104 protein-coding genes and 1 other RNA gene (1 of these 105 only partly in view) are annotated in these 112,559 nt (G+C 63.0%); 56 read left to right on the top strand and 49 right to left on the bottom strand.

Annotated elements, in window-relative coordinates; translation table 11 throughout:
• A protein-coding gene (locus QM996_RS14575; RefSeq protein ID WP_500268081.1) for a glutamate synthase subunit beta crosses the window boundary here: on the top strand, positions 1-1,058 show its 3' portion. The gene continues 400 nt to the left of window position 1, outside the view; 1,058 of the gene's 1,458 nt are visible here — the last part of the coding sequence; its start codon lies beyond the left edge, outside the window; its stop codon occupies positions 1,056-1,058.
• A gap of 226 nt (positions 1,059-1,284) precedes the next feature.
• On the opposite strand, the gene QM996_RS14570 is transcribed toward QM996_RS14575, so the two are convergent.
• Together QM996_RS14570 and QM996_RS14565 are read right to left on the bottom strand one after the other, a co-directional pair.
• Complete coding sequence (locus QM996_RS14570; RefSeq protein WP_500268080.1) at positions 1,285-2,538, bottom strand: SGNH/GDSL hydrolase family protein; 1,254 nt, start codon at positions 2,536-2,538, stop codon at positions 1,285-1,287.
• 134 nt (positions 2,539-2,672) lie between these two features.
• Positions 2,673-3,893 (bottom strand): lytic murein transglycosylase, encoded by a 1,221-nt coding sequence (locus QM996_RS14565; RefSeq protein WP_500268079.1) that lies wholly within the window; start codon positions 3,891-3,893, stop codon positions 2,673-2,675.
• A gap of 397 nt (positions 3,894-4,290) precedes the next feature.
• Here QM996_RS14565 and galU point away from each other — a divergent pair, with 397 nt between their 5' ends.
• On the top strand, positions 4,291-5,178 hold the full coding sequence (galU, locus tag QM996_RS14560) for a UTP--glucose-1-phosphate uridylyltransferase (RefSeq protein ID WP_500268078.1): 888 nt from the start codon (positions 4,291-4,293) through the stop codon (positions 5,176-5,178).
• Between the two features lie 76 nt (positions 5,179-5,254).
• Here galU and QM996_RS14555 read toward each other — a convergent pair whose 3' ends face one another.
• The 7 genes from QM996_RS14555 to QM996_RS14525 form a co-directional block, all read right to left on the bottom strand.
• Positions 5,255-6,700: an outer membrane beta-barrel protein gene (locus tag QM996_RS14555; protein ID WP_500268077.1), complete on the bottom strand. Its 1,446-nt coding sequence runs from the start codon at positions 6,698-6,700 to the stop codon at positions 5,255-5,257.
• Positions 6,701-6,809: 109 nt separating this feature from the next.
• The gene (locus QM996_RS14550) at positions 6,810-7,268 is read right to left on the bottom strand and encodes an NfeD family protein (RefSeq protein WP_500268076.1); all 459 of its coding nucleotides are present in this window, start codon (positions 7,266-7,268) and stop codon (positions 6,810-6,812) included.
• 3 nt (positions 7,269-7,271) lie between these two features.
• Positions 7,272-8,270 (bottom strand): SPFH domain-containing protein, encoded by a 999-nt coding sequence (locus tag QM996_RS14545; RefSeq protein ID WP_500268075.1) that lies wholly within the window; start codon positions 8,268-8,270, stop codon positions 7,272-7,274.
• A 199-nt stretch (positions 8,271-8,469) separates the two neighbouring features.
• A complete protein-coding gene (hemH, locus tag QM996_RS14540; RefSeq protein WP_500270319.1) occupies positions 8,470-9,489 on the bottom strand; it encodes a ferrochelatase in 1,020 nt (339 codons plus the stop codon).
• Between the two features lie 146 nt (positions 9,490-9,635).
• On the bottom strand, positions 9,636-11,522 hold the full coding sequence (locus QM996_RS14535; RefSeq protein WP_500268074.1) for a 5'-nucleotidase C-terminal domain-containing protein: 1,887 nt from the start codon (positions 11,520-11,522) through the stop codon (positions 9,636-9,638).
• A gap of 229 nt (positions 11,523-11,751) precedes the next feature.
• Positions 11,752-12,120, bottom strand: coding sequence for an outer membrane lipoprotein Omp10 (gene omp10 / locus QM996_RS14530; RefSeq protein ID WP_500268073.1), 369 nt, complete (start codon positions 12,118-12,120; stop codon positions 11,752-11,754).
• Positions 12,121-12,293: 173 nt separating this feature from the next.
• Entirely contained in the window at positions 12,294-13,745 is a 1,452-nt protein-coding gene (locus QM996_RS14525) for a homospermidine synthase (protein WP_173520390.1), read from the bottom strand.
• Positions 13,746-14,261: 516 nt separating this feature from the next.
• On the opposite strand from QM996_RS14525, the gene QM996_RS14520 reads away from it, so the two are divergent.
• Positions 14,262-15,212 carry a GGDEF domain-containing protein gene (locus QM996_RS14520; RefSeq protein ID WP_500268072.1) on the top strand — a complete coding sequence of 317 codons (951 nt, stop codon included), beginning with the start codon at positions 14,262-14,264 and terminating at the stop codon, positions 15,210-15,212.
• On the opposite strand, the gene QM996_RS14515 is transcribed toward QM996_RS14520, so the two are convergent.
• From QM996_RS14515 to QM996_RS14505, 3 genes are read right to left on the bottom strand one after another with little or no spacing between them, the layout of a single operon-like run.
• On the bottom strand, positions 15,177-15,809 hold the full coding sequence (locus QM996_RS14515; protein WP_500268071.1) for an aminotransferase class IV family protein: 633 nt from the start codon (positions 15,807-15,809) through the stop codon (positions 15,177-15,179). The genes QM996_RS14520 and QM996_RS14515 overlap by 36 nt on opposite strands.
• Complete coding sequence (locus QM996_RS14510) at positions 15,806-16,984, bottom strand: aminodeoxychorismate synthase component I (protein ID WP_500268070.1); 1,179 nt, start codon at positions 16,982-16,984, stop codon at positions 15,806-15,808. Before QM996_RS14510 ends, QM996_RS14515 begins: the two co-directional genes overlap by 4 nt.
• Before the next feature lie 41 nt (positions 16,985-17,025).
• Complete coding sequence (locus tag QM996_RS14505) at positions 17,026-18,885, bottom strand: M3 family oligoendopeptidase (protein ID WP_500268069.1); 1,860 nt, start codon at positions 18,883-18,885, stop codon at positions 17,026-17,028.
• Between the two features lie 188 nt (positions 18,886-19,073).
• On the opposite strand from QM996_RS14505, the gene QM996_RS14500 reads away from it, so the two are divergent.
• The gene (locus tag QM996_RS14500) at positions 19,074-20,618 is read left to right on the top strand and encodes a sigma-54-dependent transcriptional regulator (RefSeq protein WP_500268068.1); all 1,545 of its coding nucleotides are present in this window, start codon (positions 19,074-19,076) and stop codon (positions 20,616-20,618) included.
• 180 nt (positions 20,619-20,798) lie between these two features.
• Positions 20,799-22,667 carry a peptidoglycan L,D-endopeptidase MepK gene (locus QM996_RS14495; RefSeq protein ID WP_500268067.1) on the top strand — a complete coding sequence of 623 codons (1,869 nt, stop codon included), beginning with the start codon at positions 20,799-20,801 and terminating at the stop codon, positions 22,665-22,667.
• A 172-nt stretch (positions 22,668-22,839) separates the two neighbouring features.
• On the opposite strand, the gene QM996_RS14490 is transcribed toward QM996_RS14495, so the two are convergent.
• From QM996_RS14490 to QM996_RS14480, 3 genes are all read right to left on the bottom strand, one after another.
• Positions 22,840-23,103, bottom strand: a complete 264-nt coding sequence (locus QM996_RS14490) for a DUF2312 domain-containing protein (RefSeq protein ID WP_065778663.1) — start codon at positions 23,101-23,103, stop codon at positions 22,840-22,842.
• A gap of 126 nt (positions 23,104-23,229) precedes the next feature.
• The gene (locus tag QM996_RS14485) at positions 23,230-23,535 is read right to left on the bottom strand and encodes a DUF1244 domain-containing protein (RefSeq protein WP_500268066.1); all 306 of its coding nucleotides are present in this window, start codon (positions 23,533-23,535) and stop codon (positions 23,230-23,232) included.
• A 49-nt stretch (positions 23,536-23,584) separates the two neighbouring features.
• Positions 23,585-24,373: an N-formylglutamate amidohydrolase gene (locus tag QM996_RS14480; protein WP_500268065.1), complete on the bottom strand. Its 789-nt coding sequence runs from the start codon at positions 24,371-24,373 to the stop codon at positions 23,585-23,587.
• A 193-nt stretch (positions 24,374-24,566) separates the two neighbouring features.
• On the opposite strand from QM996_RS14480, the gene QM996_RS14475 reads away from it, so the two are divergent.
• A complete protein-coding gene (locus QM996_RS14475) occupies positions 24,567-25,043 on the top strand; it encodes a DUF1036 domain-containing protein (RefSeq protein WP_173520400.1) in 477 nt (158 codons plus the stop codon).
• Positions 25,043-26,482, top strand: coding sequence for a pyruvate kinase (gene pyk / locus QM996_RS14470; protein ID WP_500268064.1), 1,440 nt, complete (start codon positions 25,043-25,045; stop codon positions 26,480-26,482). Before QM996_RS14475 ends, pyk begins: the two co-directional genes overlap by 1 nt.
• An 18-nt stretch (positions 26,483-26,500) precedes the next feature.
• On the opposite strand, the gene QM996_RS14465 is transcribed toward pyk, so the two are convergent.
• The 6 genes from QM996_RS14465 to QM996_RS14440 form a co-directional block, all read right to left on the bottom strand.
• Positions 26,501-27,550: an alpha/beta fold hydrolase gene (locus QM996_RS14465; RefSeq protein ID WP_500268063.1), complete on the bottom strand. Its 1,050-nt coding sequence runs from the start codon at positions 27,548-27,550 to the stop codon at positions 26,501-26,503.
• 504 nt (positions 27,551-28,054) lie between these two features.
• The gene (locus QM996_RS14460) at positions 28,055-28,669 is read right to left on the bottom strand and encodes a tetratricopeptide repeat protein (RefSeq protein WP_500268062.1); all 615 of its coding nucleotides are present in this window, start codon (positions 28,667-28,669) and stop codon (positions 28,055-28,057) included.
• 74 nt (positions 28,670-28,743) lie between these two features.
• Positions 28,744-28,869 (bottom strand): type B 50S ribosomal protein L36, encoded by a 126-nt coding sequence (gene ykgO / locus QM996_RS14455; protein ID WP_034806120.1) that lies wholly within the window; start codon positions 28,867-28,869, stop codon positions 28,744-28,746.
• A 171-nt stretch (positions 28,870-29,040) separates the two neighbouring features.
• Positions 29,041-30,096 carry a 5-(carboxyamino)imidazole ribonucleotide synthase gene (locus tag QM996_RS14450; protein WP_500268061.1) on the bottom strand — a complete coding sequence of 352 codons (1,056 nt, stop codon included), beginning with the start codon at positions 30,094-30,096 and terminating at the stop codon, positions 29,041-29,043.
• Positions 30,093-30,557, bottom strand: coding sequence for a 5-(carboxyamino)imidazole ribonucleotide mutase (purE, locus tag QM996_RS14445; protein ID WP_057254831.1), 465 nt, complete (start codon positions 30,555-30,557; stop codon positions 30,093-30,095). The genes QM996_RS14450 and purE overlap by 4 nt, the downstream gene beginning before the upstream one ends.
• Before the next feature lie 54 nt (positions 30,558-30,611).
• On the bottom strand, positions 30,612-30,815 hold the full coding sequence (locus QM996_RS14440; protein ID WP_057254651.1) for a YdcH family protein: 204 nt from the start codon (positions 30,813-30,815) through the stop codon (positions 30,612-30,614).
• Positions 30,816-31,028: 213 nt separating this feature from the next.
• Here QM996_RS14440 and QM996_RS14435 point away from each other — a divergent pair, with 213 nt between their 5' ends.
• Positions 31,029-31,202 carry a YdcH family protein gene (locus QM996_RS14435; RefSeq protein WP_173520662.1) on the top strand — a complete coding sequence of 58 codons (174 nt, stop codon included), beginning with the start codon at positions 31,029-31,031 and terminating at the stop codon, positions 31,200-31,202.
• Positions 31,203-31,455: 253 nt separating this feature from the next.
• Here the strand turns inward: QM996_RS14435 and QM996_RS14430 are convergent, their stop codons facing one another.
• Together QM996_RS14430 and QM996_RS14425 are read right to left on the bottom strand one after the other, a co-directional pair.
• The gene (locus tag QM996_RS14430; protein WP_173520405.1) at positions 31,456-31,716 is read right to left on the bottom strand and encodes an ArsR/SmtB family transcription factor; all 261 of its coding nucleotides are present in this window, start codon (positions 31,714-31,716) and stop codon (positions 31,456-31,458) included.
• A 100-nt stretch (positions 31,717-31,816) separates the two neighbouring features.
• Positions 31,817-32,596: a sulfite exporter TauE/SafE family protein gene (locus QM996_RS14425; protein ID WP_500268060.1), complete on the bottom strand. Its 780-nt coding sequence runs from the start codon at positions 32,594-32,596 to the stop codon at positions 31,817-31,819.
• A gap of 107 nt (positions 32,597-32,703) precedes the next feature.
• Between QM996_RS14425 and QM996_RS14420 the strand changes: the two genes are divergently transcribed.
• The 6 genes from QM996_RS14420 (at position 32,704) to QM996_RS14395 (ending at position 39,826) form a co-directional block, all read left to right on the top strand.
• Positions 32,704-33,351, top strand: coding sequence for a thiamine phosphate synthase (locus QM996_RS14420; RefSeq protein WP_500268059.1), 648 nt, complete (start codon positions 32,704-32,706; stop codon positions 33,349-33,351).
• A gap of 60 nt (positions 33,352-33,411) precedes the next feature.
• The gene (locus QM996_RS14415) at positions 33,412-34,509 is read left to right on the top strand and encodes a tetratricopeptide repeat protein (RefSeq protein WP_500268058.1); all 1,098 of its coding nucleotides are present in this window, start codon (positions 33,412-33,414) and stop codon (positions 34,507-34,509) included.
• Between the two features lie 312 nt (positions 34,510-34,821).
• Positions 34,822-35,622, top strand: a complete 801-nt coding sequence (locus QM996_RS14410) for an inositol monophosphatase family protein (RefSeq protein ID WP_173520409.1) — start codon at positions 34,822-34,824, stop codon at positions 35,620-35,622.
• A 254-nt stretch (positions 35,623-35,876) separates the two neighbouring features.
• Entirely contained in the window at positions 35,877-36,980 is a 1,104-nt protein-coding gene (locus QM996_RS14405) for a flagellar motor protein MotA (protein ID WP_500268057.1), read from the top strand.
• A gap of 3 nt (positions 36,981-36,983) precedes the next feature.
• Positions 36,984-38,015, top strand: a complete 1,032-nt coding sequence (locus tag QM996_RS14400; protein ID WP_500268056.1) for a peptidoglycan-binding protein — start codon at positions 36,984-36,986, stop codon at positions 38,013-38,015.
• Positions 38,016-38,179: 164 nt separating this feature from the next.
• The gene (locus QM996_RS14395) at positions 38,180-39,826 is read left to right on the top strand and encodes an FAD-binding dehydrogenase (RefSeq protein ID WP_500268055.1); all 1,647 of its coding nucleotides are present in this window, start codon (positions 38,180-38,182) and stop codon (positions 39,824-39,826) included.
• A 235-nt stretch (positions 39,827-40,061) separates the two neighbouring features.
• Here QM996_RS14395 and QM996_RS14390 read toward each other — a convergent pair whose 3' ends face one another.
• Positions 40,062-41,054 (bottom strand): Bug family tripartite tricarboxylate transporter substrate binding protein, encoded by a 993-nt coding sequence (locus QM996_RS14390; protein ID WP_500268054.1) that lies wholly within the window; start codon positions 41,052-41,054, stop codon positions 40,062-40,064.
• A gap of 135 nt (positions 41,055-41,189) precedes the next feature.
• Positions 41,190-43,034, bottom strand: coding sequence for an ABC transporter ATP-binding protein/permease (locus QM996_RS14385; RefSeq protein ID WP_500268053.1), 1,845 nt, complete (start codon positions 43,032-43,034; stop codon positions 41,190-41,192).
• A 166-nt stretch (positions 43,035-43,200) separates the two neighbouring features.
• Here QM996_RS14385 and rpmE point away from each other — a divergent pair, with 166 nt between their 5' ends.
• Positions 43,201-43,422: a 50S ribosomal protein L31 gene (gene rpmE / locus QM996_RS14380; RefSeq protein ID WP_173520415.1), complete on the top strand. Its 222-nt coding sequence runs from the start codon at positions 43,201-43,203 to the stop codon at positions 43,420-43,422.
• Positions 43,423-43,506: 84 nt separating this feature from the next.
• Here the strand turns inward: rpmE and QM996_RS14375 are convergent, their stop codons facing one another.
• A complete protein-coding gene (locus QM996_RS14375) occupies positions 43,507-45,018 on the bottom strand; it encodes a winged helix-turn-helix domain-containing tetratricopeptide repeat protein (RefSeq protein WP_500268052.1) in 1,512 nt (503 codons plus the stop codon).
• A 117-nt stretch (positions 45,019-45,135) separates the two neighbouring features.
• Between QM996_RS14375 and QM996_RS14370 the strand changes: the two genes are divergently transcribed.
• A complete protein-coding gene (locus QM996_RS14370) occupies positions 45,136-45,390 on the top strand; it encodes a DUF1127 domain-containing protein (protein WP_500268051.1) in 255 nt (84 codons plus the stop codon).
• Positions 45,391-45,403: 13 nt separating this feature from the next.
• Positions 45,404-46,612 (top strand): MFS transporter, encoded by a 1,209-nt coding sequence (locus tag QM996_RS14365; RefSeq protein WP_500268050.1) that lies wholly within the window; start codon positions 45,404-45,406, stop codon positions 46,610-46,612.
• A 69-nt stretch (positions 46,613-46,681) separates the two neighbouring features.
• Here QM996_RS14365 and rcdA read toward each other — a convergent pair whose 3' ends face one another.
• From rcdA to QM996_RS14350, 3 genes are all read right to left on the bottom strand, one after another.
• Positions 46,682-47,200 carry a protease adaptor protein RcdA gene (gene rcdA, locus QM996_RS14360; protein WP_173520417.1) on the bottom strand — a complete coding sequence of 173 codons (519 nt, stop codon included), beginning with the start codon at positions 47,198-47,200 and terminating at the stop codon, positions 46,682-46,684.
• A 355-nt stretch (positions 47,201-47,555) separates the two neighbouring features.
• The gene (locus QM996_RS14355; protein ID WP_500268049.1) at positions 47,556-47,744 is read right to left on the bottom strand and encodes a DUF1192 domain-containing protein; all 189 of its coding nucleotides are present in this window, start codon (positions 47,742-47,744) and stop codon (positions 47,556-47,558) included.
• Complete coding sequence (locus QM996_RS14350) at positions 47,731-49,032, bottom strand: MFS transporter (protein WP_500270318.1); 1,302 nt, start codon at positions 49,030-49,032, stop codon at positions 47,731-47,733. The genes QM996_RS14355 and QM996_RS14350 overlap by 14 nt, the downstream gene beginning before the upstream one ends.
• A 285-nt stretch (positions 49,033-49,317) precedes the next feature.
• Here QM996_RS14350 and QM996_RS14345 point away from each other — a divergent pair, with 285 nt between their 5' ends.
• Positions 49,318-49,473 (top strand): hypothetical protein, encoded by a 156-nt coding sequence (locus QM996_RS14345; protein ID WP_173520420.1) that lies wholly within the window; start codon positions 49,318-49,320, stop codon positions 49,471-49,473.
• A 111-nt stretch (positions 49,474-49,584) separates the two neighbouring features.
• Positions 49,585-51,522, top strand: coding sequence for a tetratricopeptide repeat protein (locus tag QM996_RS14340; protein ID WP_500268048.1), 1,938 nt, complete (start codon positions 49,585-49,587; stop codon positions 51,520-51,522).
• A gap of 30 nt (positions 51,523-51,552) precedes the next feature.
• Here QM996_RS14340 and QM996_RS14335 read toward each other — a convergent pair whose 3' ends face one another.
• Complete coding sequence (locus QM996_RS14335) at positions 51,553-53,067, bottom strand: MFS transporter (protein ID WP_500268047.1); 1,515 nt, start codon at positions 53,065-53,067, stop codon at positions 51,553-51,555.
• A 104-nt stretch (positions 53,068-53,171) separates the two neighbouring features.
• Between QM996_RS14335 and QM996_RS14330 the strand changes: the two genes are divergently transcribed.
• The gene (locus tag QM996_RS14330) at positions 53,172-53,723 is read left to right on the top strand and encodes a TetR/AcrR family transcriptional regulator (protein ID WP_500268046.1); all 552 of its coding nucleotides are present in this window, start codon (positions 53,172-53,174) and stop codon (positions 53,721-53,723) included.
• A 19-nt stretch (positions 53,724-53,742) separates the two neighbouring features.
• On the opposite strand, the gene QM996_RS14325 is transcribed toward QM996_RS14330, so the two are convergent.
• Positions 53,743-54,678 carry a PhzF family phenazine biosynthesis protein gene (locus tag QM996_RS14325; protein WP_500268045.1) on the bottom strand — a complete coding sequence of 312 codons (936 nt, stop codon included), beginning with the start codon at positions 54,676-54,678 and terminating at the stop codon, positions 53,743-53,745.
• 222 nt (positions 54,679-54,900) lie between these two features.
• Between QM996_RS14325 and QM996_RS14320 the strand changes: the two genes are divergently transcribed.
• Positions 54,901-55,257 (top strand): hypothetical protein, encoded by a 357-nt coding sequence (locus QM996_RS14320; protein WP_500268044.1) that lies wholly within the window; start codon positions 54,901-54,903, stop codon positions 55,255-55,257.
• Positions 55,258-55,361: 104 nt separating this feature from the next.
• Here the strand turns inward: QM996_RS14320 and QM996_RS14315 are convergent, their stop codons facing one another.
• From QM996_RS14315 to tkt, 5 genes are all read right to left on the bottom strand, one after another.
• Positions 55,362-56,387 carry a fructose-bisphosphate aldolase gene (locus QM996_RS14315; protein WP_500268043.1) on the bottom strand — a complete coding sequence of 342 codons (1,026 nt, stop codon included), beginning with the start codon at positions 56,385-56,387 and terminating at the stop codon, positions 55,362-55,364.
• 242 nt (positions 56,388-56,629) lie between these two features.
• Complete coding sequence (locus QM996_RS14310; RefSeq protein WP_500268042.1) at positions 56,630-57,826, bottom strand: phosphoglycerate kinase; 1,197 nt, start codon at positions 57,824-57,826, stop codon at positions 56,630-56,632.
• Positions 57,826-58,416, bottom strand: coding sequence for a putative glycolipid-binding domain-containing protein (locus QM996_RS14305; RefSeq protein WP_500268041.1), 591 nt, complete (start codon positions 58,414-58,416; stop codon positions 57,826-57,828). The genes QM996_RS14310 and QM996_RS14305 overlap by 1 nt, the downstream gene beginning before the upstream one ends.
• Before the next feature lie 5 nt (positions 58,417-58,421).
• The gene (gap, locus tag QM996_RS14300) at positions 58,422-59,432 is read right to left on the bottom strand and encodes a type I glyceraldehyde-3-phosphate dehydrogenase (RefSeq protein WP_500268040.1); all 1,011 of its coding nucleotides are present in this window, start codon (positions 59,430-59,432) and stop codon (positions 58,422-58,424) included.
• Between the two features lie 75 nt (positions 59,433-59,507).
• Positions 59,508-61,490, bottom strand: a complete 1,983-nt coding sequence (tkt, locus tag QM996_RS14295) for a transketolase family protein (protein WP_500268039.1) — start codon at positions 61,488-61,490, stop codon at positions 59,508-59,510.
• A 339-nt stretch (positions 61,491-61,829) separates the two neighbouring features.
• Between tkt and QM996_RS14290 the strand changes: the two genes are divergently transcribed.
• From QM996_RS14290 to ssrS, 3 genes are all read left to right on the top strand, one after another.
• Positions 61,830-62,099: a DUF4164 domain-containing protein gene (locus QM996_RS14290; RefSeq protein ID WP_065375262.1), complete on the top strand. Its 270-nt coding sequence runs from the start codon at positions 61,830-61,832 to the stop codon at positions 62,097-62,099.
• 11 nt (positions 62,100-62,110) lie between these two features.
• Entirely contained in the window at positions 62,111-62,488 is a 378-nt protein-coding gene (locus QM996_RS14285; RefSeq protein WP_500268038.1) for a cell division protein ZapA, read from the top strand.
• Positions 62,489-62,542: 54 nt separating this feature from the next.
• Positions 62,543-62,701, top strand: a non-coding RNA gene (gene ssrS / locus QM996_RS14280) — 6S RNA.
• A gap of 22 nt (positions 62,702-62,723) precedes the next feature.
• Here ssrS and QM996_RS14275 read toward each other — a convergent pair.
• Complete coding sequence (locus tag QM996_RS14275) at positions 62,724-63,593, bottom strand: LysR family transcriptional regulator (protein WP_500268037.1); 870 nt, start codon at positions 63,591-63,593, stop codon at positions 62,724-62,726.
• A gap of 112 nt (positions 63,594-63,705) precedes the next feature.
• Between QM996_RS14275 and QM996_RS14270 the strand changes: the two genes are divergently transcribed.
• Positions 63,706-63,930 (top strand): hypothetical protein, encoded by a 225-nt coding sequence (locus tag QM996_RS14270; protein WP_500268036.1) that lies wholly within the window; start codon positions 63,706-63,708, stop codon positions 63,928-63,930.
• Between the two features lie 23 nt (positions 63,931-63,953).
• Here the strand turns inward: QM996_RS14270 and QM996_RS14265 are convergent, their stop codons facing one another.
• On the bottom strand, positions 63,954-64,163 hold the full coding sequence (locus tag QM996_RS14265; RefSeq protein ID WP_173520432.1) for a helix-turn-helix domain-containing protein: 210 nt from the start codon (positions 64,161-64,163) through the stop codon (positions 63,954-63,956).
• Between the two features lie 361 nt (positions 64,164-64,524).
• On the opposite strand from QM996_RS14265, the gene QM996_RS14260 reads away from it, so the two are divergent.
• From QM996_RS14260 to QM996_RS14225, 8 genes are all read left to right on the top strand, one after another.
• Positions 64,525-65,097, top strand: a complete 573-nt coding sequence (locus tag QM996_RS14260; protein ID WP_500268035.1) for a 5-formyltetrahydrofolate cyclo-ligase — start codon at positions 64,525-64,527, stop codon at positions 65,095-65,097.
• A 213-nt stretch (positions 65,098-65,310) separates the two neighbouring features.
• Positions 65,311-66,135 carry a TIGR00282 family metallophosphoesterase gene (locus tag QM996_RS14255; protein ID WP_500268034.1) on the top strand — a complete coding sequence of 275 codons (825 nt, stop codon included), beginning with the start codon at positions 65,311-65,313 and terminating at the stop codon, positions 66,133-66,135.
• A gap of 481 nt (positions 66,136-66,616) precedes the next feature.
• Positions 66,617-67,771 (top strand): efflux RND transporter periplasmic adaptor subunit, encoded by a 1,155-nt coding sequence (locus QM996_RS14250; protein WP_500268033.1) that lies wholly within the window; start codon positions 66,617-66,619, stop codon positions 67,769-67,771.
• Positions 67,768-70,947, top strand: a complete 3,180-nt coding sequence (locus QM996_RS14245) for an efflux RND transporter permease subunit (protein WP_500268032.1) — start codon at positions 67,768-67,770, stop codon at positions 70,945-70,947. Before QM996_RS14250 ends, QM996_RS14245 begins: the two co-directional genes overlap by 4 nt.
• Positions 70,948-71,190: 243 nt before the next feature.
• Positions 71,191-72,027 (top strand): MBL fold metallo-hydrolase, encoded by an 837-nt coding sequence (locus QM996_RS14240; RefSeq protein WP_500270317.1) that lies wholly within the window; start codon positions 71,191-71,193, stop codon positions 72,025-72,027.
• A gap of 17 nt (positions 72,028-72,044) precedes the next feature.
• The gene (locus QM996_RS14235; RefSeq protein ID WP_500268031.1) at positions 72,045-72,527 is read left to right on the top strand and encodes a hypothetical protein; all 483 of its coding nucleotides are present in this window, start codon (positions 72,045-72,047) and stop codon (positions 72,525-72,527) included.
• 84 nt (positions 72,528-72,611) lie between these two features.
• Positions 72,612-73,358 carry a YebC/PmpR family DNA-binding transcriptional regulator gene (locus QM996_RS14230; protein ID WP_500268030.1) on the top strand — a complete coding sequence of 249 codons (747 nt, stop codon included), beginning with the start codon at positions 72,612-72,614 and terminating at the stop codon, positions 73,356-73,358.
• A gap of 72 nt (positions 73,359-73,430) precedes the next feature.
• Complete coding sequence (locus QM996_RS14225; RefSeq protein WP_500268029.1) at positions 73,431-74,060, top strand: HAD family hydrolase; 630 nt, start codon at positions 73,431-73,433, stop codon at positions 74,058-74,060.
• Positions 74,061-74,070: 10 nt separating this feature from the next.
• Here the strand turns inward: QM996_RS14225 and QM996_RS14220 are convergent, their stop codons facing one another.
• Entirely contained in the window at positions 74,071-75,069 is a 999-nt protein-coding gene (locus QM996_RS14220) for an LLM class flavin-dependent oxidoreductase (RefSeq protein WP_500268028.1), read from the bottom strand.
• A 171-nt stretch (positions 75,070-75,240) separates the two neighbouring features.
• On the opposite strand from QM996_RS14220, the gene ruvC reads away from it, so the two are divergent.
• The 4 genes from ruvC to QM996_RS14200 all read left to right on the top strand — a co-directional run bounded on the left by ruvC (position 75,241) and on the right by QM996_RS14200 (position 78,473).
• Positions 75,241-75,753, top strand: coding sequence for a crossover junction endodeoxyribonuclease RuvC (gene ruvC, locus QM996_RS14215; protein ID WP_500268027.1), 513 nt, complete (start codon positions 75,241-75,243; stop codon positions 75,751-75,753).
• A 63-nt stretch (positions 75,754-75,816) separates the two neighbouring features.
• The gene (gene ruvA, locus QM996_RS14210) at positions 75,817-76,434 is read left to right on the top strand and encodes a Holliday junction branch migration protein RuvA (RefSeq protein WP_173520442.1); all 618 of its coding nucleotides are present in this window, start codon (positions 75,817-75,819) and stop codon (positions 76,432-76,434) included.
• A 95-nt stretch (positions 76,435-76,529) separates the two neighbouring features.
• Positions 76,530-77,570 (top strand): Holliday junction branch migration DNA helicase RuvB, encoded by a 1,041-nt coding sequence (gene ruvB, locus QM996_RS14205; RefSeq protein WP_173520443.1) that lies wholly within the window; start codon positions 76,530-76,532, stop codon positions 77,568-77,570.
• Positions 77,571-78,473 (top strand): metallophosphoesterase, encoded by a 903-nt coding sequence (locus QM996_RS14200; protein ID WP_500268026.1) that lies wholly within the window; start codon positions 77,571-77,573, stop codon positions 78,471-78,473.
• A gap of 21 nt (positions 78,474-78,494) precedes the next feature.
• Here the strand turns inward: QM996_RS14200 and QM996_RS14195 are convergent, their stop codons facing one another.
• The 3 genes from QM996_RS14195 to QM996_RS14185 are packed head-to-tail and all read right to left on the bottom strand — an operon-like array spanning position 78,495 to position 81,471.
• Entirely contained in the window at positions 78,495-79,397 is a 903-nt protein-coding gene (locus QM996_RS14195) for an NAD-dependent epimerase/dehydratase family protein (RefSeq protein WP_500268025.1), read from the bottom strand.
• Positions 79,394-80,254 (bottom strand): glycosyltransferase, encoded by an 861-nt coding sequence (locus QM996_RS14190; protein ID WP_500268024.1) that lies wholly within the window; start codon positions 80,252-80,254, stop codon positions 79,394-79,396. Before QM996_RS14190 ends, QM996_RS14195 begins: the two co-directional genes overlap by 4 nt.
• Positions 80,251-81,471 carry an NAD-dependent epimerase/dehydratase family protein gene (locus QM996_RS14185; protein ID WP_500268023.1) on the bottom strand — a complete coding sequence of 407 codons (1,221 nt, stop codon included), beginning with the start codon at positions 81,469-81,471 and terminating at the stop codon, positions 80,251-80,253. Before QM996_RS14185 ends, QM996_RS14190 begins: the two co-directional genes overlap by 4 nt.
• A gap of 124 nt (positions 81,472-81,595) precedes the next feature.
• Here QM996_RS14185 and ybgC point away from each other — a divergent pair, with 124 nt between their 5' ends.
• Positions 81,596-82,051 carry a tol-pal system-associated acyl-CoA thioesterase gene (gene ybgC / locus QM996_RS14180; RefSeq protein WP_500268022.1) on the top strand — a complete coding sequence of 152 codons (456 nt, stop codon included), beginning with the start codon at positions 81,596-81,598 and terminating at the stop codon, positions 82,049-82,051.
• A gap of 24 nt (positions 82,052-82,075) precedes the next feature.
• Here the strand turns inward: ybgC and ligD are convergent, their stop codons facing one another.
• Genes ligD through QM996_RS14165 form a run of 3 tightly spaced genes read right to left on the bottom strand, consistent with a single transcriptional unit; the run spans position 82,076 to position 86,048 of the window.
• The gene (gene ligD / locus QM996_RS14175) at positions 82,076-84,670 is read right to left on the bottom strand and encodes a DNA ligase-like domain-containing protein (protein ID WP_500268021.1); all 2,595 of its coding nucleotides are present in this window, start codon (positions 84,668-84,670) and stop codon (positions 82,076-82,078) included.
• A gap of 8 nt (positions 84,671-84,678) precedes the next feature.
• Positions 84,679-85,527, bottom strand: a complete 849-nt coding sequence (ku, locus tag QM996_RS14170; protein ID WP_500268020.1) for a Ku protein — start codon at positions 85,525-85,527, stop codon at positions 84,679-84,681.
• Positions 85,527-86,048 (bottom strand): hypothetical protein, encoded by a 522-nt coding sequence (locus QM996_RS14165; protein ID WP_500268019.1) that lies wholly within the window; start codon positions 86,046-86,048, stop codon positions 85,527-85,529. The genes ku and QM996_RS14165 overlap by 1 nt, the downstream gene beginning before the upstream one ends.
• A gap of 82 nt (positions 86,049-86,130) precedes the next feature.
• Between QM996_RS14165 and tolQ the strand changes: the two genes are divergently transcribed.
• The 14 genes from tolQ (at position 86,131) to QM996_RS14095 (ending at position 102,890) form a co-directional block, all read left to right on the top strand.
• A complete protein-coding gene (tolQ, locus tag QM996_RS14160) occupies positions 86,131-86,853 on the top strand; it encodes a protein TolQ (protein ID WP_173520451.1) in 723 nt (240 codons plus the stop codon).
• Between the two features lie 26 nt (positions 86,854-86,879).
• Positions 86,880-87,332 carry a protein TolR gene (gene tolR / locus QM996_RS14155; RefSeq protein ID WP_173520452.1) on the top strand — a complete coding sequence of 151 codons (453 nt, stop codon included), beginning with the start codon at positions 86,880-86,882 and terminating at the stop codon, positions 87,330-87,332.
• 9 nt (positions 87,333-87,341) lie between these two features.
• Positions 87,342-88,421, top strand: coding sequence for a cell envelope integrity protein TolA (gene tolA, locus QM996_RS14150; RefSeq protein WP_500268018.1), 1,080 nt, complete (start codon positions 87,342-87,344; stop codon positions 88,419-88,421).
• 78 nt (positions 88,422-88,499) lie between these two features.
• Positions 88,500-89,810: a Tol-Pal system beta propeller repeat protein TolB gene (gene tolB / locus QM996_RS14145; RefSeq protein WP_247959756.1), complete on the top strand. Its 1,311-nt coding sequence runs from the start codon at positions 88,500-88,502 to the stop codon at positions 89,808-89,810.
• 182 nt (positions 89,811-89,992) lie between these two features.
• Complete coding sequence (gene pal / locus QM996_RS14140) at positions 89,993-90,526, top strand: peptidoglycan-associated lipoprotein Pal (protein WP_429813436.1); 534 nt, start codon at positions 89,993-89,995, stop codon at positions 90,524-90,526.
• Positions 90,527-90,782: 256 nt separating this feature from the next.
• Entirely contained in the window at positions 90,783-91,817 is a 1,035-nt protein-coding gene (gene ybgF / locus QM996_RS14135) for a tol-pal system YbgF family protein (protein ID WP_500268017.1), read from the top strand.
• Between the two features lie 13 nt (positions 91,818-91,830).
• Positions 91,831-93,147 carry a tRNA lysidine(34) synthetase gene (tilS, locus tag QM996_RS14130; protein ID WP_500268016.1) on the top strand — a complete coding sequence of 439 codons (1,317 nt, stop codon included), beginning with the start codon at positions 91,831-91,833 and terminating at the stop codon, positions 93,145-93,147.
• Between the two features lie 101 nt (positions 93,148-93,248).
• The gene (gene ftsH / locus QM996_RS14125) at positions 93,249-95,192 is read left to right on the top strand and encodes an ATP-dependent zinc metalloprotease FtsH (RefSeq protein WP_173520458.1); all 1,944 of its coding nucleotides are present in this window, start codon (positions 93,249-93,251) and stop codon (positions 95,190-95,192) included.
• 314 nt (positions 95,193-95,506) lie between these two features.
• Complete coding sequence (gene glmM / locus QM996_RS14120) at positions 95,507-96,859, top strand: phosphoglucosamine mutase (RefSeq protein WP_500270316.1); 1,353 nt, start codon at positions 95,507-95,509, stop codon at positions 96,857-96,859.
• 348 nt (positions 96,860-97,207) lie between these two features.
• Entirely contained in the window at positions 97,208-98,032 is an 825-nt protein-coding gene (locus tag QM996_RS14115) for an outer membrane protein (RefSeq protein ID WP_500268015.1), read from the top strand.
• 176 nt (positions 98,033-98,208) lie between these two features.
• On the top strand, positions 98,209-99,042 hold the full coding sequence (locus QM996_RS14110) for an outer membrane protein (RefSeq protein WP_500268014.1): 834 nt from the start codon (positions 98,209-98,211) through the stop codon (positions 99,040-99,042).
• Positions 99,043-99,359: 317 nt separating this feature from the next.
• Entirely contained in the window at positions 99,360-100,538 is a 1,179-nt protein-coding gene (locus QM996_RS14105; RefSeq protein WP_500268013.1) for a phosphoserine transaminase, read from the top strand.
• 130 nt (positions 100,539-100,668) lie between these two features.
• Positions 100,669-102,264: a Rossmann-fold NAD(P)-binding domain-containing protein gene (serA, locus tag QM996_RS14100; RefSeq protein ID WP_500268012.1), complete on the top strand. Its 1,596-nt coding sequence runs from the start codon at positions 100,669-100,671 to the stop codon at positions 102,262-102,264.
• Positions 102,265-102,383: 119 nt separating this feature from the next.
• On the top strand, positions 102,384-102,890 hold the full coding sequence (locus QM996_RS14095) for a GNAT family N-acetyltransferase (protein ID WP_500268011.1): 507 nt from the start codon (positions 102,384-102,386) through the stop codon (positions 102,888-102,890).
• 133 nt (positions 102,891-103,023) lie between these two features.
• Here the strand turns inward: QM996_RS14095 and QM996_RS14090 are convergent, their stop codons facing one another.
• On the bottom strand, positions 103,024-103,905 hold the full coding sequence (locus QM996_RS14090; RefSeq protein WP_500268010.1) for a DMT family transporter: 882 nt from the start codon (positions 103,903-103,905) through the stop codon (positions 103,024-103,026).
• Between the two features lie 205 nt (positions 103,906-104,110).
• On the opposite strand from QM996_RS14090, the gene QM996_RS14085 reads away from it, so the two are divergent.
• A complete protein-coding gene (locus QM996_RS14085; RefSeq protein ID WP_173520466.1) occupies positions 104,111-105,409 on the top strand; it encodes an adenylosuccinate synthase in 1,299 nt (432 codons plus the stop codon).
• Between the two features lie 63 nt (positions 105,410-105,472).
• Complete coding sequence (locus tag QM996_RS14080) at positions 105,473-107,752, top strand: hypothetical protein (protein ID WP_500268009.1); 2,280 nt, start codon at positions 105,473-105,475, stop codon at positions 107,750-107,752.
• Between the two features lie 107 nt (positions 107,753-107,859).
• On the opposite strand, the gene rpoH is transcribed toward QM996_RS14080, so the two are convergent.
• Both rpoH and QM996_RS14070 read right to left on the bottom strand, forming a co-directional pair.
• Complete coding sequence (gene rpoH, locus QM996_RS14075) at positions 107,860-108,768, bottom strand: RNA polymerase sigma factor RpoH (protein WP_429813470.1); 909 nt, start codon at positions 108,766-108,768, stop codon at positions 107,860-107,862.
• 213 nt (positions 108,769-108,981) lie between these two features.
• Complete coding sequence (locus tag QM996_RS14070; RefSeq protein ID WP_500268008.1) at positions 108,982-110,010, bottom strand: RluA family pseudouridine synthase; 1,029 nt, start codon at positions 110,008-110,010, stop codon at positions 108,982-108,984.
• 31 nt (positions 110,011-110,041) lie between these two features.
• On the opposite strand from QM996_RS14070, the gene QM996_RS14065 reads away from it, so the two are divergent.
• Positions 110,042-110,425 (top strand): hypothetical protein, encoded by a 384-nt coding sequence (locus QM996_RS14065; RefSeq protein ID WP_500268007.1) that lies wholly within the window; start codon positions 110,042-110,044, stop codon positions 110,423-110,425.
• Positions 110,426-110,429: 4 nt separating this feature from the next.
• Positions 110,430-111,266 (top strand): TrmH family RNA methyltransferase, encoded by an 837-nt coding sequence (locus tag QM996_RS14060; protein WP_500268006.1) that lies wholly within the window; start codon positions 110,430-110,432, stop codon positions 111,264-111,266.
• Between the two features lie 105 nt (positions 111,267-111,371).
• Here the strand turns inward: QM996_RS14060 and QM996_RS14055 are convergent, their stop codons facing one another.
• Entirely contained in the window at positions 111,372-112,541 is a 1,170-nt protein-coding gene (locus tag QM996_RS14055) for a coiled-coil domain-containing protein (RefSeq protein ID WP_500268005.1), read from the bottom strand.
• Positions 112,542-112,559 lie beyond the last annotated feature (18 nt).

Below are 112,559 nucleotides of genomic sequence, written 5' to 3'. Positions count from 1 at the left end.
ACATCGTGCCGCAGCCGGCTGTCATCAAGACCGGCAAGAAGGTTGCGGTCATTGGCTCCGGCCCGGCCGGCATGGCGGCAGGCCAGCAGCTTGCCCGCGCTGGCCATGAGGTTCACGTCTACGAGCGTGAGACGAAGCCAGGCGGCCTGCTGCGCTACGGTATCCCGGACTTCAAGATGGAGAAGAACTTCATCGATCGCCGCGTCGAACAGATGAAGGGCGAAGGCGTCACGTTCCACTGCGGCATCAATGTCGGCGTCGACCTGCCGATGCAGCGTCTGCTCGACGACTACGATGCCGTGCTCTACTGCGGCGGTTCGGAGACGCCGCGTGATGCGGGCATCCCCGGTGTCGAATTCGCCGGCGTGCATGACGCGATGCCTTATCTCGTCCAGCAGAACCGCCGCGTCGGCCGCGAAAACATCGACAGCGTCGGCTGGCCGTCCCAGCCGATCCTTGCCGGCGGCAAGCACGTCGTCGTCGTCGGCGGGGGCGATACGGCGTCGGACTGCGTCGGAACGGCCTTCCGTCAGGGCGCGGTCAAGGTGACCCAGCTCGACATCCGTCCGCAGCCGCCGGAAAAGGAAGACAAGCTCGCCGTCTGGCCGTTCTGGGCGACGAAGATGCGCACCTCCTCCAGCCAGGCCGAAGGCGCCATCCGCGAGTTCCAGGTGGCGACGCTCGAATTCATCGGCGACGAGGACGGCAATCTCACAGGCGTGAAGTGCTGCCAGGTGGATGATCGCCGCAAGCCGATCGCCGGCACGGAGTTCATCATCAAGGCCGATCTCGCCTTCATCGCCATCGGCTTCCGCGGTCCGTTCGCCAACAGCGTGCTGAAGGATCTCGGCGACAAGCTGACGCTCAACACCGACCGCCGCGGCTCGACCAATGTCGTCGCCAACGAGCGCGACTACAAGACCTCGGTCGAGAAGCTCTGGACCGCGGGCGACGTGCGCCGCGGCCAGTCGCTCGTCGTCTGGGCGATCCGCGAAGGCCGCCAGGCGGCGCGGGCGATCGACGAGGCGCTGATGGGGTCCACGACCCTGCCGCGCTGACGCTTTACTCCCAAGCGTGAAAAGCCCTGTCCGCGTGAACTGACCCCCGAAAGTTGAACATCAACCTTCGGGGGTCAGTTCAGTGCGACAGGGCTTTTTGTTGGCGATTGAACAGCGCCGTTTCCGGAGCACGCCGCGATCTTTCAAATTCGCTCTTTGCGCTTTAAGTCTTTGATTATTCGCATGTAGTTATCGCAAAACTGCCGCGCACTTTTGCGCGACATGTTTAGTTGCGGATCACCGGATTGCTGATCACCGTGCTTGGCTTCGACAGGCGGAAGTCGTCGACGCGGCCCGCCGGTGCGGCGACGACATCGCCCTTGTCGACCAGCAGGTCGCGAGGGCTCTTGCCATTGCCTTTGTCCGGGGCGGCGTTGCCGAGCAGGGACCCGGCGCCGTCCAGCGCCGGATCGGTCAAGCCGATCGGCTGGGTCTTGACGATATCCTCGTTACCAAGCGGCGCCGTCACGACCAGGTCCTTGAGTTCGCCCGCTCCCGGCACGTTCTTGTCCGTCGCGGCGGCATCGCCGAGCAGCCGGCGAATATCCTTCTCGACGTAGAAGGCGAGCTTGCGTTTGCCGGCCTTGGTGAGGTTGACGCCATCGGCGCCGCGCAGACGAACCTGCTGGCCGTTGATGTCGGAACCGGTCAGAACGAACTTGCCGCCCTCGTCGACGAAGCCGTCCCAGATGTCGACGAACTGGCCGCCGACCTTTTCGATCTCCTCGCGATAGATGCCGTTGAAGGTCACCATGTCTGCGGTCATGGCCGCCGACTGGAAAGGCGGCATGCCGACCCAGAGAACCGGCAGTTTCTCCTTTCGGGCAAGGGCCGCCAGTGCATTGACGCGCTTGCGGTACTCTTCCGTCCAGAGATCGCTGCGGAACCTTTCCTTGACGTCTCCCATCTGCATCTGCTGCCGGTCGTTGGCGCCGAGGCTGACGATGATGACGGAAGGCTTCACTTCAGAGACATAGCCGGGAAGGGTGCCTGGCCAGTTGAAATAGTCCTCGCGCACGAGGCCGGACGAGCCGTTCGCCCGCGTCTCGATGGCAATGCCGGGCGTCATCTCGAAGGCGGTCTTCAGGCCGTCGCCGAGGCTGCCGGCCATGAAGTCGCCGACCACCAGTACCTTCTTGGCGTCCGGCGCCTTCTCCACGACCACCGGCACGGGGGCAGGCGTATCGGCAACCTTCGGCTTCTGCTTCTGTTGCCCCAGGCCCTTCTGTCGCTGCTGCTGTTGCTGCCGCTGGCGTTTGGGGCGCGGCTGCTCGGGAAAATAGTCACGGTCCTCATAGACCGGTCGTTCGCGGGTCAGCCCGCCAAAGAGCATCTGGAACAGGTTGCGCCGCTGGACCCGTTCCTGCGCTTCGGCAAAGCTCGCGAAAAGGCTGACGACAACCATCGCCATCGCGGCGATGCAGATGGTCGCAATCCCGAACGGCGTTTGGCTCTGGTGCCCGCGGCGTTTGCTCATCATCTGGTTCTTTACCCGTTCATAGCGTGTTCCGGCGGGGATGAGCCGCTGTCACGTTTAAGCGCGCCGCACGGGTGCAGCGCGCTCTTCCGACGTTATCTCACGGATACGGCGATCGTGAAACCGTTTCGAGTCCGCTAGTTGCGCAACGCCCGCAGCAGCATCTGGGTCGGCTCTCCATCCGGCGGCAGGCCGTTCTTCGACTGGAACGCCTGGATCGCGGCCTTCGAGCCGGAACCAAAATTACCGTCGACCTCGCCGCTGTAGTAGCCGAGCTCCTTCAGGCGGTTCTGCAGCTCGAACTTCTCGCTGATGTCGAGCGAGCCGTCCGGACGCGGCCAGCGCTGCTGCATGCCCTGATAGCCGGCGATCTGGTCGGCAAGAAGGCCGACGCCAAGGGCGTAGCTGTCGGAAGCGTTGTAGCGCTTGATGACGAAGAAGTTCCTGGTCATCAGGAAGCCGGGGCCTTCGCCGCCGCTTGGCAGCTTGAGCTCGGCGCGCATGCTGCCGTTGCGGAAGCCCTTGCCGTTCGGCCTGACGAAACCAAGCGACGCCCATTCGGCGAGCGTCTTCGTCTGGCCGGAATATTTCGCGGCATTTGCCGGCGGCGCGACTTCGTAGCCCCAGGTCTCGCCCGGCTGCCAGCCGTTCTTCTTCAGCAGGTTGGCGGCAGTCGCCAGCGCGTCGGGCACCGAGTTCCAGATGTCGCGGTGGCCATTACCATCGGCGTCAACCGCATAGAGCAGATAGCTCGTCGGGATGAATTGGGTGTGACCCATGGCGCCCGCCCAGGAACCGGTCAGCTCGCGCGGCGTGATGTCGCCGCTCTGGAGGATCTTCAGCGCGGCGATCAGCTGCTTCTTGGCGTAATTCGAGCGCTTCGGATCGACATAGGCAAGGGTTGCGAGTGCGCGCGGCACGTAATGCAGACGATCATCCTTCTCGAGCACGGCGCCGTAGTTGGATTCCATCGACCAGATCGCCAAAAGGATGGTCTTGTCGACGCCGAAGCGCTTTTCCAGTGCGTTCAGCGTGCGGGCGTGCTTGGCCGCCATCTCTTGGCCGACGCGCTTGGTGTAGGGGTTCACGCGGGAATCGATGTATTCCCAGATCTTGTGCTTGAACTCCGGCTGATAGTTCGCCTTTTCGATCACCGTCTGGTCGGGCGTCTTCACGCCGGAGAAGGCCTGCCGATAGGTCGCCTTGGTGATGCCTGCCTTGGCAGCCGTGGCGTAGAATTCGTTGATCCAGTTCTGGAATCCGGCATCGGCGCGCGCGGGCGAGGTGCCGAGCGCGGCGGCGGAGAGGACGAGGGCGGCTGCGATATGACGGAAAAACGTCCTGCGGTTTCTGATCATCAGCTGTCGGTTCCGTTTCTCTGCGGGGCTTCGGCCGTCATGGCCCGAATCGCTCCGCAAGGTGGCAGTCTGGGGCCAGCCTGGACAGTGGGGGCAGTCGTCGGCGGCTCCTGTTTCGGATCCGGCCGCGATTGTTGCATTGCCGGATTGCAACGAATCTACAGAAACGTGGTCAACAAACCCTTTACCATGAAATTGTGGTGGCGTCTTCCGCTGCAGAAAATGTCAAGCCATGGTCGTGGAGTTCGCATATGCATTTGTTCCGTCGGTTCATGCTGTGTTCAGCTGACGGCATAGAGATTGCGGCTCCATTACGGAGCGCTGTATGGTTCTGACGGATTGCCGTTCGGGACCATCCGGCAAGACTTATGAGTGAAGTCCTATCAAGGAGGTATCGATGACCGACAAGCGTAAAGTCCGCAAAGCCGTGTTCCCGGTCGCAGGGCTGGGCACACGTTTCCTGCCGGCCACCAAGGCCGTGCCGAAGGAAATGCTGACGGTGGTGGACAAGCCGGTCATTCAATATGTGGTCGATGAGGCGCTGGAAGCCGGCATCGAACATCTGATCTTCGTCACCGGCCGCAGCAAGGCGGTCATCGAGGATTATTTCGACATTCAGGTCGAGCTCGACCAGACGCTGCGCGAGCGTAACAAGAAGGCCGAGATCGCGCTGCTCGACAGCATTCTGCCGAAGGCCGGCACCACCAGTTTCACCCGCCAGCAGGCGCCGCTTGGCCTCGGCCATGCGGTCTGGTGCGCCCGTGACCTCGTCGGCAATGAGCCCTTTGCGCTGCTGCTGCCGGACATGATCATGAAGGGCGAGAAGGGCTGCCTGAAGGGCATGGTCGAGCTCTATGAGCAGAGCGGCGGCAATGTCATTGCCGTCGAGGAATGCGCACCGGACCAGGCACACAAATACGGTATCGTCGGCGTCGGCGACAAGGTGGGCGATGGCTTCAAGATCACCAAGATGGTCGAGAAGCCGGCACCGGGCACGGCCCCGTCCAACTTCTTCATTAACGGCCGCTACATCCTGCAGCCGGAGATTTTCCCGATCCTCGAAAAGCAGGAGCGCGGCGCAGGCAACGAAATCCAGCTGACCGATGGTATGCTCAAGCTCTCCGACAGCCAGCAGTTCGCCGCCTATCACTTCCGTGGCGACACCTATGACTGTGGCGCCAAGGATGGCTTCATTCTGGCAAACGTCGCCTTTGCGCTGGAACGCGGCGACATCCGCCCGAGCGTCGAGGGTCCGCTAAAGAGCCTGCTTAGCGCTCTGAAGTAATAGCCTTCGTCATGAACTCGGGAGGGCCGCGTTCCCTGGGCGCGGCCTTTCGTCGGCGGATGCAGGGAGCTTGCGGTCAGCGCCGGAGCGTGAGGCCCACGCCGACGCGGGTGATGTCCGTCGTATCACCCTGATCGCGGGTCGTGCGCTCGTAGCTGACGTCGCCCGTCAGTGCCAGGTAGCGGTTGATGTCGTAGGTCAGGCCGGCGCCGGTACGCCAGGTGGTTTCGTCGGACGAGCGGGCGTCGGAGGGGTAGTTGCGCAGCGTCAGGCTGTTCGTCAGCCGGGCCACCAGATCCGAGCGCATCTGGTGGGTGATGATGTTGGTGAGATTGTAGTCGATCGACCCCGCATCGCCCGGCGTCGTCGACGGGTTGAGGTCGGTCGAAACGGCGAAGAGCACATCGGTGCCGCGCTGCGGCGACCAGTTGAGGCGGCCGTCGACCGAAAGGCCGCTGAGTTCGCCGAGCCGGTCGTCCTCGAAGTTGTACGTCTCGTAGCCGAGGCCGAGCTCGCCATAGAGTTTCTCACCGAGGTCGAGCTCGATACCGCCGCGTCCGGCATAGGTCTGGTAGGAACGTTCAAAGCCGAGCGGATCCTCGCGCAGGTCGTAAAGCGATTTTCCGACGGAGGCTTCCAGGAACGGGATCAGTGCCGGCGACAGCTCGTAGCCGACCCGGGCCGTGAGGATGCCGGTATTGCGATTGCGGTATTTGACCGACAGGTTCGTGCCGTTTTCGAGTTCGACATCGCCGTAGGTACGCCGGTCGAAGTCGATACCGACGGAGCCGCGGATCAGACCGAAGTCGCGCTCGATGGCGGCACCAAGGCGGTAGGTGTTGACCGCGGATTGGGTCTTGGCGTTCGAGATCGCGTTCGGATCGTCGGCGTCTTCACGCTCGAAACTATAGCCGGCGCGGAGCCGCGCGATCGTTTCGTCCCAGAGATCGAGCCGCAGTTCCGCGTCGACATTGGCGCGCGGCTCTTCCTCGCCCTCACCGGAGATGTTGTTTTGTAAGACGCCTTCGCCGGTGACGGTCAACTGATGCCGCGACCAGTCCGAGGTGAGCGTGCCGCGGATCCCGGTTTCGAGATAGCCGCGGTTCGTCCTGGTGTCTCCGTCCTTGCGCCATTCATGGTTGATGGTCTCGCTGACGCTCGGGCGCAGCGTGAAGGTACCGATGCGAACGCCCGGTGCGCGATCGTATTCGGGATTATAGGTCCGCAACCGCAGGCCGTCGATCGTCGGCTCGCGCTGGTTGAGGCGGAGGTAATCCTCGTTCTGCGCTGGCGGCAGGTCGTCGCCGCTGACGGCGCCGGTGGTCTGCGGGTCGGCGATTGCGGGCGTTGTAGCCGGGATGGCTGCCGGGGAGGTGCTGGCGCCGTAGGAAGTCGTGGGGGCAGTGGCCGTTTGCGCGAGCAATGACGTTGGTGCGAACAGGGCGGTGCCGGCCAATAGCAACGCCAGCGAGGTCGAACGCCGCGCGTCTCCTTTGGTCGAGCGAGATGAGCCTGGCACCATATGCCGATTGTCCACGAGCCTGATTGCAATCCTTTCGCAATCGTAAAGCGACGTGGTTAAGCAATCGTTTCCAGCCGCGAAAAACGTCGTGGCATCAGCCGCTTGCCGATCAGGCGCTTTCCACGGTCAGGTTTCGCCCATGGGTGGAAATGACACGGACGCGGGTGCCGGCGGGCAGATCGGGCCCTTCGATGATCCAGATCGTATCATCGAGCCGGATACGGCCGCGACCCTCGGCGATCGGCTTCTCCAGCACGGCGGTGCGGCCGACGAGGCTTTCCGCTCTCCGGTTCAGCAAGGGTTCGTCGGTGGCTTCGGACGAGGAGAGAACAAAGCGACGGCCGAGCAGGACCGCGACCACCGCAAGCAGCGCGAAGAGGACGAACTGAACCTGCCACGTCCAGAAGCCGATCTCCCAAAGCATGAGAGAGAGGATTCCGACTATGAGCGCGGCGATCCCGATCCAGATCAGGAACACGCCGGGGGCAACGAGTTCGGCGGCGAGCAGCACGAAGCCGAGGACCCACCAGTTCCAGGGCCCGAGTTCCTGAATGGCGCGTTCGAGCATCGGCTACTTTCCCTGCGAAGGATCGGCCGGGAAGGCGGGAGTGGTGCGCGGCGCCGATTGACGCGGACGCGCAGCCTGTCCTGACGGGCCATCACCGAAGATTTCCTTGGCAATGGCGCCGATCCCGCCGAGCGAGCCGATCAGCGACGTGGCTTCCATCGGCATCAGCACGATCTTCTGGTTGTTGGCGGTGCCGATCGAGGCGAGCGCTTCGGTGTATTTCTGCGCGACGAAGTAGTTGATCGCCTGGACGTCGCCGGACGCGATAGCGTCGGAGACCATCTTCGTTGCCTTGGCTTCGGCCTCTGCCAGGCGTTCACGGGCTTCGGCATCGCGGAACGCCGCTTCGCGCTGGCCTTCCGCCTCCAGGATCGCCGACTGTTTCGCACCTTCCGCGCGCAGGATCTGTGCGTTTCTGGCGCCTTCGGCTTCCAGCACCTGGGCGCGCTTCTCGCGCTCGGCCTTCATCTGCCGTGCCATGGCGTCGACCAGATCCTTCGGCGGTGCGATGTCCTTGATCTCGACGCGGGTGATCTTGATGCCCCAGGGGTTGGCGGCATCGTCGACGACGCGCAGCAGTCTCTCGTTGATCGTATCGCGGTTGGAGAGCAGTTCGTCGAGATCCATCGACCCCATGACCGAGCGGATGTTGGTCATCGTCAGGTTGAGGATGGCGATTTCGAGGTTCGCGACCTGATAGGCTGCCTGCGCCGCGTTCAAGATCTGGTAGAAGGCGACGGCATCGGCCGAGACGCTGGCATTGTCCTTGGTGATGACTTCCTGCGTGGGAACATCGAGCACCTGTTCCATCACGTTCATCTTCGCGCCGATCCGGTCAATGAAGGGCACGATCAGGTTCAGACCCGGCTCCAGCGTCTTGGTGTAACGGCCGAAGCGTTCGACCGTGTAGCGGTACCCCTGTGGCACCGTCTTGATCCCCATGAAGAGGACAAACACGATAAGAACCACGAATGCGACGACGACGATATCCAGCCCGCCCAAGAGACGCCCCCTAATTTGTTGTCCCGACCCGAGGCAGCACCTTAGCGCAATAGTTGTCGGTCCGGAATCGGTTTCCGCGAGTGGCGCATGGATTCAAAACGTTAGACACGCGCACTCGCCGGTGAGCGCGTGCGCGGTCCGTTCATCCGGAAGTGGTGGTCGGGGCGCCGTTTTCAAGCGGCGCGGCAAGGAATGGGATTTAGAGCCAGCCGGCGAGTTCGCGGCGCACGACGTGTTCGAGAACCGCCATGCCTTCCGCGCTGTCGTTGAGACAGGGAATGTGCGTGAACTTGTCGCCGCCATTGTGATGGAAGCTCTCGGCCGCCTGCTCGGCGATCTCCTCCAGGGTTTCCAGACAGTCGGAGACGAAGCCGGGATTGAGGACAGCAATGCGCTTGACCCCTTCCTGCGCGAGCTTCTCGACCGTCTTGTCGGTGTAGGGCTGCAGCCATTCCTCGGGACCGAAACGCGACTGGAAGGTGACCTGGAGCTTCTCCTTGGACCAGCCGAGCTTTTCGCGCAGCAGCCGCGCGGTCTTCTGGCACTGGCAGTAGTAGGGGTCGCCCTTGTCGAAATAGCTCTTCGGGATACCGTGGAAGGAGGTCAGAACCACTTCCGGCTCCCAGTCGAGTGTCGCCAGGTGGCGCTCGATCGAGGTCGCCAGCGCGTCGATATAGACAGGGTCGTCGTGATAGGGCGGAACGGTGCGCAGCGCCGGCTGCCAGCGCATTTTCAACAGCGCCTCGAAGGCCTTGTCGTTGACCGTCGCGGTGGTGGCGGCGGCATATTGCGGATAGAGCGGGAAGACGAGGATGCGTTCGCAACCGGCCTTTTGCAGCGCCTCCATGCGCGAGGCGATCGAGGGTTGGCCGTAGCGCATGCCCCAGTCGACGATCACATCCGGACGATCGGCGAAGGTCTTGGCCATCAGTTCCGCCTGATTGCGCGTGTAGGTCCTGAGGTAGCTTTCGTTCCGCTCCTTGTTCCAGATCGTCTCATAGGCCTTGCCGACCTTGCCGGGGCGGGTGTTGAGCACGATGCCGAACAGGATCGGATACCAGAACAGCCGCGACCATTCGATTACCCGCCGGTCTGTCAGGAACTCCTTCAGGTAGCGGCGCATCGAGGCATAGTCGGTGCCGTCGGGCGTGCCGAGATTGACCAGCAGAACGCCAACCTTTCCGGATTTGACGGAAGGGTGGTTGGCAGGGGCGGTCATGGCAAGCTGTTCGGTCATCTTGATCCTCGTCGGGCCCCGAAATCGGGACACCGCTTCCGTTTGGAGCCTTCAGTTTCAAGTCCTTCTAAGTAGAAAAGCCGGCGCGGGGAAGCCCGCGCCGGCTCTGAAGACAGAGGCAAATTGTCTTATTTTGCCGGGATCTCCAGTTCCGTGCCAACATGCAGCGCGCGCGGCGCCGGCTTGCCGTTGGCCTCGGAGATCTTCTTCCACAGTGCGCCTTCGCCATAGAACGACTTGGCGAGATCCCAGAGCGTGTCGCCCTTGGCGATCACGTGCTTCTGCGGGCCGCTCGCCGCGGACGCTGCGGCGGCGCCGGAGGTTGCAGCCGGCTGGGTGGCCGTGGTGTCGGTGCCCGCCGCCGGCTTTGCTTCCGTTGCCGGTTCCGCCGGTGCAGCACCTGCGGCCGAAGCGACCTCGGTGATGCGGCCATCGGTATAGGGCTTGAACGGCTGGTGGGCCGCGAGATAGTCGGCGAGCACGGTTTCGAGGCCCGGACCGTAGTCGTAGGCATTCTCACCCCTCTCCTTGAAGACGCTGTAGCCGTCGCCGCCATTGCGCATGTAGTTGTTGGTGACGAGCGAATAGGTCTTCGCCGGGTCGAGCGGGACATAGGTCTCGCCTTCCTTCACCTCGACTGAGACGACGCGGCTGCCGACCGGCTTCGACTTGTCGAAGGAGAACTTCATGCCGGCCACCTGCGGGAAGCGGCCGCCGCCTTCCTCGAGCTTGCTGAGGCCGTTTTCAAGTGCGGCGCGGATGCTGTCGCCCTTGAGCTGGAAGGTCGCGACCGTGTTCTGGAACGGCAGCACCGTGATGGCTTCGCCCATCGAAACGTCGCCGGCATCGATGGAAGCGCGCAGGCCCCCGCCATTGGTGATGGCGATGGTCACGCCCTGGCCCGTGACGCGGTCGAGCATGGCATCGGCGACGAGGCTGCCCATCTGGCATTCGCGCGCGCGGCAATTCTCGCGCGAGCCGTCGATCGGCTCTTCCGTCTTGGCGATGATCTTCGAGCGCAGTTCCTCGATCGGCTTGGCGAGCTCGGCGATGCGCGCCAGCACGGCCTGATCGGGCTTCACCGAGCTGTCGACCAGGATCGGATCGCCCTTGGCGGCCTTGACGACACCCTTGTCGTCGAAGGTGACGACGAGATCGCCGAGATACTTGGTGTAGGATGCTGCCTGGACGACCGGAACCTTGTAGCCGCCGGGATTGTCGACCATCGTCGGATAGGGACCTTCGGCCTTCGGGTCGGTGTTGGAAAGCAGGCTGTGCGAGTGGCCGCCGACGACGATGTCTACGTCCGGAATCTTGGCGATCGCGGCGAGATCACGCGGATAGCCGACATGGGTCAGCGCAATGATCTTGTCGACGCCCTGCTTCTTCAGCTCTTCGACGGCGGCGGTGGTGGTGGCAACGTCGTCGCCGATCAGGATGTCCGGGCCGGGGGACGAGAGTTCCGGCGTGTCGTTGGCGACGGCGCCGACGATGCCGACCTTCTGGCCGCTGACCTCGAGCACGATCGACGGCTTGATGCGGTCGCCGATCTTCGACTTGTGGCTCGGCAGCACGTTGGCGGTGACGACCGGGAAGGTAATCTTGTCGAGGAAGCCGGCAAGGCCATCCTCGCTCTCGTCGAATTCATGGTTGCCGACGGTCATCGCGTCGAACTTCATCAGGTTCAGGAACTCGGCTTCGGCCAGGCCCTTATAGGTGGTGAAGAACAGTGAGCCCTGGAAGTTGTCGCCGGCGTTGAGCAGCAGCACGTTCTTGCCGGAGAGTTCCTGGCGCTTCTGGTCGATCAGGGACTTCAGGCGGGCGACGCCGCCGAAGCACTCGTTCTTGCCTTCCTCTTCCGCCGAGCAGGTGGAATCGAACTTGTTGATCGACTCGATGCGGGAATGGAGGTCGTTGATATGCAGGATGTTCAGCTCATAATCGGCGAAGGCAGCGCCCGAGGAGAGGGCAAGGATGGACGCGGTCATCAGGCCGGTCCGCATGTGTCTGATCATGATGTTCTCCTGTTTTGCCGGTTGTCAGCCGACCGTTTCCGGAGCCGTCGAGACGGAACCGTTCCCCACGGTCGGAGTGGCTTTGCCGGGCCGGATGTTTTCACCACTTGAAGGTTACTTCAAGCGCTAAAACCAAGCTCGCTTCGTCAATTTGCAACTAGGTTAAGCTGCGGCCCTGCAACGAAAAAAGCCCCCGATCGGGGGCTCAGATACTTGCATGCGGGCCGTTTTAGCCGCGTCTCGCCAGCGAGAACTGCGCGCCGGCATCGGTGGTGCAGTTGAGCTGGTTCTGGGTGACCAGGGCGCAATTGACCTTGGACTGGGTGTTGCGCACGAGTGAGGTCATGTTGATCTCGACGAGCGTCGGGCTCACGTTCACGTAGTTGCCCGAGGCGAGCAGCTGGTTGGTGTCGGTCGTCCGCGTCGAGAAGGTGCCGCCCGCGAAGGTCGAGACGATGCCGTTCGGGTCCACCCAGGAGCCTTCGACGCCGGTCGCCTGGCGCGACGGCCCGCCCTCATCGATGATCCGGGGCGACGACTGGCAGGACGCCAAGGCCGCGGCGGTTGCGATCAGGGTCAGAACTGCGAATGGCTTCATAGGCGATTTCCCCCGCATTGGGCCGAGCGGACTGTTTCATTCCGGCATGACCATGCCGCGATCAAGAGTTGAAAGCAAGAGCGGCCAAGGGCTGCAGGTGGCTTTTCCCGCAGAGATGAAAAGGCCCGGGACACGGTCGTGCCCCGGGCCGGATGACGTTTTAGGTCAAAAGCTTAGCGAACGAGGATGTTCTTGAACTGCCAGGGATCCTTCGTGTCGATGTCTTCCGGGAACAGGCCCGGGCGGCCGTCGAGCGGGGTCCAGTCGGTGTAGTGGCCCTCAACCGGGCCGAGATAGGGGAGCTGGACTTCCAAGCAGCGCTTGTAGTCCATCTCGTCGGCTTCGACGATGCCGGCCTTCGGGTTTTCGAGTGCCCAGACCATGCCGGCCAGAACCGCAGAGGTTACCTGCAGACCGGTGGCGTTCTGGTAAGGAGCGATGCGGCGGGTCTCTTCCAGAGACAGGCGCGAACCGTACCAATAGGCATTCTTGTCGTGGCCGTAGAGCAGGACGCCCAGTTCGTCGAGGCCTTCAACGAGTTCCTTCTCGTCGAGAACGTGGTGGACCGGCTGCGAATTGCCGCCGTTGCCGAACATTTCGTGCAGCGACAGGACGGCGTCGTTGGCCGGATGATAGGCGTAGTGGCAGGTCGGGCGATAGGTGACTTCGCCGTCCTTGTCGCGGACGGTGAAGAAGTCCGAGATCGAGATCGCCTCGTTGTGGGTGACCAGGAAGCCGTATTGCGGACCAGGCGTCGGGCACCAGGTGCGCACGCGGGTGTTGGCGCCCGGCTGCTCCAGGTAGATCGCTGCCTTGCAGCCCTTCTTGTGCTTCTTGGCGTTCTTCGGCATCCAGTTTTCATGGGTGCCCCAGCCGAGTTCGGCCGGCTGCAGCCCTTCGGAGATGAAGCCTTCGACCGACCAGGTGTTCCAGAACACGTCGAGCGGCTTCGGCTTCTTGGTCAGCTGCGTGTCGCGCTCGGCAATGTGCACGCCCTTGACGCCGACCTTCTTCATCAGCTTCGCCCAGCCTTCGCGGTCGTCCTGATGCGGCTCTTCGTACTTCACGCCGAGGTCGTTGGCGAGGTTCAGCAGGCCCTGCTTGACGAACCAGGAGACCATGCCCGGGTTGGCGCCGCAGGTCGAAACGGCCGTGGTGCCGCCCGGGTTCTTTTCCTTTTCCTTGCGGACGGTTTCGCGCAGCGCATAGTTGGTGCGGTCGGCATTGTCCATTTCGGCGTCGAAATAGAAGCCGAGCCATGGCTCAACAACCGTGTCGATGTAGAGAACGTCGAGCTTGCGGCACAGCTTGATCAGGTCGAGCGAGCCGGTGTCGACCGACAGGTTGACGCAGAAGCCCTGGCCTTCGCCTTCGGTCAGCAGCGGCTTCAACAGTTCCTTATAGTTGTCCTTCGTCACATGAGCGCGAACGTGACGTACGCCATGCCGTTCGAAAATCTCGTTGTCGGCGGCGTCCTCACGGGGCTCGACCACGATCAACCGGTTCTTGTCGTATTTGAAATGGCGCTCGATCAGCGGCAGGGTGCCGCGACCGATCGAACCGAAGCCGATCATGACGACCGGACCGGTGATCTCGCCGTAAACCGGATAGGTGGTATCTGCCATTTTTGTCTTTCTCCTGAGAAAACTTTCCCTGTGACGGTGGGTGACTAAGCATGAGGAGCGGCTGGCGCCGCTGTTCTGGCTCGATGGATGTGCCGAAGCGGCCGTTGGTGCCCGGCTGGGCACGCGGCGCTGTAGAGCATAGATTGCTGTCACAATAAAGGGCCGGCGGGTCAACCGCTATTTGAGATGGTGCTTAACCGGTGATAGAAAGCGGGGCTGCGATGGGCTCGTTCCGCCTGCTGAGCCTCTTGCAGGCGGCCGGCGGCAAGGTCAGGCTGCGCCGCTCGATCCGGCGATCGAGGTCAAGCTGCGCAAGACCGATGGTGAAGGGCCTGGAGGAACCGTCATGGAGCCTACGCTGCATGTAGTTCGGCCGGACCAAGGCGGTGATTTAACCATATCCCCATCGTTTCGCACGCGTAAACGCTTGTCACAGGCGCTTCGTGCTATAGCTTCGTTCGAAGCATCCGCTTCGCGCCATGATTGATATTGTCCGACCCGGAGGCGTGACAGACCGTGACCGGTAGTCATCTCAAGGCCCTTGCGGCCTTACAGAGCAAAACACCCGTACTGATCGCGCTTTACGATCAGCATGATCGATTGCGGTTTGCCAATCCGGCATTTCGCGCGGCCTACCATGTCGGTCCGGACGAGAGCCCGACCTGGGCGGAGATCATGCGCCGCAACTACGCCGCCGGTCGGGGGACCGTCCTGAAGACCGACGATGTCAACGCCTGGATCTCCTCGACGGCTCACCGGCGCGGCAAGGTACCGTTTCGTGCCATGGAAACCGACCTGCATGACGGCCGCTGGCTGTGGATGACGGAGACGGTGGATTCCGACGGCTGGATGCTTTGCATCGCCGTCGATGTCACCACCATCCATGCCGAGGAGCGCGAACTGCGGCAGGACCGCGACTTTGCGCTTCGGGCGGCTCAGGTCGATGAGCTGACCAGTGTGCCCAACCGTCGCTATACGATGGGGCGGTTGACCGAGTTCATCGCCAATTGCGCCGAAAACCCGCATATGTGGGGCTGCGTCGCGATCATCGACATCGATTATTTCAAGGCGATCAACGACCGCCACGGGCACCAGCGCGGCGACGAGGTGCTGCTCGACTTCGCCCGTCAGATGCAGGAATTCGTGCGCCGCTCGGATTGCTTCGGTCGCATCGGCGGTGAGGAATTCATGCTCATCCTGCCCGATACCACGATCAGCGAAGGCAATCGCATTCTCGACCGCCTGCTCGAAAAGGTCAGAAGCTCCCGGCCGCTCGAGAACATCCCTGAGTTCTTCTACACCTGTTCTGTCGGACTGGCGGAGTATCGCGATGGCGATTCGGTGAGCGACCTCTATGCGCGCGCCGACCAGGCGCTTTACCTCGCCAAGCGCGATGGGCGGGATCAGGTGAGGCGCTATACCCTGCCCGGTTCAGACCAGGAGTCGCACCCGGATCAGACCGCGTAGCGAATTGCCGACATAGAGCGTCCCACGGGTGAGATCGGTGGGCGAAAGCCGTGCGACTCGCGCCCGGCGCCCACAGATCAGTTCGGTGCGCAGGACGCCCGCAAGCAGGCCGCAGGCGATCGGCGGCGTCTTCAGGACACCGCTGCCGTCGTCGAGGAAGACCGAGGTGATCGTGCCCTCGCAGACCTCGCCTTTCTCGTTGAGAAGAAGAACCTCGTCAGCCTCGCTCGCGGCAAACTCGCCGCGGGCAGCGTCATAGGCCGCCCGGCGGCTGGTCTTGTAGCGCAGCAGCGGATCGCGGGAATTGAGCTGCGTGGCGGCAATCCGCACCCGCCAGATCGTTCCGTCCGGCAATGGCACGAACGGCGCGGTCTTCACCTCGATGCGTCCGTCCGGGAAAAGTTCGAGCCGTACGCGGCGTGCGGCCTTGTCGTCGCCGCTCTCCACCGCTGCCAGCAAGGCGGCTTCTGCGCCTTCCGCGCCAGGAATGGCGAGACGTCGCGCCGACCGTTTCAGCCGCGCCAGATGCAGGCGCAAGCGGACGAAGCCCTTTTCGGGCTCGTGGCGCAGCGTTTCGATCAGCGAAAAGTCCGTCATCGCGCGATCCCGTCGTCGCCAGGCGCGATCTTGTCGTCGCCGATGGCGAAGCGGGCCTTCAGCAGGCATTCGTCATATTCGGATTGTGCGTTGCTGTCGAAGACGATGCCGCCGCCGACATTGAAGACGGCCTCGCCATTGGGGAAAAGCGAAATGGTGCGGATTGCGACGCTGAAGCGCATGACCCCATTTGGGGCGATGAAGCCGATGGCGCCGCAATAGGCGTCGCGCGGTCCGTCTTCCAGATCGTGCAGGATCTCCATGGCCCGCATCTTCGGCGCGCCGGTGATGGAACCGCAGGGGAAAAGGGCGGCGAAGATGTCCTCGAGGCCGATCTCGGGCAAGAGCTTCGCCCGGACATGGCTCACCATCTGGTGCACCGTCGGGTAGGTCTCGATCTCGAACAGCTTGGGGACGCTGAGTGTGCCGACTTCGGTTATCCGCGAGATGTCATTGCGCAGAAGATCGACGATCATCCGGTTTTCGGCCTGGGTCTTCTCGTCGGCGCGCATGGCCGCGATGATCTCGGCATCCTCGGCCGCAGAAGTGCCGCGCCTGGCCGTACCCTTCATCGGGTGGGTCTCGATCCAGCCGTCCGCATCGACGCGGAAGAAGAGCTCCGGCGATCGCGACAGCAGGATCGGCCCGTCAAGCGCGACGAGTGCCCCGTACTTCACCGGCTGGCGGTCGATCAGCGACCAGAAGGCGGTGCGCGGATCGCCGGACCAGCGGGCGCGGATCGGCATCGTCAGATTGGCCTGGTAGCAATCGCCCTGGCGCAAGTGCTGGTGCAGGCGATCGAAGCGATCGCGATAGGTGTCGAAGTTCCAGCCGGCGCGCGGCTCGCTGAGGAAGGGTTCGTTCTCGGTCCGCCTTTGAGGCTCGGCGAGCGGGTGGTCTTCGGCGGGCGCGTCGAAGATGCCGAAGGACATCAGCGGCGTTTCACGGCCCTCCTCGGCGAAACGCGAGAGCTTCTCCTCGAAGAGGTGACCAGCCTCATAGGACATGAAGCCGGCGATCCATTTGCCCGCCTTGTGGGCGCGTTCGAGCTCGGCAAGGCCACAGGTGAATTCGGGTTTCGTGTGCGCGGAGACGACGCGCAGGGGCTCAGCGAAAACCGTCGTGCGGTTCTCGCTGTCGTCCCGGAACAGCACATAGGGTGCGGTGTCGTTCATACGTCGTCTTGTCGATCGCGGCTTGATCCGGACTGCCCGGATCAAGCCTTATCAAGCGCCTCGAGTTCGTCGATGAGCCCTTCGATCATCGACAGTCCCTGTGCCCAGAACGACGGATCGGTGGCATCGAGGCCAAAGGGTGCGAGCAACTCGGAATGGTGCTTGGTGCCGCCGGCCTTCAACAGTTCGAAATACTTCTCCTGGAAGCCTTTTTCGGCACTCTGGTAGACGGCGTAGAGCGAGTTCACCAGGCAGTCGCCGAAGGCATAGGCGTAGACGTAGAAAGGCGAGTGGATGAAATGCGGGATATAGGCCCAGTAGGTCTCGTAGCCCTCGGAAATCCGGATTGCCGGGCCAAGGCTCTCGCTCTGCACCGACAGCCACAGTTTGCCGATGTCATCCGCCGTCAGTTCGCCTTCCTTGCGGGCAGTGTGGACCTTGCGCTCGAACTCGTAGAAGGCGATCTGGCGCACGACCGTGTTGATCATGTCCTCGACCTTCTGCGACAGCATGGCCTTGCGCTCGCGCTTGTCCTTCGTCCGGTCGAGAAGGGCACGGAAGGTCAGCATCTCGCCGAAGACGGAAGCGGTTTCGGCAAGGGTCAGCGGCGTCGAGGCCATCAGCGCGCCCTGTCCGCCGGCCAGCACTTGGTGCACGCCGTGGCCGAGCTCGTGCGCAAGCGTCATCACGTCGCGCGGCTTGCCCATGTAATTGACGAGCACGTAGGGGTGCGCAGACGGTACCGTCGGATGGGCGAAGGCGCCCGGTGCCTTGCCCGGGCGCACCGGCGCGTCGATCCAGCTCTCGTCGAAGAAGCGTCGGGCGATCGCGGCCATTTCCGGAGCGAAGGCATCGTATGCCAAAAGAACCGTGTCCTTGGCCTCGTTCCAGGAGATCAGCGCATTCGGCGTTTCCGGCAATGGCGCATTGCGATCCCAGAAATCCATCTCCTGCATGCCGAGCCACTTTGCCTTCATGGCATAGTAACGATGCGACAGGCGCGGATAGGCGGATTTGACGGCTTCGGCCAGCGCATCGACAACCTCGCGCTCGACGCGGTTGGCAAGATGCCGGCTGTCGGCGATGTCCTGAAAGCCACGCCAGCGGTCGGAGATTTCCTTGTCCTTGGCAAGCGTGTTGGTGATCAGCGTGAAGGTGCGGATATTGCTCTTGAAGGTTTCGGCAAGTGCCATCGCCGCCTTCTTGCGGACCTCGGTCGCCGGATCCTGCAACAGGTTTAGAGTGACTTCGAGCGGCAGCGCCTCGCCATCGACATTGAAGGTGAGGCTTGCCATCGTCTCGTCGAACAGACGGTTGAAGGCGGCAGCACCCGTCATCGATTTTTCGAGGAAGAGCTGCTCCAGCTTGTCGTCGAGCTGGTAGGGCTTGTCCTTGCGCAGGTCGGTCAGCCATGGCTTGTAGTGCGCGGCCAGCGCATCGTTCTCGAGCGCCTTGTCCAGGATCGCGTCATCAATACGATTAAGCTCCAGCGAGAAGAACAGGAGATGCGCCGACATGTCGGTAAGCTTCGACTGCACGTCGCCGTAAAGCTTGCCGTTCTCAGGCTTGGACGTGTCCGAGAAATAGGTGAGGCCGGCAAAGGAGGCGATGCGGCCCATGACGTCCTCAAGCGCTTCGAACTCCCGGACGGCGGCGCCGATGCCGTCGTCACCGTTCCTCGTCGCGGCTTCCGCCAGCATGCCCTTCCACTTGGTCTCGAAAGCGATCGCGTCGGCCTCTGCCTTCTTCAGGTCGTTGCGAAAGGCATCCGATGCGGCGGACGGATAGAGATCTTCGAGCCGCCAGGAGGGCAGGTCGCCGAGATCCGCAGCAGCGCCATGGGACTGGCCGGCGGCGGCACGGACAAGGGATTGCTCGGGAGCGAAGGGGCGGAAGGTCATCGTCGGATTTCTCTCGTTCGTGACAGGAAGAAGGCAAGCGATATGGGCCCCATTGCTATCGCCGGCAATGGATAAAATGCAAGCATTTCTCAAAACATGATGTTCAGCCCTTTATGGCACAGATGCCTGACGTGATTTGGCACATGAGGTTGGCCAAAAGTACCGCGTGTCCAGAGCAGGAGGCTTCCGTGACATCACATATTCTGGTCATTGATGACGATCCGGTGCAGCGCCGGTTGCTGACGAACATGATCGAGCGTCTCGGCCATGTGGCGCATCTCGCCGACAACGGCCGCAGCGGCCTGGAGCTCCTGGAGCGCAAGGGCGGCATGATCAATGTCATCCTGCTCGACCTGCTGATGCCGGAAATGAACGGGCACGGCTTCCTCGAGGCGCTCGCCGAGCGCGGTGTCGATACGCCGGTCATCGTGCAGACCGGCCAGGGCGGCATCGAAACCGTCGTTCATGCGATGCAGGCCGGTGCCTTCGACTTCCTGGTGAAGCCCGTCTCCCCGGAGCGGCTGTCGGTCGCGATCGGCAACGCACTGAAGATGGCAAGCCGCGACGGCAAGGTCAAAACCTCGCGTCGTCCCCGCGGCGGTGCCGTCGGTTTCGAGGACATCGTTTCGGCAAGCCCGGCAATGATCCGGGTGATCGACCTCGCGCGCCGCGCCGCCCAGTCCAACATACCGATCGTGCTCGAAGGCGAGTCCGGCGTCGGCAAGGAAATGGTGGCCCGTGCCATCCAGTCTGCGAGTGACCGGGTCGGCAAGCCGTTCGTCACCGTCAACTGTGGTGCGATCCCGCACAATCTGGTCGAGAGCATTCTCTTCGGCCATGAGAAGGGCGCCTTTACCGGCGCGACGGAAAAGCACAGCGGCAAGTTCGTCGATGCGGACGGCGGCACGCTGTTCCTCGACGAGATCGGCGACCTGCCGCTCGAAGTCCAGGTCAAGCTCCTGCGTGCCGTGCAGCAGGGCGAGATCGAGACGATCGGCGCACGCTATCCGCAGAAGGTCAATGTCCGGCTAATCTCCGCCACCAACAAGGACCTGATCAACGAGGTGCGCGAGGGGCGGTTCCGCGAGGATCTCTACTACCGCCTCAACGTCTTCCCGATCACCATTCCGGCGCTTCGCCGGCGCAAGGAAGACATCCCGGTCCTGGTGCGCTCCTTCGTCGAGCGTTTCGCCGCGGAGCAGAGGCTGCACGCACCGCTCACCATATCGAGCGGCGCCCTGGCGCTGCTGACCGCCTATGATTGGCCGGGCAATATCCGGCAGCTCGAGAACGCGATCTTCCGGGCCGTGGTGCTTGCCGAAGGCAACGAGCTTACGGTGAAGGACTTCCCGCAGATCGCCACCCAGATCCCGGGTTACGTCGTCTCCGACCGCTCCGGCTTCTCCTGGGGCGAAGCCGGTCCGGAACGGACAGCCGCGCCGTCGGAGCAGGTGCCAAACGTCTATCCCGATTTCGCGAGTGCAGCGAAATCAATGGAGGGCGATGCCGGGCACGACCCGCGCATGGAAAACGCGATCGCCAGCGTCGACGAGGGCGGGGACGTCCGCAAGCTTGCCGAGGTGGAAGAGGAACTGATTCGTTTTGCGCTGAAATTCTACCGCGGACAGATGAGCCAGGTGGCGCGCAAGCTCGGCATCGGTCGGTCGACACTCTACCGCAAGTTGAAGGATTATGGCATCGATCCCGAGAATCCGTTGAGGGAGGCGGCTTAAAATCGGCGCATTCACGATTCATTAGCCGTGCTATTCAGTCACCGCCGTTTAGACCTTGTTAGTGAAGTGTTCACTATATTATAAGGGGCGGTGACGACTGTGGCATATTTGCCATGCTGTCACCTTATTTGACAGTCATCTGAGACAGCGAAGCACGGTTGTCCGTCGGACGGGGATTGAATGCCAAATTTGTTCGGTTTTAAGAAGCCGCTCGGCTCCTTAGCGAGAGTCTGCGCGGCCTTTACCCGTAAGGTGCCGCAGGTTCTTACATCCGTTGCTATCGCGGCTTCCCTCGTGACGCCAGGCTTTGCGCCTCCAGTGGAGGCCGCGGGCCAGACCCGGACACTGAAACTCTACTTCATTCATACCCAGGAAAAGGCGCAGATCACCTTCAAGCGCAACGGCCGCTACGACCCCAAGGGCCTGCAGGAGATCAACCGTTTCCTTCGCGACTGGCGTCGCAACGAACCGACCAAGATGGATCCGCGCCTGCTCGACCTCGTCTGGGAAGTCTACCAGAAGAGCGGTTCGCGCGATTATATCCACGTCGTCTCGGCCTATCGCTCGCCGGCAACCAACGGCATGCTGCGTTCGCGCTCGAAGGGCGTCGCCAAGAAGAGCCAGCACATGCTCGGCAAGGCGATGGACTTTTACCTTCCCGACGTGAAGCTGAAGAACCTTCGTGAAATCGGCATGAAATTCCAGGTGGGCGGCGTCGGCTACTACCCGACCTCCGGCTCGCCTTTCGTTCACATGGACGTCGGCGGCGTCCGCGCTTGGCCGCGCATGTCGCGAGCCGAACTGGCGCGTCTTTTCCCCGACGGCAAGACGATGCACCTGCCCTCCGACGGCAAGCCTTTGCCTGGCTATGAGCAGGCGGTTGCCGACTACAAGCGCCGCGTTGGTGCTTCGGCGATCGAAGTCGCCGGCGGCGGCGCGACAGGCCCTGGCGATAGCGCAAGCGGCAAGCGTCGCGGCAACCTGTTCGCCATGCTCTTCGGCGGCGGCGGTGACGAGGATGAAGAACCCTCGGCGATCGCGGCTGGTCCGGGTGCCGATGACGAAGGCGGCGCTGCGCCTGCCACGGTTCAGACAGCTTCCGCTCCTGCTGCCCAGGAAGCTCTGCCAGGTGTCGCCGGTTCCGTTGCCGCCGAACCGGCGGTCGCTGCCGAACCGACGGTTGCTGCCGAACAGAACATCAATGCTCCGGTCCCGGCTGTCCGTCCTGCCTTCAAGGATGCACCTGCCGATGGTGGCGTAGCCGTAGCACTCGTGGCGCCGCAGAAGAACGCAGCCCAGGATGCGCTTGCGGCTGCCCTGCCGCAGACTTCGGAAATGCCAAGCGAATTTGCCGATCTCGGCTCGATGAAGGTGCCGGTGCCGCAGATGCTCGACCGACGCGACATGAACACGCTCGTCGCCTCGGCCGACCCTTCCGCGGACGTGCAGGCGCTTGGCTTCGTGCCGGTTCCGGCGATGCGGCCCGCGGGTGACGCAGCCCTTGCCGCCGTTGCCGATGCCAAGGTCGTGGTGCCGTCCTTCGCAGAGCGCCCGGTCGTTGCGTCGGCAGAGCCGCCGCGTGACGTTGCCGCCGAAGCTGCGACCCGCGTGGCGCTTGCCGCTCCGACGCCGGCCCAGCGCGAACCTGTATCGCAACAGCCAATCGAAATGGCGGCCTATGCGCCGCCGTCGAGCACGAACGCCCGCGCAGCCGTCTTCGACAATGCCTTCGACACGCAGGCAGAAGCGCCGGCAAAGGGTGGTCGACCGAAGAAGAACGATGCCGATGCCGCGACCCGCTCGTCGGTCCGCACCGAGCCGAAGCTGACCCAGAAGATCATCTCCGAATGGGCACTGACGACCGGCCGTGTGGCGACGCTCTCCAAGCCGGTCAAGGCACCGCGCTTCGTCAGCAAATCGCTTCGCACCGCGCCGACGACGGTCTATGCCGCCGGCTTCTCGAGCAGCGCCGGCACGACGGTCGATACGGCCCGCTTCAGTGGCACTGCCGTCAACTTCATGGAAGTGAAGAAGTTCAGCACCAACTGAGTTTCGAGCCCAACAGCAGACACAAAAAAGCCCGCCGGTCTGACAGTCCGGCGGGCTTTTTTGATTCTACCGTGCTTTCGAGACTACCGCTTTCGGACGTGGTCGGGCTGCAGTTTGTTCCGGAGCTCGAGTCCAGGCGAAGGCCGCCGGTCGGCGGCCTTGCAGGGCGTGTTCATTCTTCGTCGGCTGCCGGCACCATGCCGAGTGCCTGGAGGTAGGTGTCGAGGATCGCTTCCTGTTCCATGCGCTCGTCGTGATCCTGCTTGCGGATCGAGATGACCTTGCGCAGGATCTTGGTGTCGAAGCCCATGGACTTGGCTTCGCCGTAGACGTCCTTGATGTCGTCGGCGATGGTCTTCTTTTCTTCTTCCAGGCGTTCGATCCGCTCGATGAAAGCACGAAGCTGATCGCGTGCGACGCCGTGAGCATCCGACATGGTCTTCTCCTTGATACGGGGAATTGAATTTCGTGGGTGCCGTGACGTGCCGCGAACAGCCGCCAAGGTCAAGGGTCAATGCGCAACACCGCGGGCATTTCCGTGGCAAGCACCGGCGAAACGACTTTATTCCTTCGGGCGGTTGATCTCGAAGGCTGCCTTCTGCTGGGCGGTTGCCTCCCTTTGGTGGCGCTCGCGCCATTCCTCATAGGGCATGCCGTAAATGATCTCGCGCGACTCCTCCTTGGCGAGAGGAACGCCCGCCTGCTCGGCGGCTTCGCGGTACCAGTTGGAAAGACAATTGCGGCAGAAGCCGGCGAGGTTCATCAGATCGATGTTCTGGACATCGGAGCGCTCGCGCAGATGGGCGACGAGGCGGCGAAAGGCGGCGGCCTCGAAGGCGATCTGCTGATCCGGGGTCAGTTCGGTCATGGACGTCGATCCTCTTCGATTGTTGCTACGCACTCTAGCCGGAAATCCCTTAATAGTCGCCGGTGCGCGAGGCGTGGCGTTCGTAGCGATGCAGCTCGGGCATGGCGTTGAGACCCGCAAGGATCGGCGCCAGCCGCTCGGCCCAGGCAGCAACACCCGCTTCGTCGGCGATCAGATCCTGGCGCACCTCGATCAGGGCGTGGGGAATACCGGGCGTCATGCAATGGCGATACATGGTATCGCCGCGCAGCGCCCCATCATAGGGCTCGTTGTTGCCGACGACGATATCGCCGGATGCCTCGAGTTTCTCGATGAGCGGCAGAACGGCGCGCGGATCGTTATCCCAGAGCACGGCAGCGTGCCAGGGACGGGCCACGCCCTTCCAGGCCGGCGTGAAGGAATGGATGGAAATGACGAGTGGAACTGCGCCATGTGCCTCGGCGCTTCGGCCGATCGTCTCGGAAACGGCGCGGTGATAGGGGCGGTGGAACCGGTTCAGCCGGTTCTCCCATTCCTCTTTGCTGATCGGGTGGTTGCCGGGGACGATTGCGCCGTCGGAGATCTTCATGACCAGCGTCGGGTCGTCCTCGCCGCGATTGGGGTCGATCAGCAGGCGGGAAAAACAACCGAGCACGGCCGGCGCATCGAGCATTCGCGAGAGCTGCCGCACCAGCGCCTCGACACCGATGTCATAGGCGATGTGCCGCTCGAACGCGGAGGCCGGCAGGCCGAGGCTGCCGTACTCCGCCGGCAGTCGGTTCATCGCGTGATCGGCCAGCAGAACGAGCCCGGTTGTGGGCTTGGCTTCGATAATCTCACAGGGAGAATAGTGTTGCATGCCGGTCCAGTCTGTTGTCTCGCCACCTCCTCGCTGATTGCACGCGCGCGCGTCAATCGCAAGAAACCCGCAACTGTTTAGCGCAATTTGAAAGCAATTTGCCGATTGTAATCGATTAGAGTTACGTTGACTTTCGGGGCTGGCCGTCGCAAGAAAGTGCCACGCAAATCAAAACGGAGTTCCATCGGAAACCGTGTCCAGATATCCTTTTTCCAAAGCGAAGCCGGGGCTGACGACACTGGGAGGCATCCTCCTGTTTTTCCTGGCAACCTCAAGCTCATTTCTCTTTGCCGACGAAGCGCGCGCCGATTTTCGCGTCTGCAACGGCACGCAAAATCTCGTCGGCGTGGCGATCGGTTACCGGGCCAAGGAAGGCTGGGTAACGGAGGGCTGGTGGCAGGTTCCGGCCACCACCTGCGCGACCCTGATCGAGGGCGAGCTTCAGTCACGATACTATTATCTCTACGCGGAAGATGCGGCCCGCGGCGGCCGCTGGACCGGTGACGTCAACATGTGCGTCGCCGAGAATGAGTTCAAGATCACGGGCGTCCAGGACTGCTTTGCCCGCGGCTTCCAGCGCATGGGGTTCAAGGAATACGACACGGGGCGGCAAGGGAGCTGGATGGTTCAGCTCTCCGAAACGCCCGGCACGCAGGAAAGCCAGAATTGATGAAGCGGAACAGAAAAGTCAAAATCCTCGCCACGCTCGGACCGGCGTCTTCCGACGAGCAGATGATCCAGAAGCTGCACGAGGCCGGGGCTGATCTGTTCCGTATCAACATGAGTCATGCGAGCCATGACGTGATGCGCACGCTGGTGCAGCGCATCCGCACGGTGGAAAGCCGCTGCGGCCGGCCGATCGGCATCCTCGCCGACCTTCAGGGCCCGAAGCTGCGTGTCGGCAAGTTCGCGGAAGGCAAGGTAGACCTGAAGGTCGGCCAGACCTTTACGCTCGACGACAAGGATGTTCCCGGCGACAACACGCGTGTCTACCTGCCGCACCCGGAAATCCTCGAGGCGGTCAAGCCCGGCCATCGCCTGCTGATCGACGACGGCAAGCTGCATCTCAGGGCCGAGCAGACCGACGGCAAGAGCATCGTCGCGACCGTCGTCGCCGGGACGAAGATCTCCGATCGCAAGGGCGTCAGCCTGCCGGATACGCTGCTTGCCGTCGGCGTATTGACCGACAAGGACCGCGCCGACCTCGACGCGGTTCTCGCAACCGGCGAGATCGATTGGGTAGCGCTCTCCTTCGTGCAGCGGCCGGAAGACCTGGCCGAGGTCCGCAAGATTGCCCGCGGCCGCGTCGGCCTGATGTCGAAGATCGAGAAGCCGCAGGCGCTCGACCGGATCGATGAGATCATCGAGCTTTCGGACGCGCTGATGGTGGCGCGCGGCGACCTCGGCGTCGAAATGCCGCTGGAATCGGTGCCGGGCCTGCAGAAGCAGCTGACGCGCGCATGTCGCCGCGCCGGCAAGCCGGTGGTCGTTGCCACGCAGATGCTGGAATCGATGATCTCCGCACCGGTTCCGACGCGCGCGGAAGTCTCCGACGTCGCGACTGCCGTCTTCGAAGGTGCGGATGCCGTCATGCTGTCGGCCGAATCGGCCTCGGGCGAGTATCCGGTGGAAGCCGTTTCGACCATGGCGTCGATCGCCAGCAACGTCGAGCGCGACCCGCACTATTCCAGCATCATCTACGCGCAGCGCACGCCGCCGGAGGCAACCGGTGCCGACGCGATTTCGCTCGCTGCCCACCAGATCGCCGAGACGCTCCGTCTCTCCGCGATCGTCTGCTACACCTCGTCCGGCACCACCGGCCTTCGCGCCGCCCGCGAGCGGCCGCAGGTTCCAATCATTGCACTCTCGCCGATCGTCCAGACCGCACGCCGCCTCTCGGTCGTCTGGGGGCTGCACTGTGTCGTGACCGAGGATGCGATCGACCTCGACGATATGGTCAACCGCGCCTGCCGCATCGTTGCGACCGAAGGCTTCGGCAAGCCCGGTGAGCGCGTCATCATCTCCGCCGGCGTGCCCTTGGGCACCCCCGGCGCCACCAACATGCTGCGCATCGCTTATATCGGCTCGGACGGCCTGAGCGGCGTCTGACGCCGCTTTGCGAAGCGGTCAGCTCTGGCCGACGGCTTCGGACGACGTGATCAGGCGGGCCTCGGCCCGCCTTTTTATTTCCTCGAGGTCGGTCGGCTTGCCCGCCATCTTTTCGAGTGCGGCGATGACGACGTCCGTGACCACATAGTCGGGCTTGTGACCGAGATTGCCGATCCACAGCAGTTCCGCGCCGGGGATATCGCGCGCCAGCCCGCGAGAATGAATGTCCGCCAGCACGACGCCGTCGCTGTCGCCGGTGATGATGACGGTCGATGCGCCGATCTCACGGTAGCGGGGCGCGGTCGCGGTCAGATAGGCATGCAGGTTGGCCACGTCGCGCGCATTGTTGCGGAAGGTCGCGGGACGCAGCACCAGATGCGGGCCAGTCTTGTCGACGTAATCATCGGGCCGCGGGTTGGGTGAAAAGATCGACCGCGTGCCGCCTTCGATGCGCCGCTGCCCCAGCGGTGTCACCAGCGTATGGGCGAACAGCCAGCCGATGAACGGCAACGCCGTGAGACGATAGTACCAGTCGATGCCGCCGGGCCAGGGATGCGTCGCGGGCGCCAGCAGGACGAGACCGGCAGTCCGTTCCGGATGATGCAGGGCGAAGCTCGCGGCGATGGCGCCGCCGAAGGAATGGCCGACGATGACGGCGCGGCGGATGCCGCGCTTGTCCATCAGCTTGGCGATCGCCGCCGCCTGGCCGTCCGGACGGTCGTTTTCCGCTCCGCCCCGCTCGGAATAGCCGTGGCCCGGGCGATCGACGAACAGCATCTCGGCGCGGCCATCAAGGGCCGGGGCGAAGGCGTGCAACTGATCGAGCAGATTGCCGCTGGCGCCATGGATGAAGACGACGGGCAAGAGATCGGCTTTCCCTCCGGCCGGCAGGTGTACGCTGTTCATGCGATAGCCACCGATGTCGATCAACTCGCCGACGTTGGGAAACCGCCGCGCGAAGGCCCGCGCGTGCCAGCGGCTGTAGGCGATGCCGACGAGCGCTAGTCCGATGAGCAGGAGCGTGGCTGGAAACATCGTCTGTATCTGTCTTCCGGCGTCGATTGTCATTCACGGCACCTGCTTCAGCGATGCCTCAGGGGTCGGTGATGGCGGCTACCGCGCGCTGACGGGCAAGTACGGGGCAGCGCGGCGTCGCGATCGTCTTTCTTGTAACGGGTGTGCGTGCGGGGGACAACGAGCGGAGCAGCGCCGAACTGATCGGCGGTGATGGCGACGATGAAATCACCGTACTCGATCCGGGCGTGGCTTTGTCAGCCTTCCCCGCAGAGGAAACCGAAAGGCCGCTGTCAGGCTCGGAAGACGCGCTCCGCGGCGTATCTGAGACCGGCGGGCGTCGGCGCTTTGGGCATTCGAGGTGCGGGCCAGGAACAGGCTCGGGCGGCCGCAGGTCCGTTGCGCGGCGACGGCGGGAAGGTCGCCGCCCCGGGGCCTGATGCCCTTCCAGCCAGCTTGGCTCAAGGAAACGTCGAGCGGCTGCCGCCACTCGAGGAGAGCGGTTTCATCGGCGAGGAGGGACATTGCAGGCGCCGCAATCGGCTGTAACGCTGCCGTTCAGGTCTTGCTGCCGGCGAGCTTCTCGGCGAGTTCGCCCAGTTGCTCCTGCGCCTTGCGATCGGCGGGATAGATGTCCAGGAACTGCTCCCAGGCCCGCATGGCGAGCTCGTCCTTGCCGGAGGCGCCAAGGATCGCTGCCATGCCGGCAAGCGCGCCGAAATGGCGAGGTTCGATCGCCAGCACGCGGTTGATGTCCGACATGGATTTTCGATAGTTGCCCATCGCGTAATGCAAGGTCGCGCGGCGGTTCCAGCCTTCGACATAGTTGGGCGCAAGCGTGATGACCTGGTCGAGGATGTCGAGCGCGGCCGCCTGCTTGTTGTCGGTGATCGCCTTGTCGGCCCACTGCATCAGGAGATTGACGGTGGCGCTGCCGGAATCCTGCCATTCCAAGCGGATCTGGTTGGCGAGCTCACGCGCCTTGTCGGCGTCACGTTCCTTCTTGAGGTCCGCGAACAGGGCATCCAGTCGTTGCTTGGGTGTGGTGAGGCTGGCGGATTCCGTCTGGGCCGCCGCTTCCGCCGCGAAGGAGAAACTGCCAGCTCCTGTGGAGGTGGCGAGCAGGGCGGAGAAAGCCAGAATCAGGGGTACAAAAACTCGCATGGCGAGCATGTTAGCTCGCCATGGAACAACTTCATAATCAATTTTGGGACATCGGCGAAGCGACGCCCACCACCCTGCTGGGATCAGCCCTGGCGAGCCTTGAAGCGCGGGTTCGACTTGTTGATGATGTAGATGCGGCCCTTGCGACGAACCAGACGGTTTTCGCGGTGACGGGTCTTCAGCGACTTGAGCGAATTCTTGATCTTCATTTTCCTGATCCGCAGGTTTCGGGGAACGAAAATTCGCCCGGTATCTCTAACAATCAAAAGCGCGCCGGTAAGCGCGCTCCTTTAAGGTGGGATGGCAAATACCGTGTCACCCCTGATGTGTCAACTACAAGACGCCCCATTTTGGCGTCTTGCTCCGCATTTCTGTGGCTTTCAGCGGCGAACGAGCCGCGTGACATGACCCATTTTGCGGCCGGCGCGCGCCTCGGTCTTGCCGTAGAGGTGCACCAGCACATCGTCTTCGGCAAGCCATGTCGGGACATCGTTGAGGTCGTCGCCGATCAGGTTCTGCATGACGCAGTCGGAATGCCGGCGCGGATTGCCGAGCGGCAATCCCGAGACGGCGCGGATATGCTGCTCGAACTGCGAGACGATGCAAGCCGCCTCCGTCCAATGGCCGGAATTGTGCACGCGTGGCGCCATCTCGTTGGCGATCAGACTACCGTCGGCCAGGACGAAGAATTCGACGCCGATGACGCCGACATAACCAAGCGCATCGAGGATCGCTTTGGCGGCCTTGCGGGCCGCATCGGCCGTCTCCGCGCCGACGGCAGCCGGCACCGTCGAGGTGTGGAGGATACCGTTGCGATGCACGTTTTCGGCCGGATCGAAGCAGGCGACGGTACCGTCGGTCGAGCGGGCGGCGATGATCGAGATCTCGCGCTCGAAGGGCACGAAGCTCTCGAGGATCAGGGGCACGCCGCCGAGTGCTGCGAAAGCGCCGGCCGGACTGTCCCCGGCGGAGCGGAAAACGCGCTGTCCCTTGCCGTCATAACCAAGGCGGCAGGTCTTGAGCACGCCGGTTCCGCCGAAATCGGCAAGGGCTGCCTCAAGGTCGGCCTGGCTGTCGACGGCATGAAAGCGCGCCGTCGCAATGCCGCAGTCATTGATGAAGCGTTTTTCGACGAGGCGGTCCTGTGCGACTTCCAGCGCTTTCGGCGGCGGGAAAACAGGACGTTTCGCGGCGAGCCCTTCGGCGGCAGCGACCGGCACATTCTCGAATTCGTAGGTGATGATGTCGCTAACGGCCGCGAGCTGGCCGAGCGCGGCTTCGTCGTCATAGGCGCCAACGATCTGCTCGTTGGCGACCTGCGCCGCCGGACAGTCGATCTGCGGCTCGAGGATGACGGTGCGGAAGTTCAGTCGGGCTGCTGCCATCGCCAGCATGCGGCCGAGCTGGCCGCCGCCGATAATGCCGATGGTGGTCATGCCTGGTCCACCGGGTATTCGGCGACCGAAATCGTCTGCTGTTCGCGCCAGTCGTCGAGCCTGTCGGCAAGATCGTCGTCGCTGAGTGCAAGCACCGCTGCGGCAAGCAGCGCGGCATTGACGGCACCGGCCCGGCCGATCGCCAGCGTCCCGACGGGGATGCCGGCGGGCATCTGGACGATCGAGAGCAGGCTGTCCTGGCCGGAAAGCGCCTTCGACTGCACCGGTACGCCGAAGACCGGCAGCGGCGTCATCGAGGCGCACATGCCCGGCAGATGCGCCGCACCGCCGGCGCCGGCGATGATCACCTTGAAGCCCTCGTCGCGGGCGCCCTTGGCGAAGTTGACGAGCCGATCGGGCGTGCGATGGGCGGAGACGATGCGCGCCTCATAGGCAATGTCGAGCGCGTCGAGCGTGTCGGCGGCGTTCTTCATCGTCTCCCAGTCCGACTGGCTTCCCATGATGATGGCGACGGGTGGGGTCGTGGTGTCGATCACGTCTATCCTGTTCCGCGTTCAGGCGATGATATCGGGGATGATCTGGTCTTCGATCTTGCTGATCTTGTCCTTGATCGCCAGCTTCTTCTTCTTCATGCGCTGGATCCTCAGCGCGTCGCAGCCGGTTTCGATCATGGCATTGATGGCAGCGTCGTAATCTTCATGTTCCTGCCTCAGCCGCGCGGCGGTCAGTCTGAGTTCGGCCTGGTCCTGGTCCGGCATGCAAAGCGATCCCCATCAGCCCGGTTGCGAAGTCCTCCTCGAACCGGAATTTCATGCGCCGCTCTATCACATCTTGGGCGGTAACGGGAAGTTATCCGTCGTCATCATTTCGCCTTCGACAAATGAAAAATGGCGTGGCACAGTAGTAAGGTTACAACCATGGAACATCCGGCATTTGCATGCCGGATGCAAGCAAAAGGAAGGGACTGCCAAATGACTGTTGAGGCTCATCTTGCAACGCTTGAGAAAAAACATGGCGCCCTGGAGCAGGAGCTTCATGCAGCATTGAATCAGCCGTCGGTGGAAGACGAGCTGATCAATGACATCAAGCGGAGGAAGCTGCGCATCAAGGACGAAATCGAAAGGCTTCGTTCCTCGACTCACTGATTATCAACGGTATTTCCCAGGACTATCGGGAGGCGCCATCTCCCCTCTGAGTAGGCGCAACAAGGTTTAGAACCATCCCCCACGACAAAAGATACGGAATGCTGGACCGGGCTCGACGCCCGGTCTGTTTCTTTCGGGCGCCGGCTGCTGAATGTTTCCCTTAATCGTAGCCGATTAAAAGAAACATGCAGCAATTCAACGAGCTACAGCGACCTTTGCGCGTCTGAGAAGACGCGCGGCGCTGTCGGCGGGCTCAGGACCAGAACTGGTCGAGCCACAGATTGAGACGGTCGAAACCCGGCCGGTTGATCGCATAGATCCGCCGGGTGCCGCTCGCCGAAACCGAGACGAGATTGCAATCCAGCAAGGCCTTCAGGTGCTGCGATACGGCCGGGCGGCTGATTGGCAGGCCCTGCGCCAGTTCGTTTACGGTTTTCGGTGCGCGTCGCAGTTCCTCCAGCAGGTGGCGCCGGTTCGGGTCCGCAATGGCATCGAAAGGGTCCGCGATCGTCATGGGCGGACGTTAGGCGAAATCTTGCGAAGCAGCAAGAAATTTGTGCGATGCGGTATGCTAATTTTGCTTTGCAATATTTCCGTAATACTTGGGCCGCGGCTCAGCCGCCCGCTGCCAAGCTGCTGATACCGTCCCAGAGCAGCTTCGAGCCCGCGATGAAGGCCATGGTATACATGAAGGGATAGAAGATCTGCGGCTTCATGCGGCGAACGAGAAAGGCCCCGCACACGGTCGCGACGATGGCGAGCGGAAAGAGCGTCGCCGAGATTTTCAGGTTGCTCAGGTCCAGTTGTCCCAGCGCGAAATAGGGGATGAGCTTCACCGCATTCAGGATCGCGAAGAAGCGCACGATGGTGCCGGTGTAATCGCGGGGGGCGAGCTGCAGCGGCAGCACGTAGATCTGGAAGGGTGGGCCGCCGGCGTGCGCCACGAAGCTGCCGTAACCGGCAAAGGAACCCCAGAGCGCCGCCGGCCCGGCCCGCTGCGTCTTCGGCGCGATGGTGATGCCGAGGCGCATGCGCCAGACATTGTAGGCATATCGGAGCACGAAGAGCACGGTGAGCAGGCCGATGATCAGGCGAAGGAGATCACGCGAAACGTAGGCGGAGGTCGCCCAGCCGATGAGGATGCCGGCAATGGCGCCCGGCAACAGCATGAAGAGCGTGGTGCGATCGCCGTACTTGCGCCACATCCACAAGGAGACGATATCCATCGCGATCAGGATCGGGAGAAGGAGGGCGGCCGCCTGGACGGGTGATACTGCCATCGACAGGATCGGCACGCCCATCAGCGAGAGCGCTTCCCCCATGCCGCCCTTGCTGAGGCCAACGAGCAGGACTGCCGGGATGGCGATAAGGTAGAAGTCGAAATCGGGAAGCATGGGTGGCGGTTGATCCTTTTGCAGTCTCCGTCTATCGGTTTTCCCAAATGAAATCGAGCGCTGGTTTCGCCACCCAGGCGGATGCAGCCGGAAATGGATGTCCGAACATGACAACAGAACGTTGCCGCCTGGTGCTGATTGCGCCCGACATGCCCGATGCGGCGGAACGCGCGAAGGTGCTCGCCGATGCCCTGAAGGGCGGTGACGTCGCTTCCGTGATCGTGCCGCAATACGGGCTGGACGACTCCGAATTCCAGAAACACGCCGAGCGTCTGGTGCCGGTCATCCAGCAGGCGGGTGCCGCAGCCCTCATCGAGGGCGACTCCCGCGTGGCCGGCCGCGCCAAGGCCGACGGGCTGCACATTGCCGGCAATGCGGAAGTGCTTGGCGAGGCGGTCGAGAAACACACACCGAAGCTGATCGTCGGCGGGGGCAATGCCGCCGACCGCCACCACGCGCTCGAGATCGGCGAGGTGCGCCCGGACTACGTGTTCTTCGGCAAGACCGATGGCGACATCAAGCCGGAAGCGCATCCGAAGAACCTGGCGCTCGCCGAATGGTGGGCGTCGATGATCGAGATCCCCTGCATCGTCATGGGCGGCACGGACCCGCAATCGGCGCTCGCGGTGGCGGAGACCGGTGCAGAGTTCGTGGCGCTTCGCCTTGCCGTATTCGGCGAGCCCGGGCAGGCGCCTTCCGTCGTGGCTGCGGTCAACGCACTTCTTGACGAAAAAGCGCCACGGTTTGAAGATTAAGACGTGCCGATGTTGAGCCGACTACCTTCCAGATTGAGTCGAGGTCTTTGCCTTGTTGCCATGGCCGCCGCCCTGGCACTGCCGGCGCATGCGCAGCAGCAGAACGCCGGTGCAGAAGGCGCGGGCGTCGAGAAGCGCGGCCGCATCACGCCCTTCAATGGGGCGGCGATGCCGGAGGGCGCGGCGGCGACCGACAAGGGCGACGACAAGTCGGCTGGCGGTAACAAGAAGCCGGCCGATGGCACCGTGCCGTCTTCCGGCGTCAATGTTTTTGATCGCATGGGCGCCGAATTGCCGGCATTGCCGGCGGAAAAACCCTTCACCGGCAAGATCGACGATGCCTATGGCGCGTTCCAACGGGGTTACTACCTGACCGCGATGGATCTGGCGCTGCCGCGGGCGCAGCTTGGCGATCCGGCGGCGCAGACGCTGATCGCCGAAATCCTGCAGCAGGGGCTGGGCGTCGTGCGCGACCCCAAGCAGGCTGCCTTCTGGTATGGCCAGGCGGCCGAAAAAGGCGATCCGGCCGCGATGTTCAAATACGCGCTGATCCTGATGGAGGGCCGTTATGTCAAGCGCGACCGGAAGAGGTCCGAAGAGCTGATGAAGAAGGCTGCCGATCTCGGCAACGGCTCGGCCCAATTCAACTACGGCCAGACGCTCGTCGCCGACAATCCCGGACCCAAGGGACTGAAGCTGGCGATGCCCTATTACGAGAAGTCGGCCGAGCAGGGCATCGCGGATGCGCAATATGCGTTGTCGCAGATCCTGGTCAATGTCGACGGCATCGAAGAAGGCAAGCGGGCTCGGGCGCGCGAATGGCTGATCCGCGCGGCACGGGCGGGTTACGACACGGCCCAGCTCGACATCGCGATCTGGATGATCGAGGGCATCGCCGGCGACCGCAATCTCGAAGAAGGTTTCGGCTGGATGCGGCGGGCGGCCGAGGGCGGCAACGTGGTTGCGCAGAACCGGCTTTCGCACCTCTACGTCAACGCCATCGGCACCAGACCCAATCCAGTCGAGGCGGCGAAATGGTATGTGCTTTCGCGTCGCGCCGGCCTCAAGGATGACGCGCTCGAAGACTTCTATCTCGGACTCAACGACGAACAGCAGAAGCAGGCTCTCAGCGCCGCCAACAAGTATCGCCGGAGCTGAACGGCTCCGGTCGCGGTCGAATCTTTGGTGGCCGTTCGGCGGAAATGCTATTTCGCTTGAACTTGCGAGCCAATTGTGGTTCTGAGGCCGCGGTTTTGCACGTGGCGTCCCGATATCGCGGCGGTTCACGTGCGGAGTGAGCAATCACTCGGTTTTTTGACGACGGAGCTCAATCTGCGGCTTGCCCTCAGTTCCTGGATCGTTTCCGATCCAGGGCTGCTACAGGGCCGGCAATGCGGCCTATGTTCCGTCAAGCAGGTTCAACGTCCGATCGAAGCGTTCGATCGGCCTTCGTTTTCAAGGGATCGCCAGATGGCCCGTTCAGCTCTTCTCAATGTCATGGTTCAGGCCGCCTTCAAGGCCGGTAAGTCGTTGGCCCGCGATTTCGGCGAAGTCCAGAACCTGCAGGTCTCGCTCAAGGGACCCGGCGACTATGTTTCGCAGGCCGACCGCAAGGCCGAAAAACTCATCCGCGAGGAACTCCTGAAGGCCCGTCCGACCTATGGCTTCCTCGGCGAGGAAGGCGAAGAGATCGTCGGCACCGACGGTGCGCATCGCTGGATCGTCGACCCGCTCGACGGCACCACCAACTTCCTGCACGGCATTCCGCATTTCGCCGTTTCGATCGCCTTGGAGCGTCAGGGCGAAATCGTCGGCGCCGTCATCTTCAACCCGGCGACCGATGAGCTCTACACCGCCGAGCGTGGCGGTGGTGCGTTCCTCAACGACCGTCGCCTGCGCGTTGCCGCGCGCAAGCATTTGTCCGACGCCGTCATCGCGACCGGCACGCCGCATCTCGGCCGCGGCAACCACGGCAAGTACCTGATCGAACTGCGCCACGTGATGGGCGAAGTGGCCGGTATCCGCCGCATGGGTGCCGCCTCGCTTGATCTCGCCTATGTGGCAGCCGGCCGTTACGACGGCTACTGGGAACGCGATCTCGCCGCCTGGGATATCGCCGCCGGCGTGCTGCTGATCCGTGAGGCCGGTGGCTGGGCGCACGACATCAACGGCGGCGCCAAGCCGATCGACGACGGTTCGATCGTCTGCGGCAACGAATACATCACCAAGGCGCTCAAGGATGTCGTGCACCGTCCGGTGCCGACGAAGTAAGCAGCGACCCCATGCGGATGCTCGGCCTCCGGCGCTCGCCCGCGTCGGAGGCTTTGTTTTTCTGGCTGATCCGGAATGAGGCAACACGACAGTGCCACATGGCTGTGCCTATCTAAGGCCATTGCGGCCGTCGCCTCACTTTGGGAACGGCTGAATTTCATCCTTGAATCGATTTCGGTTTCGGGAATTATGCAGTAGGCTCCGCGCCGGCGCGGCGCCGTTCCGACAAGTAAAACCGGGAGATACTTATACCCATGACGCAATTGCATCTGTCCGGGTGGAACGGTCGGGAAGGCATGGAAGAAGGCTATAATCCGCACAAGCTTTCGAGCCCCATGCACTATTTCTGGATCATGGTGGTCTTCCTGATCATCGTCGGTTTCGTGGGCGCGATCCTCTTTCGGCAGGCACACAACGCCTTTCTCGCCAATCCCGGGCTCAACGGCTTGATCCTCGGAGTGCTGCTGATCGGCATCCTGCTCGTCTTCAACCATGTGCTCGGCCTGCGGCCCGAGGTGCGCTGGTTCAATTCCTTCCGCGCCGCCGGCAGTGCCGACAAGGTGGGCCGCGATCCGGTGCTGCTGGCGCCGATGCGGGCGCTGATCGGTGCCCGCCAGACGGCGATCTCGACGACGGCGCTGCGCTCGATTCTGGATTCGATCGCGACCCGCCTCGATGAATCGCGCGATATCTCACGCTACCTGACCGGCCTTCTCGTGTTTCTCGGTCTGCTCGGCACCTTCTGGGGTCTTTTGGGCACCATCGGTTCGATCAACACAGTCATCCAGTCGCTTGATGCCGGTTCGGGCACCACCGAAGACATTCTGGCGGCCTTGAAGAGCGGCCTGTCGGCGCCACTGACCGGCATGGGCACGGCGTTCTCGACATCACTCTTTGGTCTTTCCGGTTCGCTGATCCTCGGCTTCCTCGACCTGCAGGCTGGCCGCGCCCAGAACCGTTTCTATACCGAGCTTGAAAACTGGCTTTCTTCCGTCACCGACGTCGGCTCCGAGTTGACGCCGTCGCTCGATGCGCCTTCGGGTGCGCCGGTCGAGGAGTTGAAGAAGCTCACGGATCAGTTGCTCCGCCTCAACCAGGAGGGCGGTTCGAGCCAGCGCACGACCGCCGCCATGGCAAGCCTGGCCGAGGGTATCCAAGGTCTGGTGAAGAACATGCGCGGCGAGCAGCAGATGCTGCGCGACTGGATCGAAGCGCAGCAGGAAGAGGCCAAGGCGATGCGCAGGACGCTCGACAAATTGTCGTCGCGCATCGGTGGTGGCGAGCGGATCACCGTCGCAGGCGAAAGGTCGTCGTTGTCGGCCAAGCTCGGACAGTTGGACGAGACCGGAGGAGAATAATCCATGGCGCTCGCCCGCAAAGGCCGCTCGCAGCGCACGATCGACTACTGGCCGGGTTTCGTCGATGCGCTGTCGACGCTCCTGCTTTCGATCATGTTCCTGCTCACCGTCTTCGTTCTTGGACAGTTTCTGCTGAGCCGCGAAATCAGCGGCAAAGACGAAGTGCTGACCCGGCTGAACAGCCAGATCAACGAGCTCACGCAGCTCCTGGCGCTCGAGAAGAGCGGCAAGCAGGATCTCGAGGATTCGCTCGCCAACCTCCAGGCGTCGCTGTCCCAGTCGGAAGGCGAGCGTTCGCGGCTCCAGGCGCTGCTCGACCAAGGCGCCGGCAGCACCGACGCCGCCAATCAGAAGATCGGGCGCCTCGGCTCGGAGCTCGAGAACGAACGTGAGGTCAGCGCCCGGGCGATGAGCCAGATCGAGCTCCTCAACCAGCAGATCGCGGCGCTGCGCAATCAGATCGCTGCCATCGAGGATGCGCTTCAGGCATCGGAGGCGAAGGACCAGGCGTCACAGACGAAGATCGCCGACCTTGGCCGCCGCCTGAACGTGGCGCTTGCCCAGCGGGTGCAGGAGCTCAACCGCTATCGCTCCGACTTCTTCGGACGCTTGAGGGAAATCCTCTCCGATCGCGAAAACATCCGCATCGTCGGCGACCGCTTCGTGTTCCAGTCGGAGGTACTGTTCCCATCTGGTGGCAGTGAGCTCAATCCCGAGGGGCAGGCGGAGATGGCGAAACTCGCCTCGGCGCTGCTCGATCTCGCCAGGGAGATTCCGGCGGAGATCAACTGGGTGCTGCGCGTCGACGGCCATACGGACAATGTCCAGCTCTCCGGGGCCGGCCGCTATGCCGACAACTGGGAACTTTCCTCGGCGCGCGCGACCTCGGTGGTCAAGTTCCTGATCTCGAAGGGCGTGCCTGCCGATCGCCTGGTTGCCGCCGGTTTCGGCGAGTATCAGCCGATTGCGCCGGGCGAAACCCCGGAAGCCCGCGCCCAGAATCGTCGCATCGAGCTCAAGCTGACCGAAAAGTAGGCCGTAGTCCCGAACACACCGTGCTCGACGTCCGACTCTTGAATTGACCTTGACGTACGCGTAACAGTTGCTGCAGCCATGGATATGGCGACGGCGAGCCGATAGCGCCGCGCGTTTTTAAGATGCGCCAAGGTTGCCGTATGGGATGCAGGGGAGGGCATTTCATGGATTGCGATGTATTGGTCATCGGCGCGGGGCTTGCCGGCCTAGTCGCCGCTTCGGAGGCGGCCGCCCTTGGGCGCAAGGTCATCGTTCTCGACCAGGAAGGCGAACAAAACCTTGGCGGCCAGGCTTTCTGGTCGCTGGGCGGCCTGTTCTTCGTCGATAGCCCCGAGCAGCGGCGCATGGGCATTCGCGACACGCGCGCGCTTGCCTGGCAGGACTGGATGGGGTCTTCGCAGTTCGACCGTCCAGAGGACCATTGGCCGCGGCTCTGGGCCGAAGCCTATCTCGATTTTGCCGCTGGCGAAAAGCGCCGTTGGCTGCATTCCCTCGGCATGCGCTGGTTTCCGGTCGTCGGCTGGGCCGAGCGCGGTGGCGGGCTTGCCCATGGCCACGGCAACTCGGTGCCTCGCTTCCACGTCACTTGGGGTACCGGGCCGGCGGTGCTCGAACCCTTCATCCGCCTGACGCGGGAGGCGGAAAGCCGCGGTCTCGTGCGCTTCCGGTTCCGCCACAGGGTCGACGAACTCATGACCTCGAGCGGCCGGGTGACGGGTGCCCGCGGGGCACTGCTGAAGGAGGATCCGGTCGGACGGGGTGAGCGCAGCTCACGCGACATCGCCGGCGATTTCGAGATATCGGCGGGCGCGGTCGTCGTCACCTCGGGCGGCATTGGCGGCAACCACGATCTCGTTCGGCGCAACTGGCCGCGCAAGCGGCTTGGCCAACCACCGGCAACGATGGTTTCGGGCGTGCCGCACCATGTCGACGGCCGCATGCTGGAGATCGCCAGCCGGGCGCGCGGCTCGGTCATCAACTCGGATCGCATGTGGCACTATACCGAGGGGCTCAGGAACTTCGACCCGATCTGGCCGGATCATGGCATCCGCATCCTGCCCGGCCCGTCCTCCTTCTGGTGCGATGCCGACGGCAACCGCTTTTCCGCTCCGGCGATGCCGGGTTTCGATACGCTTGGGACCCTGCAGGCGATCCGCGACAGCGGCCACGACTATAGCTGGTTCATCCTGACGCGGGCGATCATCAAGAAGGAATTCGCGCTTTCCGGTTCGGAGCAGAACCCGGACCTGACCGGCAAGAACATCTCGCTGCTCCTGAAGCGGCTCGGCAAGAACCCACCCGGGCCGGTCCAGGCTTTCATGGACAAGGGCGAGGATTTCATCGTCCGGGATCGGCTCGAAGACCTGGTGCCGGCGATGAACGCGCTGACGGGCGAGAACCGGCTGTCGCTCGACCACATTCGCCAGCAGATCGAGGCGCGCGATCGCGAAATCACCAATCCCTTCTCCAAGGATGCCCAGGTCACCGCGATCCGCGGCGCCCGCGCCTATCGCGGCGACCGGCTGCTGCGCACCGCCAGGCCGCACAGGCTGCTCGATCCGAAAGCCGGGCCGCTGATCGCCGTCCGCCTGCATATCCTGACGCGCAAGACGCTTGGCGGTTTGCAGACCGACCTCTCGGGGCAGGTGCTGGAGCAGTCGGGCGAGCCGGTACCAGGTCTCTATGCCGCCGGCGAGGTCGCCGGTTTCGGCGGTGGCGGCATGCATGGCTACAACGCGCTCGAAGGCACCTTCCTCGGCGGCTGCATCTTTTCGGGCCGAGAGGCGGGGCGAGGGGCTGCAGGGGCGTGATCGCTCGTTGCCGCGTACAAGCGGGGAGAGGGGACGGTCGAGCGTGCGGCGACATCCTCACTCGCAATCACCGCCGAGGCGGGGCTGTGTAACCAGGTTCACGCAATCGAGCGAGACCGTATGCGCATGGAATATGGCACGGAGCGTGCCGCGAGTTCCTTCTCCCCGCTGGCGGGGAGAAGGTGGTAGCCGGATGAGGGGCGGGCCTCGCCGGGGCCGGGTCAGCTGAGCGAGATCAATCCATCTGCACGTTCGCGTCGCGGACGACCGGCGTCCACTTCGCCAATTCCGCGCTCACATGGGCGGCGAGTTGCTCAGGGGTCGAGCCGACGATCTTGGCGCTGAACTCCTTCATGCGTTCGATGACGGCGGGATCCTTCATCGCCTTGTTTGCTGCCTCGTTGAGGCGAGCGACCACCGGTTGCGGCGTGTTCGCCGGGGCGAAGAGCGCGTTCCAGGTATAGGTCTCGTAGCCCGGTATACCGGATTCAGCGACCGTCGGGACATCGGGGAAGGAGGGCGCGCGTTCCGCCGTGGTGACGGCAAGCGCCCGCAGCGTTCCGGCCTTGATGTGGCCGGAGGAGGAGGGGAGATTGTCGAACATGATCGGCACCTGGTTGCCGATGACGTCGTTCAGCGCCGGGCCGGCGCCCTTGTAGGGGATGTGCTGCATGCTGACGCCGGCCATTTTCTTGAAGAGTTCGCCGGAGAGATGCAGCGGCGTGCCGTTGCCGGAGGAGGCATAACTGTATTCGTCGGGCTTGGCCTTGAGCAGCGCCAGCAGTTCCTCGACGTTCTTGGCGGGAAGCTCGGGATTGACGACCAGCACGTTGGGCACGATGACCAGCAGCGAGATCGGTGCGAAGTCCTTTTCCGGATCGTAGGGCTTGGTCTTCAGGATCAGCGGGTTGAGCGCGTGGGTGGCGACGGTTCCCATCAGGATCGTGTAGCCGTCCGGATCGGCGCGCGCGACATTGGCGGCGCCGAGATTGCCGCCGGCGCCGGCGACGTTCTGGACGATCACCTGTTCGCCGAGGTCTTCGGACATTTTCTGCGCGACGATGCGGGCGACCACGTCGGTCGAGCCGCCGGCAGCGAAGGGAACGACCATGGTTATCGGCCGGTCAGGGAAGCCCTGGGCGAGAGCCGAAGTGCCGAAGGGCAGCGCCGATAGCGCCATCAGGCCCAGCGTCAGCGTTGCGCGCCGGGTCAGTTGCGAAAATGCCATGCGAATTTCCTCCCGATCATGTCTGCGAACCGCAGAGAACGGCCTCTGGCAGGCCGGCCCCATAACAATAGGGCTCGCTTCTCAGCCGGCAACCGCCAGGCGTGAAATCGGGAGGACCGAGGCCGCCGCAGCGGCTCAGTTTTTCGTGGCGACGAACAGGGCCTCGGCGCCGTGGTCGAACTGCAGCCGCGCGAGTTTGGCGTAGAGGCCGCCCTGGCGGATGAGGGAGACGTGCGTTCCTTCCTCGACGATCCGGCCATGATCCATGACCAGGATGCGGTCTGCCTTGAGCACGGTCGCGAGCCGGTGGGCGATAATGATCGTCGTGCGCTCGCGCAGCAGGCCATCGAGGGCCTTCTGCACCAGCGTCTCGCTTTCGGCGTCGAGAGCCGAGGTGGCCTCGTCGAGGAGCAGGATCGGTGCGTTCTTGAGGATGGCACGGGCAATCGCGATACGCTGGCGCTGGCCGCCGGAAAGCGTGATGCCGCGTTCTCCAACGAGCGTGTCGTAGCCGTTGTCGAGCCGGCCGATGAACTCGTCCGCCTGCGCGGCGGTGGCGGCAGCGCGCACCGCCTCGCGGGTCGCGCCGGGGACACCGAAGGCGATGTTGTCATGAACCGAGGAAGCGAAGATCGTGACGTCCTGCGGCACGATCGCCAGCCGGTCGCGCAGTTCCTTCGGGTCGACCGTACGGACATCGAGGCCGTCGACCATCACCGCACCCTTGGCGGGATCGTAGAAGCGCAGGAGCATGGAGAAGACCGTACTCTTGCCGGCGCCGGAAGGGCCGACGATGGCGACTGTCTCGCCGGGCTTGATGGCAAAGCTGAGGCCGTTCAGGCTCTTGTAGTCGAGCCGCGCCGGATAGGCGAAATAGACGTCGTCGAAGGCGATCGCGCCGGAGGCCGGCACGGGCATGGCGACGGGGTTTGCCGGCGCCTGGATCTCGGGGACCTCCGACAGCAGTTCGTTGAGCCGCTCGGCGGCCCCGGCGGCCTGCGAGAGTTCGCCCCAGACTTCCGAGAGCGAACCGAGGCTGCCGGCGGCAAAGACCGAATAGAGCAGGAACTGGCTGAGCGTGCCTGCGGAAAGGTTGCCCTCAAGCACGTCGTGCGCACCGAACCAGAGCACCGCGACGACGCTGCCGAACACCATGGTGATGGCGAAGGCAGTGAGCACCGAGCGTGCCTTGATCGCGGCGCGCGCGGCGCCATAGGCATCCTCGACAGCGCTGGCGAAGCGGTCGTTGGCGAGCGCTTCGCCGTTGAAGGCCTGCACTGTGCGTGATGCGGCAATCGCCTCGCCGGCATAGGCCGACGCGGTGGCCAGCGTATCCTGCGCCTCGCGCGAGCGGCGGCGGACCGAGCGACCGAAGCCGACGAGCGGGAAGACGATGATCGGGATCGCGATCAGCACCAGGCTCGAAAGCTTCGGGCTGGTGTAGACCATCATGCCGATGGCGCCGAGACACAGGATCAGGTTGCGCAGCGCGACCGAAGCGGTGGCGCCGACCGCGGACTTGACCTGGGTCGTGTCGGCCGTCAGCCGCGAGACGATCTCGCCGGACTGGTTGACGTCGAAGAAGGAGGCGGAAAGCCGGGTGACGCGATCGAAGACGTTGCGCCTGAGGTCGGCAACGATGCGCTCGCCCAGCGTGATGACGAAATAGTAGCGCGCCGCGCTGGCGAGAGCGAGCACGATCGCGAGCATCATCAACATCGAGAAGTAGGTGTTGATGAAACCGGAATCGGAACTGGAAAAGCCGTTGTCGACCATCCGCCTGACGGCCAGAGGCAGCGCCAGCGTCGTGACCGCGGCCAGGATCAGAGAAATACCTGCGCCGACGACCAGATGGCGGTAGCGGGCGAGGTAAGGCAGAAGCGTGGCGAGAGGGCGGATGGATTTGCGCGCTGGCGCCTGGTTTTCTCGTTCGGACACTTGACCCCCGTTCGCCAACCACGGAGGAAAGGGTTTGCCCATGAGTCTTCCGCGCGGCACTTGTTATCCCGCAGACCTTGATGTATAGGCACGGCATCGAATTGGGAAGCCGTGGCCCTTCAGCCGGTCCGCGGCTTCATTTACGTGTTCGGTCTCGAAGTCGCAATGCCTTGCGACAATTGGACCCTGGAACTCTAGGAAGATCGTTATGAAGGCAGACATCCATCCCGACTACCACATGATCAAGGTGGTCATGACTGACGGCACCGAATACGAAACCCGCTCGACCTGGGGTTCTGAAGGCGCCACCATGAACCTGGAAATCGACCCGAAGTCGCATCCGGCCTGGACGGGCGGCAACCAGCAGCTCATGGACCGCGGCGGCCGCGTCTCCAAGTTCAAGAAGCGCTTCGAAGGCCTCGGCCTCTAATCGAACGCTTCTTCGGCATTCTCGAAGCCCGGCCATCGCGCCGGGCTTTTTGCTGGCCGATCGAGAGGCGGCCGGGCTCGCGTGTCATTCGGGAAGTCCGGCCTTGCGAAAGCCATCGACGAAATGCGCGAGCGTCGCGTCGTCACGGAATGGCTCGGTCGCGGCCCAGTGACGTATCGTAAAACCCGGGTTGGCCACAAGAAACAGCTCCGCTTCCGTGTGCGCCTCGTCAAGGCGGCCGAGCTGGGCGAGGCTTGCCGCCAGGAACCGGCGTGAACTCGTGCGATAGGTTTCGTCGCTCCGCAGCGTCTCGATGGCGGCTGCGTAGTCGCCGGCCGCATATTGCGCCTGGCCGAGCGTCAGATAGTACCAGCTTGCCGGAAACGGGTTCAGTCGGAACGCCTTGCGGATATGCCCAAGGCCTTCCTCAACCCGCCCGGCGAGAACCTCGATGTCGGACAACGCCGCCCAGGTGTCCGCCTCGTTCGGGTCGAGTTCGATCGCCTTGGCGAATTCCGCCTCCGCCTCGGTGAAGCTGTGCTCATAGGCGAGCAGGTAGGCCAGGATCCAGCGGCTGCCGGCATCGGCTGGATCGATCGTCACCGCCTTGCGGGCCAGCTCCAGGGCAAGGCTGCGGGCGGCCTCGGTCGGTCCGCCGGAGTGCACCCATCCCATCCAGTGGTTCATGGCCAGCCAGCGATAGGCCTCTGCGTAATCGGGGTCGAGCGAAACCGCGCGGGTCAGCATCAGGTGCGCTTCCTGCGCCGCTTGCGGCGTATCGTCCATCAGCCTGCGGGCTCGCACGCAGAGATCGTAGGCGTCAATGTTGCCGGGGCGCTTGCGCGGCGGCGGCGGTGGCCGCAATTGCCCGAGCAGCGCTTCCACGATCTCGCCGGTGACCTCATCCTGAACGGCGAAGATGTCCTCGAGGTCGCGATCGAAGCGTTCCGCCCAGAGATGGTCGCCGCTCAATGCGTCGACCAGTTGGGCATTGATGCGCACGCGTCCCGCCGTGCGTCTGGCGCTGCCTTCCAGCAGGTAGCGCACGCCAAGGTCATCCGCGATCGCGCGCACGTCCACGGCCTTGCCCTTGTAGACAAAGGACGAGTTGCGGGCGATGACGAACAGGCCGGGAATTCTGGACAAGTCGGTGATCAGGTCCTCGGTCAGCCCATCGGTGAAGGGTTCCTGCTCGGGATCATTGCTGACGTTGACGAAGGGCAGAACGGCGATCGACGGTTTGTCCGGCAGGGACAGCGGCCGCCGCCTTGCCGCACCGAGCTTCGTCGTGCTTCCTGTGAAGCGATAGCCGACGCGCGGGATCGTCGAGATCCATTCGCCACCATCGGCGGCCGGGCCAAGCAACTTCCTGAGCTGCGCGATCTGGACGGTGAGATTGCCTTCCTCGACAGCCGTTCCCGGCCAAGCCGCGTCCATCAGTTCGGCCTTGCCCAGGATTTCGCCGGGGCGCCCGACGAGCGCCGCAAGCAATCTTACTCCGCGGTGGCCGATGGCAACAGGATCGTCGTCCCGGAGGAGCGTTCCCGCACCGGGATCAAGCACGAAGGGGCCAAAGGCAAAGCGCGTTTCCTGCATGGGGCGCATCTATAGTTCGTTTGGAAGTTTTTGAGAACTTTTTGGACGCGCTTAATTACGCCCCGGTTCAGCTCCTGCAGAATTCATCCGTCTTTCGGGCTGACGATGGAGGCTGCCATGAACCATGTTCTCATTCCCGTTTCCCGGCAGCGGGCGGTGCGGCCGGCCGTACCCGCGCGGGAGGAAAGCCGGTTGCGCTGGCGTACCAATCTCGCGGCGCTCAGAAGCCTTGTCGCGACCTGGGACAGGCGGACTCGCTTTCGCCGCGACCTCGAACAGGTTTCGAGAAACGACCCGCATCTGATCGACGACATCGGCCTGACAAGACGGCAGGTCGAGATCGAAATCGCCAAACATTTCTGGCAAGCCTGAGGCGCGTGTCGGAATGATATCGGACCAGCAGCCTCCGTGTGTCGCAGTGGAGCGCCGGCGCGACACAGCGTTTTCGCAAGAGCAATCAATCCCTTGGGCGGCGATAGCCGGCACGATCGCGACCGTGACGGTTTTCGCTGTCGCCCAGGGGCTGACCTATCCTTTGCTCAGCTTCATTCTGGAGCGGCAGGCAACGACGCCCGGGCTGATCGGCCTGTCGGCGGCGATGACGCCGCTGGGTTTCATCGTTTCCGCGCCCCTCATTCCGGCGCTGGTTCGGCGCCTGGGTGCGGCATGGCTTGCTATCCTGTGCTCGCTATGCGCCGCGCTCACCCTGATCGCGATCGCCTGGACCCAGGACCTCTGGGCCTGGATGCCGCTGCGTTTCCTGCTCGGCTTCTTTGCCAATCCGCTGTCCGTGATCAGCGAAACCTGGCTGATCACGATCACGCCTCCCTCACGCCGGGGCCGCATCATGGGCCTCTATTCTTCGGTCGTTTCGGGCGGCTTTGCCATCGGTCCACTGTCGCTCGGCCTCGTCGGCACGGAGGGCTGGTCGCCGTTCTTGATCGGCATCGTGGCCTTTCTTCTCTGCGGCATGATCCTGCTGACAGTCGTGCCGCGCCTGCCGGATATGCCCCATGACGGCGAGGCAAGCTCCGTCGGCGGCTTCCTGGCGCTGGCGCCTCTCCTCCTGTTTGCGGTTTTCACCGCTGCCGCTTTCGAGCAGATCCTGCTCTCCCTGTTCATCAGCTATGGTGCCGCGTTCGGAAGCGCCGAGGAGCGGATCGCCTCCCTCATGACCTGTTTCATCGCCGGCAATGCGCTGCTACAGGTGTTTCTCGGACGCATGGCCGAGCAGATCGGCTCGATATCGGCGATGGTGTTCTGTGTCCTGGTCTCGCTGGCCGGATGTCTGTTACTGCCATGGGCCTTCAACTCCTGGCTCATCTGGCCGCTCATCTTCGTCTGGGGCGGGGTCTCGTTCGGCATCTATACGATGTCGCTGATCCAGCTCGGCGAGCGCTTCACTGGACAGGCCCTGATCGCCGGCAACGCGGCCTTCGCCGTCGCCTGGGGTCTCGGCGGCATCGTGGGTTCGCCGACGACGGGACTGGCCATGCAGTGGCTCGGGCATCGGGGACTGCCGTTGGCTCTTGGCTTCCTGTGCTGTGTGCTGGTGATGTTTTTACTGGCCAATATGCGGCGCGCGCGATCCTGACGCCAACGATGCAAAACAAAAACCCGGCCAGAGCCGGGTTCGTTTTCCGCAGGCTGAGGAGAAGGGCTGTCAGTTGGTGCCGAAGGCCGTCTGCAGCAGCTTGATCTGCGCCTTGACGCCGTTCTGGTTGTCCGGAACGATGGCGGCGGCTTCGTGCGGGCGATAGATTTCGCGGTCGAGCAGGGCGACGCGGTTCTGCAGGCGCAACGAGCGCTCGATCAGGTCGCGGAAGGATTCCGGCAGTTCGGCCCAGCCGGGGGCGGAGCGATCGACGTTGAAGCTGTCGAGGCGCACCTTGCTCTTTTCCGACATCACCTGGTCGCGGCTCATCTCACCGTTGTTGACGGCGCGCTGCAAAAGCAGCCACGAAGCCATCTGCATCAGGCGGGTGGTAAGCCGCATGGACTCGGCCGCATAGAGAACCGATGCCATGCGTGGCAGAACCTTCGAGGCGGCGCGGCCAGGGCCGTCGAGATAGGTGGCCGTTTCCTCGACCAGACCCATGCCTTCCGAATAGAGTGTCTTGAATTGTGCCGAGGACGCCGCGTGTCCCGCGAAACTGACCGTATTCAATCCTCTCTCGGACATGACCTGTTTTCCCTGGTTCAAACGCATCACGACAGTCAGGTAGCGGACGGTTATAGGAAATAAATCCTTGCCCGTCTCTATGCTCGAAGAATGATCCGATAGCGCATTTCGCGCAAGGGTATTCTTAAGAAAGGGTTAATCTCCACAGTTCTTTAGCGAAAGCTATGCCAAAATAAAAAAAGAGCCGCGGAAAGCGGCTCTCAAGGTAAAACAGGGAGAAAAATCAGACCCGTTCGCCAGTCGGAGAAATTGTCTGAAACCGGAAAGCTCCGGATGCCCTGACAATCGCAGATAATGCTTAATGCGCCGTTAAACGCACTTCGTTTTGCTGCGCTGCGGCCGCTGCGGTAACGGTTCAGCGGAACAGGCTCTCGGCAGCGGAGCGGCTTGCGGATTTGCGCGTCCGCTCGGCTTCGAGCCGGGCGATTTCCTCCGTCAACAGGGTGATGCGCTGGGTGAGTTCATCGACTGAAAGCAAGGAAAGGTCGCTGCCGATTTCGTGCACCACCTTCTTCTGTGGTCGGTCATCGTCAAACAGGTTCATCGGTCTGATCCTCCCATCTCTGGTTGTTGTCCGGTTCGCTACGCGCTTCCTCGAACGGGGCAGCGCGCGGCGAAAGCTGCAGGCTCTCCGGCGTCGTCGGCGCACCGGCATTGACCGGCGAGAAGGCATCGCGGTCGGAGACCGGCACGGGCGCGCGCATCCGGCTGCGAATGATGGCATAGGCTGTGATCAAAATGTGGGCACAGGCGGTAATCATGAACAGGCCGTACGGGCCGGCCGCCGTCATGACCGGGCCGCCGATCGTCGGGCCGATGATGGTGCCGACGCCGTAGAGCAGCAACAGGCCACCGGAGACCTTCACGAAGTCTTCGGCGGTCGCAAAGTCGTTGGCGTGGGAAACGGCGATCGGATAGAGCGCGTTGGCGGCAGCACCATAGATCGCGATCAACGTCAGCACGATCCAGACTTGGCTCGGCTCGATCAGGAAGATGAGCAGTCCGGCGAAGGCGCCGACGCCCGCAAGTGCTGCCAGAACATAGCGGCGGTCGATGCGGTCCGAGAGGCGGCCGGCCGGGAGCTGCATCACCGCGCCCGCGAAGATCGCCACGCTCATCATGGCCGCAACCGTGCTGTCGGAAAGGCCGGCCTGTCGCCCGAAGACGGCGCCGAGCGTGCCGAAGGCACCGTTGGCGATGCCGACGAGAAGGATGCCGAGGAAGGACACCGGCGAGTTGCGATAAAGCGCGCGCAGGTCGAGGCGGACCTGCTTCAATGGTTGCGGCGAGGCGGCCTTGGACAGAAGAGTCGGCAGCATGGCGAGGCAATAGAGGATGCCGCAGATCATGAAGAAGAAGCTGGTCAAGGTGTCGCCGAAGGGGATCATCATCTGGCCGCCGACGACGCCGAAGAGCGTGATGGCGATATAGAGCGAGAAGATGACGCCGCGGCTTTCATTGGTGGCGCGCTCGTTCAGCCAGCTTTCGATGATCATCGACGTGCCGGCGGTGGAGAAGCCGGTAAGCGCGCGCAGGATCAGCCACCAGGTCGGGTTGATCATGATGCCGGTCAGCAGCGCGACGATGGCGATCAGCGAAGCAAAGACGCTGAAGGCGCGCACATGGCCGATGCGCTTGACGACATTCGGTGCGAAGAAGCAGCCGAGAACGAAGCCGGCGGCCCAGGAGGTGCCGATCAGGCCAAGAATGGTTGTCGGATAGCCTTCGGCGGTACCACGCACGGGAAGAAGCAAGCCCTGGAGGCCATTGCCCAGAAAGAGAAACAAGGTACCGAGCAGGAGGGCGGCGACCGGGAGCAGGTTCTTTCTCATCATCCATCCGAAATTCGTTCTGCCGTCAGCAAGTTAGGGCGATGCCTGGTGAATTGCCAGCCGGTTTCTCTTAGCGACGCTTCGAGTTGCCGCATGTTTTTCCCTTCAGTCGGAGACGATTGAAGGAGACCGGTCATTGCAAATCGTCCGCGGAAACACTAGCCCTTTTTGCCGTGCACGACGTATCGCTAGTCCTTGGGGGAAGGCGCTGCTCCGTGCGACGAACGATGCCGGTGTTGCGATGGCTTCGCCGGCTAAGGCAGCCTCCCGGAACACGAGGGCAACATGCAGAAGGCGCTCGCCCTTATCCTGCTGCTGGCAATGGCCATCCAGCTTCTGTGGCCGCTCGGCATCCCGGGTCTGCGCCGCCGCCGGGACTTCTGGAAGATCGCTGTCTTCGCCATCGTCATGATGATGGTGACCGTCTTGATCCGGCCTTAGCCGGGCCATTTCGCCGCTAAAGACCCGTTTCCTTGGAAACTTCGGGGCCGATCGCCCGATGCTATTGGGTTGTACGTATATTCGTTACAACTACAAAAGGGCGCAGGACAGATGGGGAATAACGCGCTAGATTACCTCTTTCATTCGGGAAGTGAATTCGAGGGTTTCTTGGAACGCCGTCTCGCTGCCATTCTCGCCGCCGATGTCGTGGGCTACAGCCGCCTGATCGGGGCTGACGAGACCGGCACGCTGGCCGCGATGAAACGGCACAAGAACGAGCTCGTCGATCCCAAGATCAACCGTCACAAGGGGCGCATCGTCAAATTGACCGGCGACGGCATTCTCGTCGAGTTCGCGAGCGTCGTGAACGCGGTTGCCTGTGCCGTCGATATTCAGCGCGGCATGCTCATCCGCAATGAAAGCGTGCCGCCGCTGAAACGCATCGAGTTGCGTATCGGCGTGCATCTCGGCGATATCATCGTCGAGGACGGCGATATATTCGGTGACGGCGTCAATGTCGCCGCCCGGCTCGAAGGTCTGGCGGAACCATCCGGCATCGCTGTCTCCGCATCCGTGCGCGACCATGTCGGTTCACGCCTGGACATCGGCTTCATCGACAGGGGCGAACACGCGCTGAAGAACATTGCCGCCGGCGTTCACGTCTATTCGGTGGCGCTCGGTGCGCCGACGAAGGTTGCGGCGGCGCCAAGCGAGGTCGGGCCCATCGTGCTCGATGACGGCTACGGGCTATCGGTCGGGGTACTCCCCTTCACCAATATGAGCCATGATCCCGAGCAGGAGTATTTCTCCGACGGCATCACCGAAGACATCATCACGGATCTCTCGAAGATTTCGAAGCTGCATGTCGTCGCCCGCAACACGGTGTTCACCTACAAGGGGCGGTCGGTGAAGGTGAAGCAGGTCGCGCAGGAGCTCGGCGTCCGCTACATCCTCGAAGGCAGCGTGCGCAAGGCCGGCTCGCGGGTTCGGATCACCGGCCAGCTCATCGACGCCTTGACCGGCACGCATCTGTGGGCCGACCGCTACGACCGGGACCTGACCGATATCTTCGCCATCCAGGACGAGATCACCCATTCCATCGTCGATCAGCTCAGGATCAAGCTGCTGCCGGCGGAGCGGCGTGCGATCGAAAGCGACCCGACCACGAGCGTGGAGGCCTATACCTACTATCTGCGCGGCCGGCAGTTCTCGCATGCCTGGACTCGGTCCTATCTGCTGCTCGCCCGGCGCATGTTCCTGAAGGCGGTGGAACTCGATCCCGACTTTGCCCGCGCCTATGCCGGCATCGCCGATTGCGAGTCGGCGCTGCGCGACTGGCATGAGGACGAGTTCCCTCTGGACAGTATTCTTTCCACCACAGCGAGAGCACTGGAGCTCGATCCGAACCTGGCGGAGGCGCATGCCTCCCGCGGCCTGGTCCTGCATCAGGACGGCCAGGATGAAGAGGCGGTCGCCGAGTTCGAACGGGCGCTGACCTTGGACCCCAGCCTGTACGAGGCGAACTTCCACTATGCCCGCTTCCTGTTCATGCAGGGCGCCTTCGAAACGGCGATCCAGTTCTTCAAGCGCGCAGCGGACATCAGGCCGGACGATTATCTGTCGCCGATCCACCTGATGAGCGCCTACCGTTCGCTCGGCCGGGACGCCGAACGCGCGCAATGGGCGAAGATCGGCATTTCGCGAGCGGAGCGGGCGCTGGAACTCAACCCGGAAAACTCCGGCCCGGCACATCGCGGCGCACTGGCACTTGCCCATATGGGCGAGGCGGATCGGGCACGGGAATGGGCGGCGCGCGCGCTGGCGATCGACCCCGACGACGTGGTCGCGCGGTACAATACCGCCTGCGTCTATTCCATTCTCGGCGACATCGATGCGGCGCTCGATCTTCTTGAGACCCTGCTGCCGCAAAGCTCGTGCTATCAGCTGCTTTGGTTCAAGCAGGATTCCGATCTGGATGCGGTGCGCCACCACGTGCGCTTCCAGGCGATGCTCGAGGCGATCGCGAAATGTGAGGCGGGGTTGCGCTGACCGCCGGAGGGGCCGGCGGTCGCTTTCAGTTCAGTGGTGGCTTGCCTGGCGCGATCCCGCCGGGGCGCTGCTGCGGCCGCCCGTCAGCCACCAGATGGCCGAGCCGGTGACAAACATCATGGCTGTCGCAACGATCACCACCGTGGTGAAGGCCTGTTCGAAGGCAAGCCGGGCGCGCGTCACCAGTTCGCCCGCCAGTTCCGGCGGCAGCTCCTCGGCGAGGATCAAGGCTTCGTCCAGGCTGTCGCGTGCGATCGGCGAGATTGCGGCACCTTCCGGCAGGACGAGGAAGGCGGTGTAGACGACCGACATCACGCTGCCGAGCACGGCAATGCCGATAGCGCCGCCGAGTTCGAACGAGACCTCCTCGATCGATGCCGCCATGCCTGCCCGCTCGGGCGGGGCGTTGAACATGATGGCGCTGGAGGCGGCCGTCATCGAGGCGCCGATCCCGAGGCCGAGAACGACGAGACTGACGATCTGGGCAAGCGTGCCGATGTCGTGAAGCAGCAAGTAAGCTGCGAGACCGGCGGCCGCGAGGAGCAGTCCGGAGCGCAGCACCACTTCCGCTCCGAGACGCGGAAGCAGCGTGCCGGTCAGCGGGCCGGCGACGAAGGCGGCGAGCGGGATCGGCAGAATGAAGAAGCCGGCTTCGAGCGGCGAAAAGCCTTCACCAAGCTGCAACTGCTGACTCAGGACAAGCTCGATGCCGACGATGGAGGCCGACGCCACCAGTGCCGACGCCACGCCGGAAGAAAACGCTCCGTTTCGGAAGAGGCTGAAATCGATCAGCGGATGCAGGCTTCGGCGCTGGCGGCGGACGAAGACGACGAGTGCGATAGCACCGATCACGGCCGCGGCGAGGCCAGCTTCCAGCGACGGCTCGCGCTTGCTCGTTTCCTTGACGGCATAGGCAAGACCAACAAGGCCCACCATGATCTGGAACGAACCGAGCGCATCCCACGGATGTCTGGGATTGCCGGGGCTGTTCGGCAGCACGACGATGCCGAGCATGAGGGCAATGGCGACGATCGGCACGTTGATCAGGAAGACCGAACCCCACCAGAAATATTCGAGCAGGAAACCGCCGAGAACCGGGCCGATCGCAGCCCCTCCGGAGGCGATCGCGGCCCATACGCCGATTGCGAGCGCCCGTTCGCGTTCGTCGGTGAAGGTGAGACGGATGATCGACAGCGTTGCCGGCATCATCAGCGCGGCGCCGACCGCAAGCAGAACGCGGGCGCCGATCAGGACCGTAGGGGTGGGCGCATAGGCAGCGACCAGCGAAGCGACGCCGAAGACGGCCAGGCCGACGATGAAGGGCTTCTTGTGGCCGAGCCGGTCGCCGAGCGTGCCGAGGCCGGGCAGGAGGCCGGCAACGACGAGGGCATAGGCGTTGACGATCCAGAGCTTCTCCGATGCGCTCGCGCCGAGGTCATGGGTCAGGCGGGGAAGGGCGGTATAGAGCACCGTCATGTCGACGACGATCAAAAGGAGTGCGCTCGATACGATGGCCAGAATGAGCCAGCGATTTTGCGGAAGCATGGTACACCTCGGGTGGCCGCCCACAGGGAATTGGCGGCCAGGTCTTGTTAACGTCAGGGTCAATATTTAAATACGTACGTATGGATTTGAAATAGGAAGTCAAGATGGGGCGACGTCGAACAATCGATCGTGACAAGGTTCTGGATGCTGCGGAGGCGATCGTGAACGCCGTCGGCGCCGCGGGCCTGACGATCGATGCCGTCGCCAAGGCGGCCGGTATCACCAAGGGCGGCGTGCAATATTGCTTCGGCAACAAGGACGGTCTGATCGACGCGATGATGGAGCGCTGGTTCAACGAGTTCGACACCGCGGTCGCGGCGGAGGGCGGCGAGGACCCCGACCCGGTGAAGGCAATGCGCGCCCATGCCTCGGTAACTGCCCGGATGAACACGGCCGACAACGCCCGGACATCGGGCATGATGGCGGCACTTCTGCAGCGGGAAGAGCATATGGCGAAGAACCGCGCCTGGTACCGCGCCCGTCTCGATGGCATCGACCTCACGACGGAGGAGGGGCGCCGGGCGCGCCTCGCCTTCCTCGCCACCGAAGGCGTCTTCCTGCTGCGCGGTTTCGGCTTCGTCGAGATGGACGACGCCGAATGGCGGGATATGTTCGCCGATATTCTGACGCTATTGCCCGAGCCGGGTGACGCCTAAAGGTCTGCGAGGGAAAGCGCTAGAGGTCGATCAGCCCGCGCATGGCGCTGACGCAAGTGCCGGAAAGGCTGACCTGACGAACGACGCCGCCCTGCTTGCGGACGCTCGCCCCGATGAGGCTGCGCCGGCCCATCTCGACGCCCTGCTCGATGGTGATCTCGATATCGATATCCTCATCCGGCAGTAGCGATACGAGATGGGCAGAGAGCGCTGCGGAGGCGCTGCCGGTTGCGGGATCCTCGTTGACGTTGTCGAGTGGCGCGAACATGCGAGCCCTGATCTGCCACGGCGCCTCTGCCGAGCGAACGTAAAGGAACAGGCTGAAGCTGTCTTCTTCCGGCTTGTAGCGGGCATTGGCCGCCTGGAACGCAGTGACGTTCGGCCGCGCGGTCGAAAGTGTTGCGATATCAGTGACTTCCGCGACCGCAAAGGGCAAGCCGACGGAAAGGCGGATCGGCGTATGGGTGCTTGCGCTGATGGCTTCTGACGGGAGCGATGCGCAGGCAGCCACCGTGCCAACGTCGATTTCCGGGCCGGCCGTCAGGCTGCGCGGCACGACGATGCTTGCGCCGGTGACCTCGCCCTTCTCCCACGACAGCGTTGCCTCGACAAGCCCCGCCTTTTCCTCGAAGCGCAGGATGCCGTCGGGCACACGGCCGAAGATTTCCTTCTGTCGACCGAGCACGAAGGCGGTGCCGACATTCGGGTGGCCGGCAAAGGGGATCTCCATCGTCGGCGTGAAGATTCGGACCTCGGCCGTATTGGCGGGGTCGCGCGGCGGCAACACGAAGGTGACTTCGGAATAGCCGAACTCGGTCGCGATCGCCTGCATCTGCCGGTCGCTCAGGCCCCGTGCGTCCGGGATGACCGCGAGCTGGTTGCCGGCGAAACGTTCGGCGGTAAAGACGTCGACAGTGACATAAGCGATGGATTGCGGCGAAGCGGCGGAGGTCATGGCACCGGCTTTCTCTGGGGTTGGCGGCGAAGCCAAGACTTAAGCCAGCGTTCGCGCCGGTCAAAGGCGCCAACTTGTTCCGGTGACAATATTCTTGGAGCTCACAAAACGAAATAACCGTTTATATTCAAACTGGTAAGCTCACTGGCCGTTTTTCGTCCAAGCCCCAAGCGGCACAAGCCGACTGCTGTGCTATCCTTGGCGCATAGGCTGGGCACACAGATGAATATCCGACGCGGCCTCTTTCGATTGTGGCTGATTGCGTCTGCACTTTGGGTGCTGACGCTGGTCGTCTATGTGGAATTTGAAGGACGGCAGAGAGACGTGACAGATGGTGGCTCCATCTTTGTCAAAGGTTGGGTCGTGATCACCGACGGCTGGAAAGCCGAGAGAGAGGCAGCCGCCATCAGGGAAAGGGCAGCCGCAGCCGGGGCCCCGAGCGTTGTCGTGCCCGACGAGATTGGGCGGCGACTTCGATCCGGCAGGGAAGTGCAAAAAGCGGCTTTGCTCTTCGGCGGAATGTTACTGGGACCGTCGCTTCTCCTGCTTGTGCTGGGCGCTTGGGTTATCCGTGGTTAGGGTTCGTATTGTTTCGTCGATGGGCGGCCTGCGAGCCGCAGAAAGTCCAAAAAGAAAAGGGGCCGACTTGCGGCCCCTCGGTTTCTCATTTCTCGACCATGTGCCTATGCGGCTTTCTCGAGACCCTTCTTCCAGGCGCCCTTGGCTGCGAGGCTGCACATCTCGGCGCGGTGCGAGAAGGCGCGCTGGCCGGCACCAATATTGTCGGCCTTGCCGTGCCAGGCGTTGAGCGCCTCCTGCTGCAGCGCGCGGCCATAGGAGAAGGTGAGTTTCCACGGCAGGTCGCGGGTGGCGTTCATCGCCGAAAGATGGGCGGTTGCCTCTTCCGTCGATTGGCCGCCGGAGAGGAAGGCAATGCCAGGAACGGCCGAAGGCACGGTACGCTTCAGCACCTTGATCGTGCGTTCGGCCACTTCGGCGACCGAAGCCTTGCGCGCCTTCTTGCCGTCGATCACCATGCTGGGCTTCAGGATCATGCCCTCGAGCTTGACGCGCATCGCGGCCAGTTCTTCGAAGGTGGTGCGCAGCGTCCACTCCGTCACATGTTCCGCGCGATCGATCGAGTGGTCGCCCGGCGCACCGTCCATCAGCACCTCCGGCTCGACGATCGGCACGATGCCGGCGTCCTGGCAAAGGGCGGCATAGCGGGCGAGCGCATGGGCGTTGGCGCGAACGGCACCGGCGCTCGGCAATGTATCGGAGATGGAGATCACGCCGCGCCACTTTGCGAAGCGCGCACCCGCCTCGTAATATCTCGTCAGCCGTTGGGCGAGGCCGTCGAGACCCTCGGTGATTGTCTCGGCCGGGAAGTTGGTCATCGGCTTGGCGCCGGCATCGACCTTGATGCCGGGGATAGAGCCGGCGGCGCGGATGATGTCGACAAGCGGCGTACCGTCGACCGCATGCTGGAACAGGGTTTCCTCATAGAGGATGACGCCGGAAATGTACTTGCGCATCGCCTCGTTGGCGCGCAGCAGCATCTCGCGATAGTCCCGCCTGGAGGTCTCGGTGGATTCGAGGCCGATCGTGTCGAAACGTTTCTTGATCGTCGCCGTGGATTCATCGGCGGCGAGCAGCCCGCGGCCGTTGGCGACCATGGAAATTGCGATGTCTTCCAGTCTTTCGCTCATGTTTTTCTCCCTAGACAGCGCCGATCACCATGGATCAGGCGAGGTACTGAAACACTTTCGGGACCGACGGCGCGCACGCAGCCGCCACGCTCCAAACAAGGGCGCGAGTAACAGGTGAAATTGTCCAGGAAAATGGCAAGAAAATCGACTAAAACGATTTAAAATTTTTTAATCGATTGAATAAATAAGGTTTTTTCTTGATTGCCGGCGCGTGAGAATGGCCCACGCGCCGGTTGCGTGGCTTACTTCTGCTTGAGGATGTCGACGCCCGGGAGCGGCTTGCCTTCCATCCATTCCAGGAATGCGCCGCCGGCGGTCGAGACATAGCTGAAATCGTCGGCGACTTCGGCATGGTTCAGCGCCGCGACGGTGTCGCCGCCGCCGGCAACCGAGACCAGAGATCCCTGGCGGGTGCGGGCAGCCGCATGCTTGGCAACCGCGACCGTCGCCTTGTCGAAGGGGGCGATTTCGAAGGCGCCGAGCGGGCCGTTCCAGACGAGTGTTTCGGCCTTGGAGATCCAGTCGTTGACGGCGGCGATCGACTTCGGACCGACGTCGAGGACCATGGCATCGGCCGGGATGGCGTTGATGTCGACCACTTCGTTGTCGGCGCCAGCCTTGAACTCGCGGGCGACGACGCCGTCTTCCGGCAGCACGATGGCGCAGCCGGCCTTGTCGGCGGCGGCAATGATCGCCTTGGCGGTGTCGGCGAGGTCATGCTCGCACAGCGACTTGCCGACATTGACGCCCTTGGCGGCGACGAAGGTGTTGGCCATGCCGCCGCCGATGACGAGTGCGTCGACCTTGGTCACCAAGTTCTGCAGGAGGTCGATCTTGGTCGAGACCTTGGCGCCACCGACAATCGCGACGACCGGACGCTTCGGTTGGCCGAGGCCCTTTTCCAGCGCTTCGAGTTCGGCCTGCATGGTGCGGCCGGCATAGGCCGGCAAGTGACGGGCGAGACCTTCGGTCGAGGCATGGGCGCGGTGGGCGGCAGAGAATGCGTCGTTGACGTAGATATCGCCGTTGGCGGCAAGCGCTTCGACGAAGGCCGGCTCGTTCTTTTCCTCGCCCTTGTGGAAGCGGGTGTTTTCGAGCAGCAGCACGTCGCCGTCGCTCATTTCGGCAATCGCGTTCTTCGCTTTGTCGCCGATGCAGTCGGCCGCGAAGTGAACGCGTTGGTCGAGCACGTCTTCGACCGCCGGCGCGATCGTGTTCAGCGACATGTCGGCGACAGGCTCACCCTTCGGGCGGCCGAAGTGGGCGAGCAGGATGACCTTGGCGCCCTTCTCGGACAGTTCGCGGATGGTCGGCGCCACGCGTTCGATGCGGGTCGCGTCCGTCACCACGCCGTCCTTGACCGGCACGTTGAGATCGACGCGCACCAGCACGCGCTTGCCGGCGATGTCGGTCAGATCGTCGAGGGTCTTGAAAGTCATCAGATAGTCTCCGGTGATAGTCTCTGGAAAAGGGTGGGATAGTCGACGACGAGGCCATCCTCGTCCACGGGCAGGTCCGCGGCAAAGCTGCGGTCCTCGGCCTCGTAGCGGTAGAGCCTGAAATCATCGAGGCAGGTGTAGTGCTGGCCGTCGACGACGGGCTCGAACGTGTCGAACGGCACGTAGAGCATCTTCAGCCTGGCGGTGCCGGAACGGCGGTCGAGCCCGAGGCGTCGGATCGGAAGCGTGTTGGTGAAGGGTGTTCCGGCAAGGTCGATATCGATGCAGCCGTCGAACTCGGGCAGGGCCGCGCCTCGCGCCGTCATCCATTGGCCCGGAACGTCCGAGCGCAGATGCAGGCTACGGCCATCGGTCGTGTCGACCATGAATTTCCGAACCAGCCACGTCTCGTCGCAATCGATCCGGTAGCGCACGCCGTAGGGCGTACCGCCGCGGTTACCGATGAGAACGCCAACGGCGCGGATGACCGCGCCGTCAGCAGTATCGGTTGATGTCAGCGTCAGGTGTTCGAGCCCTTCTCCTTCAAGCGGACGCCAGCGGACCGTCTTTGAAGATAGGGCGCGAAACATCTGCGTTAGATGAGCTTGGCGAAGGCGACGGCTGTGTCGGCCATGCGGTTCGAGAAGCCCCACTCGTTGTCGTACCAGGTGAGGATACGCACGAAGTTGCCTTCGATCACCTTGGTCTGGTCGATCGCGAAGATCGAGGAGTGGCTGTCATGGTTGAAGTCGCGCGAAACGAGCGGCTCTTCCGTGTAGCCGAGGACGCCCTTCAGCGCGCCGTTCGCGGCAGCCTTGATGGCGTTGGTGATTTCCTCGACCGAGGTGTTGCGTTTGGCGACGAACTTGAAGTCGACAACCGAGACGTTCGGGGTCGGGACGCGGATCGACGTGCCGTCGAGCTTGCCCTTCAGTTCCGGCAGAACCAGGCCGACGGCCTTGGCGGCGCCGGTCGAGGTCGGGATCATCGACAGTGCCGCAGCGCGGGCGCGGTAGAGATCCTTGTGCATCTGGTCGAGCGACGGCTGGTCATTGGTGTAGGAGTGGATCGTGGTCATGAAGCCGTGGTCGATGCCGACGACGTCGTTCAGAACCTTGACGACCGGAACCAGGCAGTTCGTCGTGCACGAAGCGTTGGAGATGACCAGGTGATCCTTGGTCAGCTGGTCATGGTTGACGCCGTAGACGACCGTCAGGTCAGCGCCGTCGGCCGGAGCCGAAACGATGACGCGCTTGGCGCCGGCGGTGAGATGTGCTGCAGCCTTGTCGCGCGCGGTGAAGATGCCGGTGCATTCCATCGCGATGTCGACGCCGAGTTCCTTGTGCGGAAGCGTTGCCGGATCCTTGATCGCCGTGACCTTGATCGGCTTGCCGCCGCCGACGGTGATCGTGTCGCCCTCGACCTTGACCTCGGCCGGGAAGCGGCCGTGGATCGAGTCATAGCGCAGCAGGTGAGCGTTGGTTTCAACGGGGCCGAGATCGTTGATCGCAACGACTTCGATGTCGGTGCGGCCGGATTCGACGATCGCGCGGAGCACGTTGCGACCGATGCGGCCAAAACCGTTGATGGCGACTTTTACTGTCATGTCGGGTCTCTCCCTGTCTGGATGACGTGGTACGAAAAAAGCGGGGCGCGCCCTTCGGCGCGCCCCGCAACTTGATCAGGCGAGTTTCGCTTCCGCAGCGGCGACCACCGCCTCGGGCGTGATGCCGAAGTGCTTGTAAAGGTCCTTGTAGGGACCGGAGGCACCGAAGGACGACATGCCGATGAAGGCGCCGTCGCTGCCGATGAAGTGATCCCAACCCTGACGGATGCCGGCCTCGACGGCGATCTTGACCGGCGAGTTGCCGATGATCGCCTGCTGGTAGTCTTCGCTCTGCTCGGCGAAGAGCTCGAAGCAGGGAACGGAGACGACGCGGGTGGAAATGCCCTTGGCGGTCAGCGCCTGGCAGGCCTTGACGGCGATCTCGACTTCCGAGCCGGTGGCGAAGATCGTGACCTTGGCATCGGCGGCCGAGATCAGGTCGTAGGCGCCGCGGGCGCAGAGGTTTTCTTCCTCATACTCGGTGCGCACAGCCATCAGGTTCTGACGGGTGAGTGCGATGCCGGACGGACGGTTGTGGCTTTCGAGCGCGAGCTGCCAGCATTCCGCCGTTTCCGTGGCGTCGGCCGGGCGGAACATCAGGAGGTTCGGGATGGCGCGCAGTGCGGCCATGTGCTCGACGGGCTGGTGGGTCGGGCCGTCTTCGCCGAGGCCGATCGAGTCATGCGTCAGCACGTGGATGACTCGGATGCCCATCAGCGCGGCGAGGCGGATCGACGGACGGCAATAATCCGAGAAGATCAGGAAGCCGCCGGAATAGGGGATGACGCCGCCATGCAGCGCCATGCCGTTCATGGCAGCGGCCATGCCGTGCTCGCGCACGCCGTAATGGATATAGCGGCCGGAGAAATCGTCAGGCGTGATCGACTTGGTCTGGCTCGTCTTGGTGTTGTTCGAGCCGGTCAGGTCGGCCGAGCCGCCGATGGTTTCGGCGAGAACGCCGTTGATGACTTCGAGTGCGTCCTCGGAAGCCTTGCGGGTTGCCGGCGATGGCTTGGTTTCCGCGAGCTTCTTCTTGTAGTCGTCGATGGCGGAGGCGAGACGGCCTTCGAGCTCGCCGGAGAAGCGGCGGACGAACTGGGCCTTCTTCTCGGCCTCGCTCGTTTCGAGGCGCTCTTCCCATTCCTTGCGCGCCTTGGTCGAACGCAGGCCGGCCAGACGCCAGGCGTCGAGCACGTCGGAGGGAACGACGAAGGCTTCGGCTTCCCAGCCGAGCGCCTTGCGGGTGGCGGCGATTTCCTCGGCGCCGAGCGGCGAGCCGTGGACCTTGTGGGTACCGGCCTTGTTCGGTGCGCCAAAGCCGATCGTCGTCTTAGCCGCGATCATCGTCGGCTTGTCGGACTTCTGGGCCTGCTCGATCGCGGCGGCGATCGCATCCGGATCATGGCCATCGACGGTGATGGTGTTCCAGTTGCAGGCGCGGAAGCGGGCGTGCTGGTCGGTCGAGTCGGCGATCGAGATCGGACCGTCGATCGAGATGTTGTTGTCGTCCCAGAAGACGATCAGCTTGTTGAGCTTCAGGTGGCCGGCGAGCGAAATCGCTTCCTGGCTGATGCCTTCCATAAGGCAGCCGTCACCGGCGAGCACATAGGTATAGTGCTCCATCAGGTCAGAGCCGAATTCGTCGCGCAGCTTGCGCTCGGCGATCGCCATGCCGACGGCATTGGCAATGCCCTGGCCGAGCGGACCGGTGGTCGTCTCGATGCCGGCGGCATGGCCGTATTCCGGGTGGCCGGCGGTGCGGGCACCGAGCTGGCGGAAATTCTTGATCTCGTCGATGGTGATGTCTTCGTAGCCCGTCAAATAGAGCAGCGAATAGAGCAGCATCGAGCCATGGCCGGCCGACAGCACGAAGCGGTCGCGGTTCGGCCAGGAGGGGTTCTTGGGGTCAAAGCTCAGATAGCGCGTAAAGAGGACTGTCGCTATGTCGGCTGCGCCCATGGGCAGGCCGGGGTGGCCGGAATTTGCCTTCTCGACGGCATCCATGGAAAGGAAACGGATCGCATTTGCCATCCGGTCGTGTTTTTCGCGAGAGATCATGACTGTTCCGTTTTGCGTTCGGTGGTCAGGGAACGGTCTCTATCCTCCAAAGACCGCGCAAGAAGCGGCTGACACATAGCAGGTGCGCCGTGCGAGTCAATAAATACGGGCCTTCCGCGGCCATTTGACGACAGGTCGTTCCGCTCCTTGTCTCGCAATGCAACAGAGCTTTCGCACTGCCGTTGAAGAAAGCCGGCTACGTAATCCATCCACAGCTTCCGTAGTTGTTTGCGGAGCTTGGCATTGTTGAGACTTGCGTAATAGGTTTAAAAAAGATCGAGCCGAAGCGGCGGACGGGATTCGGGCGATTCGGCCTCACGGGCGAGGTATTCGGAACACATGCCGGCAAAGACTGTCAAAGCGGCGATCGATGAACTGCGGAACGCAGTGCAATCCCTGGAGAATGCGATCGACGGTCGGTTTGACAGGGAACGGGACTTCGGCGAGTTCGAGAGCGAGGTGCGGCGCGTTAACACCGACCGCTCGCGGCTTGCACAGGAGCTCGATCAGTCGCAGTTCCGGGCAAATCGGCTCGAGGAGGTCAACCGCGAGGTTTCCCGTCGCCTCGTGACGGCGATGGAAACCATTCGGGCGGTGCTCGACCGCTAGGAATAAGCGACATGGCGCAGGTGACAGTATCGATCGACGGCAAGGCCTATCGGATGGCCTGCGAGGAAGGGCAGGAAGATCATCTGATCGAGCTTGCCACCAACTTCGATCAGTATGTCGGGCACCTCAAGAGCCAGTTCGGCGAGATCGGCGATCTGCGCCTCACCGTCATGGCGGGCATCATGGTCATGGACGAACTCAGCGAGGTCAATCGCCGGCTGAAGAGTCTCGAGGCCGAGGTCGGCAATCTGACGCATGGTCGCGATGCAGCACTTTCCGACCAGATGAAGAGCGAGGAGGCGCTGGCCTCGGCGCTCAGCGAAGTCACCGCTCAGATTCACAGCATTGCCGCCAAGCTGAACGGCCGCGCCACGACACCGGCAAGCTAAAGGTTTCGGTGGCAAGCCTCTGGCGCGAAGCCGCGAGACACTTTATATATCGACCGCGGTCTGCGCTTCCCGACAGGAACCACAATCCCCGGGGCCATACACGATCTCAAGGGAGCTGTCCCTGGCCGAGCCTGTGGGTTCGGACATACGGCGCCCACCTACTTAGTAGGCACCCGGGATCGTAAACTCTCCATCGGTCGTCGTGGATCGCACTTTCTCCCCTTCGGGTGACTTTTCATTCTCCGGCAAAGGCCCGGCGAATGGCGTCGGCCATGGCCTCGACGATACGGTCCTTGCCGTTTCCCGCTTTCGATATCCGCAATACGACGTTCGAGTGGTCGATCACCTCATAGCCGTCGTCGACCGTCAGTTCGCGGCACCCGGCCGGAATGCTGCTGCGGGCGAGCGGGGCAATGGCAAGCCCCGACACCACCGCTGCCATCATGCCGCCGCTCGTGCGGCTGACATAGGCCACACGGCTTTCCAGGCGGCATTTCCTGAGATTGCGCTGGGCGAGGTCGTCGCACCAACCGCCTTCCAGATAGGTATAGGTGGCGATCGGCAGCGGTCGCCGCTCGTCGGTGCGGTGTTGTTCGGAGGTTACCCAGACGGTCGGGTCCATCATCAGGACTTCGTTCTTCGTGCGCCCGCCGGGCTCGAAGACGACTGCGAGATCGAGTTCGCCGGCTTCCAGGGCTGCGACGTTGGTCATCGAAGCACCCTGCTGAACGGTCACCTCGACGCCGGGATGGATGGCGGCGAAGGTTCCGAGCGCTTTCGGCAGGGTGGAGTTGATGTATTCCTCGGGTATGCCGATCCGGACCGCGCCGTCGAGAGCGGGTTGGCGCATCGCAGCGGCGGTGTCGTCGAGCAGGGTGACGATGCGTCTCGCATTGTCGAGCAATCGCAATCCCTGCGGCGTCAGCACGACGCCGCGCGAGTGGCGCTCGAACAGCGCGTCGCCGAGCATGTCCTCGAGTTTCTTGATCTGCATGCTGACGGCGGACTGCGTGCGTCCGACGATATTGGCGGCACGTGTGACATTGCCGGCGTCGACGACCGCAAGAAAGGTCCGGAGCAAATCGCTGTCGAGCGCAAGGGACATGGCCTTAATCCATCAGAAATTCTGATGGTAGCCATGCTTGCAATTCGTTTGTCAGATGTCAATGCGAGGGCGAAGATCGCTGATCCGATCACTTTGCGCAGGGTCATTCCCGATGAGCGTGCTTGCCGTCTTTGCCTTTTCCGAAACCTCCATCGCATTCCGCCGCCGAGCGGTGCAATGGTCTTGCGAACTTCTGTTTCCCGCGGCATCGGTGACCATTCCGTCGGGTAGGCCGGCGCTCCTGCGCGATGCGGGGATCTATCAAGAGGCAGTCGATATGGTGCATATGCGACCGCTGCCGAGGGATGCCGTCTACCGGTCGCACTGGCTGCTCTGAGCGATCTGCGCGCCGCTCGGGGATTACGAGATGAGATCGAGCCTGGCGGCGCGAAACACCGCTTCGGCGAGATTGCTCGCCTGCAACTTGCGCATGGCATCGGTTAGTGCCCGGTCGATCCGATCGAGCGGAATGTCGGTCTCGCGCATCATGTCCTGGCGCGTGCGGCCGCGTGCGGCAAGCGTCAGGCAACGCAGTTCCAACGGGTCGAGTTCGCTCATCTGGTCCTTCATGGACGTCGGCTTTTCCACTGCTGCCTGCAGGAGCGCGTCCATACATCGAACACGGGCATTAGTTCCTGCTAATTATTTGAAATCGTGACCTTATTTGCACGCGCGCCACGTTTCGTGAAAGCGGAACCCTTGCCCATGATGAATGGAAAGCTAATGCTGTGCCGAACCGGGAAGGGGGTGACATGATTGTCGCAAACTGCTGCAAATGCGGCGATGCCGGTGGGTGAGCGAAAGGCGCAATCGCGTAAACAGGCTGGTAGCCGGCCCGGGAATCGGCAACAGATGACGGACTTGTGCCATTTCGGGAAGTGATTTTCTCCGGCGACGATGGCGGGCGGAAGGTTTGCAGGCGAGGATTTGAATGTCACCGAGGGATTTGAAGGCAGCACTGCGCAAGGAGAAGCTGGCATTGCGCGATGCGATGTCGCCGGAGATGCGGATCGAAGCGAGCCTGACCATGGCCGATCACGCCGGCGACGTCATCGCGATCGATCCCGGACACATCGTCGCCGGCTTCTGGCCGATCCGCTCCGAGGTCGACATCCGGCCGCTAATGGCGCGGCTGAAACAACGCGGCGCCCGGCTCTGCCTGCCCGCGATCGTGGACAAGCAGACGATCATTTTCCGCGAATTGCTCGACGGTGCCGATGTCATCGCCACGGGCTTCGGCACCACGGGGCCCGGTCCGGAGGCGCCGGAAGTCGATCCGGATATCATGCTCGTACCGCTTTCCGCGTTCGATGCGACCGGCCATCGCATCGGCTATGGCGCCGGCTATTACGACCGCGCCATCGACCGGTTGCGCAACAAGGGTCACCTGCCGAAGCTGATCGGCATCGCCTTCGACTGCCAGGAAGTGGCATCCATTCCGGCCGAACCGCACGACGTCGCGTTGGACGCCGTGCTCACGGAGAGCGGATTTCGGCATTTCTGAGACATATCGCCGAGATCGTGGGATGACCTAACGCGTTGAAATCGCAAAGGTCGAAGCAACAGGCCATTTCACGGTTTTCCCGCATTTCATCTAAGGCGTTTCCTGCGCGGTCGGGATCGTGTAGACGCTCTATCTCTTTGTTTTACGCAGTTCCGGACGCCACAATCGCTGAAGCGCTTGCCCCGGGGCTGACCTGGTGGGATTTGAGCGAGCATGAGGCTTCTGTTTCTGGGAGATATGGTGGGCAAGACGGGCCGTACGGCGGTCTGGGAGCGGCTTCCGGGACTGATCGGTGACCTCAAGCTTGATTTCGTCATCGTCAACGGTGAGAACGCCGCCGGCGGTTTTGGCATCACCGAAGACATTTTTCTCGAGACGATCAATGCCGGCGCCGATGTCGTGACGACGGGCAATCACGTCTGGGACCAGAAGGAGGCGGTCGTGTTCTGCGAGCGGCACGACCAGTTCCTGCGCCCGGCCAACTATCCGGCCGGCACGCCGGGTCGTGGCTCCAATCTGTTCTTCGCCCGCAACGGCGCCCGCGTGCTGGTGGCCAATATCATGGGCCGCGTCTTCATGCATCCGGAGCTCGATGATCCCTTCAAGTCGGCAGAGGCGATCCTCGATGCCTGCCCGCTCGGCGAGCAGGCGGATGCGATCGTCTTCGACTTCCATGCGGAGGCGACCAGCGAGAAGCAATGTTTCGGCCACTTCGTCGATGGCCGCGCCAGCCTCGTGGTCGGCACGCATACGCACGTGCCGACCGCGGACCACCAGATCCTGAATGGCGGTACGGCCTATATGAGCGACGCCGGCATGTGCGGCGACTACGATTCCTCGCTCGGTATGGACAAGGAAGAGCCGCTCAACCGCTTCATCTCGAAAATGCCGAAGGGGCGTTTTGAGGCCGCTTCCGGCCCCGCGACCATCTGCGGCCTCGGCGTCGAAATCTCCGACCGCACCGGGCTTGCCGAAAAGATCGCGCCGCTGCGCCTCGGCGCGCGGTTGGCCGAGACGATCCCGGATTTCTGGTCCTAGGGCGAAGCCGGCAGCAATTCCGGCTGGTCGAACGCGCTTCTGGTTGAGGCGCGCCCTGCCTGTTATCGCCTTCCGGGAATTGATCTTTTTCAAGGTGACAACCCCATCAAATGATGGCAGGTTATCGCGAAGTCACGCCGGGCCGGGGCGTGATGTATTCGAGTGTTTTCCAGTAACGAATACCGTCCGCAGTCTTGGATTGCGGAGCTGTGCTGCCGTTCACCGGACAATCGGGAGCAGGCGCTCTCTGCCCGGCGATCTCGATCCAATAGCGTTCGCCGGCCGAGAGCGGAGACCGCTGTATCATTTAATTGCTTGTGCGACTTTGCCTCTTGGATCGCTGCCGATCCGAGGATTTGTGCGGAGCGGAAGGGTAATGCGGCGATTTTCCGCCATGTCCCGCTCTGAAGTATTCAAAGCGATTGCGGTGGTCGGTCGATCGGGCTGCTCGTCGCGATCAAAGTGCGTTCGGAGGGCATGCATGTTGTCTAAGTGGCATTTGCCGATGATCGTCGGCGCTTCTCTTTCCCTTCTTTCCGCTGTTGGTGCCCGAGCGCAGGACGCGCAATTGCCCGTCGTGACCGTCGCCAAGCCGGTCGTGCGTGACGTGATCGACAGCGACGAATTCATCGGCCGGTTCGAGCCGGTCGACGAGGTGCAGGTTCGCGCCCGCATCGGCGGCTATCTCGATGAGGTCAACTTCACCGATGGCGCGCTGGTGAAGAAGGGTGACAAGCTCTTCGTCATCGACCAGCGCCCCTATCGCACGGCCCTCTCCCAGGCCGAGTCAACGCTCGAATCGGCACGCTCGACGCTGGCATTCGCCGAGGCGCAGTTCAAGCGGACGCAATCGCTGACAGGCACGGGCACGCTGTCGATCTCGACGCTTGACGATCACCGCCGGGAACTGCTTTCGGCGCAGGCGCTGGTGCGCGGCTCGGAAGCGGCGGTCGAGCGTGCCAAGCTCGATCTCGACTACACCACGATTACTGCGCCGCTGAGCGGCCGCGTCGACCGACGCCTGCTGTCGCCGGGCAACCTTGTCCAGGCTGACCAGACCGTGTTGACGACGATCGTCTCGCTCGATCCGATCGACTTCTATTTCGACGTCGATGAACGGCGACTGCTCTCCTACGCACGGGTCGCGCGCGAACGCGGCAGCGCGCTGCAGGAAGGGGGCGGTGCGCTCGAGGTGCTGGTCACCATTGCCGACTCCAATGAGGAGCCGTTCAAGGGTAAGCTCGACTTTGCCGAAAACCGTGTCGACCCGCAGAGCGGTACCATGCGCGTGCGCGCCCGTCTTGAAAATCCGAAGCTGGTGCTGCAGCCCGGTCTCTTCGGCCGCGTACAGATCGAAGGCTCGAACACCTACAAGGCCGTGCTCATTCCCGATGAGGCGATCGGCGCCGACCAGAACGAGCGGATCATCTACGAGGTGACGGCAGACGGATCGGTGGTGACCAAGCCCGTGCGGCTCGGGCCGAAGCTGCACGGCTATCGCGTCATCCGCAGCGGCATGACCGGCGAGGAGACCATCGTCGTCAACGGCCTGATGCGGGCGCGCCCCGGTACGAAGGTGAAGCCGGAGATGGTTCAGCTTCCCTCCGAGGCGCAAGCGACGGGGACGGAGCAATGAGGTTCGCTCACTTCTTCGTCGACCGACCGATCTTCGCATCGGTGCTGTCGATCGTTCTCCTGATCGTCGGCAGCATCGCCTACTTCCAGCTTCCGGTGGCGCAGTATCCGGAGATCGCCCCGCCGACCATTGTCGTCCGGGCCGCCTATCCCGGCGCGGACGCGGACACGGTCGCCAATACCGTGGCGACGCCGCTCGAGCAGGAGATCAACGGCGTCGAGAACATGCTCTACATGTCCTCCTATTCGACCGCCGACGGCTCGATGGCGCTGACGATCACCTTCAAACTCGGCACCGACCTGGACCAGGCGCAGGTGCTGGTGCAGAACCGCGTGTCCATCGCCGAACCGCGGCTGCCGGAAGAGGTCCGGCGCATCGGCATCACGACGGCGAAGAGCTCGCCCGACCTGATGATGGTCGTGCACCTGCTCTCGCCGACCGGACGCTACGACCAGCTCTATGTCTCGAACTATGCGCGCACGCGCATCCGCGACCTGCTTGTCCGGCTCGACGGCGTCGGCGACGTCATTCTCTTCGGCGAGCGCGAATATGCGCTGCGCGTGTGGCTCGACCCGGAAAAGCTCTCCGCCTACGGCATGACCGCGGGTGACGTCGTGCAGGCACTGCGCGAACAGAACGTGCAGGTCTCCGGCGGCTCGATCGGCGGTCCGCCGGCGCCGGGCGACAGCGCTTTCCAATACACCGTCACCACCGACGGCCGCTTCAGCGATGCGCGGCAGTTCCGCTACGTCATCGTCAAGGCGACGGAAACCGGCCGTCTCGTGCAATTGCAGGACGTTGCCCGCATCGAGCTCGGCGCGCGCGAATATGTCAACAACAGCTATCTCGACGGCAGCCCGGCGGTGGCGCTCGGCATCTTCTCGCGGCCGGGCACCAATGCGCTCGATGCCGCCGAGCAGATCCAGAAGGTGATGACCGACGTCTCGCGGGATTTCCCCGACGGGCTCGAGTACCGGATCGTCTACAACCCGACCGAGTTCATCTCGGAATCGATCAATGAGGTCTACAAGACGATCGGCGAGGCGGCCTTGCTCGTCGCCATCGTGGTTCTCGTCTTCCTGCAGTCCTGGCGCACGGCGATCATCCCGATCGTTGCGATCCCAGTATCGCTGGTCGGCACCTTCGCGTTCCTCTACGCCTTCGGCTTCTCGCTGAACATGCTGACGCTGTTCGGCCTGGTGCTGGCGATCGGTATCGTCGTCGACGATGCGATCGTCGTGGTCGAGAACGTCGAGCGAAATCTCGCGCGCGGCATGACCCCGCGCGAGGCGTCGCACGTGACCATGGACGAGGTGGGGGCCGCGGTCATCGCGATCTCGCTGGTACTGACCGCCGTCTTCGTTCCGACGGCCTTCATCCCGGGCATCGCCGGCCAGTTCTATCTGCAGTTTGCCGTGACGATCTCTGTGGCAACCGTGATCTCCGCCTTCAACTCGCTGACGCTGTCGCCGGCGCTGGCGGCGATCCTGTTGAAGCCGCATGAGAACGGCCACCACGAGAGCGGCAACCCGCTGACGCGTGTCGGCCGATCGATGGCCAACGGCTTCAACAACGGTTTCGACCGCATGGCCGAGGGTTATGCCTGGATTGTGCACAAGCTGGTGTCGACGAAGACGGCGGTGGCCGCGGCGCTGCTTGTCTTTGTGGGCCTGCTGGGGGCCACCTGGTACATGGCGCAGATCGTGCCGAGCGGCTTCGTGCCGACCATGGACCAGGGTTATGCGATCGTCGTCATTCAGCTCCCGGACGGGGCCTCGCTCGACCGCACCGACGCGGTGGTCAAGCGGGCGTCGAAGATCATCCAGGACATTCCTGGGGTGAAGAGCGCCGTCGCCTTTGCCGGCTTCAATGGTGCGACCTTCACCAACGCCTCCAATTCGGGCGTGGTCTTCGCTCCCTTCGACAGTTTCGAAGAGCGGCTGAAGCACGGCCAGAGCGCCAACCAGATCATCGGTCAGCTCTACGGCAGCCTGCAGAGCATCCAGGAGGCCTTCATCATCGCCGTGCCGCCGCCGTCGGTGCGCGGTATCGGCAATTCCGGCGGCTTCAAGATGCAGATCATGGATCGGCAGAGCGCCGACATGCGACGCGCGCTGGGGCTTGCCTATCAGATGATGGGTGCCGCCAACCAGACGGAGGGACTGACGGGCGTCTTCACCACCTTCTCGGCCTCGAGCCCGCAATACTTCCTGGCGATCGACCGCGACAAGGCGCGCACGCTCAACGTGCCGATCCCCAACATCTTCGAGGCGCTGTCGATCAACCTCGGCACCTCCTACGTCAACGACTTCAACGCCTTCGGCCGTGTCTACCAGGTGCGGGCTCAGGCCGATCAGCAGTACCGCGTCGAGCGTGACAATATCCTCGCGCTGAAGGTTCGCTCCGCGACCGGTGCGCTCGTGCCGATGGGTACGTTGGTCGAGATCCGCGATACTGCCGGCCCGACGCTGGTCCAGCGCTACAACATGTATGTGTCGGTGCCGATCCAGGGTAACCCCGCGGTCGGCGTCTCGACGGGAACCGCCCTCGACAAGATGGAGGCGCTCGCCGCCCAGATCCTGCCGCAGGGCACGACCTTCGAGTGGACGGAACTCGCCTTCCAGGAACGCCAGACCGGCAATACCGCGGTGTTCATCTTCGCGCTGTCGGTCGTCTTCGTGTTCCTGGCACTTTCGGCGCAATATGAAAGCTGGGTGTTGCCGCTCGCGATCATCCTGATCGTGCCGCTCGGCGTGCTCGCGGCACTGGTCGGCGTGTTCATCCGCGGGCTCGACAACAACGTGCTGACCCAGATCGGGCTCATCGTGCTGATCGGCCTTGCGGCCAAGAACGCGATCCTGATCGTCGAGTTCGCGCGACAGGGCGAGGACGAGGGCAAGACGCCGGTCCAGGCGGCGGTGGAGGCAAGCCAATTGCGTCTCCGACCGATCCTGATGACGGCCTTCGCCTTCATCCTCGGCGTGGTGCCGCTGATGATCGCCACCGGCCCCGGCGCGGAAATGCGCCAGTCGCTCGGTACCGCGGTGTTCTCCGGCATGCTCGGGGTGACCTTCCTCGGCCTGTTTCTGACACCGGTCTTCTACGTCGCGCTGCGGTCGTTCCGGCGGCGCAAATCGGCGGTGGTGACCGAACCGGCTCCCCACCCCGCCGAATAGAGGATACGACATTGTGATGCCCCGGCAGCGACCAAGTTCCTCGTTCCCTGTCGAGAGCGGTGACGTAAACGTGAGCAGGGCCCGCCGTTTGTAACTGGACGCGGCCTGGCCCTTGAACAATTCTCTCCCTGCCCGTGACGCCATCATCAGGCCGAGCGAAGGCAAAGGCATTCGCTGTTCAACGGCTGCCGCCTCCGCGCCCTTCAGGCCCGGGTCAAGCAAGCAAAGTGAGAGAGGTGAAGGCTGATGCTCCGGTACCTTGTCTACACGTTCGCCGCCATATGGCTGATCCATGCATTCTGGCCGTCCGTCGCGCATGCGCAGCAACAGCCCCGTCACGCCAGTCAATGCCAGGCGATTGCCGAAGCCATGCCGCAGGCGACCTTCGCCAGTTTCACGTCCGCGGCCGCCGCCAAAGGACAGGCGACTGCCGGTGAGGTGACCATCACTTATCTCGGTCATTCCACCTTCCTGATCGAGACGCCCGGCGGCATCTCGATCGCCACCGACTACAATGGCTGGTTCGCGCCCCCGACGCCGCCGACGGTCGCGACAATGAACAAGGCACATTCGAGCCATTACACGCTGACGCCCGACCCGGCGATCAGGACCGTGCTGCATGGCTGGGGCGACGACGGCGAACCCACCCGCCACGACCTCGTGGTGGGCGACACCTATATCCGCAACGTCACCACCGACATCCGTGCAGTCGGCGGGGCAATGGAGCGTGACGGTAATTCAATCTTCATTTTCGAGGTCGCGGACCTTTGCATCGGCCATCTCGGTCATCTTCATCACGAGCTTGACGACAGCCACTACCGCCAGATCGGTCGGCTCGACGTGCTCATGGTGCCGGTCGACGGCGGCCTGACCATGGGGGCCGAAAGCATGAGCCGCGTCGTCAATCGACTGCGGTCGTCTCTGATCCTGCCGATGCACCGCCGCGGCCCGCCGATCGACGCGTTCCTCGACATGTTCGGCGACGACTACGACAAGCGCTTCGCCGACAGCGCCAGCGTCAAAGTCTCGTTGCGTTCCTTGCCAAGCAAACCTCTGATTTATATTCTCCAGGGCGTCTGAACATTCAGGATCGCCCGATGAAGTTGCTTGTGGTTGGCGTATCGCTTTTCCTGTCACTGTCGACATTGGCCCAAGCAGGTGGCGCGCCGCCGCCACGCATGCCCTCTCCCGAAGGACAACAGCAGCAGAGCCAGCCGGAGCCGACCGTTGGGCCTGCGGGCGTGCAGGAGATATTCGTGATGCCTTCGGGCAATATCGGCTGCGTCTACACGCCGGCCGGCGGCACGCCCGTCTATCAGCCTGCTGACGGCGGCCCGGAGCTTGCCTGCGATATCGTCGCGCCGCGCTACGTTCGCGCCACACTCGGCCGTATGGGTGCAGCCACCCTCAATCACGCCGTCGGTTATCCGAGCTGCTGTTCGTCCGGCCCGGTGCTCGACTATGGGCAAAGCTGGGCACGGGGACCGTTCGCCTGCGCCTCGGAACGCACCGGCCTTTCGTGTCGTCGCGATGACGGACACAGCTTCCTCTTGAGCCGCGCGCAGGTATCGGCCGACTGAAAAGCCGCGCCCCGGCTGGACGGAAAGCGGCAATAAAACTATAAGGCGCCCCATTCCTACATTATCATGCATGCAGAGGGTGCCATGGCTGGCCATTCACAGTTCAAGAACATCATGCACCGCAAGGGCCGTCAGGATGCGGTGCGCTCGAAAATGTTTTCCAAGCTCGCGCGCGAAATCACGGTTGCCGCCAAGGCCGGCATGCCGGACCCGGCGATGAACCCGCGCCTGCGCCTGGCGATCCAGAACGCCAAGGCACAGTCGATGCCGAAGGACAACATCGAACGGGCGATCAAGAAGGCCTCCGGCGGCGATGCGGAAAACTACGAAGAAGTCCGCTACGAGGGCTACGGCCCGGGCGGTGTTGCCGTCATCGTCGAGGCGCTGACCGATAACCGCAACCGTACCGCTTCCAGCGTGCGCTCGACCTTCACCAAGGCCGGCGGTGCGCTTGGCGAAACCGGATCGGTTTCCTTCTCCTTCGACCGCGTCGGCGAAATCACCTACAAGCTCTCCGCCGGTAATGCCGACAAGGTCATGGAAGCGGCGATCGAGGCGGGTGCCGACGACGTCACCACCGACGAGGACGGCCACACGATCATCTGCGGTTTCGAGGCGATCGGCGAAGTCTCCAAGGCGCTCGAAGACACGCTCGGCGAAGCTGAGACCGTCAAGGCGATCTGGAAGCCGCAGAACACCGTGCCGGTCGACGAAGAAAAGGCACAGTCGCTGATGAAGCTCATCGACACCCTCGAAGACGATGACGACGTCCAGAACGTCTATTCGAACTTCGAAGTGTCGGACGAGATCCTGGCGAAGCTGTCGGCCTGATTGGACGCTTGGCAAGTTCCGGATTGTTCACCCGTGTCCGAAAGGGCACGGGTTTTTCATTGTTTGGTGCCGATGACCTATGAATTTGCGATCTTCGATTTCGACGGCACGCTCGCCGACACCGCGGCGAGCTTCATGCTTGCCTGCAACAGTGCCGCACGGCGCTACGGCTTCCGTGAGCTTTCCGTCGAGGAGTTCCAGTCGCTGAGAACGATGGGCAATCGCGAGATCATCGCGCATCTCGGCGTGCCCCTGTGGAAGCTGCCGCAGATCGCCATCTTCATGCGCCGGGCGATGGCGGCCGAGGCCGCATCCGTGCGGCTGTTCCCGGGCGTCGCCGAATTGCTCAGCCGCTTGAAGGCCGCCGGTATCGGCATTGCCATCGTCAGCTCGAATGCGGAAGACGGGATTCGCGCCGCGCTCGGAGAAGCCGCTGCGTCCGTGGACATTTTCGAGTGTGGTGCCGCTCTCTTCGGCAAGGACCAGCATTTCAAAAAGGCGGTCCGATATTCCGGGCTGGACCCGACCCGGTTCCTGGCGATCGGCGACGAAGCGCGCGACATCGAAGCGGCCCGCAAGGCGGGCATCGCCGCGGGAGCCGTGGCCTGGGGCTATGCCGATCCGGTCTTCCTACAAAAGCTCGGACCGGATCGGTTTTTCACCCGGATGGAGGAGATTGCGCCGGCTTTCGGCGTGGTCTGATCGCGCTTTCTCAGGCCTTCGCGAGATCGCGCTGGGCGTCGGCGAAGAGGCGAAGCGAGTGCAGGCGCGCCTCCATGTCGAAGATCGGTAGGGAGATGATCAGTTCATCGGCCTTCGTCTGATCGAGGAAGGTCGCAATTTTCCGGCGGATCGTCTCGGGCCCGCCGACGACCGCATACATCATCGAATGGTCCACGAAGATCTTTTCGTCATAGCTCCAGAGCCCGTCCATCGATTGAACCGGCGGCGGAAACCGTCCGCGCGCATTGCGGCGCAGCGCCACGAAGGATTGCTGCATCGAGGTGAAAAGATAATTCGCCTCTTCGTCCGCATCGGCGGCGACACCCATGACGCCGACCATGACATGCGGCTTGTCGAGCGTCGCGGACGGCGTGAAGCGTTCGCGATAGATCTCCAGCGCCGAGAGCAGCATGTCCGGCGCGAAATGCGAGGCGAAGGCGAAGGGAAGGCCGAGCATGCCGGCAAGGTGGGCGCTGAAATGGCTCGAGCCCAACAGCCAGATCGGCACATTGGTGTCGGCGCCCGGAACGGCGATGATCTTCTGGTCCTCGGCGACGGGGCCGAGCAGGGCCTGCAGTTCCACGACATCGTTCGGGAAATTGTTGCCGCTTGCCTCCATGTTGCGCCGGAGCGCCTGGGCCGTGCGCATGTCGGTTCCCGGCGCGCGGCCGAGGCCGAGGTCGATGCGGCCCGGATAGAGCGCGGCGAGCGTGCCGAACTGTTCGGCGATCACCAGCGGCGAATGGTTCGGCAGCATGATGCCGCCGGAACCGACGCGGATCGTCTTCGTGGCTGCGGCCACGTGCGATATCACGATGGAGGTGGCGGCGCTGGCGATGCCCTTCATGCCGTGATGTTCCGCCAGCCAGAAGCGCTTGTAGCCGTTCTCCTCGGCTGCCTGCGCCAGTCGGCGGGAATTTTCGAGCGATTGGGCGACGCTGCCGCCTTCGGTGATCGGGGAGAGATCGAGGACGGAGAAAGTCGCCATTGGCACGGGCCTTCGTTGAGGGAAATTGATGGAAGGCTATGTAAGCTCAATTTTCCTCAATCCAAGGGCGATGGCGAAGAAATCCTGATCGCTGATCTCACCTGTGCGTATGTTTTTGTTTTGTTCACTTTTTGCTGGCAGCGTCCAGGCTGGAGTCATAGGGTGAATTTCATGCAGAATACGATTCGCATCATCGGCATCGATCCGGGCCTCCGCCGCACCGGCTGGGGGATCATCGAGACGCTCGGCAACTCGCTGCGTTTCGTGGCCTCCGGCACGGTCACCTCCGATGGCGAGATGGATCTCGCTTCGCGGCTTTGCCAGTTACACGACGGCCTTGCCGAAGTGGTGCACAGCTACCAGCCGCACGAAGCGGCGGTCGAGCAGACCTTCGTCAACAAGGACGCGACGGCGACGCTGAAGCTTGGCCAGGCGCGCGGCATTGCGATGCTGGTGCCGGCGCGCGCGGGCCTGAGGGTCGCCGAATATGCGCCGAACGCGGTCAAGAAGGCGGTGATCGGCGTCGGCCATGGCGAGAAGCAGCAGATCCACATGATGATCAGGGTTCTGATGCCGAAGGTCGAGTTCAAAGGCAACGATGCGGCGGACGCGCTGGCGATCGCCATCTGCCATGCTCACAACCGGCAATCGGTCACGAGCCGGCTCGCCGCATTGATGGCGTAGTTGCGCCCGACATAGTTTTTTCCGATGGTCTGAGCGACCATCCCCCACCGCGAGAGACGCCACATGATCGGCAAATTGAAGGGTACCATCGACGAGATCGGCGAGGATCACGTCGTGCTCGACGTGCATGGCGTCGGCTATGTCGCCTTTTGTTCGGCGCGCACCTTGTCCAAGCTCGGTTCGGCTGGCGAAGCGGCGATGCTCTTCATCGAGACCTATGTGCGCGAGGACCAGTTGAAGCTCTTCGGCTTCCTGACCGCGCTCGAGCGGGAATGGTTTCGCCTGCTGCAAAGCGTGCAGGGCGTTGGTTCGAAGGTTGCGCTTGCGGTGCTCTCGACCCTGACGCCGGGCGAACTCGCCAATGCCATCGCACTGCAGGACAAGACCTCGGTCTCCCGCGCGCCAGGCGTCGGCCCCAAGGTGGCGGTGCGCATCGTCACCGAACTCAAGAACAAGGCGCCGTCCTTTGCCGGCGAGATGGCGTCGTCGATCGGCCTCAAGCAGGAGCTTGGCGAAGGCGTCGCCTCCGCGCCGGTGTCGGATGCGGTTTCGGCGCTGACCAATCTCGGCTATTCGCGCGACCAGGCGGCCAATGCGGTTGCCGCCGCGCTGAAGAATGGCGGCGAGGGGGGAGACAGTGCCAAGCTCATTCGCCTCGGCCTCAAGGAACTGGCGCGATGAGCGCTTGCCTTGGCGGGGCGCGCAAGGCAGAACGGAAGGGGCCGGACGCAGGTGGGTACCCTGCGCCATGACGACCGACCAATTGGAACGAATGCATGACTGATGCGGCACGTCTGATAACGCCGGAAAAGCGCGGTGAGGATCTCGACGCGACCATGCGCCCGCAGTCGCTGGACGAGTTTACCGGCCAGGCGGAAGCGCGCGCCAACCTGAAGATCTTCATCGAAGCGGCCAAGAATCGTGGCGAGGCGCTGGACCACGTACTGTTCGTCGGCCCGCCCGGCCTCGGCAAGACGACGCTTGCGCAGATCATGGCCAAGGAACTCGGCGTCAATTTCCGCTCGACGTCCGGTCCGGTCATAGCCAAGGCCGGCGATCTCGCCGCGCTGCTCACCAATCTCGAAGAGCGCGACGTGCTCTTCATCGACGAAATCCACCGGCTCAATCCGGCGGTCGAAGAAATCCTCTACCCGGCGATGGAAGATTTCCAGCTCGACCTCATCATCGGCGAAGGTCCGGCCGCACGTTCGGTGAAGATCGATCTCTCGAAGTTCACGCTGGTGGCGGCGACGACCCGCCTCGGGTTGCTGACGACACCGCTTCGTGACCGTTTTGGCATCCCGGTGCGGCTCAACTTCTACACCGTCGAGGAACTGGAATCGATCGTCCGGCGCGGCGCCCGGCTGATGGGGCTCGGCATGACCGACGATGGCGCGCGCGAGATCGCCCGCCGTGCGCGCGGCACGCCGCGCATCGCCGGACGGCTGCTGCGCCGGGTGCGCGATTTCGCCGAAGTGGCGCGCGCCGAGGCCGTGACCAAGGAGATCGCCGACGAAGCGCTGACGCGGCTGCTCGTCGACAATATGGGGCTCGACCAGCTCGACCGCCGCTATCTCTTCATGATCGCGCAGAATTTCGCTGGCGGACCTGTCGGCATCGAAACCATCGCCGCCGGTCTCTCCGAACCGCGCGACGCGATCGAAGACATCATCGAGCCCTATCTGATCCAGCAGGGTTTCATACAACGGACGCCGCGCGGCCGTATCTTGACCGCAAATGCCTGGAAACATATCGGCCTCAATCCACCGAAAGAGGTCGAGGCGACACAATTTCGGCTGACACTCGAGGACGAATAGATGATTACCCGCCGCGGATTGTTGAAAATGATCGGCGGCGGGATTGCCAGCATGGCGGCGCTTAGCGGTTACGCCTTCGCCGTCGAGCCATTGGCCCGGCTGAATGTAACTCGCTACTCGCTGACGCCGCCCGGCTGGACACCCGGTCTGAAATTGCGTGTCGTCGCGCTCGCCGATATCCATGCCTGCGAACCCTGGATGCCGGCAAGCCGCATCGCCTCGATCTGCCGCCAGGCCAATGATCTCGGCGGCGACGTAACCGTGCTTCTCGGTGATTACGCGGCCGGCATGAATTTCGTTACCCGCTATGTCCACTCCAGCGAGTGGGCGAAGTCGCTTGCGACGCTTACGGCGCCGCTTGGCGTCCATGCCATCATGGGCAATCACGACTGGTGGGAGGACAAGACCGCGCAGAGAAACGGCAGTGGTCCAACCTTCGGACACAAGGCGCTGCAGGATGTCGGCATCAACGTCTACAGCAACCGGGCAGTCCGGCTGGAGAAAGAAGGGCAGGGCTTCTGGATCGCCGGTCTCGAAGACCAGCTCGCCCTGGTGCCGGGCAAGAAGTGGCAGCGGCAGCGCATGAAAGGTCTCGACGATCTCGACGGCACGCTGGCGCAGGTGAACGACGGCGATCCGGTCATTTTGCTGGCGCACGAGCCGGACATTTTCCCGAGCGTTCCCTCACGCGTCGCGTTGACATTGTCGGGCCATACCCATGGCGGCCAGGTGCGGCTTCTCGGCTATGCGCCGGTGGTGCCCTCGCGCTTTGGCGACCGCTATGCCTATGGCCATATGGTCGAGAACGATTGCAACCTGATTGTTTCCGGAGGTCTCGGCTGCTCGCTTGCGCCGGTTCGTTTCGGCGTGCCGCCGGAAATCGTCGTCATCGATCTCGGTTAGCCGGTCCGAGGTCCGGAGGCCTTACGCGGGCCTGATGTCTTCGAGCAGATCCCTGATCGAGGTCGCCAGCCGCTCCGGTCCGCCAGGCTGCCAGCCGAGCTGGCGCAATTTTTCAGTCGCCATGATGAGATACCGATCCGCCGAAACGGTCTCCGGCAATGCGTGCGGACATCCGGTCAGCGCCTGTACCAGCGAGAGAATTTGCCTGACGTCGAGCAGCAGGTCCGAAACGTTGAAGACCTCACCCCGCACCGCGGCGCTATCCGCTTCGAGCATCAGGCGCACCGCGGCACCCAAGTCATCGCCATGGATCTCGGTGCCGATCCGCGGCTGGATCGGTTTTCCTTCGAGATAGCTTGCAAACAGGTGGGCCCACTTGTGCCGTCGGCCGGGACCGGCGGCACCGTATACGCCGGTGACCCGCAGGCTTGCCGGGATGAAGTCCTCGGTTGCAAGCATCCGCAAGTGATCTTCGACCGCGACCTTCACCTGGCCATAAAGCGTGTCCGGGTCTGGGGGCGACGTCTCGTCGAGACGACCAGCCCGGCGGCTGCCGTAGACGGCGCGGCTCGACAGAAATATGCAGCGCTTGACGCCGGCCGCCCGTGCCGTCTCGAACAGGCGGACCGAGCCATCGATATTCGCACGGCAGAATCCTTGCGGATCGTCGCCTTCACCGCCGCGATACCTGCCCTCGACATGTTCGAATGCAGCATGGACGAAGCCGGTAACGCCATCAAATACTGCGGCCTGGTCGAGATCCGGATCGAGAAACAACGGCACGAAGCGAAGATCGGCGGTGAAAAAACCGGGGTTGGGCGGATGGCGACCGCCGACGATCACCTCGTATCCGCTCCGCAACAAATGCTCGACGATGAAACGACCGACGAAGCCGGTGCCGCCGGAGACCAGGACCCGGGTCATCGGCGTGCCGGATTGGCGAGAGAAGCGATCTCCGGAATGTCGTCCCCGGTCAGGAAGGCGAACCAGAGGTCGATCAGCGGCCGCAAGGCCGCGGCACGCGGATGGTCCTTTTCCCAGGGCTTTTCATACTGGTAGTGCAGGACGCCGATCGAGCGCCAGTCCCAGAGGTCGGGCATGTTGAACCAGACATATTGCAGCATGTTCATCGTCACGGGCAGGCCGTGCCAATCCGGAAAGAAAGTCTGCAGGAAGGTCTGGTCAGTGCGCGGCCAGAAGGCCTCGGGTGCGTCGAGACGAGCGAGCATCCGTCCGAATGTCGCGAGCGAAGGCTCGGCGACGAAGACGCCCGAGTTCAAGCGGTGAAAGTCGGCAAGGCTTTCGTAGACATTCGGCGCGGCGGAGAACTCCGGATAGGAAAACAGCCGGTCGATGTTCCTGAGCACGAGCGCGTCGGCGTCGATGAAGACGCAGCGGCGGTATTCGGTAAGTTGCCAGTGCCTGAGCTTGCAGAAATTGTCGAGCGGCGAGTGAAAGGCGGGTTTGCGCCCCTTGGTGAAGGGCGCCTTCTCATGCACGTTCCGACGCTGGTGGCGCTCGTTGAACGAATCGGAGAGCGGCAGGAGGTCGGTCTCGACGAGGCGGCAGCCGAACTCGGCCAGCGGCACCAGCGCGTCGAGCGAAACGCCGCCGGTATGCAGCACCACGATATCGGCCTCGGTGCCGGAGAGGCGTAGCGAGCGCGCCAAGGCGCGAGCCCCGAGCGCATAGTCGGCATTGGTGACCAGCGTCACGAAGGCATGGCCGGCAGAAGGAGGCGAGGAGGGGCGCAGCCCCTCCGAAGGATCGGTGGATGTCATGAAACGGATTTCAGCCGCTTGCCCTCTGGGTCGTGGTTGATGAGCGGCGCAATGTCCTTGGTCCAGGCGGAGACGGCAGGCACGCGCGTGCGATCGACACGATAGGCGAATTTCTTCGCGACATCGACGATTTCCGACAGCAACCCGTCCTGCAGCCGCGTCGGGTTGAGGCCGAGGCCTAAGAACTTCTCATTGTGGACGACGAGTTCGTTCTCGGCCGCTTCCTTGCGCGGGTTCGGCAGCCAGGCGATCTGCGCGCCCGTGATTACAGCGATCATCTCGGCAAGGTCGCGCACCCGGTGGGTCTCGGTCATCTGGTTGAAGATCTCGACGCGGCTGCCGCGGGCCGGCGGGTTCTTCAGCGCCAGCTCGATGCAGCGGACCGAATCCTGGATGTGGATGAAGGCGCGCGTCTGGCCGCCGGTGCCGTGCACCGTCAGGGGATAGCCGATCGCTGCCTGGATCAGAAAGCGGTTCAAGACGGTGCCATAGTCGCCGTCATAATCGAAGCGGTTGATGAGCTGCGGGTGGCGGCGTGTCTGCTCGGTATGGGTGCCCCAGACGATACCCTGGTGCAGGTCGGTGATCCTGAGGCCGTCGTTCTTCGCATAGAACTGGAACAGCAACTGATCCAGGCACTTGGTCATGTGATAGATCGAGCCGGGATTGGAGGGATACAGGATCTCCTGGCTGACGGTCTCGCCGCCCATCGTTTCGATGCCGACCGGCAAGTACCCCTCGGGGATCGCCGCGCCGACGGTCGAATAGCCGTAGACGCCCATGGTGCCGAGATGCACCAGATGCGCATCGAGGTCGAGCTCGACCAGCGCATTCAAGAGATTGTGCGTGGCGTTGACGTTGTTGTTGACCGTGTAGTTCTTGTGGCGGTCGCTCTTCATGGAATAGGGCGCGGCGCGCTGTTCGGCGAAATGCACGATCGCATCCGGGCGATGTTCGGCGAGCCAGTTCTTGAGCAGTTCGTAGTCGCGAGCAAGATCGATCAGGTTGAAATGGATGCGGCGGCCGGTTTCTGCGTGCCAGATACGGGTGCGTTCCTGGATCGAGTCCATCGGCGTCAGCGATTGCACACCGAGCTCCGTATCGATCCAGCGGCGAGAGAGATTGTCGAGGATATGGACATCGTGGCCGGCATCGGACAGGTGAAGGGCCGTGGGCCAGCCGACGAAACCGTCGCCGCCGAGAATCGCAATCTTCATGCACGTTCTCCTGCTCAAGAAGGAAGTCCGTCACGTGATAGGGTAGGATTGTGACAACGCTGCAATGCTTGCAAATGGCTTTTTGTTCCTGCACAGGAAACGGGAATTTCTTTCGGAGAAAAGCATGTCCCTGATTTCGCTTGCAGGCGAACTGACCGAAAATGGCCATCGGCTGGTCCAGCGCGTCTACTACGAAGACACAGATTTTTCCGGCGTCGTCTATCACGCCCGCTACCTGCACTTCATGGAGCGCGCCCGCACCGACTTCCTGCGGTTGCTCGGCGTCGAACAGGCGACGCTCGCGATCGAAGGCGACAGCGAAGGCCTGGTCTTCGTAGTGCATCGCATGGAGATCGACTTCAAGCTGCCTGCCCGCATGGACGACATCCTGACGATTACGACGGTCACGGAGAAGGCCGGTGGCGCCAAGATGGTGCTGCAGCAGGAGATCCGTCGCGGCGAGCAACTGCTGATCGCCGCCAAGGTGATCATCGCCGTCATCAACGGCCAGGGTCGCCCACGGCGGCTGCCGGAAGCGCTGGCCTACAAGTTCCAGTACGCGAAGGAGAGCGCCGGCTGATCGGTCCGCTTTGACAGAGGCAGCTCAATCCGCCTTCTTCACTCCGAGCTTGTCCAGGATCTTCTTGGTCAGCGATTGCTTCACGCCGGCGACATCGCGCCAGGGATCCGCGCCGCTTTCGATCCGCTCGAGAATATCCGGGATGCGGAAGCCGTTGGCGGCTTCCAGCGCGGAAAGCTCGTCCCAGCCAACGGGAGTGGCGACCGGCCCGCCGGCCCGTGCCCGGGTCGAATAGGGCGCGATCGCGGTCGCGCCACGCTCGTTCCTCAGCCAGTCAATGAAGATGCGCCCCTTGCGCTTCGCCTTCGACATGGTGGCGATGAAACTGTCGGGATCGCGGTCGGCAAATCCCTGGGCAAAAGTCTTGGCGAACGCCTTAGCTTCAGACCAGGTGGCGCGGGCCGTCAGCGGAACGATGACATGGACACCCTTGCCGCCCGTGACCATCGGCATCGACTTCAGGCCGATCTCGTCGAGCGCGTCGCGCAGAGCCATGGCCGCCGCCTTGACGACCCCGAAGTCCAGGCCCTCATCGGGATCCAGGTCGAAAACCAGCCGGTCGGGTGTCTCGAGCTTGTCGAAGCGTGAACCCCAGATGTGGAACTCCAGCGTGCCCATCTGCACGGCGGCGACCAATCCCTTGGCGTCGCGCACATACATATAGTCCTCGGTCTCGCCGGAGGTCTCCTTGACGGGAACCTCCTTGATCTCGTCGGGAAAGCCGTCGCTGGCATGCTTCTGGTAGAAGCACTGCCCCTTGCCGCCCTGCGGGCAGCGCACCAACGACAGCAGGTGTTCGGCGGCATAGGGCAGCATCCGCTCCCCGACGACTGCATAATAGCGGGAGAGGTCGAGCTTGCTGATGCCCTGGCCTTCGAACAGGATGCGGTCCGGATGGGTGATCCGCACGCCAAGGACGGTTTCGTGCGCTGCGGTCGATCCCCCTTTTGCGGTCGTTGCCTTCGCGGATTCCGCTTGGGACTTGCCTGAGGACTTCGTTGCGGGTTTCGGCGTTTCGAGTGTCACGGACTTTGCCTCCTTGTCCTCCCGCAGCCCCTCGAAGGCGCCGTGGCGGATATGTCCATCATCGGTAAATTCGGTGAAATCGATCTCTGCGACCATGTCCGGCCTGATCCAGATCGCGTCCCTTGCGATCTCGCGCGGGACGGTCGCAAAGGGACTGGTCGCGCGACGGCGTTTGGCGAAAGCGGCCGAGAGTGTTTCCATGCGTTCCTCGTCGAAACCGGTTCCGACACGTCCGCGATAGATGAGTTCGCCCTTGTCGAAGGTGCCGACGAGAAGCGAGGCAAAGGCGCGTCCTTTCTTCGTCGACGGCGAGTAGCCGCCAATGACGAATTCCTGGCGCCTTGTGCATTTGATCTTGAGCCAGCTTCGGGTTCGCTGATTGCTGTAGGGTGCCTCCGCCTGTTTGGCGATGATGCCCTCTTGGCCGGCCTTGCAGATGGTCGAGAAGACTTCCGGCCCATTACCGCGCACATGTTCGCTGTATTGAACGGTGCTGGATGGCGGCAGGGATCTGAGCAGCCGCTTCAGTGTCTCCTTCCGTTCGATCAGCGGCAGGCGGCGCAGGTCGCGGCCGTCGAGGTGAAGCAGGTCGAAGGCATAGAAGCGTGTCTCGCCGCCGCCTTTCAGCGCCTTCTGCAGGGCGGAGAACGATGACCCCTCCTTGGACACGGCAACGGCCTCGCCGTCGATAAGCGCAGACGTGCAGTCAAGTTCCGCCAATGCCTTGGAGATGTTTTGGAATTTCTCGGTCCAGTCGAGTCCGGTGCGCGTGTGGCAGATGGCCTTGCCGCCACCGATAGCTACCACCAGGCGATAACCGTCGAACTTGACCTCGTTCAGCCAGGCGTCGCCCTCTGGCGCTTCTGAAACCAGCGTTGCCAGTTGCGGCTTCTGAAAAGCAGGCGGCTTGCCCTTGGCCGATCTCTTCGGCTGCGCGTCGACCGCGCCCGCCTTCAGATTCGCGGCTGCAGTTTTGTCGGATGCCCAGATGTGCTTCCTGCGCTCGCCCTTGCCGGCGGCGATCTCGTCCATGGTCCGGCCGGTGGTGACGCTCGTCTGATGGTCTTCCAGGAGAATTTCACCATCGTCGCAGGCGGCGTCATCGCCCTCCTTGACGAGCAGCCAGTTCTCGCGCTTCTCGCCGGAGCGTGGCCGCATGCGGACCAGTGCCCAGCCGCCATGCATGCGCTGGCCATGGAGTTGAAACGTCAGCTTGCCTTCGCGCAATCCCTCCTCGGGATCGTTTTCCGGCTCCCACCAGCCGGTGTCCCACAACATGACGGTGCCGCCGCCATATTGCTTTTCGGGGATCGTTCCCTCGAAATCCGCATAGGCAAGCGGGTGGTCTTCGGTGCGAACGGCGAGACGCTTGTCCTCCGGGTTGAGGCTAGGTCCGCGGGTCACGGCCCAGCTTTTCAGGACGCCGTCCCATTCCAGTCGGAAATCGTAATGAAGGCGTGTGGCGTCATGTTTCTGCACCAGGAAGCGCCTTTGGCTCGAGCGACTGCGAGCGATCTTGCCCTTTGGCTCGCGGGTCTCGCGGAAATTGCGGCGTCTGTTGTATTCGGCAAGGGGATCGCGGTTGGCAGCCATGCTTTACCTCACGCGGATTTGCGCCGGCGAGACGGCGCCGGTTTGGACTTCGCCGACTTCTTCCCGTCACCTGCTTCAAGGCTCTGCTTCAGCGCTGACATCAGATCGACCACATTGTCGCCGCGGCGTTCGGGACGCTCGTCCTCCTCGACGGAAACGCGGTTCGACTTCCCCTTCATCTTGCGCTTGACTAGTTCGGTGAGCGCCGCAGTGTAATTGTCCTTGAATGCGGCGGCGTCGAAAGGGGCGGTCTTGCGATCGATGAGGGCCGTCGCGACGTCCAACAGGTCTTTTTCCGCTTTCTTGCCGGAGAGATCGGAAAACATCGGCTCCGCCTTTCTCAACTCATCGGCATATCTGAGCGTCTCGAGCAGCAGGCCGTTGCCGCAGGGCCGGACCGCAACCAGGTATTCGCGGCCGCGCAACGTCAACTGGCCAAGCCCGATCTTCGACGCGGCTCGCAGGGCATCGCGAACCACACGGTAGGCATCTTCGGCGAGATCGTCGGCAGGCACGACGTAGTAGGGCTTGTCGAAGTAGATCGGCGAGATGTCGCAGGCACCGACGAACTGCACGAGTTCGAGGGTCTTTTTCGTCTCGAGCTTGATGGAGTCCACTTCCTCCGGCTCGAGCAGCACGTATTTGCCGGACTCGTACTCATATCCCTTGACGATATCGTCCGTGTCGACCGGACCAACGCCGTCGACGACCTTTGCGTAGTGCACCGGCTTGCCGGAGGGCTCATGGATCTGGCGAAAAGCCACCTTTGCGCTGGCGCGGGTGGCGCTGAAGAGCTCGACGGGAATGGACACCAGCGAGAGCCGAAGCTGCCCCTTCCATAGGGCTCGCGCCGCCATCACCGGCCTCCACGCAGGCGCCGAATGTTCGGCGTATCTTCGACTACGGCCGCTCTCGCCCTGTCCTGGGCCAAAGCCCGCTCGATATGGGCGATGTCCTCGCCCGTGACGACCGGGATCGGGTCGGAAATGATCGCCTGCAGGACATCGGTCGACAGCACGCCATGGGCAAGGGCGTCCTCCAATGCGGCTCGCGTCTCCCGCTCGGCTTTGAGCTCGGCATAAAGCGCAAGGATCAACCGGTCCCGCGGATCAAAATGCGGCGAGGAAGATCGTTTGTCGCGCTGTCGTGTCGTCTGCTGGCCCATGCCGAAGAAACGTGCCCGGCCAAGGTAAGTTCCGGCCGCCAGGTGATACTGGAAAGACACAGCGCGGTAACGGATGTTTAACCATAATGGTGTCTTAATCACTGCATCAGGATTTGTGCAGTGCACGTCATCCTTTGACCAAAATTGACGGCAAGAAGGCAACCTAAAGCTAATTAAGGTCGCGATGGTGCGATCCACGGCGGTGCCGGGCATTCTTGCAAACAGGACGTTTGGGCTACCCGGTCACGAGCATGAACCGCTCTTGCCGGGTGTTTGGATTCGGGGACTGAAGACGATGGAACAGGTTGGATTGGCCGCTGCGACGCACGACGTGACCCTCTGGTCGCTGTTCATGCAGGCGGGCTTTGTCGTGAAGCTGGTCATGCTGGGGCTGATTTCCGCCTCGGTATGGACCTGGGCGATCGTCGTCGACAAGACGCTGAACTACGGTCGCGTGCGCCGTCAACTCGACAACTTCGAGCAGGTGTTCTGGTCCGGCCAGTCGCTGGAAGAGCTCTACCGGACGCTGGCCGACAGGCAGACCGCCGGCATGGGGGCGATTTTCGTTTCCGCCATGCGCGAATGGAAGAAGAGCTTCGAGCGCGGCGCCCGGTCGCCGATCGGCCTGCAGATGCGTATCGACCGCGCCATGGACGTGACGCTCGCCCGTGAATCGGAATCACTGGAAGCGCGCCTCGGTTCGCTCGCAACCATCGGTTCGGCCGCGCCCTTCATCGGCCTCTTCGGTACGGTCGTTGGTATCATGACCTCGTTCCAGGCGATTGCCGGCTCGAAGTCGACCAACCTCGCGGTCGTGGCGCCCGGTATCGCCGAAGCGCTGCTCGCCACCGCGATCGGCCTGCTCGCCGCTATCCCGGCGGTTATCGCCTACAACAAGTTTTCGGCCGACGCCGGCAAGTTGTCGGCACGCATGGAAGGTTTTGCCGACGAATTCTCGGCCATCCTGTCGCGGCAGATCGACGAGAAGCTGCAGAGCCCGCGCCAGGCCGCGCAATAATCGCCAGAGATACGGAGACCACGCTGATGGGTATGTCGGTTGGCGGAGCCAAGGGTTCGGGCGGCGGACGTCGCCGCCGCGGCGGCAAGAAGGCCGTGATGAGCGAGATCAACGTCACGCCTTTCGTCGACGTCATGCTCGTGCTGTTGATCATCTTCATGGTAGCCGCGCCGATGATGACCGTCGGCGTGCCGATCGACCTGCCGGAAACGCAGGCGAAGGCGCTCAATTCCGATACGCAGCCGATCACCGTCTCGGTCAATCCTTCCGGCGAGATCTACCTGCAGGAAACGCCGATCGCGATCGATGAAGTCGTGCCGAAGCTCGAGGCGATCGCCACCACCGGCTACAACGAGCGTATCTACGTGCGCGGCGACACCAATGCCGACTACGGCACGGTCATGAAGGTCATGGCCCGCATCTCAGCCGCAGGCTTCAAGAATCTCGGCCTTGTCACGCTGCAAGAACAGGAAAAGTGATCGTCCACGATGAAGGGCAGTCTCGCTACATCTGCTGTCCTCCACGCCATGGTCTTGACCTGGGCGCTGGTGTCGCTTGGCAGCCCGGCTGACTTCCAGGTCGCCGACGTCGAGGCTTTGCCTGTCGACATCGTTCCCTATTCGGAGATGACCCAGGTTCAGCAGGGCGACAAGAAGGCGCCGAAGAAGGAGACCTCGTCCCCGGTTCCGACCAAGCGCCCGGAGACGAACCAGCCGGCCGAGAACGTCGGTGACAACGACACCGACCTGAAGACGCCGCCGACGCCGAACGCCAAGCCGTCGAAGAGCGAAGCCACGGCCTCGCCGGAAAAGAACGAAAAGCCCGAGCCGACGCCCGATCCGGTCGAGCAGGAAATCAAGAAGGTCGAGGAGACCAAGCCTGCTTCCGAACCGGCGACCGAGGTCGCAGCCCTGCCGGAACCCAAGCAGGAAGTGAAGCCGGAGACGAAGCCCGATCCGGCGCCGGCCGAAGAAAAGCCAGCTGAAAACCCGGAAGCCGAGGCGCTGCCCGAAAAGGTGCCGACCCCGGCCGCAAAGCCCAAGGTCGAAAAACCGGCACAGAGTGCCAAGACGCCTGAACGCAAGAACGAGGCAACGCCGAAGGAACAGAAGAAGGCGGCGTCCACCGAAGAAAGCAAGTTCGACGCCGACGAGATTGCCGCGTTGCTCAACCGGCAGGACCCGTCCGCCGGTGGCGCCAAGCGCTCGACGCAAGAGGCGGCTCTCGGCGGCAAGAAGACGATCGGCGTGGGCCTCAGCGCCAACGAGATCGACGGCGTGAAGGGTCAGATCCAGGGCAACTGGTCGCTGACGCCTGGCCTCACCGGCGTTCAGGAAGTCCGGGTGACGATCAAGGTCCAGCTGGATCCAGCCGGCAATATCGTCGGCACGCCTGAGGTCACCGCAACTGGCGGGCCTGAGGGAACGCGTCGCGCTGTCGAAAGCAGCACGCTGCGCGCGCTCCGCCGCTCGTCGCCGCTACAGAACCTGCCACCTGAAAAATATGATGGCGAAAAAGGATGGAATACCCTCGTGCTGAACTTCGACCCCTCGGAATTCGCACTCTGAGCTGCCGGGATTGGAACCCATGCCGGATAGCCAAAACACCGCACAAACCCTTCGTATTAAGCTGAAAGGCTTGTCTCAATGATCAAGGTCTCTCTTTTCCGTGCCCTGATGGTGGCCGCGGGCATGTTCGTCGCCTTCGTGGCGGCAACGCCGGCGAACGCCGTCGTCGAAATCAACATCAACAAGGGTAACGTCGAGCCCCTGCCGATCGCGATCACCGACTTCCTTCAGGGCGAGCTCGGTCAGAAGATCTCGGACGTGGTCGCCGCCGACCTGAAGCGGTCGGGCCTGTTCGCGCCGATCAACAAGAGCGCCTTCATCGAAAAGATCAGCAATCCGGACGCCACGCCGCGCTTCGAGGACTGGAAGGTCATCAATGCGCAGGCGCTTGTCACCGGCCGCGTGACCCAGGAAGGCGATGGCAGGCTGAAGGCCGAGTTCCGCCTGTGGGATACGTTCGGTGCCCAGCAGATGACCGGCCAGCAGTTCTTCACCCAGCCGGAAAACTGGCGCCGCGTCGCCCACATCATCGCCGATGCCATCTATGAGCGCGTTACCGGTGAAAAGGGCTATTTCGACACCCGCGTCGTCTATGTCGCCGAAAGCGGCCCGAAGACGGCGCGCAAGCGTCAGCTGGCGATCATGGACCAGGACGGCTTCAACGCCCGGGCACTCACCAATTCCAACGACATCGTTCTGACCCCGCGCTTCTCGCCGAACCGCCAGGAAGTCACTTACATGTCGTTCGAAAACCAGCAGCCGCGCGTCTATCTGCTGCAGCTCGAAACCGGACAGCGTGAAGTCGTCGGCAACTTCCCTGGCATGACCTTCTCGCCGCGCTTCTCGCCGGATGGCCAGCGCGTCATCATGAGCCTTCAGCAGGACGGTAACGCCAACATCTACACGATGGACCTGCGCTCGCGCACCACGACGCGCCTCACCAACACCGCCGCGATCGACACGGCTCCATCCTATTCGCCCGACGGCAGCCAGATCGCCTTTGAAAGCGACCGCGGCGGCCGCCAGCAGATCTACGTGATGGGCGCCGACGGCTCCGGCCAGCGCCGCATCTCCTTCGGCGACGGCTCCTACTCGACGCCGGTCTGGTCTCCGCGTGGCGACCTCATCGCCTTCACCAAGCAGTCGGGCGGCAAGTTCTCGATCGGCGTGATGAAGACCGACGGTTCGGGCGAACGCATCCTGACCACGGGCTTCCACAACGAAGGCCCGACCTGGGCGCCGAATGGCCGCGTGCTGATGTTCTTCCGCCAGAACGCCGGTGCCGGCGGTCCGCAGCTCTATTCGATCGATCTGAGCGGCTACAACGAGCAGGCGATCCCGACGCAGGGCTTCGCATCCGACCCGGCCTGGTCGCCGCTGCTCGAGTAGGCTGATCCAATATGCGGCGGGAAAATGTGGCAACGATGCCGCTTTCTCGCCGCAAAGTGCTGGTCTAGCAGGCGCCGAACCGAAATTATCGATTTGTTAACCATAACTGTTGAAAAGCGATTAACCGCTTCCGGTTACAGTCTGGCAACCGTGAATTCAGACACTTCCAAGGAGACCGGCGTATGAGCCGAATTGACACCCCGGCCGCAGGCCGCATGCAGACCATCGCTCGCAACCCGGTCATGATCGCCCTGGTCATGACGCTTGCTATTGCTGGCTGTGCATCGAAGAAGAACCTGCCGAACAACGCCAACGAGCTCGGCCTCGGCGGTGCTGGCGCTGCAACGCCGGGTTCGCAGCAGGACTTCACCGTCAATGTCGGCGACCGCATCTTCTTCGACACCGACTCCACCTCGATCCGTGCCGACGCGCAGCAGACGCTCGCCCGTCAGGCTCAGTGGCTCGCCAAGTATCCGAACTACGCGATCACCATCGAAGGCCATGCCGACGAACGCGGCACGCGCGAATACAACCTTGCGCTCGGCGCTCGCCGTGCGGCCTCCACCCGCGACTACCTCATCAGCCAGGGTGTTCCGGCGAACCGCATGAAGACGATTTCCTACGGCAAGGAAAAGCCGGTCGCCGTCTGCGACGACATTTCGTGCTGGTCGCAGAACCGTCGTGCAGTTACCGTTCTCGGTGGCGCCGGCATGTAATCTCACGACCGGGCCTGGCTCGGTCGGGTAGCATGACGTGTTCCAAGGAGCACAGCGTGTTCCTGAAATTACAGACTGCTAAAATATAAGGGCGGCTCTCAGCCGCCCTTTGCTTTTTTACCACACTTTGGCCGAACTCCGTTGCTTTTTCAGGACAATTGGAAAACTGTGCGGCAATCACCCAGTTGACTCGGCGAGATGTATTGCGGGCCCCGATCAAGGGTGGGACAACCGGTATTCGAACAGGACAAATGAAATGAAGAAATTTGTCGTGGCGGGACTGATCGGTCTGACGACCCTTGTGGGTCTGGGCCAGACGGCGAACGCCATGCCGCTTTCAGGGCTGCTGGCCCGAACGACTGAAACCCAGGCCAGTGCGAAGAACCTGCCCGTGGTGAAGGTGCAGTCGGCCGAGACCGCACGGATTGGCCAGCTCGAGGAACAGATCCGCTCGCTCAACGGGCGTATCGAGGAAATGAGCTTCCAGCTTCTGCAGATGCAGGAGCAGATCCGGAAGTTCCAGGAGGACAACGAATTCCGCTTCCAGGACCTGGAAAGCGGCAAGGCCTCCCCGAAGAAGAGCGGCGCGTTGCAGACGCCGAAGACCAGCGATCAGGCGTCCGTCACCCCCGGGGTGACGGATAGCCAGGCGACGGCACCGGCCGGCGGGGGCAATGACATGGCTTCCTCCGGGCTCCCGCCGAGTGGTGGCCAGGGTTCCGGCGGCGCGGCGCCGACCACGCTCGGTCAGATCGTCTTCGACCAGAACGGCAATCCGGTTGCGGCCACGACCGATGCTCAACCCGGCGCGAACGCCACACCTCCGGGCGTGGATGCCGGTGCCGGACTGCCCGCCGACGATGATGGCCTCAACGGCAACCCGGGCAGCCAGCAGACGGCCTCGCTCGACAACCCCGGCGATCTCTACCAGTCGGCTTACGGCCATGTTCTTTCCGGCGACTACAGCACGGCGGAGCAGGAATTCGGCGACTATCTGGCGGCGTTTCCGCAGGGCGACAAGGCGGCCGATGCCAGCTTCTGGCTGGGCGAGGCACAATATTCGCAAGGCAAATACAGCGACGCGGCCAAGACCTTCCTGAACGCGCACCAGGCCCACGGCAAGTCGCCGAAGGCGCCGGAGATGCTGCTGAAGCTCGGGATGTCGCTCGGTGCGCTCGACAACAAGGAAACCGCCTGCGCGACGCTGCGCGAGGTCAACAAGCGCTATCCGAAGGCTTCGCCGGCGGTAAAGGCAAAGGTGACGAGCGAGCAGAGCCGCTTTGGCTGCTGAGGCCCACCCGCCAATGGCCGTTGTCGAAACGGCAAAACAATTTCTTGCCTCCTTCGATAGACCCGCTCGCATCCTCGTGGCCGTTTCCGGCGGGAGTGACTCGAAGGGACTGCTTCTCGCTCTCAAGGTAGCGATCGAGGCAACCAACCCCACAGAATTTTCCCTGACCGCCTGCACGGTCGATCATGCGTTGAGACTGGAATCGGCCGAAGAGGCGCGCGGTGTCGCGGCGTTCTGCGAGAGCCTGGGTGTGCCGCATCTCATCACACGATGGGACGGGCCGAAGCCCGGAACCGGCGTCCAGGCGGCGGCACGCGAGGCGCGCTATGCGTTGCTGGCGGAGGCTGCGCAACGCTTCGAAGCATCCTCGATCGTGACCGGTCACACGCTCGACGATCAGCGAGAGACGATCCTGATGCGCGCACAGCGGGGGGAGGGACCCGGTGCCGCGGGCATGGCGGAGGCCACGCTCTATGACCGTCGCATCTGGGTGCTTAGACCTTTCCTCACGGTCGAACGCAGCGCCATTCGCGCCTTTCTCAAGACCAGGAATGTCGGCTGGTTCGACGATCCGAGCAATACGAACCCACGCTTCGAGCGGGTGCGGGCGCGAGCCTCGTTGGCGTCATCGCCGGCGACCGGTGGCGGCGTCTGGGATGCCCGATCCCGGGCGCGATCGTCGGAAGCTGCCGCCGCCCTGCTCGAGCGGCACGTAAGGGTGCATGCGGGGCTGGTCGCGGAAGTCGCTCCTGCAATGGCCGGACAAGGCCGGGACATCGATTGGCAACGGGCGCTGCTGTCGCTGGCGAGCGTCCTCGGAGGGCGCACACATCTGCCGGCGGCCGGGACTGTCGAGCGGCTGGTGAATGCCCTGGAGAAGGGGACACCGGGCCGGCTGACCGCGGGACGCGTCGTCTTCGACCGGCGCTCGACCGGCCTCTATCTCTATCGGGAGGCGCGCGGCATCGAGGACCTGACCTTGCAGGCAGGGCAAACTGCTATCTGGGACGATCGCTTCCTGATCCGCAACGATGGCGACGGTCCCCTCCTGGTGACGGTGGAAGGCGGTCGCGGACCACAACAACAGAGACTTATTGCCGCAGGCCTGCCACCGGGCGTTGCCGGTCGGGCGTCGCTATCGGCGCCACGTATCGTCCGCGACGACGTCAAAAGTGTCGCACCTGTCACAATCGAGCCGCGGATCGGTCTCTACGACACCTTTTTGCCGGGTTTCGACAGGATCATGGCAGACAGGATCGCCGGATTGTTCGGACGCCAGCCTTACCTGCCGCCACCGGTTCACGGTCTATTGACAGAAATGGAATGGTAGACGGCGGTTTGCCTTGGCAATGCGTCGCCAGAACCCTATGTTAGGGAGCAAGACAGCGACCCGGCGAAATGCGTGGGTCGTGACAGGTTCCGGGGAGTTCGATGAACCCTAATTTTCGTAATCTTGCCCTTTGGGCAATCATAGCGCTTCTGCTGATCGCGTTGTTCAGCATGTTCCAGCAGCCGACGGAGCGCACCGGCTCGCGCGAGATTCCGTTCTCGCAATTCCTCAAGGACGTGGATGCGAGCCGCGTCAAGGAAGTCGTGATCACCGGCCCGAAAGTGATCGGCAGCTATTCCGAAAGCGGCGCTACTTTCCAGACCTATGCGCCATCCGTCGATACGGCGCTGACCGAGCGCCTCGAAGCCAAGGACGTGACGGTCACGGTTCGCCCGGAAACCGACGGCTCGTCCGGCTTCCTGAGCTACATCGGTACGCTCCTGCCGATGCTTCTGATCCTCGGCGTCTGGCTGTTCTTCATGCGCCAGATGCAGGGCGGTTCGCGTGGAGCGATGGGTTTCGGCAAGTCCAAGGCCAAGCTTCTGACGGAAGCGCATGGCCGCGTCACCTTTGACGACGTCGCCGGCGTCGACGAAGCCAAGCAGGACCTCGAGGAAATCGTCGAATTCCTGCGCGATCCGCAGAAGTTCCAGCGCCTTGGCGGCCGCATCCCGCGCGGCGTGCTGCTTGTCGGCCCTCCCGGTACCGGTAAAACGCTGCTTGCACGCTCCGTTGCCGGCGAAGCCAACGTGCCGTTCTTCACCATCTCCGGTTCCGACTTCGTCGAAATGTTCGTCGGCGTTGGCGCCAGCCGAGTGCGCGACATGTTCGAGCAGGCGAAGAAGAATGCGCCCTGCATCATCTTCATCGACGAAATCGACGCCGTCGGCCGCCATCGTGGCGCCGGTCTCGGCGGCGGCAACGACGAGCGCGAACAGACGCTCAACCAGTTGCTGGTCGAGATGGACGGCTTCGAAGCCAATGAGGGCATCATTCTGATCGCGGCGACCAACCGTCCCGACGTTCTCGATCCGGCACTGCTGCGTCCGGGCCGCTTCGACCGTCAGGTCGTCGTGCCAAACCCGGATATCAACGGCCGCGAACGCATCCTCAAGGTGCACGTACGCAACGTGCCGCTGGCGCCGAACGTCGACCTCAAGGTGCTCGCACGCGGTACGCCCGGTTTCTCCGGCGCCGATCTCATGAACCTCGTCAACGAGGCGGCGCTGATGGCTGCCCGCCGCAACAAGCGTCTTGTCACCATGCTCGAATTCGAGGATGCCAAGGACAAGATCATGATGGGTGCGGAGCGTCGCTCCTCGGCCATGACCGAAGCCGAAAAGAAGCTGACGGCCTATCACGAAGCCGGACACGCGATCCTGGCGCTCAACGTTCCCTCGGCCGATCCGCTGCACAAGGCGACGATCATTCCGCGTGGACGGGCGCTTGGCATGGTCATGCAGCTGCCGGAAGGCGACCGCTACTCGATGAGCTACAAGTGGATGGTCTCGCGTCTTGCCATCATGATGGGCGGACGCGTTGCCGAGGAACTGACCTTCGGCAAGGAGAACATCACATCGGGCGCATCGTCGGATATCGAGCAGGCAACGAAGCTTGCCCGTGCGATGGTGACGCAATGGGGCTTCTCCGACCAGCTCGGCCAGGTTTCCTACGGCGAGAACCAGCAGGAAGTCTTCCTTGGCCACTCCGTCGCGCAGCAGAAGAACGTTTCCGAAGCGACCGCTCAGAAGATCGACAACGAGATCCGTCGCCTGATCGACGAGGCCTATGAGACGGCGCGCAGGATCCTGACCGAGAAGAACCACGAATTCGTGGCGCTTGCCGAAGGCCTGCTCGAATACGAGACCTTGACGGGTGACGAGATCAAGGCGCTGATCCGCGGCGAAAAGCCGGCACGCGACCTTGGCGACGACACGCCGCCGCATCGTGGCTCGGCCGTTCCTTCGGCAGGTTCCAAGAAGGAAGGCCCGGCGAGCAACAAGGGCGAAGAATCCGAAGGTGGATTCGAGCCGCAGCCGCAATAGCGCCACGGTCGGCAAATGTATCCGAGCCGCCGCTCCTTAAGTGGAACGGCGGCTTTTCGTTGCCTCTTGACCTCTGGCATTTGGTAACGGGATGTAATGATTTCTGATGTTAGGCTCGCTGCCGCTTGCTGCGCTTTTATGTCAAAGAAGACATGACGTGTTTGCGGTGGCTGCCCTTGAACGGAATGCCGATCGCCAAGCAGACGGCATCCAAGAGCATGAATGAGGTCCGGTCAATGAAACCCAGTCGCGCAAAACGCAGACAGGCGGAGCTGGCCAAGCCGGCCCTGACCCGGCAGAACGATGGAGTTCTTATGAAGCGAAAGTATTTCGGCACCGACGGTATCCGCGGCCAGTCCAACATGTTTCCGATGACACCGGATCTGGCGATGCGGGTCGGCATTGCGGTCGGTACGATCTTTCGCAACGGTGCCCACCGTCACCGGGTGGTGATCGGCAAGGACACCCGTCTCTCGGGCTATATGCTCGAAAACGCGATGGTGGCGGGCTTTACGGCTGCGGGTCTCGACGTCTTCCTGCTCGGGCCGATCCCGACGCCGGGCGTCGCCATGCTCACCCGCTCGTTGCGCGCCGATATCGGCGTGATGATCTCCGCCTCGCACAACCCCTTCCAGGACAACGGCATCAAGCTTTTCGGTCCTGACGGCTACAAGCTTTCCGACGATATCGAAGCGAAGATCGAGGCGCTACTCGACCAGGACCTCTCGGGGCAACTGGCAAAGTCCGAAGACATCGGCCGGGCGAAGCGCGTCGATGGGGACATCTACCGTTATCTGGAACACGCAAAGCGCACGTTGCCGCGCGACGTCACGCTTCAGGGTCTGCGCATCGCCGTCGACTGCGCCAATGGTGCGGCCTACAAGGTGGCGCCGACGGCGCTTTGGGAGCTGGGCGCGGAAGTCGTCACCATCGGGACGGAACCGAACGGCCTCAACATCAATCTCGATTGCGGCTCCACCCATCCTGTGACGCTCTCGAAAAAGGTCCACGAAGTGCGCGCCGACATCGGCATTGCGCTTGATGGCGATGCCGATCGTGTGCTGATCGTCGATGAGAACGGCACGGTGATTGACGGCGACCAGCTGATGGCTGTGATCGCCGACAGCTGGGCCGAAGACGGCATGCTGCGTGGCGACGCCGTTGCCGCGACCGTCATGTCCAATCTTGGCCTCGAGCGCTACCTGAAAGGACGCGGCATCGATCTGCGGCGCACGAAGGTCGGCGACCGTTATGTCGTCGAGCAGATGCGCCAGGACGGCCTGAACGTGGGCGGCGAACAGTCTGGCCACATCGTACTCTCCGATTTCGGCACGACGGGTGATGGTCTCGTCGCCGCGCTGCAGATCCTTGCCGTCGTCAAGCGTCAGGGCAGGGCGGTGAGCGAGGTGTGCCACCGGTTCGAGCCGGTGCCGCAGGTGCTGAAGAATGTCCGTATTTCTGCCGGCAAGCCGCTCGAAGATGCGGCGGTACGCCAGGCGATCGCTGATGCGGAGGCGGAGCTTGCGAAGTCCGGCCGCCTGCTGATCCGGCCCTCCGGCACCGAGCCGCTGATCCGTGTGATGGCGGAAGGCGACGATCGCGGGCAGGTCGAGCGTATTGTCGATGAGCTGGTCAATGTCATCGGCAGCGTCCGCAACGCTGCCTGACGCATTCAGCGACGGATTTCCCTCCAGGGCCGGTGCGATGCATCGGCCTCTTTTTTGTCCTGCTGTCGGCTACCGTCGCCGAAAGCGAAGGCATCTCACGAGGCCATCCAGCACTGGAATTTCAAGCAGAGAGCGTTGCCGGTTTATTTAGCTCTACCTTATGGGGACTCAACGATGGACAGTAATGCACTATAACAACCGTAAGAATAGGCTGCTTTCTTAACAATCTCGGTAAACGTTTGTAGTTAATCGGAACTTAACCTTTCCTCCTCATTATCCATAACCAACATCGGGATTTGGGCACCGGTTTCATGGTGAACCAAGCAACGGAATGTATTGGAGTGGGCCATGAAGAGAATTTTGAGTGGCGTTGTTGCTATTTTGCTCAGCGGCACGGCAGCTTTTGCTGCGGATGTCTACCAACCGCCTATGGAGCCGGTGCCGGAGCAGCCCGTCGAGGTCATCCAGACCAGCGGCTGGTACCTTCGCGGCGACGTCGGTTACGCCTGGAATCATCTGCGCGGCGCAAATTTCTACCAGGGGGGGCCGAGCGGCTCGATCGCGGATTTCGACTCCGCCGATATCGATGATTCCTGGGTGATCGGCGGCGGTGTCGGTTACCAGTTCAACAACTACTTCCGCGCCGACATCACGGCCGACTACTGGGGCAATGGCGACTTTGCCGGCTCGACCAGCGGCGGCTGCGGGACGGTTGCTGGTCCTTGCGTGTCGCGTGACATAAGCTCGGTCTCAGCCTGGAGCCTGATGGCCAACGCCTATGTCGACATCGGCACCTACGGCGCTTTCACCCCCTACGTCGGTGCCGGTATCGGTGCCACGCGCGTGAGCTGGGACGGATTGCGCAACACTAGCTGCAGTGTCGCCGATCCCACGGCATGCGACCCGACGACCAATCATGGCGGCAAGGACAGCTGGCGCTTCACCTACGCCCTCATGGCCGGTACCGCGATCGACCTGACCTGCAACCTGAAGGCCGATATCGGCTATCGCTTCCGCCAGGTCGATGACGGCGACATGTTCGGTTATGCCAATGGTGGTGGTCCGGGCTTCGATGACGGCTTCTACATCCACGAGGCGCGCGCCGGCCTGCGCTACTCCTTCGGCAATACCTGCGAAGTTCCTTACGAGCCGCCGCCGATTGTCTACAAGTAATCGGACGGTATCCGGCAAGCACCAAGGCCACCTGCGGGTGGCCTTTTTCGTTGTCGCCAATCCTAACGAGCATGGTTAACCGTGGGTTAACCAGTCGCTGCAATAGTTAACGCTGAACGAAGCGGCGACGGCATGACTCCATCCCGCACGGATAGCAGTGGTGAAAGGGCATGGGCATGGATTGGCGAAACGGGCTTTGCGGAGCCGCTTTTGGTGCCGGCCTGCTCCTTTCCGGTTCGGCGCTGGCGGCAGACGAAGATCTCCTGAATGCCCCGGAGATCACCATCGAGAAGGAAGCGGCCGGCGCCAGTGCGATTTACCTGCGTGGCGACATCGGCTACGCGCCGTGGCGCGGCGAAGGCGACCCCTATTACCGGACCTTCGATGCGGGAACGCTGACCTATGACAGCGTCTCCTTCGACAATGCCCGTTTTGACAAACCGTTCTCCGGTTCGCTCGGCATCGGCTACCAGTTCACCGATACGTTCCGCGCCGACCTGACGGCCGAATATTTCGAGGGCCGGTTCAGCGGTTCGTCGTCGTCGGCAAGTCCTTGCGCGGGGCAGGGGGCTGGCACGTCCTGTGCGTTATCGACTGGTGCCGACTACTCCGGTCTCGGCCTGATGGCCAACGCCTATGTGGATTTCGGCACGCTTGCGGGTTTCACGCCCTATGTCGGCGGCGGCATCGGCGCGACACGCCTCAACTGGGACAGCGCAATCGAACGCGCCACATGTGTGGCCGGCGGCGGCGCTTGCGTCGGCGCGCCCACTTCGACCTCCTACGAGGGGCGCGACGGCTGGCGATTCACCTACGCGCTGATGGCCGGCGTCTCCTATGATCTCAGCGAACAGCTGAAGCTCGATGTCGGTTATCGCTATTCGCATATCGCCGATGGCGAGATGTTCGGCTTCGGCGCCGAGGCGCTTGTTGGTGCCAGCGGCGACAAAGGCTTCGACGACGGGCTGTCGCGCCACGAGATCCGGGCAGGCTTGCGCTTCTCCTTCTGATCTCCTACTGCATGTCTCCTTAAATCGACCTCGATTTAAGGACAAAGACATGCGGCAAATCGAAGTGCTACGGCGACCTTTGCGCGTCTGATAAGACGCGCGGCGCTGTAGAGGCCGGCGCGGACGGCGGCGCAGGAAAGGCGCCGCCTGCTAACAGTCGATCGGCCGGCCTTGCTCAGGCTTCTCAGATGTTGCCTGCGACGCCATAAATTTTCTCGATTGCGACAAAGGCGCTTGACTTCCGGTCCCGGCCACAATATCGACGACGGCGGGACACCCTTCCCCAACGAAGGGCTATCTATCTGGAAGGATAGCACATGGCAAAGCCTGCACAGCCGGACCTCCGTCCGAACAATGCCCATTTCTCCTCTGGTCCTTGCTCGAAGCGCCCCGGTTGGACGCTCGACGCTCTCTCCGATGCTCCGCTCGGTCGTTCGCACCGCGCCAAGATCGGCAAGACGAAGCTGAAGCAGGCCATCGATCTTACCCGTGACATTCTCGAAGTGCCGGCCGACTACCGCATCGGTATCGTGCCCGCTTCCGATACCGGCGCCGTCGAAATGGCGCTCTGGTCGCTGCTGGGTCAGCGCGGCGTCGATATGGTTGCCTGGGAAAGCTTCGGCGCCGGCTGGGTGACCGATGTGGTCAAGCAGCTGAAGCTTGCCGACGTTCGCAAGTTCGAAGCCGGTTACGGCGAACTGCCCGATCTTTCCAAGGTCGATTTCGACCGCGACGTGGTGTTCACCTGGAACGGCACGACCTCCGGCGTGCGCGTGCCGAACGCCGATTTCATTCCGGCCGACCGCAAGGGCCTGACGATCTGCGACGCGACCTCTGCCGCCTTCGCGCAGAACCTCGACTTCGCCAAGCTCGACGTCGTCACCTTCTCCTGGCAGAAGGTCCTCGGCGGCGAGGGCGCCCATGGCGTCATCATTCTGTCGCCGCGCGCCGTCGAGCGCCTGCTCACCTACGTGCCGGCCTGGCCGCTGCCGAAGATCTTCCGCATGACCTCGGGCGGCAAGCTGATCGAGGGCATCTTCTCCGGCGAGACGATCAACACGCCGTCGATGCTCTGCGTCGAGGACTATATCGACGCGCTGCTCTGGGCTGAGCAGGTGGGCGGGCTCAAGGGCCTGATGGCCCGCGCCGATGCCAATGCGCAGGTGATCTTCGACTTCATCGCCGCCAATGACTGGATCGCCAACCTGGCGGTCAAGGACGAGACCCGCTCCAACACCTCGGTTTGCCTGAAGATCGTCGACAAGGACGTTTTGGCGCTCGATGCCGACGGTCAGGCCGCTTTCGCCAAGGGCGTGGTTGCGCTCCTCGAAAAGGAAGGCGTTGCCTTCGACATCGGCCACTACCGCGATGCACCGTCCGGTCTTCGCATATGGGCCGGCGCCACGATCGAGGCCGCCGACATGAAAGCGCTGATGCCGTGGCTTACTTGGGCCTTCGAGACCCAGAAGGCAACGCTGGCGCAGGCCGCGGCCTGATTGGAGCGGGGTGAGGAAAATGAACTTCGCCCGCATCTCACACTGATTTGAGTGATCCGCTTCGCTCCCCAAGGGAGCGAAGCTTGGCTAACCGCATCCCATTCAGACCTGATCTTTAAGGAGGCCTCTCATGGCACCTCGCGTTCTCGTATCCGACGAACTGTCGGAAACCGCCGTCCAGATCTTCCGCGACCGCGGCGTCGAAGTCGATTTCCAGCCGAAGCTCGGCAAGGACAAGGACAAGCTCGCCGAAATCATCGGCAACTACGACGGTCTTGCGATCCGCTCGGCCACCAAGGCAACGGAAAAGCTGATCGCGGCTGCGACCAACCTCAAGGTCATCGGCCGCGCCGGCATCGGCGTTGATAACGTCGATATCCCGGCCGCCTCGCGCCGCGGTATCATCGTCATGAACACGCCCTTCGGCAACTCTATCACAACGGCCGAACACGCGATCGCGCTGCTCTTTGCCGTTGCCCGCCAGCTTCCGGCTGCCGATACCTCGACCCAGGCCGGCAAGTGGGAGAAGTCGCGCTTCATGGGTGTCGAAATCACCGGCAAGACGCTCGGCGTCATCGGCGCCGGCAATATCGGCTCGATCGTCTGCTCGCGCGCCATCGGCCTGAAGATGCATGTTCTCGCCTACGACCCGTTCCTCTCCAAGGAGCGTGCCGAGGAAATGGGCGTCACCAAGGTCGAGCTCGATGAGTTGCTCGCCCAGGCCGATTTCATCACGCTGCACGTGCCGCTGACGGACAAGACGCGCAACATCCTGAGCGCCGAAGCGCTCGCCAAGACGAAGCCCGGCGTGCGCATCGTCAACTGCGCTCGCGGCGGTCTGGTCGACGAGAAGGCGCTTGCCGAAGCGATCAAGTCGGGTCACGTCGCCGGCGCCGGCTTCGACGTCTTCGAGGTCGAACCTGCGACGGAAAGCCCGCTCTTCGGCCTGCCGAACGTCGTCTGCACGCCGCATCTCGGCGCTTCGACCACGGAAGCGCAGGAGAATGTCGCCCTGCAGGTGGCCGAGCAGATGTCGGACTACCTGGTCAAGGGGGCCGTCTCCAACGCCATCAACATGCCGTCGATCACCGCCGAAGAAGCGCCGATCCTGAAGCCGTTCATCCGGCTTGCCGACGTTCTCGGCGCCTTCGTCGGCCAGGTCACCGAAAGCGCGATCAAGGAAATCGAGATCCTCTATGACGGCTCGACCGCCGGCATGAACACCAAGGCGCTGACGAGCGCGGTGCTCGCCGGCCTGATCCGGCCGCAGGTCGCCGACGTCAACATGGTTTCGGCGCCGGTCATGATCAAGGAAAAGGGCATCATCCTCTCCGAGGTCAAGCGCGACAAGACCGGCGTCTTCGACGGCTACATCAAGCTGACGGTGACGACGGCGAACCAGACGCGCTCGGTCGCCGGCACCGTCTTCTCCGACGGCAAGCCGCGCTTCATCCAGATCAAGGGCATCAACCTCGACGCGGATGTCGGCAACCACATGGTCTACATCACCAACACCGACGTTCCTGGCATGATCGGCTTCATCGGCATGACGCTCGGCGATGCCGGCGTCAACATCGCCAACTTCCAGCTCGGCCGCGAGAAGGAAGGCGGCGACGCGATCGCTCTGCTCTATGTCGACGCTGCCGTTTCCGAGACCGTGCTTGACAAGCTGCGCGCCAACAAGGCAATTCGCCAGGCAAAGCCGCTGGTCTTCAACATCGATTGAAGCCGGCACAGGAAGTGGCAGCAAGATCTGCCGCTTCGCCGACCCGATCACGGGATACATCGAGGACGCACCGGGTGACCGCCGGTGCGTTTTCCTGTTTCGAAGGCATGTGACGAGCAATGACCGACATGACGTTCCGCTGGCGCGAGGCAAGCCTGCCCGACCTCGCCTCCGTATCGGAGATCCAGCTTGTGGTTCACCAGGCGTTCCCCGAGGATGACGCTGTGCTTGCCGATCGCATCGCCTTGAGCCCCACCGGTTGCTTCATGCTGGACGCGGACGGGCAGTCGCGGGGTTACGTGTTGAGCCATCCCTGGCTCAGAGGCGCGCCACCGTCGCTGAATACCATGCTTGGCGAAATTCCTGCCGCCGCCGACACCTGGTACATCCACGATCTAGCCCTTCTGCCCGAGATGCGCGGCTCCGGGGCCGGAGGCGGAGTCCTTCCTGTCCTGGAGGATGTCGCCAGAACAGAAGGGTTCCGGTCGATGTCGCTCGTCTCTGTCAACGGGTCCCGCGGCTTTTGGGAAAGACAGGGGTTTGAAGTGCGCATGGACGAGCGGCTGGCGCTGAAGCTCGCAAGCTATGGCGAGGAAGCGATCTATATGGAGCGGCTTCTCGCCTGATAAATGAAAATGCCTTGGCCCCAAGGAGAATACCTGGCGGCGACAGAACATCCTCTGCTGACCAAGGCCTAGACCACTCTCAAGTTCCAGCGAATGCATCGCGCGACCTGTGCCCAGCAGGTGCAGGGGCTCGTCAGTGCGGGCGACCCCTCTCGGCAATGGCGATGCCGCCAAGCACCAGCAGGAGAGCGACAAGATGGAAAAGGCGGAGGGTCTCGCCGATCAGCAGCACGGAAAGAAGCGTTCCGAAAACGGGAATCGCATTGATGAAGAGGCCCGCCCGATTGGCGCCGATCATCTCGACGCCGCGGACGTAGAGCACCTGTGACATCAGCGACGGGAAGATCGCGGCATAGAGAACGATGATCCAGCCGGTGGTATCCGTCACGATCGCCGTGCCGCTGCCAATTTCCCAGAAGAGCAGCGGCAGGGCGCTGATGAGTGCGCCGAACGCAGGCGCGGCAATGAAGCTCTGCCAGTGCATGATCGGCTTGTAGCGCAGTGCCACGGTGTAACCGGCATAGACCACGCAGGCGACGATCATCAGCGCGTCGCCGAAATTGAACTCGAGCGTCAACAGGCTTGAAATGTCGCCATGGGCTGCCGTCACCAACACGCCGATCAGGGTAACGCTGAAGCCGATCACCTGGGCGATCGACGCCTTCGTGCGGAACAGCATGAAATTGAACAGGAAGATCAGCATCGGAATGCCGGCCTGAAGGATGACAGCGTTGATGGCGCTCGTATATTTCAGCGCCGAATAGAGCAGCGCGTTGAAGGTGGTGAAGCCGATCGCGCCATATGCGAGCAGTTGCAGCCAGTGCTTACGGATCTTGTCCCAGTCGCGGCGGATCTGCGGCGTCATCAGCACCAGGATGACCACCAGCGCAAAGACCCAGCGCAGGGTCGTCAGCATCATCGGGCTCACGTGCCCGACCGCCATCTTGCCGGCGACGGAATTGCCGCCCCAGAAGAGTGCGGTGACGCAGAGATACAAATAGGCTCTGGAATTCACGATGTTCGGACCTGTGCGGGGATGGGCGACCTGTTGCCGGGATGGCGGGAGAGACGAAGATATAGGCGCTAAATCCCGCCCTTGTCATGCAAAAAGGGCGGAACGCCCGATATAACGGGGTCGCTTTCCGGATGACAACACAGTATAGATGCGCGGGTTTGAGAACAGCGCAGCCTCGTTTGCGCGCCTGCACAGGAAGAGAATTATGACGAATGTCGTAGTGGTCGGCTCCCAATGGGGTGACGAAGGCAAAGGCAAGATTGTGGATTGGCTCTCCGAACGCGCGGATATCGTCGTGCGCTTTCAGGGCGGTCACAATGCCGGCCATACCCTGGTGATCGACGGCGTCAGCTACAAGCTGTCGCTCCTGCCTTCCGGCGTTGTCCGCCCCGGCAAGCTTGCCGTCATCGGCAACGGCGTCGTCATCGACCCGCATGCGCTGATTGCCGAAATCGACAAGCTCAGCAAGCAGGGCATTGCGATCACGCCGGACAATCTGCGCATCGCCGACAACGCCACGCTGATCTTGTCGCTGCACCGCGAGCTCGACGGCATCCGCGAAGATGCAGCCTCCAACAGCGGCACCAAGATCGGCACGACGCGCCGCGGCATCGGCCCGGCCTATGAAGACAAGGTCGGCCGTCGCGCGATCCGTGTGATGGACCTCGCCGACCTCGATACGCTGCCGGCAAAGGTCGACCGCCTGTTGACGCACCACAACGCGCTGCGCCGCGGCCTCGGTGAGGCGGAAATCAGCCACGAGGCGATCATGCAGGAGCTTTCCTCTGTCGCCGCCAAGGTGCTGCCATTCATGGACACCGTCTGGGTCCTGCTCGACAAGGCCCGCCGCAAGGGCGCGCGCATCCTGTTCGAAGGCGCGCAGGGCACGCTGCTCGATATCGACCACGGCACCTATCCGTTCGTCACCTCGTCGAACACCGTTGCCGGCCAGGCCGCGGCAGGCTCGGGCATGGGCCCGGGTTCGCTCGGCTACATCCTCGGCATCACCAAGGCCTACACGACGCGCGTCGGCGAAGGCCCGTTCCCGACCGAGCTCACCGATGAAATCGGTCAGTTCCTCGGCGAAAAGGGGCATGAGTTCGGCACGGTGACGGGTCGCAAGCGTCGCTGCGGCTGGTTCGACGCGGCACTGGTGCGCCAGTCGGTTGCCGCCAATGGCATCACCGGTATCGCGCTCACCAAGCTCGACGTGCTCGATGGTCTCGATGAGCTGAAGATCTGCGTCGGCTATACTCTGGATGGACAGCAGATCGACCACCTGCCGGCAAGCCAGGCGCAGCAAGCTTCGGCAAAGCCAGTCTATATTACACTCGAAGGCTGGAAGGAATCGACGGTCGGCGCACGCAGCTGGGCAGATCTTCCGGCGCAAGCGATCAAATACGTTCGTCAGGTCGAAGAACTGATCGGTGCGCCGGTCGCTCTTCTTTCGACCAGCCCCGAACGGGACGACACAATACTTGTGACGGACCCCTTTGAGGACTAGTGTCGGCGAAATGACATTGCGTCGCGATCGCAAAGACATACCTGGGCGTATGAGAAAGTACTAATGGCGGATTTTGTTGCAGTTATTCGCAGGACCGTTGACGGCCTGTCGGAAAACACACCCGAAATGCGGGACAGGGTATACGAGAAGGCGCGCGCGGCCGTGCGCCGCCAGCTCGAAAACATGAACCCGCGTCCGTCGGACGACATGATCAATCGCCAGTTGGCGAAACTCGAAAACGCGATCGCCGAGGTCGACAGCGAATATGCCGAAGCCTTGCCTTCTCTCGAAGAGGCGGAGGTGGCGGAGGATGCGTCCGAAGCCGTAGCCGTCGAGCAGCCGGTCGAAGAGGTCGTTCCCGAGCCTGAAGCGCAGCCCGAACCGGCTGGCAAAAGCGAGCCGGCCGCGGTCGCCGAGGAGGCGGCACCGGAAGCGGAAAGCGCTGCCGAATATGGTGCTGCGGTTCATGAGGAACCGGCGCAGTATGCCGACCATCCCGCCGAAGCGGCGGAAGTAGCCGCGGCAGAGCCGGCTGCGGAAGAACCGGTCGTCGAAACGACGGATGCTCCGGTCGACGAGCCGAGCGCCCCCGTCGTCGAAGAGCCGCAGGCAGATGCCCCGGTTTACGAGGCCGCGGAGTATGCGGCACCGGCTCCGGACGAAACGCACGATGTGACTGCCCCCCCTCCGTCGGTGGACGAGGAATCCCGCTCGGTCGAAGAGCCGGCATGGGATGCTCCGGCGGTGGCCGCCGAAGAAAAGCCCGCCGCCTCGGAGTGGGATCTGCCGGAATGGGAGACCGCCGCTCCAATCGCGACGTCTGCTCCTGCGGACCAGCAGGTCGAGGAGGACGAGCAGGCCCATAGGCCCGAGCTTCTCGGCATGCATCCTGTGGAAGAACTGCAGCAGGATGTGCCGGCGGAGACGCCGAGGGCAGAAGCCGAGCCCCCCAAGGCCGATACCGCGCGCAACTGGTCGTTCGACGATAATGATCCCTTCGCGGCATTCGAGGAACGGCGAACCGAAAAGAGCGCGGAGCCCGAGATTGCCGATTGGTCCTGGCCGATCGAGAAGGCTGGACAGGCGGCCACGACCGATACCGCCCAGAGCCAGCAAGATCGCGCCGGCACGGCCTGGGACCACATCGATGACCTGCTCGGTTTCGAAGGTGCCGCGACCGCAGCGACGGCATCGACGGCTGCGCGCGAGCCGGAACGTGGCGCCGAGGGACCGGCGCCCGCGGCATCGCGACCGGCATCTTACCGGGCTACACCGAAACCGTCGCGCTTCAGCATCAAGCGCCTTGCCATCGCTGCAATCATTCTGCTGGCGCTTGGCGGTGGCGGCTTCGCCTACTGGCAGAACCGGGAAGCGGGCAACGCCTGGCTTTCGAGGATCGTGGCGTCGGTCACTTCGGCCGTTTCAAACATCGGAGGATCGCCGGCAGAAGAGAGCGCTCCGCCGGCAGACGGCCAGGGAGAAACGACGCAGCAGCAGCCGGCACAGCACGACGACACGGCGGTCCCGGACAACAGCTCGACGAAATTCACCCAGCGCCTTCTTAATGACGGCTCCGAAGTCGACAATGGACCCGCCACCGCGACCGGTGAGGCCACCGGCCAGGAAGGCAAGTCCGTGGCGCAGCAGACCGAGGCGAGCAAGCCTTTGGAAACGGTCAGCGCCCAGGGCGGAACGGCGGGTCAAGCGGGCACACCGCCTGCCGGACAGCAGACTGGTGGACAGCCGACGACACCGGAGATTGCGATCGCCAATGGCGAGAAGATGTTCCTCTACGAAGAGCGTCTCGGCCAGTCTTCGCCGACGGCCATTCCGGGAACCGTCGCGTGGTCGGTGAAGGAAGAATCGCCCGGCGGTGACGCCAAGCCCGAACCGGCCGTCCAGGCACAGATCACCATTCCGGACCGGGGCCTCACCGCGTTGATGACGATCAAACGCAACGCCGACGAGTCGTTGCCGGCAAGTCATGTCATTGAATTCGTCTTCTCGCTGCCGCAGAACTTTGAAGGCGGCGCGATCGACAGCGTGCAGCGCGTTTCGATGAAACGTACGGAACAGGATCGGGGGGACGCGTTGATCGCTGTCCCGGCCAAGATCACCGACGACTTCCATATGATCGCGCTCAACGATTCCAAGGATGCGATCGGCAACAACACCGAACTGCTGCGCAGCCGTAGCTGGATCGACATTCCGCTGACCTACAGGAACGGGCGGCGCGCACTGTTGACGCTGGAGAAGGGACCGAGCGGAACGGACGCCTTCAACCAGGCGCTACGCGCCTGGGCGGCAGCGCCGGCTACCGACGCGGCGACCAACAGCCAGTAAGCCCCGAGACCCGACAGGACAAAGAAAAACCCGGCAGGAGCGATCCGCCGGGTTTTTCATTTAGCTCATGTCGCTGCCGTGCCACCGTAAGGGGACGGCGAGGGGCGTTATGCGGCGCCTTCGACGACCCGCAAGGCGTTGGCGCGCTCGAGAGCGGCCTTGCGCACGGCGTCCTGGACCTTCTCGAAGGCACGCACCTCGATCTGCCGCACGCGCTCACGGCTGATGTCGAACTCGGCCGAAAGATCCTCGAGCGTCAGCGGCTCTTCGGTCAGGCGGCGCGCCTCGAAAATGCGGCGTTCGCGGTCGTTCAGCACCTTCATCGCATTGGCGAGCAGCGCCCTGCGGCTTTCAAGCTCGTCCTGCTCGATCAGGATTTCTTCCTGGTTGTCGTGGTCGTCGACAAGCCAATCCTGCCACTGGCCGGAATCGCCCTCGCTCGCCTTGATCGGCGCGTTGAGCGACGCGTCACCGGAAAGCCGGCGGTTCATCGAAACCACTTCGTCCTCGCTCACCTTGAGCGTGGTGGCGATTTCCTTGACCTGTTCGGGCTTCAGGTCGCCTTCATCCAGCGCCTGGATCTTGCCCTTGAGGCGACGCAGGTTAAAGAACAGCCGCTTCTGGTTGGCGGTCGTACCCATTTTCACAAGTGACCACGAGCGCAGGATATATTCCTGGATCGCCGCCTTGATCCACCACATCGCGTAGGTCGCGAGGCGGAAGCCGCGATCGGGCTCAAACTTCTTGACCGCCTGCATCAGGCCGACATTGCCTTCGGATACGACTTCGCCGATCGGCAGGCCGTAGCCGCGATAGCCCATCGCGATCTTGGCGACAAGGCGAAGGTGACTGGTGACCAGCTTGTGCGCCGCGTTGCGGTCGTCATGTTCCTGGTACCGCTTGGCGAGCATGTACTCTTCCTGCGGTTCCAGCATCGGAAATTTGCGGATTTCGTCGAGATAACGATTGAGGCCACCTTCACCAGCGGCAATGGTCGGCAAATTGTTTCGGGCCATAGAAGCACCCCCCTTTAATCGTCTCCGGCTTCCGGTCGGCAAGCCGGGCATGTGGGTCTTCGTCAAGACCCCACGAGCCTAGAAAATAAGTACGGCGAAAGCATGATTCAAGGACTCCGGTTTCACCAATCTGTGACGCCGGGTGACAGGAATGTCACGAACAGAGACTAACCCTTAGATTGGAATCCTGACAGCAGAATTCAAGGGGCGCGATCACACTTCGCCGCGCAAGGCCTCGATCAGTTGCTCCATGTCGCCCGGGACAGGCGCTTCGAAATGCATGGTTTTGCCGGTCGCTGGGTGTTCGAACTGCAGCATGAAGGCGTGCAGGGCCTGGCGGTGGAATTGATTGACGACGGCTTTGGCCGCATCCGGCAGCAAATTCGCCTTGGTACGGAAGGCGGCGCCGTATTCCGGGTCACCGATCAGCGGGTGGCCGATATGGGCCATGTGCACGCGGATCTGGTGCGTGCGTCCCGTTTCGAGGTGGCATTCCACGGTTGACGCCAGGCAGGTGCCATCCGGCTTTTCGAGATAGCGCTCGACGACCTCATAGTGGGTGATCGCTTCGCGGGCGTCGTCGCTGTCTTCGCGCTTGACCGCGCGTTTGGTTCGGTCACCGGCGCGCCCGAGCGGCGCGTCGATCGTACCCTTCAACTGCCGCGGGCGCCCCCAGACGACAGCGCGATAGGCGCGCTCGAGCGGACCGGTGCGGCCATGGTCGGCAAACTGCTCCGAGAGATGGCGGTGCGCAGCATCGTTCTTGGCGACGACCATGACGCCGCTCGTCTCCTTGTCGAGGCGATGGACGATGCCCGGGCGCTTGACGCCACCGATCCCCGACAGGCTGCTGCCGCAATGGTGGATCAGCGCGTTGACCAGCGTGCCGGTCCAGTTGCCGGCGCCGGGATGCACGACGAGGCCGGCGGGCTTGCAAAGCACGATCAGGTCATCGTCCTCGTAGAGCACGTCGAGCGGGATGTCTTCGCCCTTCGGTTCCGGATCTTCCGGCTCGGGCAGATCGATCTCGAAGACGTCGCCGGGATGCACCTTCTTCTTCGCTTCCGTCACCGGCCTGCCGTTGATCGACACCGCGCCCTGCTCGATCAGGCTCTTGATCCGGTTGCGGGAGAATTCACCCGAAAGTGCGTCAGTGAGGAAGGAATCAAGGCGCCCCGCGGCATCCTCGCCTGCGGTCAGGACTTTCCTATTGGCCGTCGCTTGTTTAAAGGGGTCGTTCATTCCGTTCCAAATCCGAAAAAAAAGGCCAGCCATGACCGCAATCGAGCCCGACGACCAGGAAGACAAGCCGCTAGATCCGGCCATGGAAAATGTCCGCCGCAAGATGGTGAAGCTTCAGCTCGTCTCGGCCGGCGTCATGTTGGTCATGCTTATGGCCGTCCTTGGGACGATTGTCTACAAGCTGACACGCACGGACGCGAAGGCGCCGCTTCAGGCCGCCGCTGCCGTCGTTCCGAGCGAAGCGCCGGTCAATGCGGTCGCAGCCCTTCCCGCCGGTTTCACGGTGACGAACGTGGCGCTCTCCGGCTCCCAGGTGCTCTTCTACGGCAACCTGCCGGGGGCGGAGCCGCGCGCCATCGTGTTCGACATCGGCGCCGGCCGCATCGTTGCCGACGTCACCGTCAGGACGAACTGACGACATGTGGAGTGCCCTTCCGCCCGTCCAGCGCATCGATGACCCCGCCGATCCCCGGATTGCCGGCTTCATCTCGATCAAGGAGCGCGATCTGACGGGGCGGCAGGGTCGCTTCATCGCCGAAGGCACGGTGGTGCTGCGCATGCTGGCGGCGGCGCACGAAGCCGGGCGTGGCTTTGTCGCCGAGGCGATCCTGCTGCTCGAAAACCGGCTTTCCGGCGTTCAGTATATTCTCGCGCGGTTCCCGCCGTCGGTACCGGTCTATGTGGCGGACGCGCAGGTGTTCGATGCAATCGCCGGCTTCAACATGCACCGGGGCGTGCTTGCGCTCGGTCGCCGCGACGGTGAGCCCGGCCGCGATGCTCTGATCGCGTCGCTGCCCGCGTCGAGCCTCGTTCTGGCGGCCTGCGGCATCTCCAACCACGACAACATGGGCGCGCTCTTCCGTAACGCCGCGGCCTTCGGGGTCGATGCGGTGCTGATGGATGAGACGTGCTGCGACCCGATGTACCGCAAGGCGATCCGGGTCTCAGTCGGCTCGGTGCTGACGGTGCCTTTTGCGCGCGAAGGTTCGGTCGCCACCATGCTGGAGCGGCTGCAGCAGGCGGGCTTTGCGATCTGGGGGCTCTCGCCCGCCGGTGACACCGAGCTTGGCGCGATCCAGCCGGCGGCGCGCACGGCGCTTCTCATGGGAACCGAAGGGGAGGGGTTGCCGCAATCGGTGCTGGCCTCTGTGCGCACGGCGCGCATCCGCCAGCGCCCCGGCCTCGACAGCCTCAATGTCTCCACCGCCGCGGGCATTGCCCTGCATCAGGTGGCACTGATTAACGGCCGGATCTGACACGCCCGTTCACAGGCTTACCATGACTGCAAGTGGATCGATCCCGTGACCGGGCGACCGGCGCGTGCGCCGACGGCGTCAACGGTCCGCCCATTCAATGGGACTCTATTCGCGCGGGAGTATGTCCTTCGCCCGCTTCGCCAAACTCTCGCGCTTGGCCGTGCCTTGCTCCTGCTCGTCGCCTGCCAACAGGTTGAGGATGGGCGAGGAAGGGCCTTCGTTCGTCGCCGTCAGCGCGACCATGCCGGCGGCAATTGCCGCAACCTCGTCGCGCAGAGCGTCGTCGTGGGCGGCGGATTTCGAATTGGTGAGGCGTTCCGAAAGCGCGGTGGCGCGATTGCGCAGATCATCGGCGGCGGCAGAGCCCAGCATCTCGCCTGCGGGCTGATCGGACTGGGACACGGAACCATTGGCGGCCCGTTCGGCGGCCGGACGGCGATCCTTTCTCAGCGGGAAGGCGATGCCGGCGGCGCGCAGGGCCTTGGCCGCATCGCGCATTTCCTGGTTGGTATCCTTCACCTTGGCCTTCAGCCGTTCGATTTCCCCTGCGCGCCGTTCGAGCGCACTCTCGCGGTCGGCGCTGGTCGCCATCTCGCGCGCAAGCTTGTCTTCCAGCCGGTGTAGCCGCGTTTCGTCGCGCGAGAGACGCAGTTCCATTTCCTTGGCATGGGTCGTCTCGGCCTTGAGATCGCCGCGCAGGGCCTCGCGCTCATCGCGCAGCGTGGCGATCCGGCTTTTCAGATGCTCGACCTCGGTTTCGCGCGCGGCCAGACTGATCTTGAGATTGTCGATCTCGGCGGCATGCTGAGCGAGCTGGATGCCGAGCTTCTGGATCTCGTCGGACTTTCCGGCGTTGTCGCGCTCGACGCTGTCGAGCGTTGCCTTCATCCGTTCCAGGCGCTGTTCGAACTGTCGGATGGCGGAGCGCATGTCGGCCGCTTCGACGTTCATGTCGGCCAGCTGCGCATGCAGGTCAGCATTCTCGCCGCTGAGGCGCCGCGCCTCTTGCAAACTCTTCTCGTTGGCCAGCATCAGCGACACGCCCTTGTCGCGCTCGCGCTTCAGGGCCTGCTGCGTGCGCGCGTTTTCAGCGGCGTAGGCCGCGCGGGCGGCGTCCTTCTGTGCGCGCACCTCCTGCGGGCTGAGCGGCATGGTGGCCTTCAGTCGATCTTCGGCAAAGCGCACGATGCGGCGGTGGATCGCCGGAGCGACCAGCAGGCCGATGATGATCGCCGTCAGAAAGCCCAGGGCAAAGAGAAGCGCGAATTGGATCACGAGCTGGCCGTTTCAAAT

It is taken from the genome of Sinorhizobium chiapasense (assembly GCF_045277575.1).
In the GTDB taxonomy this organism is placed as follows: Bacteria; Pseudomonadota; Alphaproteobacteria; order Rhizobiales; family Rhizobiaceae; genus Ensifer; species Ensifer chiapasense_A.
This window is presented reverse-complemented; position numbering and strand designations above follow the sequence as displayed.

Bases quoted from the DNA above. Each gene is read 5' to 3' on its own strand.
- QM996_RS14570 (WP_500268080.1), bottom strand. From the start codon at position 2,538: ATGATGAGCAAACGCCGCGGGCACCAGAGCCAAACGCCGTTCGGGATT.
- QM996_RS14565 (WP_500268079.1), bottom strand. From the start codon at position 3,893: ATGATCAGAAACCGCAGGACGTTTTTCCGTCATATCGCAGCCGCCCTC.
- galU (WP_500268078.1), top strand. From the start codon at position 4,291: ATGACCGACAAGCGTAAAGTCCGCAAAGCCGTGTTCCCGGTCGCAGGG.
- QM996_RS14555 (WP_500268077.1), bottom strand. From the start codon at position 6,700: ATGGTGCCAGGCTCATCTCGCTCGACCAAAGGAGACGCGCGGCGTTCG.
- QM996_RS14550 (WP_500268076.1), bottom strand. From the start codon at position 7,268: ATGCTCGAACGCGCCATTCAGGAACTCGGGCCCTGGAACTGGTGGGTC.
- hemH (WP_500270319.1), bottom strand. From the start codon at position 9,489: ATGACCGCCCCTGCCAACCACCCTTCCGTCAAATCCGGAAAGGTTGGC.
- QM996_RS14535 (WP_500268074.1), bottom strand. From the start codon at position 11,522: ATGATCAGACACATGCGGACCGGCCTGATGACCGCGTCCATCCTTGCC.
- omp10 (WP_500268073.1), bottom strand. From the start codon at position 12,120: ATGAAGCCATTCGCAGTTCTGACCCTGATCGCAACCGCCGCGGCCTTG.
- QM996_RS14525 (WP_173520390.1), bottom strand. From the start codon at position 13,745: ATGGCAGATACCACCTATCCGGTTTACGGCGAGATCACCGGTCCGGTC.
- QM996_RS14515 (WP_500268071.1), bottom strand. From the start codon at position 15,809: ATGACGGACTTTTCGCTGATCGAAACGCTGCGCCACGAGCCCGAAAAG.
- QM996_RS14510 (WP_500268070.1), bottom strand. From the start codon at position 16,984: ATGAACGACACCGCACCCTATGTGCTGTTCCGGGACGACAGCGAGAAC.
- QM996_RS14505 (WP_500268069.1), bottom strand. From the start codon at position 18,885: ATGACCTTCCGCCCCTTCGCTCCCGAGCAATCCCTTGTCCGTGCCGCC.
- QM996_RS14495 (WP_500268067.1), top strand. From the start codon at position 20,799: ATGCCAAATTTGTTCGGTTTTAAGAAGCCGCTCGGCTCCTTAGCGAGA.
- QM996_RS14490 (WP_065778663.1), bottom strand. From the start codon at position 23,103: ATGTCGGATGCTCACGGCGTCGCACGCGATCAGCTTCGTGCTTTCATC.
- QM996_RS14485 (WP_500268066.1), bottom strand. From the start codon at position 23,535: ATGACCGAACTGACCCCGGATCAGCAGATCGCCTTCGAGGCCGCCGCC.
- QM996_RS14480 (WP_500268065.1), bottom strand. From the start codon at position 24,373: ATGCAACACTATTCTCCCTGTGAGATTATCGAAGCCAAGCCCACAACC.
- pyk (WP_500268064.1), top strand. From the start codon at position 25,043: ATGAAGCGGAACAGAAAAGTCAAAATCCTCGCCACGCTCGGACCGGCG.
- QM996_RS14465 (WP_500268063.1), bottom strand. From the start codon at position 27,550: ATGACAATCGACGCCGGAAGACAGATACAGACGATGTTTCCAGCCACG.
- QM996_RS14460 (WP_500268062.1), bottom strand. From the start codon at position 28,669: ATGCTCGCCATGCGAGTTTTTGTACCCCTGATTCTGGCTTTCTCCGCC.
- ykgO (WP_034806120.1), bottom strand. From the start codon at position 28,869: ATGAAGATCAAGAATTCGCTCAAGTCGCTGAAGACCCGTCACCGCGAA.
- QM996_RS14450 (WP_500268061.1), bottom strand. From the start codon at position 30,096: ATGACCACCATCGGCATTATCGGCGGCGGCCAGCTCGGCCGCATGCTG.
- purE (WP_057254831.1), bottom strand. From the start codon at position 30,557: ATGGGAAGCCAGTCGGACTGGGAGACGATGAAGAACGCCGCCGACACG.
- QM996_RS14440 (WP_057254651.1), bottom strand. From the start codon at position 30,815: ATGCCGGACCAGGACCAGGCCGAACTCAGACTGACCGCCGCGCGGCTG.
- QM996_RS14435 (WP_173520662.1), top strand. From the start codon at position 31,029: ATGACTGTTGAGGCTCATCTTGCAACGCTTGAGAAAAAACATGGCGCC.
- QM996_RS14430 (WP_173520405.1), bottom strand. From the start codon at position 31,716: ATGACGATCGCGGACCCTTTCGATGCCATTGCGGACCCGAACCGGCGC.
- QM996_RS14425 (WP_500268060.1), bottom strand. From the start codon at position 32,596: ATGCTTCCCGATTTCGACTTCTACCTTATCGCCATCCCGGCAGTCCTG.
- QM996_RS14420 (WP_500268059.1), top strand. From the start codon at position 32,704: ATGACAACAGAACGTTGCCGCCTGGTGCTGATTGCGCCCGACATGCCC.
- QM996_RS14415 (WP_500268058.1), top strand. From the start codon at position 33,412: ATGGCCGCCGCCCTGGCACTGCCGGCGCATGCGCAGCAGCAGAACGCC.
- QM996_RS14410 (WP_173520409.1), top strand. From the start codon at position 34,822: ATGGCCCGTTCAGCTCTTCTCAATGTCATGGTTCAGGCCGCCTTCAAG.
- QM996_RS14405 (WP_500268057.1), top strand. From the start codon at position 35,877: ATGACGCAATTGCATCTGTCCGGGTGGAACGGTCGGGAAGGCATGGAA.
- QM996_RS14400 (WP_500268056.1), top strand. From the start codon at position 36,984: ATGGCGCTCGCCCGCAAAGGCCGCTCGCAGCGCACGATCGACTACTGG.
- QM996_RS14395 (WP_500268055.1), top strand. From the start codon at position 38,180: ATGGATTGCGATGTATTGGTCATCGGCGCGGGGCTTGCCGGCCTAGTC.
- QM996_RS14390 (WP_500268054.1), bottom strand. From the start codon at position 41,054: ATGGCATTTTCGCAACTGACCCGGCGCGCAACGCTGACGCTGGGCCTG.
- QM996_RS14385 (WP_500268053.1), bottom strand. From the start codon at position 43,034: ATGGGCAAACCCTTTCCTCCGTGGTTGGCGAACGGGGGTCAAGTGTCC.
- rpmE (WP_173520415.1), top strand. From the start codon at position 43,201: ATGAAGGCAGACATCCATCCCGACTACCACATGATCAAGGTGGTCATG.
- QM996_RS14375 (WP_500268052.1), bottom strand. From the start codon at position 45,018: ATGCAGGAAACGCGCTTTGCCTTTGGCCCCTTCGTGCTTGATCCCGGT.
- QM996_RS14370 (WP_500268051.1), top strand. From the start codon at position 45,136: ATGAACCATGTTCTCATTCCCGTTTCCCGGCAGCGGGCGGTGCGGCCG.
- QM996_RS14365 (WP_500268050.1), top strand. From the start codon at position 45,404: ATGATATCGGACCAGCAGCCTCCGTGTGTCGCAGTGGAGCGCCGGCGC.
- rcdA (WP_173520417.1), bottom strand. From the start codon at position 47,200: ATGTCCGAGAGAGGATTGAATACGGTCAGTTTCGCGGGACACGCGGCG.
- QM996_RS14355 (WP_500268049.1), bottom strand. From the start codon at position 47,744: ATGAACCTGTTTGACGATGACCGACCACAGAAGAAGGTGGTGCACGAA.
- QM996_RS14350 (WP_500270318.1), bottom strand. From the start codon at position 49,032: ATGAGAAAGAACCTGCTCCCGGTCGCCGCCCTCCTGCTCGGTACCTTG.
- QM996_RS14345 (WP_173520420.1), top strand. From the start codon at position 49,318: ATGCAGAAGGCGCTCGCCCTTATCCTGCTGCTGGCAATGGCCATCCAG.
- QM996_RS14340 (WP_500268048.1), top strand. From the start codon at position 49,585: ATGGGGAATAACGCGCTAGATTACCTCTTTCATTCGGGAAGTGAATTC.
- QM996_RS14335 (WP_500268047.1), bottom strand. From the start codon at position 53,067: ATGCTTCCGCAAAATCGCTGGCTCATTCTGGCCATCGTATCGAGCGCA.
- QM996_RS14330 (WP_500268046.1), top strand. From the start codon at position 53,172: ATGGGGCGACGTCGAACAATCGATCGTGACAAGGTTCTGGATGCTGCG.
- QM996_RS14325 (WP_500268045.1), bottom strand. From the start codon at position 54,678: ATGACCTCCGCCGCTTCGCCGCAATCCATCGCTTATGTCACTGTCGAC.
- QM996_RS14320 (WP_500268044.1), top strand. From the start codon at position 54,901: ATGAATATCCGACGCGGCCTCTTTCGATTGTGGCTGATTGCGTCTGCA.
- QM996_RS14315 (WP_500268043.1), bottom strand. From the start codon at position 56,387: ATGAGCGAAAGACTGGAAGACATCGCAATTTCCATGGTCGCCAACGGC.
- QM996_RS14310 (WP_500268042.1), bottom strand. From the start codon at position 57,826: ATGACTTTCAAGACCCTCGACGATCTGACCGACATCGCCGGCAAGCGC.
- QM996_RS14305 (WP_500268041.1), bottom strand. From the start codon at position 58,416: ATGTTTCGCGCCCTATCTTCAAAGACGGTCCGCTGGCGTCCGCTTGAA.
- gap (WP_500268040.1), bottom strand. From the start codon at position 59,432: ATGACAGTAAAAGTCGCCATCAACGGTTTTGGCCGCATCGGTCGCAAC.
- tkt (WP_500268039.1), bottom strand. From the start codon at position 61,490: ATGATCTCTCGCGAAAAACACGACCGGATGGCAAATGCGATCCGTTTC.
- QM996_RS14290 (WP_065375262.1), top strand. From the start codon at position 61,830: ATGCCGGCAAAGACTGTCAAAGCGGCGATCGATGAACTGCGGAACGCA.
- QM996_RS14285 (WP_500268038.1), top strand. From the start codon at position 62,111: ATGGCGCAGGTGACAGTATCGATCGACGGCAAGGCCTATCGGATGGCC.
- QM996_RS14275 (WP_500268037.1), bottom strand. From the start codon at position 63,593: ATGTCCCTTGCGCTCGACAGCGATTTGCTCCGGACCTTTCTTGCGGTC.
- QM996_RS14270 (WP_500268036.1), top strand. From the start codon at position 63,706: ATGAGCGTGCTTGCCGTCTTTGCCTTTTCCGAAACCTCCATCGCATTC.
- QM996_RS14265 (WP_173520432.1), bottom strand. From the start codon at position 64,163: ATGAAGGACCAGATGAGCGAACTCGACCCGTTGGAACTGCGTTGCCTG.
- QM996_RS14260 (WP_500268035.1), top strand. From the start codon at position 64,525: ATGTCACCGAGGGATTTGAAGGCAGCACTGCGCAAGGAGAAGCTGGCA.
- QM996_RS14255 (WP_500268034.1), top strand. From the start codon at position 65,311: ATGAGGCTTCTGTTTCTGGGAGATATGGTGGGCAAGACGGGCCGTACG.
- QM996_RS14250 (WP_500268033.1), top strand. From the start codon at position 66,617: ATGTTGTCTAAGTGGCATTTGCCGATGATCGTCGGCGCTTCTCTTTCC.
- QM996_RS14245 (WP_500268032.1), top strand. From the start codon at position 67,768: ATGAGGTTCGCTCACTTCTTCGTCGACCGACCGATCTTCGCATCGGTG.
- QM996_RS14235 (WP_500268031.1), top strand. From the start codon at position 72,045: ATGAAGTTGCTTGTGGTTGGCGTATCGCTTTTCCTGTCACTGTCGACA.
- QM996_RS14230 (WP_500268030.1), top strand. From the start codon at position 72,612: ATGGCTGGCCATTCACAGTTCAAGAACATCATGCACCGCAAGGGCCGT.
- QM996_RS14225 (WP_500268029.1), top strand. From the start codon at position 73,431: ATGACCTATGAATTTGCGATCTTCGATTTCGACGGCACGCTCGCCGAC.
- QM996_RS14220 (WP_500268028.1), bottom strand. From the start codon at position 75,069: ATGGCGACTTTCTCCGTCCTCGATCTCTCCCCGATCACCGAAGGCGGC.
- ruvC (WP_500268027.1), top strand. From the start codon at position 75,241: ATGCAGAATACGATTCGCATCATCGGCATCGATCCGGGCCTCCGCCGC.
- ruvA (WP_173520442.1), top strand. From the start codon at position 75,817: ATGATCGGCAAATTGAAGGGTACCATCGACGAGATCGGCGAGGATCAC.
- ruvB (WP_173520443.1), top strand. From the start codon at position 76,530: ATGACTGATGCGGCACGTCTGATAACGCCGGAAAAGCGCGGTGAGGAT.
- QM996_RS14200 (WP_500268026.1), top strand. From the start codon at position 77,571: ATGATTACCCGCCGCGGATTGTTGAAAATGATCGGCGGCGGGATTGCC.
- QM996_RS14195 (WP_500268025.1), bottom strand. From the start codon at position 79,397: ATGACCCGGGTCCTGGTCTCCGGCGGCACCGGCTTCGTCGGTCGTTTC.
- QM996_RS14190 (WP_500268024.1), bottom strand. From the start codon at position 80,254: ATGACATCCACCGATCCTTCGGAGGGGCTGCGCCCCTCCTCGCCTCCT.
- QM996_RS14185 (WP_500268023.1), bottom strand. From the start codon at position 81,471: ATGAAGATTGCGATTCTCGGCGGCGACGGTTTCGTCGGCTGGCCCACG.
- ybgC (WP_500268022.1), top strand. From the start codon at position 81,596: ATGTCCCTGATTTCGCTTGCAGGCGAACTGACCGAAAATGGCCATCGG.
- ligD (WP_500268021.1), bottom strand. From the start codon at position 84,670: ATGGCTGCCAACCGCGATCCCCTTGCCGAATACAACAGACGCCGCAAT.
- ku (WP_500268020.1), bottom strand. From the start codon at position 85,527: ATGGCGGCGCGAGCCCTATGGAAGGGGCAGCTTCGGCTCTCGCTGGTG.
- QM996_RS14165 (WP_500268019.1), bottom strand. From the start codon at position 86,048: ATGCCCGGCACCGCCGTGGATCGCACCATCGCGACCTTAATTAGCTTT.
- tolQ (WP_173520451.1), top strand. From the start codon at position 86,131: ATGGAACAGGTTGGATTGGCCGCTGCGACGCACGACGTGACCCTCTGG.
- tolR (WP_173520452.1), top strand. From the start codon at position 86,880: ATGGGTATGTCGGTTGGCGGAGCCAAGGGTTCGGGCGGCGGACGTCGC.
- tolA (WP_500268018.1), top strand. From the start codon at position 87,342: ATGAAGGGCAGTCTCGCTACATCTGCTGTCCTCCACGCCATGGTCTTG.
- tolB (WP_247959756.1), top strand. From the start codon at position 88,500: ATGATCAAGGTCTCTCTTTTCCGTGCCCTGATGGTGGCCGCGGGCATG.
- pal (WP_429813436.1), top strand. From the start codon at position 89,993: ATGAGCCGAATTGACACCCCGGCCGCAGGCCGCATGCAGACCATCGCT.
- ybgF (WP_500268017.1), top strand. From the start codon at position 90,783: ATGAAGAAATTTGTCGTGGCGGGACTGATCGGTCTGACGACCCTTGTG.
- tilS (WP_500268016.1), top strand. From the start codon at position 91,831: ATGGCCGTTGTCGAAACGGCAAAACAATTTCTTGCCTCCTTCGATAGA.
- ftsH (WP_173520458.1), top strand. From the start codon at position 93,249: ATGAACCCTAATTTTCGTAATCTTGCCCTTTGGGCAATCATAGCGCTT.
- glmM (WP_500270316.1), top strand. From the start codon at position 95,507: ATGAAGCGAAAGTATTTCGGCACCGACGGTATCCGCGGCCAGTCCAAC.
- QM996_RS14115 (WP_500268015.1), top strand. From the start codon at position 97,208: ATGAAGAGAATTTTGAGTGGCGTTGTTGCTATTTTGCTCAGCGGCACG.
- QM996_RS14110 (WP_500268014.1), top strand. From the start codon at position 98,209: ATGGATTGGCGAAACGGGCTTTGCGGAGCCGCTTTTGGTGCCGGCCTG.
- QM996_RS14105 (WP_500268013.1), top strand. From the start codon at position 99,360: ATGGCAAAGCCTGCACAGCCGGACCTCCGTCCGAACAATGCCCATTTC.
- serA (WP_500268012.1), top strand. From the start codon at position 100,669: ATGGCACCTCGCGTTCTCGTATCCGACGAACTGTCGGAAACCGCCGTC.
- QM996_RS14095 (WP_500268011.1), top strand. From the start codon at position 102,384: ATGACCGACATGACGTTCCGCTGGCGCGAGGCAAGCCTGCCCGACCTC.
- QM996_RS14085 (WP_173520466.1), top strand. From the start codon at position 104,111: ATGACGAATGTCGTAGTGGTCGGCTCCCAATGGGGTGACGAAGGCAAA.
- QM996_RS14080 (WP_500268009.1), top strand. From the start codon at position 105,473: ATGGCGGATTTTGTTGCAGTTATTCGCAGGACCGTTGACGGCCTGTCG.
- rpoH (WP_429813470.1), bottom strand. From the start codon at position 108,768: ATGGCCCGAAACAATTTGCCGACCATTGCCGCTGGTGAAGGTGGCCTC.
- QM996_RS14070 (WP_500268008.1), bottom strand. From the start codon at position 110,010: ATGAACGACCCCTTTAAACAAGCGACGGCCAATAGGAAAGTCCTGACC.
- QM996_RS14065 (WP_500268007.1), top strand. From the start codon at position 110,042: ATGACCGCAATCGAGCCCGACGACCAGGAAGACAAGCCGCTAGATCCG.
- QM996_RS14060 (WP_500268006.1), top strand. From the start codon at position 110,430: ATGTGGAGTGCCCTTCCGCCCGTCCAGCGCATCGATGACCCCGCCGAT.